The organism is Methyloligella halotolerans, assembly GCF_001708935.1.
GTDB lineage: Bacteria > Pseudomonadota > Alphaproteobacteria > Rhizobiales > Methyloligellaceae > Methyloligella > Methyloligella halotolerans.
In genome coordinates this window covers 57,672-168,795 of record NZ_MASI01000002.1, presented here as the reverse complement: position 1 = coordinate 168,795, position 111,124 = coordinate 57,672, and the positions used below count along the sequence as shown (strand labels likewise).

Annotated in this window: 109 protein-coding genes, 3 tRNA genes and 7 pseudogenes (1 of these 119 running past the window's edge); 52 read left to right on the top strand and 67 right to left on the bottom strand. The window is 63.9% G+C overall.

Annotated elements, in window-relative coordinates; genetic code table 11:
- Positions 1-42 precede the first annotated feature (42 nt).
- The 5 genes and pseudogenes from A7A08_RS05135 to A7A08_RS05115 form a co-directional block, all read right to left on the bottom strand.
- The gene (locus A7A08_RS05135) at positions 43-1,980 is read right to left on the bottom strand and encodes an ATP-binding protein (RefSeq protein ID WP_069094451.1); all 1,938 of its coding nucleotides are present in this window, start codon (positions 1,978-1,980) and stop codon (positions 43-45) included.
- On the bottom strand, positions 1,977-2,435 hold the full coding sequence (locus A7A08_RS16730) for a hypothetical protein (protein ID WP_245290819.1): 459 nt from the start codon (positions 2,433-2,435) through the stop codon (positions 1,977-1,979). Before A7A08_RS16730 ends, A7A08_RS05135 begins: the two co-directional genes overlap by 4 nt.
- A gap of 79 nt (positions 2,436-2,514) precedes the next feature.
- Complete coding sequence (locus tag A7A08_RS05125; protein ID WP_069094449.1) at positions 2,515-3,330, bottom strand: SGNH/GDSL hydrolase family protein; 816 nt, start codon at positions 3,328-3,330, stop codon at positions 2,515-2,517.
- The gene (locus A7A08_RS05120) at positions 3,276-4,382 is read right to left on the bottom strand and encodes an OpgC family protein (RefSeq protein WP_069094448.1); all 1,107 of its coding nucleotides are present in this window, start codon (positions 4,380-4,382) and stop codon (positions 3,276-3,278) included. The genes A7A08_RS05125 and A7A08_RS05120 overlap by 55 nt, the downstream gene beginning before the upstream one ends.
- Positions 4,383-4,540: 158 nt before the next feature.
- Positions 4,541-5,194, bottom strand: a pseudogene (locus A7A08_RS05115) (ATP-binding protein); the annotation flags it as partial.
- A 75-nt stretch (positions 5,195-5,269) separates the two neighbouring features.
- Between A7A08_RS05115 and A7A08_RS05110 the strand changes: the two are divergent.
- The gene (locus A7A08_RS05110; protein ID WP_069094446.1) at positions 5,270-6,088 is read left to right on the top strand and encodes a DUF3800 domain-containing protein; all 819 of its coding nucleotides are present in this window, start codon (positions 5,270-5,272) and stop codon (positions 6,086-6,088) included.
- Between the two features lie 169 nt (positions 6,089-6,257).
- Here A7A08_RS05110 and A7A08_RS05105 read toward each other — a convergent pair whose 3' ends face one another.
- Positions 6,258-6,551 (bottom strand): DUF6471 domain-containing protein, encoded by a 294-nt coding sequence (locus tag A7A08_RS05105; RefSeq protein WP_245290818.1) that lies wholly within the window; start codon positions 6,549-6,551, stop codon positions 6,258-6,260.
- Positions 6,552-6,598: 47 nt separating this feature from the next.
- On the opposite strand from A7A08_RS05105, the gene A7A08_RS05100 reads away from it, so the two are divergent.
- Entirely contained in the window at positions 6,599-7,561 is a 963-nt protein-coding gene (locus tag A7A08_RS05100) for an IS1595 family transposase (RefSeq protein ID WP_069094675.1), read from the top strand.
- 6 nt (positions 7,562-7,567) lie between these two features.
- Here the strand turns inward: A7A08_RS05100 and A7A08_RS05095 are convergent, their stop codons facing one another.
- The 6 genes and pseudogenes from A7A08_RS05095 to A7A08_RS05070 form a co-directional block, all read right to left on the bottom strand.
- On the bottom strand, positions 7,568-8,467 hold the full coding sequence (locus A7A08_RS05095) for a hypothetical protein (protein WP_069094445.1): 900 nt from the start codon (positions 8,465-8,467) through the stop codon (positions 7,568-7,570).
- Positions 8,468-9,071: 604 nt separating this feature from the next.
- A complete protein-coding gene (locus tag A7A08_RS05090) occupies positions 9,072-9,542 on the bottom strand; it encodes a hypothetical protein (RefSeq protein ID WP_069094444.1) in 471 nt (156 codons plus the stop codon).
- Between the two features lie 71 nt (positions 9,543-9,613).
- Positions 9,614-10,531, bottom strand: a pseudogene (locus A7A08_RS05085) (YifB family Mg chelatase-like AAA ATPase); the annotation flags it as partial.
- Between the two features lie 100 nt (positions 10,532-10,631).
- Positions 10,632-11,012 carry a hypothetical protein gene (locus A7A08_RS05080; RefSeq protein ID WP_069094443.1) on the bottom strand — a complete coding sequence of 127 codons (381 nt, stop codon included), beginning with the start codon at positions 11,010-11,012 and terminating at the stop codon, positions 10,632-10,634.
- A gap of 2 nt (positions 11,013-11,014) precedes the next feature.
- Positions 11,015-11,395, bottom strand: coding sequence for a hypothetical protein (locus tag A7A08_RS05075; protein ID WP_069094442.1), 381 nt, complete (start codon positions 11,393-11,395; stop codon positions 11,015-11,017).
- An 86-nt stretch (positions 11,396-11,481) separates the two neighbouring features.
- Positions 11,482-11,895 carry a hypothetical protein gene (locus A7A08_RS05070; protein WP_069094441.1) on the bottom strand — a complete coding sequence of 138 codons (414 nt, stop codon included), beginning with the start codon at positions 11,893-11,895 and terminating at the stop codon, positions 11,482-11,484.
- 56 nt (positions 11,896-11,951) lie between these two features.
- On the opposite strand from A7A08_RS05070, the gene A7A08_RS05065 reads away from it, so the two are divergent.
- Positions 11,952-12,188, top strand: a complete 237-nt coding sequence (locus tag A7A08_RS05065) for a 2TM domain-containing protein (RefSeq protein ID WP_069094440.1) — start codon at positions 11,952-11,954, stop codon at positions 12,186-12,188.
- Here A7A08_RS05065 and gshB read toward each other — a convergent pair.
- The 3 genes from gshB to rsmI all read right to left on the bottom strand — a co-directional run bounded on the left by gshB (position 12,185) and on the right by rsmI (position 14,509).
- Entirely contained in the window at positions 12,185-13,132 is a 948-nt protein-coding gene (gshB, locus tag A7A08_RS05060; RefSeq protein WP_069094439.1) for a glutathione synthase, read from the bottom strand. The two genes, A7A08_RS05065 and gshB, sit on opposite strands and share 4 nt — an antisense overlap.
- Before the next feature lie 82 nt (positions 13,133-13,214).
- Entirely contained in the window at positions 13,215-13,571 is a 357-nt protein-coding gene (locus tag A7A08_RS05055) for a YraN family protein (protein ID WP_069094438.1), read from the bottom strand.
- Positions 13,568-14,509 carry a 16S rRNA (cytidine(1402)-2'-O)-methyltransferase gene (rsmI, locus tag A7A08_RS05050; RefSeq protein WP_083226472.1) on the bottom strand — a complete coding sequence of 314 codons (942 nt, stop codon included), beginning with the start codon at positions 14,507-14,509 and terminating at the stop codon, positions 13,568-13,570. Before rsmI ends, A7A08_RS05055 begins: the two co-directional genes overlap by 4 nt.
- A gap of 189 nt (positions 14,510-14,698) precedes the next feature.
- Here rsmI and A7A08_RS05045 point away from each other — a divergent pair, with 189 nt between their 5' ends.
- Both A7A08_RS05045 and A7A08_RS15450 read left to right on the top strand, forming a co-directional pair.
- On the top strand, positions 14,699-15,661 hold the full coding sequence (locus A7A08_RS05045) for a penicillin-binding protein activator (RefSeq protein WP_169822926.1): 963 nt from the start codon (positions 14,699-14,701) through the stop codon (positions 15,659-15,661).
- Positions 15,658-15,900 (top strand): hypothetical protein, encoded by a 243-nt coding sequence (locus tag A7A08_RS15450; protein WP_083226470.1) that lies wholly within the window; start codon positions 15,658-15,660, stop codon positions 15,898-15,900. Before A7A08_RS05045 ends, A7A08_RS15450 begins: the two co-directional genes overlap by 4 nt.
- Positions 15,901-15,916: 16 nt before the next feature.
- Here A7A08_RS15450 and hemW read toward each other — a convergent pair whose 3' ends face one another.
- From hemW to rph, 3 genes are read right to left on the bottom strand one after another with little or no spacing between them, the layout of a single operon-like run.
- Positions 15,917-17,119 carry a radical SAM family heme chaperone HemW gene (hemW, locus tag A7A08_RS05040; RefSeq protein WP_083226469.1) on the bottom strand — a complete coding sequence of 401 codons (1,203 nt, stop codon included), beginning with the start codon at positions 17,117-17,119 and terminating at the stop codon, positions 15,917-15,919.
- Positions 17,094-17,729 (bottom strand): RdgB/HAM1 family non-canonical purine NTP pyrophosphatase, encoded by a 636-nt coding sequence (rdgB, locus tag A7A08_RS05035; RefSeq protein WP_069094673.1) that lies wholly within the window; start codon positions 17,727-17,729, stop codon positions 17,094-17,096. The genes hemW and rdgB overlap by 26 nt, the downstream gene beginning before the upstream one ends.
- Before the next feature lie 8 nt (positions 17,730-17,737).
- Entirely contained in the window at positions 17,738-18,451 is a 714-nt protein-coding gene (gene rph, locus A7A08_RS05030; protein ID WP_069094436.1) for a ribonuclease PH, read from the bottom strand.
- 182 nt (positions 18,452-18,633) lie between these two features.
- On the opposite strand from rph, the gene mutS reads away from it, so the two are divergent.
- From mutS to olsA, 11 genes and pseudogenes are all read left to right on the top strand, one after another.
- Positions 18,634-21,408 carry a DNA mismatch repair protein MutS gene (mutS, locus tag A7A08_RS05025; RefSeq protein ID WP_083226468.1) on the top strand — a complete coding sequence of 925 codons (2,775 nt, stop codon included), beginning with the start codon at positions 18,634-18,636 and terminating at the stop codon, positions 21,406-21,408.
- 70 nt (positions 21,409-21,478) lie between these two features.
- Entirely contained in the window at positions 21,479-24,253 is a 2,775-nt protein-coding gene (locus A7A08_RS05020) for a [protein-PII] uridylyltransferase (RefSeq protein ID WP_069094435.1), read from the top strand.
- Positions 24,254-24,321: 68 nt separating this feature from the next.
- Positions 24,322-25,884 (top strand): murein biosynthesis integral membrane protein MurJ, encoded by a 1,563-nt coding sequence (gene murJ / locus A7A08_RS05015; RefSeq protein WP_069094434.1) that lies wholly within the window; start codon positions 24,322-24,324, stop codon positions 25,882-25,884.
- Positions 25,885-26,013: 129 nt separating this feature from the next.
- Positions 26,014-27,050 (top strand): annotated as a pseudogene (gene trpS / locus A7A08_RS05010) (tryptophan--tRNA ligase).
- A gap of 50 nt (positions 27,051-27,100) precedes the next feature.
- Positions 27,101-27,811, top strand: a complete 711-nt coding sequence (locus A7A08_RS17290) for a universal stress protein (protein WP_342586624.1) — start codon at positions 27,101-27,103, stop codon at positions 27,809-27,811.
- Positions 27,812-28,032: 221 nt separating this feature from the next.
- Entirely contained in the window at positions 28,033-28,596 is a 564-nt protein-coding gene (locus A7A08_RS05000; RefSeq protein ID WP_069094433.1) for a NifU family protein, read from the top strand.
- Positions 28,589-29,203 (top strand): malonic semialdehyde reductase, encoded by a 615-nt coding sequence (locus tag A7A08_RS04995; protein ID WP_069094432.1) that lies wholly within the window; start codon positions 28,589-28,591, stop codon positions 29,201-29,203. Before A7A08_RS05000 ends, A7A08_RS04995 begins: the two co-directional genes overlap by 8 nt.
- A 15-nt stretch (positions 29,204-29,218) precedes the next feature.
- Positions 29,219-29,896, top strand: coding sequence for a tRNA (adenosine(37)-N6)-threonylcarbamoyltransferase complex dimerization subunit type 1 TsaB (gene tsaB / locus A7A08_RS04990; RefSeq protein ID WP_069094431.1), 678 nt, complete (start codon positions 29,219-29,221; stop codon positions 29,894-29,896).
- Complete coding sequence (gene rimI, locus A7A08_RS04985; protein ID WP_069094430.1) at positions 29,896-30,375, top strand: ribosomal protein S18-alanine N-acetyltransferase; 480 nt, start codon at positions 29,896-29,898, stop codon at positions 30,373-30,375. Before tsaB ends, rimI begins: the two co-directional genes overlap by 1 nt.
- 37 nt (positions 30,376-30,412) lie before the next feature.
- Positions 30,413-30,850, top strand: coding sequence for a Fur family transcriptional regulator (locus A7A08_RS04980; protein ID WP_069094429.1), 438 nt, complete (start codon positions 30,413-30,415; stop codon positions 30,848-30,850).
- 5 nt (positions 30,851-30,855) lie between these two features.
- A complete protein-coding gene (olsA, locus tag A7A08_RS04975) occupies positions 30,856-31,701 on the top strand; it encodes a lyso-ornithine lipid O-acyltransferase (RefSeq protein WP_083226467.1) in 846 nt (281 codons plus the stop codon).
- On the opposite strand, the gene A7A08_RS04970 is transcribed toward olsA, so the two are convergent.
- The 4 genes from A7A08_RS04970 to A7A08_RS04960 form a co-directional block, all read right to left on the bottom strand.
- Entirely contained in the window at positions 31,698-32,174 is a 477-nt protein-coding gene (locus tag A7A08_RS04970) for a hypothetical protein (RefSeq protein WP_141693848.1), read from the bottom strand. The genes olsA and A7A08_RS04970 overlap by 4 nt on opposite strands.
- Positions 32,175-32,350: 176 nt before the next feature.
- Positions 32,351-32,494 carry a hypothetical protein gene (locus A7A08_RS16150; RefSeq protein ID WP_169822925.1) on the bottom strand — a complete coding sequence of 48 codons (144 nt, stop codon included), beginning with the start codon at positions 32,492-32,494 and terminating at the stop codon, positions 32,351-32,353.
- Positions 32,495-32,598: 104 nt separating this feature from the next.
- The gene (locus A7A08_RS04965) at positions 32,599-33,888 is read right to left on the bottom strand and encodes a cytochrome P450 (protein WP_069094427.1); all 1,290 of its coding nucleotides are present in this window, start codon (positions 33,886-33,888) and stop codon (positions 32,599-32,601) included.
- Positions 33,848-34,507: an acyl-homoserine-lactone synthase gene (locus A7A08_RS04960; protein WP_083226466.1), complete on the bottom strand. Its 660-nt coding sequence runs from the start codon at positions 34,505-34,507 to the stop codon at positions 33,848-33,850. The genes A7A08_RS04965 and A7A08_RS04960 overlap by 41 nt, the downstream gene beginning before the upstream one ends.
- 91 nt (positions 34,508-34,598) lie before the next feature.
- Between A7A08_RS04960 and A7A08_RS04955 the strand changes: the two genes are divergently transcribed.
- Both A7A08_RS04955 and A7A08_RS04950 read left to right on the top strand, forming a co-directional pair.
- Positions 34,599-35,381 carry a LuxR family transcriptional regulator gene (locus A7A08_RS04955; protein ID WP_069094425.1) on the top strand — a complete coding sequence of 261 codons (783 nt, stop codon included), beginning with the start codon at positions 34,599-34,601 and terminating at the stop codon, positions 35,379-35,381.
- A 138-nt stretch (positions 35,382-35,519) separates the two neighbouring features.
- Entirely contained in the window at positions 35,520-36,011 is a 492-nt protein-coding gene (locus A7A08_RS04950; RefSeq protein ID WP_083226465.1) for a DUF3617 domain-containing protein, read from the top strand.
- Between the two features lie 15 nt (positions 36,012-36,026).
- On the opposite strand, the gene A7A08_RS04945 is transcribed toward A7A08_RS04950, so the two are convergent.
- From A7A08_RS04945 to A7A08_RS04885, 13 genes and pseudogenes are all read right to left on the bottom strand, one after another.
- Entirely contained in the window at positions 36,027-36,599 is a 573-nt protein-coding gene (locus tag A7A08_RS04945) for a CHAT domain-containing protein (RefSeq protein ID WP_069094424.1), read from the bottom strand.
- A 35-nt stretch (positions 36,600-36,634) separates the two neighbouring features.
- A pseudogene (locus tag A7A08_RS04940) lies at positions 36,635-37,419 on the bottom strand (sulfite exporter TauE/SafE family protein).
- Entirely contained in the window at positions 37,413-37,841 is a 429-nt protein-coding gene (locus A7A08_RS04935) for a YeeE/YedE family protein (RefSeq protein WP_069094423.1), read from the bottom strand. Before A7A08_RS04935 ends, A7A08_RS04940 begins: the two are co-directional and overlap by 7 nt.
- Positions 37,841-38,254, bottom strand: a complete 414-nt coding sequence (locus A7A08_RS04930) for a YeeE/YedE family protein (protein ID WP_069094422.1) — start codon at positions 38,252-38,254, stop codon at positions 37,841-37,843. Before A7A08_RS04930 ends, A7A08_RS04935 begins: the two co-directional genes overlap by 1 nt.
- Positions 38,251-38,586 (bottom strand): sulfite-sensing transcriptional repressor BigR, encoded by a 336-nt coding sequence (gene bigR, locus A7A08_RS04925; protein ID WP_069094421.1) that lies wholly within the window; start codon positions 38,584-38,586, stop codon positions 38,251-38,253. The genes A7A08_RS04930 and bigR overlap by 4 nt, the downstream gene beginning before the upstream one ends.
- Positions 38,587-38,609: 23 nt before the next feature.
- Complete coding sequence (gene blh / locus A7A08_RS04920) at positions 38,610-39,923, bottom strand: bifunctional sulfur transferase/dioxygenase Blh (RefSeq protein ID WP_069094420.1); 1,314 nt, start codon at positions 39,921-39,923, stop codon at positions 38,610-38,612.
- 144 nt (positions 39,924-40,067) lie between these two features.
- Complete coding sequence (locus A7A08_RS04915; RefSeq protein ID WP_069094419.1) at positions 40,068-41,330, bottom strand: ABC-type transport auxiliary lipoprotein family protein; 1,263 nt, start codon at positions 41,328-41,330, stop codon at positions 40,068-40,070.
- Positions 41,331-41,337: 7 nt separating this feature from the next.
- Positions 41,338-42,117 (bottom strand): ABC transporter ATP-binding protein, encoded by a 780-nt coding sequence (locus A7A08_RS04910; RefSeq protein WP_069094418.1) that lies wholly within the window; start codon positions 42,115-42,117, stop codon positions 41,338-41,340.
- 3 nt (positions 42,118-42,120) lie between these two features.
- Positions 42,121-43,257, bottom strand: coding sequence for an ABC transporter permease (locus A7A08_RS04905; RefSeq protein WP_069094417.1), 1,137 nt, complete (start codon positions 43,255-43,257; stop codon positions 42,121-42,123).
- A gap of 222 nt (positions 43,258-43,479) precedes the next feature.
- Positions 43,480-44,910 carry a hypothetical protein gene (locus tag A7A08_RS16145; RefSeq protein ID WP_208430573.1) on the bottom strand — a complete coding sequence of 477 codons (1,431 nt, stop codon included), beginning with the start codon at positions 44,908-44,910 and terminating at the stop codon, positions 43,480-43,482.
- A gap of 300 nt (positions 44,911-45,210) precedes the next feature.
- Positions 45,211-46,611, bottom strand: a complete 1,401-nt coding sequence (locus A7A08_RS04895; RefSeq protein WP_069094415.1) for a hypothetical protein — start codon at positions 46,609-46,611, stop codon at positions 45,211-45,213.
- Between the two features lie 163 nt (positions 46,612-46,774).
- Positions 46,775-47,284: a DUF421 domain-containing protein gene (locus A7A08_RS04890; RefSeq protein ID WP_208430572.1), complete on the bottom strand. Its 510-nt coding sequence runs from the start codon at positions 47,282-47,284 to the stop codon at positions 46,775-46,777.
- 51 nt (positions 47,285-47,335) lie between these two features.
- On the bottom strand, positions 47,336-48,214 hold the full coding sequence (locus tag A7A08_RS04885) for a transglutaminase-like domain-containing protein (RefSeq protein ID WP_069094414.1): 879 nt from the start codon (positions 48,212-48,214) through the stop codon (positions 47,336-47,338).
- Positions 48,215-48,367: 153 nt separating this feature from the next.
- On the opposite strand from A7A08_RS04885, the gene A7A08_RS04880 reads away from it, so the two are divergent.
- Positions 48,368-49,288 carry a transglutaminase family protein gene (locus tag A7A08_RS04880; protein ID WP_083226510.1) on the top strand — a complete coding sequence of 307 codons (921 nt, stop codon included), beginning with the start codon at positions 48,368-48,370 and terminating at the stop codon, positions 49,286-49,288.
- A gap of 21 nt (positions 49,289-49,309) precedes the next feature.
- Here A7A08_RS04880 and A7A08_RS04875 read toward each other — a convergent pair whose 3' ends face one another.
- Entirely contained in the window at positions 49,310-50,191 is an 882-nt protein-coding gene (locus A7A08_RS04875; protein WP_069094667.1) for a DUF72 domain-containing protein, read from the bottom strand.
- A 144-nt stretch (positions 50,192-50,335) separates the two neighbouring features.
- Between A7A08_RS04875 and A7A08_RS04870 the strand changes: the two genes are divergently transcribed.
- Entirely contained in the window at positions 50,336-51,427 is a 1,092-nt protein-coding gene (locus tag A7A08_RS04870; protein ID WP_069094412.1) for a linear amide C-N hydrolase, read from the top strand.
- 67 nt (positions 51,428-51,494) lie between these two features.
- On the opposite strand, the gene A7A08_RS04865 is transcribed toward A7A08_RS04870, so the two are convergent.
- The 3 genes from A7A08_RS04865 to A7A08_RS04855 form a co-directional block, all read right to left on the bottom strand.
- Complete coding sequence (locus tag A7A08_RS04865; protein ID WP_069094411.1) at positions 51,495-51,911, bottom strand: response regulator; 417 nt, start codon at positions 51,909-51,911, stop codon at positions 51,495-51,497.
- Positions 51,904-54,165, bottom strand: a complete 2,262-nt coding sequence (locus A7A08_RS04860) for a sensor histidine kinase (RefSeq protein ID WP_083226464.1) — start codon at positions 54,163-54,165, stop codon at positions 51,904-51,906. The genes A7A08_RS04865 and A7A08_RS04860 overlap by 8 nt, the downstream gene beginning before the upstream one ends.
- Positions 54,166-54,304: 139 nt before the next feature.
- On the bottom strand, positions 54,305-56,569 hold the full coding sequence (locus A7A08_RS04855) for a sensor histidine kinase (protein ID WP_169822922.1): 2,265 nt from the start codon (positions 56,567-56,569) through the stop codon (positions 54,305-54,307).
- A gap of 332 nt (positions 56,570-56,901) precedes the next feature.
- Between A7A08_RS04855 and A7A08_RS04850 the strand changes: the two genes are divergently transcribed.
- On the top strand, positions 56,902-57,972 hold the full coding sequence (locus A7A08_RS04850) for an NAD(P)H-dependent flavin oxidoreductase (RefSeq protein ID WP_069094666.1): 1,071 nt from the start codon (positions 56,902-56,904) through the stop codon (positions 57,970-57,972).
- Positions 57,973-57,994: 22 nt separating this feature from the next.
- A complete protein-coding gene (locus tag A7A08_RS04845) occupies positions 57,995-58,972 on the top strand; it encodes an alpha/beta fold hydrolase (protein WP_169822921.1) in 978 nt (325 codons plus the stop codon).
- A gap of 33 nt (positions 58,973-59,005) precedes the next feature.
- On the opposite strand, the gene A7A08_RS04840 is transcribed toward A7A08_RS04845, so the two are convergent.
- The gene (locus tag A7A08_RS04840) at positions 59,006-59,545 is read right to left on the bottom strand and encodes a hypothetical protein (protein WP_069094407.1); all 540 of its coding nucleotides are present in this window, start codon (positions 59,543-59,545) and stop codon (positions 59,006-59,008) included.
- Positions 59,546-59,560: 15 nt separating this feature from the next.
- Between A7A08_RS04840 and A7A08_RS17285 the strand changes: the two are divergent.
- Both A7A08_RS17285 and A7A08_RS16720 read left to right on the top strand, forming a co-directional pair.
- Positions 59,561-60,343: pseudogene (locus tag A7A08_RS17285) on the top strand (MBL fold metallo-hydrolase); the annotation flags it as partial.
- Positions 60,344-60,408: 65 nt separating this feature from the next.
- Complete coding sequence (locus A7A08_RS16720; RefSeq protein ID WP_342586631.1) at positions 60,409-60,693, top strand: MBL fold metallo-hydrolase; 285 nt, start codon at positions 60,409-60,411, stop codon at positions 60,691-60,693.
- 60 nt (positions 60,694-60,753) lie between these two features.
- Here the strand turns inward: A7A08_RS16720 and A7A08_RS04830 are convergent.
- Positions 60,754-60,843 (bottom strand) — tRNA-Ser (locus A7A08_RS04830).
- A gap of 360 nt (positions 60,844-61,203) precedes the next feature.
- Between A7A08_RS04830 and A7A08_RS04825 the strand changes: the two genes are divergently transcribed.
- Together A7A08_RS04825 and msrA (A7A08_RS04820) are read left to right on the top strand one after the other, a co-directional pair.
- Complete coding sequence (locus A7A08_RS04825; RefSeq protein ID WP_069094406.1) at positions 61,204-61,521, top strand: hypothetical protein; 318 nt, start codon at positions 61,204-61,206, stop codon at positions 61,519-61,521.
- 34 nt (positions 61,522-61,555) lie between these two features.
- Positions 61,556-62,209 (top strand): peptide-methionine (S)-S-oxide reductase MsrA, encoded by a 654-nt coding sequence (gene msrA, locus A7A08_RS04820; RefSeq protein WP_069094405.1) that lies wholly within the window; start codon positions 61,556-61,558, stop codon positions 62,207-62,209.
- 4 nt (positions 62,210-62,213) lie between these two features.
- On the opposite strand, the gene A7A08_RS04815 is transcribed toward msrA (A7A08_RS04820), so the two are convergent.
- Both A7A08_RS04815 and mepA read right to left on the bottom strand, forming a co-directional pair.
- The gene (locus A7A08_RS04815; RefSeq protein WP_069094404.1) at positions 62,214-62,585 is read right to left on the bottom strand and encodes a DUF2237 family protein; all 372 of its coding nucleotides are present in this window, start codon (positions 62,583-62,585) and stop codon (positions 62,214-62,216) included.
- Between the two features lie 39 nt (positions 62,586-62,624).
- Entirely contained in the window at positions 62,625-63,809 is a 1,185-nt protein-coding gene (mepA, locus tag A7A08_RS04810) for a penicillin-insensitive murein endopeptidase (RefSeq protein WP_342586622.1), read from the bottom strand.
- A gap of 155 nt (positions 63,810-63,964) precedes the next feature.
- Between mepA and A7A08_RS04805 the strand changes: the two genes are divergently transcribed.
- Both A7A08_RS04805 and A7A08_RS04800 read left to right on the top strand, forming a co-directional pair.
- Positions 63,965-64,414 carry a L,D-transpeptidase gene (locus tag A7A08_RS04805; RefSeq protein WP_069094402.1) on the top strand — a complete coding sequence of 150 codons (450 nt, stop codon included), beginning with the start codon at positions 63,965-63,967 and terminating at the stop codon, positions 64,412-64,414.
- 152 nt (positions 64,415-64,566) lie between these two features.
- Complete coding sequence (locus tag A7A08_RS04800; protein WP_069094665.1) at positions 64,567-64,734, top strand: DUF1328 domain-containing protein; 168 nt, start codon at positions 64,567-64,569, stop codon at positions 64,732-64,734.
- A 90-nt stretch (positions 64,735-64,824) separates the two neighbouring features.
- Here A7A08_RS04800 and A7A08_RS04795 read toward each other — a convergent pair whose 3' ends face one another.
- Entirely contained in the window at positions 64,825-65,970 is a 1,146-nt protein-coding gene (locus tag A7A08_RS04795) for an alpha/beta fold hydrolase (RefSeq protein WP_169822920.1), read from the bottom strand.
- A gap of 222 nt (positions 65,971-66,192) precedes the next feature.
- Between A7A08_RS04795 and A7A08_RS04790 the strand changes: the two genes are divergently transcribed.
- Positions 66,193-67,344 carry a cyclopropane-fatty-acyl-phospholipid synthase family protein gene (locus A7A08_RS04790; protein WP_069094400.1) on the top strand — a complete coding sequence of 384 codons (1,152 nt, stop codon included), beginning with the start codon at positions 66,193-66,195 and terminating at the stop codon, positions 67,342-67,344.
- A gap of 56 nt (positions 67,345-67,400) precedes the next feature.
- Here the strand turns inward: A7A08_RS04790 and A7A08_RS04785 are convergent, their stop codons facing one another.
- Positions 67,401-67,679: a hypothetical protein gene (locus tag A7A08_RS04785; protein WP_069094399.1), complete on the bottom strand. Its 279-nt coding sequence runs from the start codon at positions 67,677-67,679 to the stop codon at positions 67,401-67,403.
- Between the two features lie 378 nt (positions 67,680-68,057).
- Here A7A08_RS04785 and A7A08_RS04780 point away from each other — a divergent pair, with 378 nt between their 5' ends.
- Entirely contained in the window at positions 68,058-70,217 is a 2,160-nt protein-coding gene (locus A7A08_RS04780; RefSeq protein ID WP_069094398.1) for an AI-2E family transporter, read from the top strand.
- A gap of 59 nt (positions 70,218-70,276) precedes the next feature.
- Here A7A08_RS04780 and A7A08_RS04775 read toward each other — a convergent pair whose 3' ends face one another.
- Positions 70,277-71,377 (bottom strand): AI-2E family transporter, encoded by a 1,101-nt coding sequence (locus A7A08_RS04775; protein WP_069094397.1) that lies wholly within the window; start codon positions 71,375-71,377, stop codon positions 70,277-70,279.
- Positions 71,378-71,416: 39 nt separating this feature from the next.
- Positions 71,417-73,234: a translation elongation factor 4 gene (gene lepA, locus A7A08_RS04770; RefSeq protein ID WP_069094396.1), complete on the bottom strand. Its 1,818-nt coding sequence runs from the start codon at positions 73,232-73,234 to the stop codon at positions 71,417-71,419.
- Between the two features lie 210 nt (positions 73,235-73,444).
- Between lepA and A7A08_RS04765 the strand changes: the two genes are divergently transcribed.
- On the top strand, positions 73,445-73,657 hold the full coding sequence (locus A7A08_RS04765) for a hypothetical protein (protein ID WP_069094395.1): 213 nt from the start codon (positions 73,445-73,447) through the stop codon (positions 73,655-73,657).
- Positions 73,658-73,768: 111 nt separating this feature from the next.
- Positions 73,769-73,978, top strand: coding sequence for a hypothetical protein (locus tag A7A08_RS04760; protein WP_069094394.1), 210 nt, complete (start codon positions 73,769-73,771; stop codon positions 73,976-73,978).
- Positions 73,979-74,069: 91 nt separating this feature from the next.
- Here the strand turns inward: A7A08_RS04760 and A7A08_RS04755 are convergent, their stop codons facing one another.
- From A7A08_RS04755 to msrA (A7A08_RS04745), 3 genes are read right to left on the bottom strand one after another with little or no spacing between them, the layout of a single operon-like run.
- Positions 74,070-74,873: a molybdopterin-binding protein gene (locus tag A7A08_RS04755; RefSeq protein WP_083226461.1), complete on the bottom strand. Its 804-nt coding sequence runs from the start codon at positions 74,871-74,873 to the stop codon at positions 74,070-74,072.
- Positions 74,870-75,697 carry a cytochrome b/b6 domain-containing protein gene (locus A7A08_RS04750; protein WP_069094393.1) on the bottom strand — a complete coding sequence of 276 codons (828 nt, stop codon included), beginning with the start codon at positions 75,695-75,697 and terminating at the stop codon, positions 74,870-74,872. The genes A7A08_RS04755 and A7A08_RS04750 overlap by 4 nt, the downstream gene beginning before the upstream one ends.
- Positions 75,698-75,726: 29 nt before the next feature.
- Positions 75,727-76,344: a peptide-methionine (S)-S-oxide reductase MsrA gene (msrA, locus tag A7A08_RS04745; protein ID WP_245290817.1), complete on the bottom strand. Its 618-nt coding sequence runs from the start codon at positions 76,342-76,344 to the stop codon at positions 75,727-75,729.
- 162 nt (positions 76,345-76,506) lie between these two features.
- Between msrA (A7A08_RS04745) and A7A08_RS04740 the strand changes: the two genes are divergently transcribed.
- The 4 genes from A7A08_RS04740 to mbfA all read left to right on the top strand — a co-directional run bounded on the left by A7A08_RS04740 (position 76,507) and on the right by mbfA (position 82,224).
- Positions 76,507-78,159: a GMC family oxidoreductase N-terminal domain-containing protein gene (locus A7A08_RS04740; protein WP_069094392.1), complete on the top strand. Its 1,653-nt coding sequence runs from the start codon at positions 76,507-76,509 to the stop codon at positions 78,157-78,159.
- A gap of 10 nt (positions 78,160-78,169) precedes the next feature.
- On the top strand, positions 78,170-79,627 hold the full coding sequence (locus A7A08_RS04735; protein WP_069094391.1) for a CapA family protein: 1,458 nt from the start codon (positions 78,170-78,172) through the stop codon (positions 79,625-79,627).
- Positions 79,628-79,661: 34 nt separating this feature from the next.
- Positions 79,662-81,167, top strand: coding sequence for an amino acid permease (locus tag A7A08_RS04730; RefSeq protein WP_069094390.1), 1,506 nt, complete (start codon positions 79,662-79,664; stop codon positions 81,165-81,167).
- 103 nt (positions 81,168-81,270) lie between these two features.
- Complete coding sequence (gene mbfA / locus A7A08_RS04725) at positions 81,271-82,224, top strand: iron exporter MbfA (RefSeq protein ID WP_069094389.1); 954 nt, start codon at positions 81,271-81,273, stop codon at positions 82,222-82,224.
- On the opposite strand, the gene pheT is transcribed toward mbfA, so the two are convergent.
- From pheT to rpmI, 5 genes and pseudogenes are all read right to left on the bottom strand, one after another.
- Complete coding sequence (pheT, locus tag A7A08_RS04720) at positions 82,221-84,635, bottom strand: phenylalanine--tRNA ligase subunit beta (RefSeq protein WP_069094388.1); 2,415 nt, start codon at positions 84,633-84,635, stop codon at positions 82,221-82,223. The two genes, mbfA and pheT, sit on opposite strands and share 4 nt — an antisense overlap.
- Positions 84,632-85,078 (bottom strand): GNAT family N-acetyltransferase, encoded by a 447-nt coding sequence (locus tag A7A08_RS04715; RefSeq protein WP_069094387.1) that lies wholly within the window; start codon positions 85,076-85,078, stop codon positions 84,632-84,634. The genes pheT and A7A08_RS04715 overlap by 4 nt, the downstream gene beginning before the upstream one ends.
- Positions 85,078-86,165, bottom strand: a pseudogene (gene pheS, locus A7A08_RS04710) (phenylalanine--tRNA ligase subunit alpha). The gene A7A08_RS04715 and the pseudogene pheS overlap by 1 nt, the downstream one beginning before the upstream one ends.
- A 40-nt stretch (positions 86,166-86,205) precedes the next feature.
- On the bottom strand, positions 86,206-86,562 hold the full coding sequence (gene rplT / locus A7A08_RS04705; RefSeq protein WP_069094386.1) for a 50S ribosomal protein L20: 357 nt from the start codon (positions 86,560-86,562) through the stop codon (positions 86,206-86,208).
- A gap of 35 nt (positions 86,563-86,597) precedes the next feature.
- Entirely contained in the window at positions 86,598-86,801 is a 204-nt protein-coding gene (gene rpmI / locus A7A08_RS04700) for a 50S ribosomal protein L35 (RefSeq protein WP_069094385.1), read from the bottom strand.
- 306 nt (positions 86,802-87,107) lie between these two features.
- Here rpmI and A7A08_RS04695 point away from each other — a divergent pair, with 306 nt between their 5' ends.
- Positions 87,108-88,775 (top strand): putative bifunctional diguanylate cyclase/phosphodiesterase, encoded by a 1,668-nt coding sequence (locus A7A08_RS04695; protein ID WP_169822919.1) that lies wholly within the window; start codon positions 87,108-87,110, stop codon positions 88,773-88,775.
- A gap of 96 nt (positions 88,776-88,871) precedes the next feature.
- Here the strand turns inward: A7A08_RS04695 and infC are convergent, their stop codons facing one another.
- Positions 88,872-89,393: a translation initiation factor IF-3 gene (gene infC / locus A7A08_RS04690; protein WP_069094383.1), complete on the bottom strand. Its 522-nt coding sequence runs from the start codon at positions 89,391-89,393 to the stop codon at positions 88,872-88,874.
- A gap of 373 nt (positions 89,394-89,766) precedes the next feature.
- Here infC and A7A08_RS04685 point away from each other — a divergent pair, with 373 nt between their 5' ends.
- Positions 89,767-90,045 carry a hypothetical protein gene (locus A7A08_RS04685; protein ID WP_069094382.1) on the top strand — a complete coding sequence of 93 codons (279 nt, stop codon included), beginning with the start codon at positions 89,767-89,769 and terminating at the stop codon, positions 90,043-90,045.
- Between the two features lie 116 nt (positions 90,046-90,161).
- Here A7A08_RS04685 and A7A08_RS04680 read toward each other — a convergent pair whose 3' ends face one another.
- From A7A08_RS04680 to A7A08_RS04670, 3 genes are all read right to left on the bottom strand, one after another.
- Positions 90,162-91,376 (bottom strand): O-antigen ligase family protein, encoded by a 1,215-nt coding sequence (locus A7A08_RS04680; protein ID WP_069094381.1) that lies wholly within the window; start codon positions 91,374-91,376, stop codon positions 90,162-90,164.
- A 112-nt stretch (positions 91,377-91,488) separates the two neighbouring features.
- Positions 91,489-92,454, bottom strand: a complete 966-nt coding sequence (locus tag A7A08_RS04675; RefSeq protein WP_069094380.1) for a sulfotransferase family 2 domain-containing protein — start codon at positions 92,452-92,454, stop codon at positions 91,489-91,491.
- A 98-nt stretch (positions 92,455-92,552) separates the two neighbouring features.
- Entirely contained in the window at positions 92,553-93,740 is a 1,188-nt protein-coding gene (locus tag A7A08_RS04670; RefSeq protein ID WP_069094379.1) for a glycosyltransferase family 4 protein, read from the bottom strand.
- A 47-nt stretch (positions 93,741-93,787) separates the two neighbouring features.
- Between A7A08_RS04670 and A7A08_RS04665 the strand changes: the two genes are divergently transcribed.
- Positions 93,788-94,600 (top strand): alpha/beta hydrolase, encoded by an 813-nt coding sequence (locus A7A08_RS04665; protein WP_069094378.1) that lies wholly within the window; start codon positions 93,788-93,790, stop codon positions 94,598-94,600.
- Here A7A08_RS04665 and A7A08_RS04660 read toward each other — a convergent pair.
- Genes A7A08_RS04660 through A7A08_RS04650 form a run of 3 tightly spaced genes read right to left on the bottom strand, consistent with a single transcriptional unit; the run spans position 94,597 to position 97,304 of the window.
- Positions 94,597-95,463, bottom strand: coding sequence for an SDR family oxidoreductase (locus A7A08_RS04660; protein WP_069094377.1), 867 nt, complete (start codon positions 95,461-95,463; stop codon positions 94,597-94,599). The two genes, A7A08_RS04665 and A7A08_RS04660, sit on opposite strands and share 4 nt — an antisense overlap.
- Complete coding sequence (gene queG / locus A7A08_RS04655; RefSeq protein ID WP_069094376.1) at positions 95,460-96,578, bottom strand: tRNA epoxyqueuosine(34) reductase QueG; 1,119 nt, start codon at positions 96,576-96,578, stop codon at positions 95,460-95,462. The genes A7A08_RS04660 and queG overlap by 4 nt, the downstream gene beginning before the upstream one ends.
- A gap of 36 nt (positions 96,579-96,614) precedes the next feature.
- Positions 96,615-97,304, bottom strand: a complete 690-nt coding sequence (locus A7A08_RS04650; RefSeq protein ID WP_069094375.1) for a glutathione S-transferase family protein — start codon at positions 97,302-97,304, stop codon at positions 96,615-96,617.
- Positions 97,305-97,407: 103 nt separating this feature from the next.
- On the opposite strand from A7A08_RS04650, the gene A7A08_RS04645 reads away from it, so the two are divergent.
- Positions 97,408-98,205, top strand: a complete 798-nt coding sequence (locus A7A08_RS04645) for an undecaprenyl-diphosphate phosphatase (protein ID WP_069094374.1) — start codon at positions 97,408-97,410, stop codon at positions 98,203-98,205.
- Here the strand turns inward: A7A08_RS04645 and A7A08_RS04640 are convergent.
- Positions 98,196-99,179, bottom strand: coding sequence for a complex I NDUFA9 subunit family protein (locus A7A08_RS04640; RefSeq protein WP_069094373.1), 984 nt, complete (start codon positions 99,177-99,179; stop codon positions 98,196-98,198). The two genes, A7A08_RS04645 and A7A08_RS04640, sit on opposite strands and share 10 nt — an antisense overlap.
- Positions 99,180-99,300: 121 nt before the next feature.
- Between A7A08_RS04640 and A7A08_RS04635 the strand changes: the two genes are divergently transcribed.
- From A7A08_RS04635 to ptsN, 8 genes and pseudogenes are all read left to right on the top strand, one after another.
- Positions 99,301-99,387: transfer RNA gene (locus A7A08_RS04635), tRNA-Leu, on the top strand.
- Between the two features lie 83 nt (positions 99,388-99,470).
- Positions 99,471-100,082 (top strand): ribonuclease D, encoded by a 612-nt coding sequence (locus A7A08_RS04630; protein WP_069094372.1) that lies wholly within the window; start codon positions 99,471-99,473, stop codon positions 100,080-100,082.
- A gap of 181 nt (positions 100,083-100,263) precedes the next feature.
- Positions 100,264-100,998 carry an LPS export ABC transporter periplasmic protein LptC gene (gene lptC, locus A7A08_RS04625; RefSeq protein WP_069094371.1) on the top strand — a complete coding sequence of 245 codons (735 nt, stop codon included), beginning with the start codon at positions 100,264-100,266 and terminating at the stop codon, positions 100,996-100,998.
- Positions 100,995-101,960 carry an LptA/OstA family protein gene (locus A7A08_RS04620; RefSeq protein ID WP_069094370.1) on the top strand — a complete coding sequence of 322 codons (966 nt, stop codon included), beginning with the start codon at positions 100,995-100,997 and terminating at the stop codon, positions 101,958-101,960. The genes lptC and A7A08_RS04620 overlap by 4 nt, the downstream gene beginning before the upstream one ends.
- Positions 101,961-102,086: 126 nt before the next feature.
- Positions 102,087-102,986, top strand: coding sequence for an LPS export ABC transporter ATP-binding protein (gene lptB / locus A7A08_RS04615; protein WP_083226458.1), 900 nt, complete (start codon positions 102,087-102,089; stop codon positions 102,984-102,986).
- Between the two features lie 48 nt (positions 102,987-103,034).
- Positions 103,035-104,626: pseudogene (gene rpoN / locus A7A08_RS04610) on the top strand (RNA polymerase factor sigma-54).
- A gap of 231 nt (positions 104,627-104,857) precedes the next feature.
- The gene (hpf, locus tag A7A08_RS04605; RefSeq protein ID WP_069094369.1) at positions 104,858-105,442 is read left to right on the top strand and encodes a ribosome hibernation-promoting factor, HPF/YfiA family; all 585 of its coding nucleotides are present in this window, start codon (positions 104,858-104,860) and stop codon (positions 105,440-105,442) included.
- Positions 105,443-105,495: 53 nt separating this feature from the next.
- A complete protein-coding gene (gene ptsN, locus A7A08_RS04600; protein WP_069094368.1) occupies positions 105,496-105,960 on the top strand; it encodes a PTS IIA-like nitrogen regulatory protein PtsN in 465 nt (154 codons plus the stop codon).
- Between the two features lie 107 nt (positions 105,961-106,067).
- On the opposite strand, the gene A7A08_RS04595 is transcribed toward ptsN, so the two are convergent.
- Together A7A08_RS04595 and A7A08_RS17095 are read right to left on the bottom strand one after the other, a co-directional pair.
- Positions 106,068-106,340 carry a BQ00720 family protein gene (locus A7A08_RS04595; protein ID WP_069094367.1) on the bottom strand — a complete coding sequence of 91 codons (273 nt, stop codon included), beginning with the start codon at positions 106,338-106,340 and terminating at the stop codon, positions 106,068-106,070.
- Between the two features lie 74 nt (positions 106,341-106,414).
- On the bottom strand, positions 106,415-106,879 hold the full coding sequence (locus tag A7A08_RS17095) for an Hsp20 family protein (RefSeq protein WP_141693871.1): 465 nt from the start codon (positions 106,877-106,879) through the stop codon (positions 106,415-106,417).
- 233 nt (positions 106,880-107,112) lie between these two features.
- Between A7A08_RS17095 and A7A08_RS04585 the strand changes: the two genes are divergently transcribed.
- Both A7A08_RS04585 and A7A08_RS04580 read left to right on the top strand, forming a co-directional pair.
- Positions 107,113-107,859 (top strand): methyltransferase family protein, encoded by a 747-nt coding sequence (locus A7A08_RS04585; RefSeq protein ID WP_069094366.1) that lies wholly within the window; start codon positions 107,113-107,115, stop codon positions 107,857-107,859.
- 72 nt (positions 107,860-107,931) lie between these two features.
- Positions 107,932-108,183, top strand: coding sequence for a YdeI/OmpD-associated family protein (locus A7A08_RS04580; protein WP_069094661.1), 252 nt, complete (start codon positions 107,932-107,934; stop codon positions 108,181-108,183).
- Positions 108,184-108,392: 209 nt separating this feature from the next.
- Here the strand turns inward: A7A08_RS04580 and A7A08_RS04575 are convergent.
- Both A7A08_RS04575 and A7A08_RS04570 read right to left on the bottom strand, forming a co-directional pair.
- Positions 108,393-108,468: transfer RNA gene (locus A7A08_RS04575), tRNA-Ala, on the bottom strand.
- 140 nt (positions 108,469-108,608) lie between these two features.
- Positions 108,609-109,028 (bottom strand): TIGR02300 family protein, encoded by a 420-nt coding sequence (locus tag A7A08_RS04570; RefSeq protein ID WP_069094365.1) that lies wholly within the window; start codon positions 109,026-109,028, stop codon positions 108,609-108,611.
- Between the two features lie 104 nt (positions 109,029-109,132).
- Here A7A08_RS04570 and aroA point away from each other — a divergent pair, with 104 nt between their 5' ends.
- Complete coding sequence (gene aroA, locus A7A08_RS04565) at positions 109,133-110,449, top strand: 3-phosphoshikimate 1-carboxyvinyltransferase (protein WP_069094364.1); 1,317 nt, start codon at positions 109,133-109,135, stop codon at positions 110,447-110,449.
- A gap of 50 nt (positions 110,450-110,499) precedes the next feature.
- Positions 110,500-111,124, top strand: partial view of a (d)CMP kinase gene (cmk, locus tag A7A08_RS04560; RefSeq protein ID WP_069094660.1) — the 5' portion only. The gene runs 17 nt beyond the window's last position; 625 of the gene's 642 nt are visible here — the first part of the coding sequence; it begins with the start codon at positions 110,500-110,502; its stop codon lies beyond the right edge, outside the window.

Here is a 111,124-nt window from a genome sequence, read left to right as displayed (position 1 = left end):
ACGGCGTTGCTCCCGGGGCCAAGCCCTCGAGGAGGAGGAGCGCTAGACGGCGCTCGATCCGGAAGCGGCCTCGGCATCAGCGGCCCCGCTCGCGGCTCCGGCGATCTGCCAGCGGCCGATCAGGGTCAGCAGGTCGTTCTTCTCGAAGGGCTTCGCGAGGTAATCGTCGAGTCCCGCTTCCAGATAGGCGGCGCGGTCTTCGGCGAACGCATTGGCGGTCAGCGCCACGATGGGCGGCCGGCCGGCACCGGGCTTCGCGTCCTCGTCATAAAGCGCCCGCAAACGGCCCGCCGCCTCGATACCGTCCATCTCCGGCATGTGGATGTCCATCAGGACCATGTCGAACCCGGCTCCGCCGTCATCGAGCGCCTGGTGCGCCAGCTCGATCGCTTCGCGGCCGTTGGACGCCCGCCGAACCGAGGCTCCGGCTTTCTCCAGAACCGACTTGGCGAGCAGCGCATTGATTTCGTTGTCCTCCGCCAGCAGAACCGTGAGCGCCGCCCCTCCCGGCGAGGTGAAGCGCTCCGGCGCTTCGGCGTTGGCGAGCGCGGTGGCGGGTTCCGACGCCGGATCGCCGAACAGCTGGATCGCCATGGAACGAGGCCGGATCGGCCGCATCAGATAGCCGTCGAAGCCGCGGGATCTGAGGGCGTCGATTTCTGGTCGTTCGTTTGGATCGAGCACGACCACGGCCCGCTTACCGTCCGCCTCGCGTGTCCCGATCTTCTCGCCTTTGCCGAAGACCTCCAGCAGGTCGAAGGCGAGGCGGTTCAGGCTCGCCGTGTCCGTCAGCAGCACGTCGAAGCGGGCAAGTTCGCGCCGTCCGGCCGGTCCAAGCTGGGACAGGGCATCCACCGTAAGGCGCTCCGTCTGTGCTCCAAGAGCATCCAGAAGCTCAGCCGAAAGCGCCGCTTCCATTCCGCCCTCCAGGACGACAAGCACCGAGCGGCCTTCCGCATTCTGCCAATCGTCGGAGATGGCGCCGGCCTGGGCCGGAATATCGAGGGGCAGGTCGACGGTGAAGCGTGTGCCTTCGCCGCGCGCGCTGGTGACGGCGATCTCGCCGCCCATGGCATCGACCAGACGCTTTGAGATGGCGAGGCCGAGCCCTGTCCCTCCGTGCCGGCGGCTTGGCCCCGAGTCAGCCTGCTCGAACTCGAGGAAGATCTGGTCGAGCTTGTCCTTCGGAATGCCGGGGCCCGTGTCGCTCACCTCCAGGCGAAGCGGAACGCTCGAGGCCCCGGCGGCGCCGCTCCCTGCCAGAAGGCGCAAGCCGACCCCGCCATGTTCGGTGAACTTGATGGCATTGCCGATCAGGTTCATCAGGATCTGCCGGACGCGCATGGGATCGCCGATCGCCGTCCGGGGCAGGCGAGGGTCGGCAAACCAGCCGATCGTCAGCCCTTTCTCGCGGGCGCGCGGCGCCAGAAGCTCGATCACGCTTTGCAGGGTTTCGGCGATGTCGAACGGGACCGATTCCAGCTCCAGCCGGCCCGCCTCGATCTTGGAGAAATCAAGCACCTCGTCGATCAGGGTCAGCAAGGTCTTGGCCGAGCTCCCGATCGCGTTCGCGTAGGTCGTCTGCTCCGGCGAAAGCTGGGTGTCGAGCAGCAGCCCGGTCATGCCGAGAATGCCGTTCATCGGCGTTCGGATCTCGTGGCTCATGGACGCGAGAAAGCGGGACTTCGCGGTGCTCGCGCTTTCCGCCTCGTCGCGCGCCTGGGCCAGCGCCCGTTCCGCTTCGCGCTGTTCCGTCACGTCATGGCCGATGCTCTGCACCTCGGTGAGCGCGCCGCTCTGGTCGGTGATCGCGAAATCCTCCCAGATGAACCAGCGCAGCCCTTTGGCGGTTTTCAGCTGCATGACCTTGCTGCGTCGCCGCGGCATCGGACCCGGCAGCGAAGATGCCCCGGCATCCGCGTCCTGCTCCTCAGCGAGCGTCAGCCGGAAGGGCTGGCCCAGCGCCTCCTGCCGCGTCACGCCGAAGACCCGACAATAGGAATCGTTGACGAAGGTGAGCCTGCGTCGGAATCCCGGCGCAGGATCACGTCGTCCTGATGGTCCAGCAGATCGCGATAGCGGGCCTCGCGCTCCTGCACTTCCCATTTGAGATCCTCCAGGGCTTCCGGGCTGGAACCCTCGCCTTGCCCGTACCGGCCGAGGCGCTGCACGGAGGCGAGTTCCCGGGTCTGCAGAGAAATGAGGAACGCGGCGCCAAGCGCCATCCCGGTCATCATGGCGAAGAACAGGAGAACACCGATGGTGCCCGCGGCGATGGCGGCGATGCTCAGGGTCCCGAAAAGCAGAGCGGCAACGATGGAAACGATCGGCGCGTCGTTGGTCACCATGCGGAATGCCCGGCCCAGCCGCGCCATCGGGCGCGCCCGATCCGTCACGTGACCCGCGATCTCCGGGCTGTGGTCCTGATACGCCAAACTCGATCACCGCCGAATAAACGAGCGTCAAGCAACGCCCAAAGCGAAAACAACAAACAGAAAAGACTTGAGAAAGACTTTAGCGCCGCTGCTTGTCGGACATGTCGGCGTTGCTGCTCACGACGATCACCTCCGCCACCTTTTGGGCCATGCAACGGTGATCGAAGGCGGTAAGCCGGTACTCGGGCGGCTCGGCGTTGCTGTCGTCCGGCAGGGTCAGGCTGCGCATCATGTCATAGCGCCGAACGAGAGGGATATCCCGCGTCGCGGCGTAATACCAGATGGCGCCCACGATCCGGCGGTAGGCGGGGTCGTCGGCGAGCTCCGGCACGTAGCGGGGATCGACCAGCACCACATCGATGTCGTTCTGCTTGAGCCAGTCGAGGGTCTCGGTGAAGGCGCTCTCGAACTCGGCCAAATCGACCCGGGCCAGGGCATCGGCGGATCCGGCTTGCCATACCACAAGATCGGGATGGGTGTCGGTGACCTCGGCGCGCATGCGGTCCGCCGCGTCGAAGGCAACCTCGCCCGAGATGTTGCGCGAGATGATCTCGATCTTCTGATCCTTGAAGATCGACTTCAGATAGCGCGCTAGCCGGTTGGGGTAGCTCTCCTCCGACGCGAATGGCCCATCGTCATAGGCTGCCGGGCCGACCACCAGCACGGTCAGCGGATTGTCGGATTGGAGCGCCTTGGGAAAGGTCTTCAGGGAGGCCGGCTGTGGCCGCGGCCCGTCGTCCCCCACGCAATTCGGCGCGGCTGTATATTTCGGCTTGGGCAACTCGGTGCGAGGCGGCTCCGTCTGCAGGGGATCGGCGGGCGCAAGTAGCAGGAACGCGCTCACGCCGGCGAGGCAGAGGATTGCGAGGGTGGCCGTTTTGATCTTGTCCGCCATTCCACGAACCACGCTGTAAATATCATCAGCCCGATTCCGAGAGCGGAATAGGCCAGGTCAACGATAAGCAGCCCACCGGACTCGAACCGCACGATTTGCCCGATCAGGCTTAACAAAGAGCCAATCGAAAACACCGCCAGCGAGTTTCGCCCCAGCTCCGAGAACACCGTCACGAGACGCTCGCTGAACGCTGCGATCCGGCTATAGGCGCCGGCGAAACAAATTACCAAAGCCAGCAGGCTGATCAGCCTTGCAGGAGAGAGATAGGTCTTGTCGAACGAAAAAAACAGACGCGGCGAAGGCAGCTGCATTGGATCGGGAGAATATCCCGTGATGCGGACCAGGACGCCCAGCCCGAGAATGCCCACCGCCGGCCAGAAAAGCCATTTCATAAGGGGCTCGATGCGATCCTGCGCCGAGAGTTCGGCCCCGATGAAGCCGAGCGTGAAGAGGAATTGCCAGGCAAACGGATCGAGGAACCACTCTCCGGCATAGGGCCAGGAGGGAAGGTTGATCCGGAAGGTCAGCGTCACCGCATAGACCGCGAACGAGACGAGGGCGCAGAGCGTCAGCGAATATCGCCCGATAATCACGATCAGAGGCGCCATGGCGAGCAGCACCACGTACAGCGGCAGGATGTTGAAGAAGCCAAGCTGGTGGGTCATCAGCGCGAGCGCCGGCGTGGTCCAGACCGGCGCGGTAAACACCGGTTCGGCGTTGTGCCATTCCAGGTAGAGATTGTTCTCCAGCCAGAGCGCGGCTCCGGCGAGGATCGCCAGCGCGATCGCCGTGATGGTGATCTGCGCCCTGTAGACCTCCACCATCCGCGACATGAAACGGATGGTAATCCGTCCCGGTGTATGGGACCGCGTCGGACCGCCAGTCGCAAGCGAAACCGACCAGCCTGCCAGGAAGACGAAAAGCTCCGCCGCATCGCAAATCGTGAAGTTGCGCATGGTGATCCGCTCGAGCGGATTGCCGGGGATGTGATCGATGAAGATGCAGATAAGGGCGTATCCACGCCAAAAATCGATAGCGTTTGGCCCGCGCATCCGCCCCCTTCACCTTCGACTTTACTGTGGGGCGAGCCCGGATCGGGCACCGCAGCCGCACAAACTTCCCCTCGGCAGGGCCGAAGTGTAACGGCTCTGCGTGGCGATGCCAGTGCGACAATGGCGTTTTTCTATGGCGACGAGAGGGTAAATCCGGGTCAGGCGCAGGCGAGACGGTTGAGCGCCGGTCCGCCGGCACGCTGTCCGCGCAGCGTCTCGCCGCGATAGCTGAGCGCCTCGGCGATATGCAGCCGGGTCACCTTCGTCTCGCCGTCGAGGTCGGCAAGGGTGCGCGCGACCCGCAGCGAGCGATGATAGCCCCGCGCGCTCAACCCGAGGGTCTCCGCCGCTTCCCGCAAAAGAGCGAGACCGGCGCCGTCGGGTTCGGCGATCTCCTCCAGCAGAGTTCCGTCGCAATCGGCATTGGTCCGGGCCCGCTTCTGCCCGAGCTCCTTGAGCCGCGCCGCCTGGATCTGCCGGGCGGCCACCACCCGGCGGCGCACCTCCGCGCTTCCTTCAGATGCTGCGGGCAGGGCGAGATCGGCTGCGCTCACAGCCGGCACCTCGATCTGAATGTCGATCCTGTCGAGGAGGGGGCCGGAGATGCGCGCCTGATAGCGCTCGGCGCAGGAATTTCCCTGACGGCAAGAATAGCCGGGCTCGCCGGCACGCCCGCAACGGCACGGATTCATCGCCGCCACAAGCTGAATGCGCGAAGGATACGATACCCGATGATTGGCCCGAACGATCACCGATTCCCCGCTTTCCAGCGGTTGGCGTAGCGCGTCCAGCACCTGGGGATGGAACTCCGGCGTTATGGAGCAAACTCACCAGTCGGTGAGCAACTTCGGCTAGCTTATTATAACTAGTAATTGCTATGAGCAGGCATGCCAAAGGTTGCATGCCTCTATATCGATGATTCGGGCACTAGAAACCCGAACCATAATCCATCCGAGGGACAGTACCGTGATTGGTTTGCTCTTGGTGGCGTCCTAATTGATGAAGAGCGCGAGGACGAGGTAAGGAACGCCCACGCCAAGTTTTGCCGCGCGTGGGGGATTACCTATCCTCTTCATTCGGTTGATATTCGCTGTCAAACCAGCGGTTTCGCTTGGCTCGGAACGCTTCCGTCCAACGAGTATCAGCGCTTTATGGAAGAGCTGAGTGAGCTTGTACTTAGCGTTCCGGTGATCGGGCACGCCTGCGTGATTGACCGTCCCGGATACGACGGAAGGTACCGGGAGAAGTACGGCAGACAGCAGTGGATGCTCTGCAAAACGGCATTCTCAGTGCTTTGCGAGCGCGCCGCCAAGTTCGCGCGAGACGAAGGGAGAAAGTTGCGGGTCTATCCTGAAGCTGGAGATCAGACTGCGGATAGGGCTTTGCGTAGCTATTACGCAGAATTACGCGCCCATGGAATGCCATTTGGAGGGCCTGACGCCTCCAAATATACAGCTCTTACAGCCGACGAACTCCGAGAAACGCTCTACGACTTAAAGTTCAAAAACAAATCGTCAGCGATGGCACAACTTGCGGATCTGTACCTGTATCCTATGGCCCGTGGGGGCTATGAGCCGGATTACCGCCCGTATGAAATGCTCGTAGCCAGAAAGAAGATTATAGACGCCCTGATCTCGGACGAGGAGCGACCTCACCTCGGCATAAAATACAGTTGCTTTGAGAATATTGCGCAGCCTTCCGGATAGCAAAAAAGCCGGAGTCTCCTCCGGCTTTAAGCAGCCCTCATAACGAGGACCTCACAGGCTAGGCCTATACGCAATATAGGCGTCCTTTGAAATATGTCAAGAGTCTCAGCGGGTTAGCGCTCAAGCTGTTAACCTCTTGTTTACAAATCAAAAATGAATCTCAGAGCAGCTACGCCTTGAGAGTTAGGCTGTTCGCCCCAATCACGTCCATACACATCATGAAGAACGCGGCGGTGAAGCTACCCCGGCTTATCTTGTTCGCTATGTTGCGCTCGCTCTCTTTTGCGCCCACCGCCCCAAGCCGCTCGGCTAGCTGGGCATAGGTTATCCCCCGCCTCTTCAGCTCGGCCTTCAGGATTTGCTTCGCCTGCTCCTCATAAGGAGCCGTTGGCGATTGCTTATCGACTGACATCATCGAATCTCCAGAAAAAATCTCACATTCGATGATATATACCTTGCGCATGGGGTATCAACGTCCTATATCTGATGAAACACATCATCGGATATGACATGTCTCAGCACTTTCTCCTCTCCCCCGCCGCGAAAACCCTTTCCTTGGTGAAGGTCATGCGCATGTCCGACGCGCAGGCTCGCGAGGCTTTCCGCAAGATCCGTTGGGCCGAAACCGATGGTAGCCCGGTTTGCCCGCAGTGCGGCGGCCGCGAGCCCTACGATCTCAAGACTCGTCAGGTCTACAAGTGCCGGGCTTGCAGCAAGCAATTCAGCATTACCTCGGGCACGATCTTCGCCAGCCGTAAGCTGGCCGTTCGGGACATCCTCGCTGCCATCGCCGTTTTCATAAACGGTGCTAAGGGCTACAGCGCTCTCCAGCTCTCCCGCGACCTCTCTGTCGATTACAAGACGGCCTTCGTCCTGCTGCATAAGGTCCGTGAGGCCATAGAGATTGCTCGCGAAAGCGGTGCGCTCTCAGGTGATGTTGAGGTCGATGGCGCTTACTTCGGCGGGTACGTGAAGCCTGCTAACGAGCGCAAGGACCGCAAGGACCGTCGCAAGAGCATCAATCAGACCGGCAAGCGCCAATCGGTTGTTGCCATGCGTGAACGCAATGGCCGTACCGTTACCCACGTCACCCGCAGTGAAGCCGAAGGCGTCGCTCTGGTTAAAGCGCACGTAGCGCACGGCTCGACCGTCCACGCTGACGAGGCCTCCCATTGGGACAAGCTGGCCGCTTACTTCCCGATAAAGAGGATCAATCACCAACTGGCGTATTCCATGGACGGAGCCTGCACCAATCAGGCAGAGAGCTTCTTTAGCCGTCTCCGCCGCGCTGAGATTGGAACGCATCACCGAATCGCCGGTAGATACTTGCACGCTTACGCCGCAGAGATGGCATGGCGCGAAGACTTCCGCCGTGTGGACAATGGCACGCAATATACCATGGTCGTTGCCGCTGCCGCCGTTGCTCCGCAGTCGCGGCAGTGGAAGGGGTATTGGCAGCGCAAGGCTGCCTAACCCTGACTACTCCTCTAGAGCCGCCTTCTGGGCCTCCAAGATCGCAATCATCTTTTCGATCTCGCGGGGACCAATGTCGTCCTTGCCCTTGTAGTTGATGGTGATCAGCTTATCTGCCCCCACCTTGGCGCGGAACCATTCGGTGAAACCGACTTGCTGAACGTCCTCGACTGCCGGCGGGGTTGGCGGGCGAGCATCATGCGGGGGCTTCTCGATTGAAATTTCGCTCATAGGGATACCAGTGTTGCTTCCATCGACTGCAACCCAATCGCCATCATCAGAGACCCATCTGACGCGCTTGGGCTGCCTGAATTGCAGCACACCCTGACTTTCCCATTGAACGTAGTCGCCAACGGATGCGCTGACCCCCAACGGGACATCGTCCTCATCAGGTGGCAGTGACGATTCTTCACTCTCAGCGTCATCAACGCCACCACTTTCCGTTGCACTTTGTTGCTTCAACATTGCGATTGTCGGCTCGAAAGAACGCATCACCGGATCAATTGCTCTGCTATTGAAGTCGCGCCGAAGCAAATAGGCCCTTAACGCCTCCGGGGATGGAACGCGCTTGTCAAAATGATTCCAAATATCGGTGAACAGGGTCGGGTTGAGAGCCGCGCGATTGATGGCATTCTGCCGCTGGTTCTCGTTTTCCGGCACAAGGATATCCATCGCCAATTGGGACAACCGCATTTCCGCCTTACCAGTTCGCTCAAGCAGGCCAAATTGAACGATTGTGGCAATCGTCGCGTCCGAGGCGCCACTTAGGCCGCTATAGCCCAAATGCTTAGCGATAACCTCGCGTGGCAATGGAACCGTCCCATCCGCGTCGAGAATTTTCTGCACGTGGCTGATGGCCTTCGCGAGCGGGAAGTTTGGGTATTTCGGGCTTTTCATCCGAGCCATTGCATTCTCCTTCCATGCGGGAGAACAAATGACTAACACAGGGATAGGTCACCAAGCAATAAGCAATAAGCGGTCAGATAGGGGTTGACGAGTGGTGGAGACGATTCCATGATCTTCATCTTGGCGGGATTCGCCGCCGTAGAGAGGGAGCCGACGATGCTGATAGAACTAGCTGGGTGGCGTCACGAGCGCCGCGCCATCTGGCGATAACGCAAAGGGCCGCAAAACAGAATCGGTTGGCCCCGACCTGTAATGCGACCCGTGGTGTCAGCGGATAAACCCAACCCGCTGGGCGGGAGTGCTGGGAATGTCGCTCTAACAGCCAACTAGACCGTTAGATTCGCATTTCCCGGCCCCCGCTTCAAGGGCTATCCGTATGATCGGACGGGAAATATGCACGATCAGCCACTAACACCGGAGATGGTTCCGGTGATCAAATTGGCCCGCAGTCTGAAATACAACTATGCGCGAATCGCGTCGTATTTTCAGATCAATCAGGGCCGTATCGCGGATGTGATGAAGGGCCGTAGGTTCCCACACATCCCGGCGGCTTCACAGCTTCCTCCGGACTTCCCGGCGGCATAGCGAGACGAAAGGGGCGGCTTCATCGGTCGCCCCTTTTCAGTCTCCAGAGCTTATAGGGTCCGTTGGCGTCGTGGTCTTCGGTCCAGCCGCATTCCTCGATCAGACCTTGGTTCACGCACGTCTTTATGCAAGCGCCGATGCGCTTCCTTATCGTGGTGAGCGTCGCCTCATCAGCCACCAAGCCGCGGTCAGCCGTCCACATCTCAGTGATCTGGCGGGACGTGAGGGGATCTGAGGCCTCTCTGAACGTGTTCAGCACGAAGCGCTTCACCGAACCCTTCTCCGCCCGATACTTCGTCACGTACTCCCTTATGGCGTAGGTGTCGGCGTTCGGATCGAATAGCCGGATAGCCGCGTCCAAGTGGTCTATGTCCACCGTGAGCTTTTTGATCTCGGCTTTGTACTTCTCCCGCAGGGCTACCAGCTCGGCGTGTTTGGAGACGAGGCCAGCAACGGTGTTCGGGCGGTCATATTCGGCAATGTCCTTCATGCCGAATGCATAACATCATCTATATCGGGATGTACATATCAGATTTGGTGAGTTTGCTCCATAATGCCGTGGAACTCCGGAAGCTCGTCGAGGAAGAGCACGCCGAGATGGGCCAGTGCCGCTTCGCCGGGTCGTGCCCGTGTCCCGCCACCGACCAGCGCCGCCATGCTCGCCGAATGATGCGGGCTCCGGAACGGCCGTGCCCGCCCGATGGCGCCGCCACTCAGATCGCCGGCCAGGCTGCGGATCATGCTGACCTCCAGCATCTCCGTGGGCTCCAGCGCCGGCAGAATCGAGGGTAGCCGCCGCGCCAGCATGGATTTGCCGGACCCCGGCGGTCCGATCATCAGGAGGTTATGGCCGCCCGCAGCCGCCACCTCGAGGGCACGCTTGGCGCTCTCCTGGCCCTTGATGTCCTTCAGGTCCGGCATGACCTCCTCCTCCGCTTCCGCGGCGGGCTCCGGCCGGCCTAAGGATTGCAGACCCTTGAAGTGGTTGATCAAGGCCAGGAGGTTGCCGGGAGCAAGAATCGCCATGTCATCCGCCGCCCAGGCGGCCTCGGCCCCACAGGCACGCGGACAGATCAGGCCCTTGTCGAGGGCATTCGCCCCGATCGCTGCGGGCAATGTGCCGGCCACCGCCGCCACGGACCCGTCCAGCGCCAGCTCACCCAGCACCACGAAGCCTTCGATCGCATCCGGCGCCACCGCGCCTGCGGCCGCCATCAGCCCCAGCGCAATGGGAAGGTCGTAATGGCTGCCTTCCTTGGGAAGATCGGCAGGCGCGAGGTTGACCGTGATCCGTTTCGGCGGCAGGGCCAGCCCGATGGCGTTCAGCGCCCCGCGCACCCGCTCCCGGCTCTCGGCAACCGCCTTATCGGGCAGGCCGACGATGGTGAAGGCGGGAAGACCCGAGCCGATCTGGACCTGGACATCGACGGCGCGCGCCTCGATCCCCTCGAATGCAACCGTTGTGACCCGTGCAAACATCGGCACCCCCAACCCGGAACGTGCCGAAAACTTTACTACAACCTATTGCCGAAGCAAGAACAAAAAGAGAACTTAAGCTAACCCCCTGATAAGGCGCCAGCTATTGGCCCGGGGTCCACCCATAGCCGACGATGCATCCGAAGATCGTGGCCAGCAGAGCGACATCCAGTGCGCCGGGCTTCATGAGAAATTGCGGCGGTTCCCGATACCGCGGCACGTATCGGAGCAGCTGCAGGCCGCCATAGGCGATCCAGGCAAGCGAGAACCCGACGGCGAGGTAGACCCTCGTCCTGGCGCTGCCCGCGGGGCCGAGCACCTCAAGGAACAGCCAGATGCCGACCCCCACATAGGCGATGTAGAGCACCAGCATCCAGGCCGTCTTGATGAAGCCCGGCCGGTCCTCCCGCCATTGCTTGAGGACCGCCGGGATATTGATGATCAGAACGGCGAGGACCGCGATCAGGATACCAAGCTCGGACATGGCTACACCGGCGGCACGAGCGGATACGCGAGGAGGCATCCGAGCATGAGAGCGATCAGGAGGATGTCGGCGATACTGAATCGCGCGACCCAGCCCGGGATCTCCCGATAGCGGGGTACATGGCGGGTGAGGATCAGGATGCCGTAGAAGATCCACGCCAGCATAACCCCCAAGGCGAGGTACACTCGCGGGCCCTTGGTCCCTTCAGAGGCGAAAAATCCGACGAACATCCCGACGCCGATGGCCATGTAGAGAAGATAGAGGCCAATCAGCTTGTAGGTCTTGATGGCGCCTTCGCGGTCGTTGCGGAATTGCTGTATCGCGGCCGGAATATTGGCCAGCAGCACGCCGACGACGCACGCCGCCACAAGCCATTCGAACATCCCGACGCCCCCAAACAGCAAGGTCCCGCGAAGCATTCTTGCGCGCAAGCCGTGATGCGCGCAACCGGTCCGTGTCTCGTTTGCCTCTAGAACCCGTGAAGCGCGAACAGACCGGCTCCCAGCAGGATCAGCGCGCCAAGATCCGTCCAGCCGAATTGCGTGATCCAGCGCGGCAGCCCGGCGTCGTTCTCGATCTGCTCGAGCACCATCAGCGCGCCATAGACGATCCAGCCGATGGCGGTGCCGGCAAAGCCCAAGAGCTTGATCGGCCTGGCGGAGAAACCGGGAAACGAGGTGATCAGCAGATAGCCGCCGAGCCCCATATAGCCGACGAAAAGGAGGAGGATGGCCGCCGTGCGGTAAGCCGCCGGTCGGTCGGTACGCCATTGCGTGAAGAGCCGGGGCAGGCTTGCGATGACCACGCCGATCGCCGCAATCAGAAGGCCGGAGGCCTCGTAGACCTTGATCTCTTCTATGAACGTCGATCCCTGAAGGCGCACACGATTTACTGCTACTGTCCGGGGCGCCATAGCCGGACCCTCGAAGGAGACTCTATATGCCGGAAAATCCCCGCCTGCGCGGTTTTTTCATCCACCTCGGCGTTTTCCTGGTGGTGGTCACGGGCTTGGCCGTTCTGAACCTCGTCCGCAATCCGGACCACCTGTGGTTTCCCTGGGTAATCGCCGGATGGGGCGTCGGCGTGATCGCCCACGGCATCGTCGCCTACCGGCGCGCCAGAGAGGACGAGTCGGCCGGGAAGAAGACAGCGAAGAAGCCGGCAAGGAAGAGCTAGCGCTCCGCCACCTTCCGCGCGATGGCGTCCCAGATCATCACCGCGATATCGCCGCCGCCGAAGCGCTTGATCTCCCGGATGCCGGTGGGGGAGGTGACGTTGATCTCGGTAATGTAGTCGCCGATCACGTCGATCCCGACGAAGATCAGGCCACGGCGCTTCAGCTCCGGCCCGAGGCGCTCACAGATTTCCTTCTCCCGCTCCGTCAGCTCCGACAGATGGGGTGTACCGCCCACATGCATGTTGGAGCGGGTCTCGTCTTCGGCGGGAACGCGGTTCAGGGCGCCGGCGAACTCGCCATCCACCAGGATGATGCGCTTGTCGCCCTTGCGCACGGCAGGCTCGTAGCGCTGCACCATCATCGGCTCCTTGAACACGATGCCGAACAGCTCCACCAGCGCATTCAGGTTCGTGTCGCCGGGCGAGATGCGGAACACCGCCGCTCCGCCATTGCCGAACAGCGGCTTGATGATGATGTCCTTATGCTCTTCCCGGAACGCCTTCACGTCGTCGATCGACCGGGTGATCAGCGTCGGCGGCATCAGGTCGAGATAGTCGAGGACGAAGATCTTCTCCGGCGAGTTCCGGATCCACGCCGGATCGTTCACCACCAGGGTCTTGCCCTGGATGCGCTCCAAGAGGTGCGTCGTCGTCAGATACGCCATGTCGAAGGGTGGATCCTGGCGCAGCAGCACGACATCCAGATCGCCGAGGTCTTCGACGCGCGGATCCGACAGGTGGAAGTGGGCGCCCGGCGTGTCGTCGACCTTCAGGGTCTCGCCCCTGGCGACGATCCGCCCGTCCTTCAGGGCAAGATTGCCCGGGGTGTAGTAGAAGATCTCGTGGCCGCGCTCTTGCGCCTCCAGCAGCAGGGCGAAGCTGGAATCGCCCTTGATGTCGATCCCCTGAATAGGGTCCATCTGGAATGCAACTTTGAGCGCCATGAGAAGTCCTTGGGAAGCGTGCAGGAATGCGTCCGCCCCATATAATCGCTTCGTGGCTGCCTCCAAAGGCCCAATCCGCCACTCAGGAAAACGCGTTCTCGATCAGGGTCGGGAAGCTGAGGGGCGCGGTCAGCACGACGTCGAAGCGGATGTCGTGGCCGGCGAAGCGGGGATTGCCGGCAAGCCAGTACTGCGCCGCGCGGATGATCCGCCGCCGTTGCCGGGTCGGCACGGTCCAGGCGGCAGCTTCCATGGAGCTTCGGCGCTTCACCTCGATGAAGCTGAGACGATTGCCCTTCAGGGCTACGAGGTCGATCTCCCCGACAGGGGTCTTGTAGCGCCGGGCGACAATGCGGTTGCCCTTCAGCCGAAGCCACAGCGCGACGAGGGTCTCGGCGAAGACGCCCCGGCGATAGGCCTTGACCCGGGCCTCGCTCAACGCCCGCCGTCCTTCTCCTGCTGGAGCGCCAGGCCGAGCCGGTAGACCCGCTTCCGCTTGACGCCGAATGCGTCGGTCACCGCCTGCACTGCGTCGCGAAGGCTCTCTGTCGCAAGCGCGTCCTCCAGTGCGGCGGCGATCTCATCGTCGCTGGCTTCCGTCTGATCCGGGCTCGGCGGAGCCACCATGACCACGAACTCGCCCTTTGGCGGTTCGTCCCCGGCGAACTCTCCGGCCAACTCGGAAAGCGTGCCGCGGGCCACCTGCTCGTGCAGCTTCGTCAGCTCCTTGGCGACCGCCGCATCGCGACCGCCCAGAACCTCGGCCATGTCGGGCAGGGCGGCGGCCAGCCGGGCCCCGGTCTCGTAGAAGATCAGCGTGGCCGGAACCCCGGCGACCTCTTTCAGCCGTGTCTTCCGCGCCGCCGATTTCGGCGGCAGGAAGCCTGCGAAGAAGAAGCTGTCCGACGGCAGACCGGAGACGCTGAGACCTGCCAGGCTCGCCGAGGCGCCGGGAATGGCGGTGACGGCGATGCCTTCGGCCAAAGCCTCCCGCACCAGCTTGTAGCCGGGATCGGAGATCAGCGGCGTGCCCGCATCGGAAATCAACGCAACGACGGCACCCTCCCGCAAGGCTGCAAGGATCTTCGGCCGGGCGTTCGCCGCGTTGTGCTCGTGGTAGGGCAGGAGCCGCGCCTTCAGCCCGTAATGGGCCAGCAGGCGTCCGCTATGGCGCGTGTCCTCGCACGCCACCACATCGGCCCGCGCAAGGCAGTCCAGCGCCCGTAATGAGATGTCGCCGAGATTGCCGATCGGCGTGGCCACCAGGCTTAGACCGGGTTCAAGAGGTTTCGCCGCCAGATCGTCCAGCATGCGCGCGACGCTGCCGCGCAGCGCCGTTGCGTTGCCGTCTTCCGGCGTTTCGCTTTGGGTGCTCATAGCCAGACCTTACAGCGAAAACCCTGCGGCGTGCGCGCAGTGGGCGAAAATGGCCGTTCCCTGGCCGTGGGCCCGGCCCATGCTATAATTGCCGCAAATCGGCCAAACCAATCCTCAAAGAAACCTGGCCGAACGCAGGGAAAGCGAGTTCTGAGGCCGATGCGGTCAGTCGAAAAACTGTGCGCGCTTATGAGCGCGGCGCGGGCCCTCCTGGGTGCGATCTTCGTCGCGCTCCTCGTTGCCGCCTGCACCGGTGGCCCCGGCGGAGGGGGCGGGGGATACTCCGAAGGCGATGGCGGCCTCGCGCCCACCGGCTCCGGCGGTGTGAAGGTTGCGCTGCTCCTGCCGCTGTCCGGCTCCGGCGATGCGCCCCAGATCGCTCAGGCCCTGAGGCAGGCGGGCGAACTCGCCCTGTTCGAATTCAACAATCCCAACGTCACCCTCGTCCCCAAGGACACCAAGGGCACGCCGCAAGGAGCGGCCGAAGCGGCCGAGAGCGCCGTCTCCGAGAAGGCCGAGCTGATCATCGGTCCGCTCTTCGCCGACGAGGTCCGCGCCGTGGCGCCCGTCGCCGGACGGTCGGGCATTCCGGTCATCGCCTTCTCCAGCGACCGCAACGTCGCCGGCAACAACGTCTATCTCATGAGCTTCCTGGCCGGGGCCGATGTCGGCCGCATCGCGTCCTATGCCTTAAGCCGGGGCAAGAAGAACTTTGCCGTACTGATCCCGGAGAGCGCCTACGGCACCATCGCCGAACGCGAATTCGCCAAGGCGGTCGCGTCCGCCGGGGGGAGGACGGTGGTCCGCGCCACCTATCCGACAGGCGGCGGCGCGAATTTGAGCGGGCCCGTCGGCCGGGTCGCCGGTGCTGTGAAGTCCGGTCAGCAGGTCGACGCGCTCTTCCTGCCCGCCGGTCCCGACGAGCTACGCGCCATCGGCCCGCTTCTCGCCTCCAACGGCATTGCCGGCGGCAAGACCCAGCTTCTCGGCACAGGCCTGTGGAACGCTCCCGGTATCGGCAGCAATAGCGCGCTCGTTGGCGGCTGGTATCCGCGCCCGATCCCAGCGGCTGGAACCGTTTTGCCCAACGCTACAAATCCACCTATGGCAGTGAGCCGCCGCGGCTGGCGAGCCTGTCCTACGATGCGGTGAGTCTTGCCGTCTCGCTCTCGAACAATCCGCCGGGCGATCGCTACACGCCGAACCAGCTTACTCGGTCCACGGGCTTCGCCGGGGTGGACGGGCTGTTCCGCCTTCTGCCCGACGGCACGGCAGAACGCGGCCTCGCGATTCTGGAGGTCCAGCCCTCGGGTCCGCGTGTCATCGATCAGGCGCCGCGCAGTTTCTCGTCCCGCGCCGGGTCATACGGCCGGTCCTACGCCGAGCACTAGGCGGCGCTCGGCTCTTTCAGAGGCGCGCGTCGGCGATCTCGAAGATCAGCCGGTCCAGAAGCATCCGGCCTTTGGATGTCGCTGTGAGGCGGGTGTCATCCAGCGCAAGGAGCCCCTCGGCGATCAGCGGCGCGAGACGTGTGCGGTCGAGCTGGCGTCCATCCAGTCCCGAGAGCCGGTCGAGATCGATCCCTTCCGACAGCCGTAAGCCCATGAGTAGATATTCCTCGGCCCGCTCTTCGTCGCTCAGAAGCTCGGCCGCCTCCAGCCCATTGCCTTTCGTATCCACCGCGTCCCGCCAGCCCTCCGGCAGCTTCAGGGCCGAGAGCGCCTGGCGGGTGCCGTCGATGGCCAGCCGGCTATGGGCGCCGGGGCCGATGCCCGCATAGTCGTGAGCACGCCAGTAGACGAGATTGTGCTGGGACTCGTAGCCGGGCTTCGCGTGGTTGGAGACCTCGTAGGCCGGAAGCCCTGCCTCTTCGCAAAGCTCCTGGGTCACGCGATAAAGTTCCTCCGCCTCCTCGCCCGGTGGCAGCTTGAGCTTACCCGCCGCATAGCGCGCAGCGAACGGCGTGTCCGGCTCGATTGTGAGCTGGTAGAGCGAAAGGTGATCGGCGGCGTAGGTCAGGGCCTCTGAAAGCTCCGCCTCCCAGGCAGCGATGGACTGGCCCTCGCGCCCGTAGATCAGGTCGAAGCTGATGCGCGGGAAATGGGCTCTTGCGACATCCAGAGCCGCCAGCGCTTCCTTCGCCGTGTGCTGCCTGCCGAGACGGCGGAGATCATCGTCGTTCAGCGCCTGAATGCCGATGGAGAGCCGGTTCACTCCCGCCGTAGCATAGCCGGCGAACCGTTCCGCTTCGACCGAGGTCGGGTTCGCCTCCAGGGTGATCTCCACATCATCCCCATAGCCCCAGAGCCGTCCGGCTTCTGCAAGGATCGCTTCGACCGTAGACGGCTCCATGAGGGAGGGGGTGCCGCCCCCGAAGAACACACTTGAGATGGGGCGCCTGGCGGAATGTTCGGCGAACCAGTGCATCTCCTTCAAATACGCGTCGAGAAAGCGCGCCTGATCGACGCCGCCATGGCGGACGTGGGAGTTGAAATCGCAATAGGGGCACTTGGCGAGGCAGAACGGCCAATGGACGTAGAGCCCGAACGGCTCGTCCGCGGCGCCCGTGCCGGGCGTCGCCGCCTCACGCATCGCTGTTATAGAGCGCATCCATCATCTGCTTGAACGCCGCCGCCCGGTGGGACATGGCGTGCTTTTCGTCCTGGTCGATTTCGCCGAAGGTCTGCTCCATGCCGTCGGCGACGAAGATGGGATCGTAGCCGAAGCCCTGGTCGCCCCGCGGCGGCCAGACGATCTTTCCAAACACCTTGCCCTCGAAGCTGCGCACCGTTCCGTCGGGCCAGGCGAGAGTCAGCGCGCAGGTGAAATTGGCCGTGCGGTCGTCCGACCCGACCTCCTCAAGCGCGGCATGCACCTTTTCCATTGCGAGATTGAAATCCCGCTTCTCCCCGCCCCAGCGCGCCGAGAATAGTCCCGGCGCGCCGTCCAAGGCCGCTACCTCGAGCCCGGAATCGTCGGCGAGCGCAGGCAGGCCTGCGCCTGCGGCAGCAGAGCGCGCCTTCAGCTCCGCGTTCTCGATGAAGGTCTGTCCGGTCTCTTCCGGCTCCGGAAGGTTCAGCTCGGCGGCTGCGAGCGTCTCGATACCGTAGGGCGCGAGCAGCTCCGCCATCTCCCAGACCTTGCCGATATTGTGGCTGGCCACCACCAGCCGGTCGCCCGCATGGAGCGCCTTAGGGCGGGATGTATCTTTCGCCGTCATCGTCGCGTTCAAGCCACCGTCATCTTCTGCAGGGAGATCAACTCGTCGATGCCTTTTCGCGCCATGCCCATGAGCGTGTCGAACTGCTCCTGCGAGAAGGGGTCTGCCTCCGCCGTCGCCTGGACTTCGACCACGCCGCCGCGCCCGGTCATCACGAAGTTCGCATCGGCCTCGGCTTCCGAATCCTCTGCGTAGTCGAGGTCGAGCACGGCATTCTCCCGGTATAGCCCGCACGAGACCGCGGCCACCTGATCCTTCAGCACATTCTCCCGCACCATGCTGCGCGCCGCCATCCAGGCCAGCGCATCGTGAAGCGCAACCCAGGCGCCGGTGATCGCCGCCGTGCGGGTGCCGCCATCGGCCTGGATCACGTCGCAATCGACCGTGATCTGCTTCTCGCCCAGGGCCTGAAGGTCCGTTACCGCCCGCAGTGAACGGCCAATCAGCCGCTGGATTTCCTGGGTCCGCCCGCCCTGCTTGCCGACCGCCGCCTCGCGCCGCATGCGCTCCGAGGTCGAGCGCGGCAGCATGCCATACTCCGCCGTGACCCAGCCGCGCCCCGAACCCTTCAGCCATGGCGGAACGCCCTCGCCGACGCTCGCCAGACACAGCACATGGGTCTCGCCGAACTTCACCAGGCAGGACCCTTCCGCATGGCGCGACACCGCCCGCTCAAGGCTTACGGGGCGCAGGTCTTCGGCGGCGCGTTTCGATGGGCGCATGAGTGGCATCTCCGAATTATCCTAAAGGACGCGCACCCTAGAGGAGCCCCATGACGGGGGAAAGGCCCAATCGCGGCAGGGAGCGTCTGTAAGCCGCCGGGGCTGGATAAGCCTGCGCGCCGCCTTGCCGGATGGCAGCGCAAGGGATACCACCGCAGTTTCGCGATACGTAGACGGGTCTCATGGCGGAAACCGCGAAGACGGAAGATAAGGATCAGGCGCCGCAGCGAGCGGTGGGCACGGAGTCGTCCGCGCCGACGTCGCCCAGCCCGGCATCCGCGGCTCCGGCCGGCGCCACGCCCATGATGGCTCAGTATCTGGAGCTGAAGGCGGCCAATGCCGACTGCCTGCTCTTCTACCGAATGGGCGATTTCTACGAGCTGTTCTTCGAAGACGCCGTCATCGCCTCGCGCTGCCTGGGAATTGCGCTCACCAAGCGCGGCAAGCACCTGGGCGAAGACATCCCCATGTGCGGGGTGCCGATCCACGCCGCCGACGACTATCTCCAGCGCCTGATCCGCGCGGGCCACCGGGTCGCGGTTTGCGAGCAGCTCGAAGATCCGGCCGAAGCCAGGAAGCGTGGCGCCAAAGCGGTGGTGAAGCGCGACGTGGTTCGCCTCGTCACCCCGGGCACTCTCACCGAGGACACGCTCCTCGATGCCCGCAGCAACAATTTCCTTGCTTCCATCTTCCGGGGACCGAGCGCCGAGACGGGCGAGTTCGCCATCGCCGCCCTCGATATCTCCACCGGCGAGCTCCTGACGACGCTGGTCCGGGAGAGCGATCTCATCGGCGAGCTGATGCGCCTCGCGCCCCGGGAGGTCTTGATCGGCGACGACCTCGACGACGACGCCAGGCTCCGCCGCCAGATCGAGGAGCTGGGCACGGCGCTGACCCCCGCGCCCAAAGCCCATTTCGACTCCCGGCGCGGCGAGACCCTTCTGAAGGATGCCCTCCAGGTCGCGACCCTCGACAGCTTCGGCGAGTTCGCCAAGCCGGAACTCGCCGCCCTCTCCGGCCTTCTGACCTATGTCCACATCACCCAGATCGGCAAGGCGCCGCTTCTGCGTCCGCCGAAACGCCACATCACTGGCGACCTTCTCACCATCGACGCTTCCACCCGCGCCAATCTGGAGCTGACCAAGTCGACGCAAGGCGACCGGGGCGGCAGTCTTCTCGCCGCCATCGACCGCACCGTGACGAGCGCCGGCGCCCGCGAACTGGCCCATCGCCTGGTGAGTCCGCTCACCGATCCGAAAGCCATCAACCAGCGGCTCGAGGCCGTGGCCCATCTTGCCGACCGGCCGCTGCTCCGCCAGCGCCTCCGCGAGACCGTGCGGGAGGCGCCCGATCTCGCCCGTTCCCTGGCCCGCCTGTCACTCGGTCGCGCCAGTCCGCGCGATCTCGGTGCGGTTCGCGACTCCATCGCCACGGCGAAGGGGCTCGCCGGAGAGCTCGCCACCCAGGGCGACGGGCTGGGACTGCCGGATGAACTGCACGCCATCGCCCAGCGGCTGAAGGCGCTCCCCCAGGATTTGGAGCGCGCACTCACGGAAGCCCTCGGGGCAGACCTGCCTCTCAACAAGCGCGACGGCGGCTTTATCGCCGCGGGTTACGATGCCGATCTCGACGAGAACCGCTCCCTGCGCGACGGCAGCCGCAAGGTCATTGCCGGCCTCCAGGCGACCTATGCGAGCGAGACCGGCATCAAGACCCTGAAGGTTCGCCACAACAATGTGTTGGGCTATTTCGTCGAGGTGACCGCCGCCCAGGCGGGCGCGCTTACTGAGCAGCCCCACACGGAGAAGTTCATCCACCGCCAGACCATGGCCAATGCCATGCGCTTCACGACGACGGAGCTGTCCGAGCTGGAAGCGCGCATCACCATGGCGGCGGACCGGGCGCTGGCCTGCGAGCTTGCCATCTTCAACGATCTGTCAGAGCGCATCCTCGCCGGCCGCGACCCCCTTTCCGAGGCTGGTGCGGCCCTGGCCGAGCTCGATTGCTATGCCAGCCTCGCCGAGCTTGCGATCGATCAGGATTACGCGCGGCCCAAGGTCGACAAGAGCTTCGTCTTCGACGTGTCTGGCGCCCGCCACCCCATGGTGGAGCGGAGCCTGGCGAAATCCGGCGGCGGCACCTTCATCGGCAACGATTGCCGCCTGGTCGCCAACGGAAAGGAGGACGAGGCCAGCATCCTGGTGGTCACCGGCCCCAATATGGCGGGCAAGTCGACCTTCCTCCGCCAGAACGCGCTTGTCGTGATCCTGGCCCAGATGGGTGGGTTCGTGCCGGCATCCTCCGCCCATATCGGCGTCGTCGACCGCCTGTTCAGCCGGGTCGGCGCGGCGGACGATCTGGCCCGTGGCCGGTCCACCTTCATGGTCGAGATGGTCGAGACCGCATCGATCCTCAATCAGGCGACGGACCGCTCCTTCGTCGTGCTGGACGAGATCGGCCGCGGCACGGCCACTTTCGACGGGCTGTCGCTCGCCTGGGCGGCTCTGGAATATCTTCATGAGGTGAACGGCTCCCGCACCCTCTTCGCGACCCACTATCACGAGCTCACCGCGCTCGCCGACAAGCTGGAGCGCGCCGCCAACGCGACCGTCGAGGTGAAGGAGTGGAAGGATTCCATCGTCTTCCTCTATAGGGTCGTCTCAGGCGCCGCCGACCGCTCCTACGGACTTCACGTGGCGAAGCTCGCCGGGCTGCCGAAGCCGGTGCTCGCCCGGGCGGCGGAAGTCCTGGAACAGCTGGAGCGGGCCGATGGGCGGCCCAAGCCGTCCGATCTCGCCGACGACCTGCCGCTCTTCAGCGCAGCCGCCGCGCAAGCCGAAGAAACCGGCGCTTCGCCGCTGGAAGAGGCCGTGGACCAATTGCATCCCGACGGCATGACGCCTAGAGAAGCGCTCGAAGCGCTCTACAAGCTCAAGGACCTGCTGAAGGGCGCGTAATCGGGGCCCGCGCGGCCTATGTTAAGCTTCTCGTTCTAGAGTTTTGGCCCGTTCAATCCGGGAACCGTTTATGGACCAGAAAGCGATCGTTCAGGCGCCGTATTTCGACTTCGCGGCGCTTTCCGATGAGATGGCGGTTCTTGCCGAGGAGCATGCCGGCAAGGAAACGGCGCTGCGTGCGGCCCTGGTCGACCGTTTCAAGGCGCTGATGCAGGAGGCGCACGTCCACGCGGAACGTCAGCTCCAGGCCGACGGCGACGGCGTGAAATGCGCCGAGAACCTGTCCGACTTCCAGGATGCCCTGATCCGCCTGAGCTACGAGGTGGCGACCCGCTACGTCTATCGCGTCGACAACCCCTCTTCGTCGGAGCGCATGGCCATCGTCGCCACCGGCGGCTATGGCCGCGGCCGCCTCGCTCCCGGCTCCGATATCGACATCATGTTCCTGCTGCCCCACAAGCAGACCGCCTGGGGCGAGAGCGTGGCGGAGTTCATGCTCTATTTGCTGTGGGATCTCGGTCTCAAGGTCGGCCACGCCACCCGCAGCATCGACCATTGCGTGCGTCTGGCCCATTCCGACATGACGATCCGCACCGCGCTGCTCGATGCGCGTCTGATCTTGGGCGACCAGGACCTGTTCGCCGACTTCAAGCGCCGCTTCCTGCACGAGGTGTTGGAGACCAACCCGATTCCCTTCGTCGATGCCAAGCTGGAAGAGCGCAACGAACGTCACGCCCGCTCCGGCGCCTCACGCTATCGCGTCGAACCGAATATCAAGGAAGGCAAGGGCGGCCTGCGCGATCTCCATACGCTGCACTGGCTCGCCAAGCATCTCCATCCCGACAAGGGTGAGGAGGAGTTCGTGTCGGCCGGGGTGTTCTCCAGAGGCGAGTACCGCAGCTTCGTGCGCTGCGAGCACTTTCTCTGGACCGTGCGCTGCCATCTGCACTTCCTCACCGGCCGCGCCGAGGAGCGTCTCACCTTCGATCTCCAGCAGCGCATGGCCGAGCGGCTCCACTATCACTCCCGCGGCGGTCTTCAGGCCGTGGAACGCTTCATGAAGCATTACTTCCTGGTGGCCAAGGAGGTCGGCGATCTCACTGGCATCGTCTGCACGGCGCTGGAGATGAAGCAGCTGAAATCCTCGCCGGCCCTGAATGCGCTGCTGGCGCCGTTCGGCTGGCGTCAGCGTCTCAAGGTTCGCTACACCTCCGATTTCCGCATCGAGAACGGCCGCATCTTCGCCGACAAGGATGTGTTCGAGCTCGACCAGCTGAACCTCTTGCGCCTGTTCATCGTGGCCGACCGTCACCAGGTCTCGTTCTCGCCGAGTGTCCTGCGCTCCATACGATCCAACTTCCGTCTGATCGACGACGACCTCCGGGAGAACCCTGCCGCCAACAAGCTGTTCATGCAGCTCCTGACCGAGTCCCGCAATGTCGAGGACGCCCTGCGCAAGATGAACGAGGCAGGCGTGCTGGGCCGCTTCATCCCGGATTTCGGCCGCGTTGTCTCCATGATGCAGTTCAACATGTATCATCACTTCACCGTGGACGAGCATTTGATCCGCACCGTCGGCTACCTGTCGCGTATCGAGAACGGCGACTACGAGCGCGAGCATCCCCTGGCCAGCGAGATCATCAACACCATCGACAATCGCCGCGTGCTCTACGTCACCTGCCTGCTCCACGACATCGCCAAGGGCAGGGACGAAGACCATTCCATCGCCGGTGCCCAGGTGGCCCGCGACCTCTGTCCTCGCCTCGGCCTGACGGCCGCGGAGACCGAAACCGTGGCCTGGCTTATCGAGCATCATCTCGAGATGAGCCAATACGCCCAGAGCCGCGACCTGAACGACCCGAAGACCATTCGTGCGTTTGCCGATCTCGTGCAGAGCCGCGAGCGGCTGAAGCTGCTCCTCATTCTTACGGTCTGCGATATCTGCGCGGTCGGGCCCGGCGTCTGGACCGGCTGGAAAGGCCAGCTCCTGCGCACGCTCTATTTCGAAACCGAGCCCCTCTTGGGCGGCGGCACCGCCCTCAGCCGCGAGCAGCGCATCAATCAGACCCGCGCCGTGCTTCGGGAGCGTCTCGACGATTGGCCGAAGGAGATCGTCGAACGCTTCATCGACCGGCAAAGCCCGGACTATTGGCTCCGGACCGACCTGGATCTCATGGTGGAGCACGCGAAGCTGGTTCGCGAGGCGGAGGAGAAGGGCAAGCTTCTCGCCACCCATATCTCGACGGATGCGTTCCGGGCCGTCACCCAGATCAGTATCCTGGCTCCTAACCACCCGCGCCTGCTTTCCATGATCGCCGGCGCTTGCCATCGTGCCGGCGCCGATATCGCCGATGCGCAGATCTCCACGACCCTCGACGACATGGCGCTCGACACCATCCATCTGGAGCGGGAGTTCGATCTCGCCGACGACGAGGAACGCCGTGCCGGGCGCATCGCAAATACCATCGAGAAGCTGCTGAGCGGCGAGCTCTATTTCTCCGATATCATCGCCGAGGATCGGAAGCCGCGCTCCAAGGTGGCGGCCTTCACCGTCGAACCCCAGGTGATCATCGACAACACCTTGTCCGACGATCACACCGTGATCGAGGTCAACGGTCTCGACAGGCCCGGCCTCCTCTACGAGATCACCCGGGCGTTCACCGATCTAAAGCTCGATATCGCGACGGCGCATATCGCGACCTTCGGCGAGAAGGCGGTGGACGTGTTCTACGTGACCGATCTCCAGGGCAACAAGATCGCCAGCCGCCGCCATGAAGCCGCCATCCGCGACGAACTGAAACGGGTGCTCGCCGGCGAGACGGCTCAAGAGCCCGTGGCCGGATGAACGAGGCCGGCCACTCCATGATCCTGCCGCCGGACACACGTCTCATCCGCCTTTAGGCTCCCGCACCCATGGCCCTGTATCGCGCCTTCGCCACTGTCGGCGGCATGACCGTCCTGAGCCGCGTTCTCGGCTTTGCGCGGGATATGCTGCTTGCGGCGCTGCTTGGCGCGAGCGCGACCGCCGACGCCTTCTTCGTCGCCTTCCGCATCCCGAACCTGTTCCGCCGCCTGTTCGCCGAAGGCGCCTTCGATTCCGCCTTCGTGCCGCTCTTCACCAAGCGCTATCACGGGGAAGGCGAAGCGGACGCACGCGCCTTCGCCGAGCGCGCCATGGCGGGGCTGGCCGTCGTCCTCATCGTCTTCACGCTGCTGGGCGAGATCGCCATGCCCTGGTTGATGCTGCTCCTGGCTCCGGGCTTCTCCGCCGATCCCGACAAGTTCGCCCTCGCCGTCAGCCTCGGACGCATCGCACTGCCCTATCTGCTCTGCATGTCCCTGGTGGCCCTCTATAGCGGCATGCTGAATGCCCTCGGCCGTTTCGCCGTCGCGGCGTTCGTGCCCACGCTTCTCAATGTCGTGCTGATCCTGGCGCTACTGGGCTGCGTCGCTTTCGGCATCAGCGAGAACCAGCCTCTGGTGGGCCATGTGCTCGCCTGGGCCATCACCGTCTCCGGCGCGGTTCAGGTTGCGGCGATGATCTTCGCGGCCGCCAAATACGGTCTCACTCTGAAGCTCCGCGCGCCCGTCTGGAACGACGACATGCGCCGCCTGGTTCGTCTGGCCACGCCGGGCCTGCTCGCCGGCGGCATCGCCCAGCTCTCCATCATGCTGGGAACGATCATCGCCTCGTTCGAAGATCGCGTGGTCTCCTGGCTCTATTACGCAGACCGCATCTTCCAGCTTCCTCTGGGCGTCATCGGCGTCGCCATCGGCGTGGTGCTCCTTCCCGAGCTCAGCCAGCGCCTGCGCCATGGCGATCATGCAGCGGTCGTCGATGCGGAGAACCGCTCCATCGAATTCGCGCTGTTCCTGACGATCCCCGCAGCGGTCGCGCTCATTCTTATTGCCGAGCCGATCATCCGGGTCCTGTTCGAGCGCGGCGCGTTCACGGCCATCGACACGAGGGCCTCGGCGGACATGCTCGTCGCCTTCGCCCTGGGCCTTCCGGCCTATGTCCTGGTGAAGATCTTCAATCCGCTCTTCTTCGCCCGCGAAGACACCAAGACTCCCATGATCTGCGCCGGCCACGCCCTGGCCGCCAATGCCGTGCTCAGCCTCGGGCTGTTCTATATCCTCGGCGCCATCGGCATCGCCATTGCGACGGCCATGGCGGGCTGGGTCAATCTCGGCCTCCTGGTCTACGAGCTGAAACGCCGGGAAGGCCTCGCCTTCGACGACACCTTCAAGAAGCGTTTCCGCGGCACGCTCCTCGCGAGCCTCGTCATGGGCATCGCCGTCTATCTCCTGGAAGGTTGGTTCGATCGCTGGTTCATGCCGGGCCAAGGTCTCCTGATCCAGGGCCTGGCGCTGCTGGTGGTGATCGGTGGAGGCCTCGCCGTCTATTTCGGCGCGACCGAGCTTCTGGGCGTCATGAGCCTGCGCAGGCTCCGCAAGAATTTGAACGCTGCCTAGCGTCGTCGTTGCGGGTCTCCGAAAGTCCGGCATTCGGCGGGCGCGGCTCGCCTCTCGCGCAGCAAGTCTTGCCTCCCGCCGCCCCCTTCGCCATAACGCCACAGGTTCGAAGAAGGAGATCGAGGAAGCATGCCCGCTTCACATACCCGCGTCCTGTCCGGCGTCCAGCCACCGGCAATCTGCATCTCGGCAACTATCTCGGCGCGATCAAGAAGTTCGTCGCCCTGCAGGAGGAGCACGAGTGCCTCTACTGCGTGGTCGATCTCCACGCCATCACCATGTGGCAGGAGCCCGCCGAGCTGACCCACAATATCCGCGAGGTCACGGCCGCCTTCATCGCCGCAGGCATCGATCCCAAGCGGCACATCGTCTTCAACCAGAGCCAGGTCGGGGCCCATGCCGAGCTCACATGGCTGCTCAACTGCGTGGCCCGCATCGGCTGGCTGAATCGCATGACCCAGTTCAAGGAGAAGGCGGGCAAGGATCGGGAGAATGCCTCGGTCGGTCTGTACGACTATCCGGTGCTGATGGCGGCGGACATCCTGATCTATCACGCGACCCACGTGCCGGTCGGCGAGGACCAGAAGCAGCATCTGGAGCTCGCCCGCGATATCGCTCAGAAGTTCAATAACGACTACGCCGAATCCATCGCCAAGCTGGGGGCTCCGGAGGAATTCTTCCCGCTGCCCGATCCGCTGATTTCCGGCCCGGCCACGCGTGTGATGTCGTTCCGCGACGGCTCGAAGAAGATGTCGAAATCCGAAGTCTCCGACATGTCCCGCATCAACATGACCGACGACGCGGACACCATCGCCAAGAAGATCAAGAAGGCGAAGACGGACCCCGAACCCTTGCCGTCCGAGGTCGATGGGCTGAAGGAGCGACCCGAGGCCCGCAACCTGGTCGGCATCTACGCGGCCCTCGCCGATACGGACGTGCCGTCCGTGCTTGCCGAATATGGCGGGGCGACCTTTTCCACCTTCAAGCCGGCCCTGGCGGAGCTCGCCACCGAGAAGCTCACCCCGATCGGCGATGAGATGCGTCGTCTGCTGAACGACCCGGCGGAAATCGACAAGATTCTTGGGGATGGCGCCGCCCGCGCCCGCAAGATCGCCGATCCGATTCTGGCGAAAACCAAGGAAATCGTCGGCCTGATCGGCAGCTGAAGGCGAAAAAGCCGGCACTTTCGCCTATCGTCAGGCGTCGGAATTTCTTGTTGGGCGATTGGCTTAATGGCAGCATGCGCGCCATGGCCGAGACCACTCAGAAAACGAAGCCCGCAGCGAGGCGTCAGACCAAGCCGCGGACCGCGAAAGCCGGGCAGAGCGCGAAAGCCGCGACGGCGAAGAAGCCGGCGACCAAGAAGGCTGCAGCGAAAAAGCCGGCTGCTGCCAAATCCGCGTCAGGCGGCACGTCCACGCCTCGTCCGCGCAAGAAGCGTGAGGTCTTCCACGAAGGCCATAAGCGCAAATTGCTGGTGGTTGTCGACGAGACCCCGGAATGCGAAAGCGCGCTCGCCTATGCCGCGAGCCGGGCCCAGCGCACCGACGGCAAGCTCGCCTTGGTCTACGTCATCGAGCCCGGCGATTTTCAACACTGGCTCGGGGTCGAGGAAATCGCCCGTGAAGAGGGGCATAACAAGGCCCGGGCGGTGTTTCGGCTGTTCGGGCGGAAGCTCAAGACCATGGGGTTCGAGGAGATCGTCCCCGAGGAGATCATCCGGGAAGGCCACAAGGCCGAGGAGATCACCCAGCTCATCGAGGAAGATCACGATATCGGGGTTCTGGTGCTCGGCGCCTCCCGCGATCCCTCCGGCCCCGGCCCGCTGGTCACGTCGCTTGCGGGGGGGCGCTCAGGCACCTTCCAGATCCCCATCACCGTTGTACCCGGCTGCTTGGCGACCGAAGAAATCCTCGCCATGGCGTGAGGCGGCGGCCATCGGCGCCGGTGGGCAGAGAGCGCCTATGACGCGGGGAGAGCCTATGACGCGGGGAGAAATGGGCGAATCGGGCTCCCAAATCTTCCTAGTAGGGAACCGCCGGGCTATGTTTCACTTTAAACTTCAGCGCCGCGTTCTTAGATATGGAATTATTCTAAAATAGCAGTGCCTTACGAGGCGCCGAACCCATAAGGCGATCGAGACAAGCGATGTTCATTCAGACCGAAGCGACCCCAAATCCCGCAACGCTCAAGTTCCTGCCGGGCCAGCCGGTGCTGGGCGAGGGGACCATGGAGTTTCTGAAGCCCGAAGAGACGTCTGCCTCGCCCCTGGCGGCGCGCCTGTTCACCATTCAGGGCGTCTCGGGTGTCTTCTTCGGCCCCGACTTCATCAGCGTCACCAAGAAGGACGCCGAGTGGCAGCATCTGAAACCGGCCATCCTCGGCGCCATCATGGAGCATTACATCTCCGGCGCGGAAGTGGCCGCCCAGCAGCAGCCGGATCTGGTGGCGGACGAAGAGTTCTACGAGCCTGAAGACGAGGAAATCGTCGCCACCATCAAGGAGCTGCTGGAGACCCGTGTGCGTCCGGCGGTGGCCCAGGATGGCGGGGACATCACCTTTCAGGGCTTCCGCGACGGCATCGTCTATCTGCATATGCGCGGCGCATGCTCCGGCTGCCCGTCCTCCACGGCGACCTTGCGCCACGGCATCGAGAACCTGCTGCGTCACTTCATTCCCGAGGTCGAGGAAGTCCGCCCCCTGAATGTCTGATTCCGAAACTCCGCTTCCGAAGCTCGCTCTCGACGAGGCGGCGCTAGATCAGCTGTTCCACACGGCCCGCACCCATAATGCTTGGCTCGATAAGGAAGTGCCGGACGCGCTCCTCCGCGAGCTGGTCGGGATATTGAAAATGGGCCCCACCAGCGCCAATACCCTTCCCGCACGCTTTGTGTTCGTGAAGTCGAAGGAGGCGAAGGAGAAGCTCAAGCCGCATCTTTCGAAGGGCAATCAGGAGAAGACGATGCAGGCGCCGGTCTGCGCCATCATCGCCCACGACCTGGAGTTCTACGAGCGGCTCCCCGAGCAATTTCCCCACACCGATGCCAAGAGCTGGTTCGAGGGGAAGCCGGAGAAGATCAAAGAGACGGCCTTTCGCAACGGCACGCTCCAGGGCGCCTATCTGATCATCGGAGCCCGGGCGCTGGGACTGGATTGCGGGCCGATGTCGGGCTTCGATGCCGACGGCGTCGATGAGGCCTTCTTTGCCGGAACGCCCTATAAGGCGAACTTCCTCTGCAATATCGGCTACGGCGACGACAGCGAGCTGATGCCGCGCAGTCCCCGTCCCGATTTCGACGACATCGCCAAAATCGTCTAGACGCGGGAGGCTTTCATGAAGCTTCTGGCGCTCGAGACCAGCATGGGCAAATGCTCCGTTGCGGTGGCGTCCACCGATCGCGGCGTCACTATCCGTCGCGAAGCGGAGATGGCGCGGGGCCACGCCGAGGCCCTCATGCCCATGGTCGAGGCCGCCATGGCGGAGTCCGCGATCGCCTATTCCGATCTCGACCGCATCGCAGCCACAACCGGCCCGGGCAGCTTCACCGGGGTGCGCATCGCCATCGCCGCGGCCCGGGGCCTTGCGCTTGCCACGGGTGCCGAGCTTTGGGGCACGGATTCTCTGAGCGTCATGGCCCGCCGCGCTGTGCAGGATGGCTTGAACGGAGGCGTAGCCTTCGCCGTGGCGGTCGATGCGCGCCGCGATTCGCTCTATTTCGGGGGGTTCGACGCCGATGGCACCCCGCGTGGCGCCCCCGCCCTCCTGCATGTCGACGAAGCTGTCGCATCTCTCACGACCGATATCTCTATCGTTCTCGGCAGCGGGGGCGAAGCATTGGCAGCGGCGTCCGGTAGGGATCTCGCCGTCGCGGCACCCGATCTGCAACCGGACGCCTCCGCCCTGGCCGAGTTGGCTCTGGGGGCGATGAATCCTACTCCTGGTCTGAGACCCCTCTATCTGCGTCCCCCCGACGCAAAGCCCCAATCAGGCAAAGCCGTGGAGCGGCTCTGATGGAGGGCCCCCGCATCGCGGCCCGTCAGGCCGCGGTGAAGGATGCCGAAGCCCTGGCGGCCGTCCATGCCGCGTGCTTCTCGGCGCCTTGGGATGCGGAGCTCCTGAAGATCTTCCTCGAAGCCCGGGACTCTCTCTGCGTTCTGAGCACCGAGGGCGAAACCGTGACCGGCTTTCTACTGACCCGCATAGCGGCCGACGAGGCGGAGATTCTCACCCTCGCCGTCGCACCCGAGACAAGGCGTCAGGGCATCGCCAGGACCCTGCTCGAAGCCGCGGTCGATGGCCTCAAGCAGCGCGGGGCCAAGCATCTCTTCCTTGAAGTGGACGAAAAGAACGTTGCGGCCCTTGGCCTCTATCGCGGCCTCGGGGCGAAGCCCGTGGGGCGTCGCCCCGCCTACTATGCCGATGGCGGCGACGCAGCTATTCTGAGACTGACCCTCGACGAGCGCCTTGCCGAAGACGGGCCGACTCGATAGCAAACGAAGCGCGCGACTCTTTGCCTAAAGAGGAACGATGAACAAGCCTGCAGCCCTCGAAACCCGGATCGAGCGCCTATGCGCCGAGCACGGCATGCGCATGACCGGCCAGCGCCGGGTCATCGCACGGGTGCTCTCCCAGGCCGACGATCATCCCGATGTCGAGGAGGTCCATCGCAGGGCTCACGCGCAAGATGCCCGCATCTCCCTCTCCACCGTCTACCGCACGGTTCGCCGTTTGGAGGAGGCCGGCATCCTGGAACGCCACGATTTCGGCGACGGCCGGGCCCGCTACGAGCCGGCCCATCACGCCCACCACGATCACCTGATCGATGTGAATACGGGTCAGGTGATCGAATTCCGCAACGAGCAGATCGAACGTCTTCAGGAACGCGTCGCCGAGGAGCTGGGCTACCGGCTCACCGGCCATCGTCTGGAGCTGTTCGGCATGCCCCTTAAGAAAAGCAAAGGCTGAGCGAGATGATGCGGCATGTCCGGGCCTTCGTCGTGCTTTCGGTGTTCTTCCTGTTCACCGTGCCGCTGATGCCATTCCAGCTCCTCTTCGTCCGGAGCAGATCGGCCTACGCCCGCAGCTTCCCGCACTGGTATCATCGCTGGGTCTGCAAGATCCTGGGCATCCGGGTCGCGGTGGAAGGGAGCGTCGAATCGAACCGGGGCGTGCTGCTCGTCTCCAACCACGTCTCGTGGCTCGACATTCCGGTCATCTCCTCCGTCGCGCCCGTCTCCTTCATCGCCAAGCGCGAGATCTCGACCTGGCCTTTCGTCAGCTGGCTCGCCAAGCTTCAACGTACCGTCTTTGTGAATCGCGAGAGGAAGACCGAGGTCACCGAGAAGACGAGCGAGATCCTGCGCCGCCTGGAGGCGGGCGATATGGTGGTTCTCTTCGCAGAGGGCACGAGCAGCGACGGCAATACCGTGCTGCCGTTCAAGACGTCACTGTTCGCCGCGGTGAAGTCGTCCAAGGCCGAGCCCGTGCATCACGACATCTCGGTCCAGACCCTGGCGATCACCTACCGCAAGATCTACGGCCTGCCCGTCGGCAGCCGGCGGCGGCACCTGATCGGCTGGTATGGCGATATGGATATGGGAAGTCACGGTTGGCGGCTTCTGGGCCTCGGACCGCTGGACGTCTCGATCCGCCTTGGCCCGCCCGTGCCGCTGGACGATTTCGCGGACCGGAAAGCCTTGGCCCGCTACACGGAAGAAAGAGTACGGCGGGACGTGATCGAGCTGGCTCGTGGAAAGCCGCTGAAGCCGCAAAGTCCCGCCGCACCTGTCGATGGCGAAATCGCCGAACCTGCTTAGACGGCCTGGCGCTGACGCAGGGTGTCCATGAGCAGGGCCGGGGCGAAAGTGCCGTTCGGCAGCTGCCGGATGCGCCCGCCGCGGGCCACAGCCATCAGGATCGTCTGCATGCCGCGTCCCGCCGCATCGGGATCGGAGAAGAAGCCTTCCTGGATCGAAAGGTTGCGCAGCTGGTCCAGGGTCATCGGACCGTTCTCGCCGAGCTTACGCAGCACGAAATCGATCAGCGCCTGCTGATTCGGCGGCAGCGTGGCGACCTCGGCGGTGTGCTGAACGCTGCCGCCTTCCATGCGCCGCTTCTCGGCATCGATCAGACGGCCGAGCGCACTGAGCTCGTCCTTGATCTCATGGATCCTGGCATCGCGCTCGGTCTTCAGCTGCTCCACCTTCTGCTCGAACTGAGTCTGCGCAGCGGTGATCTCCTCCTCGAGGAGCTGAGCCCGATCCTGCAAATCTCTACGAATGTCACGCATGTACCCCCGCCTCCTTACTATTGAGCGGCCTCGAAACGCGCCTGAAAGACTCGCGGGCCGCTTGGGCCTCTAGTTCCGCATGTCTCTCAGGCAGGAAAATGGCAAGATGACAGAAGAGCTTAGGCCCGAGTGGCTTTTTCCGACTCCGCCCAAGATTTCCACAGGATGCTGTCGCGTCAGAGTGCCGGCTTCCGGTTCTTGCACGCCTTGCGGGCAAAGTGTTCGTCGAGAAGATTCTGCCGCGCCATGCGCATGAAGTGAGCGCTCATCGGGCTGAGCCCGCGCATCTCGACGAGCATGTAATCCAGCGCCGCGATCATCGGCCAGATGGAGCTGCCGCCCCCAGCCGTTCCCGTCTCAGTTATCGGGCCGGAAGCAGGTTCCGGCCCGAATTCGTCATGACTGCGATTGGAGCTCAAGGCTGCTACGCCGCCGCCTCGTCGAACGCGATGTTCTCGCGGATGGTGAGGCTCAGCTCGATCGGCGGCGGGATCAGCGTCAGGGAAGCCCGGGGCTCCGGCGCAGGTGTCTCGCTCACCGCAGAGAGGTGATAGGCCGAGGCGAACTCGAGCGCCAGAAGCTGAAGCTCGAGCAGCGCCACCCCCATGCCCACGCAGGTACGCGGTCCGACGCCGAAGGGGATGTAGGCCTTGTTGTTGAACTGCCGGTCCATGCGGAAGGAGTCCGGATCGTCCCAATAGGCCGGGTGCCGCTGCATCTGCCAGGGGCAGATGATGAGGGCGCTGCCCTTCTTGAGGGTGTGGCCGGCGATCTCGACGGTTTTCTTGGTTTCCCGCGAGAACCACCAAGCCGAGGGATAGAGCCGGAGCACTTCCCGGGCCAGCGCCATGCTCACCGGCGCGTTCTTCAGGTCCGCCGCAACGATATCGCCTGAGTCGTCGGTAACGACCGCGCACTCCCGCGCAATCCGGTCCGCCAGGCCCGCCTGGGTGGTCAAGTAGTAGAGAACCCAGACCGCGGCCGAAGCCGTGGTGTGATGGCCCGCCAGCAACATGGTGAGGATCTCATCCCGGATGTCGTTATCCGAAAGACCCATCTCCTCCAGGGAGGTCAGCACGCTGGAGCTGCCGGCATTCTCGCGAACCCGCTTCACCACCAGACCCATGATCCGGTGCGCCTCGGCATATTTCCGTCGGCGGCGCAGCCAGGATTTCGGCCCGCGCGGCCAGATCCGGAACATGTCCTCCTCGAGTTCGTGCTCGATCAGATGCACGGCGCGCAGCAGCGCCAGCTCGTCGGCCGGCGAGAGCACCTGATGGCCGAACAGGGCCACCGAGATGAGCCGCAAGGTCAGGGGACCCGTCACCTTATGGACGTTGAACTGCTCCTCCAGGGCGAGCGCACCGGCCAGCTGCCGGATGGTCGCCGCCATGGCCGGGACCTGCTCCAGCACCGTGGATCGGCCGAGCGTGGCATGCACCACCTCGCGGCGGCGCTTGGATTCCTTGCCGCTCATCAAGAGGAAGCTGTTGCCGAAGGCGGGCTTCAGCTTCTTGATGTATTTGCCCTTGTCGATTGCGTCCTCGGTGTGGTTGAGGACGGGCTTCACCAGCTCCGGCGAGTTCACCAGATAGACTGGCTGTGGCCCCAGGGCGAGCTTGACTAGAGGCTCGTCCGTACCGTTGCCCTTCTCCCGCATGAAGCCGAGAGGGTCACGCCGAAATGCGCTCAGATCCGCGAACAAGTGTCTCATCGTGAACGTCCAGTTTGTTGGCTAGTGAAAGAAGCGTTTGGAATTTCTCGCCGGCCTGATCTTGCAGCGGGATCTCGCCGGCGACGGCCCGAAGCCGCCGCCCGGAGCGGTCGGTCCCGATGATCTGCGGGGGTCCGTAGCGCCGGGTGCGAATGCCGAGCCGGGTGAGGAAGCGCTCGTAGGTGAGATCGGCCAGCGCAACGAGAGCCGAGGCCCGGCGCGAGTAGCCGAAGCGGAACATCAAGGAGTAGAGAGTCCGCGCGAGATGAAGTCGCTCGGTGCAGGGAGCCACACCGAAGCGACTTATCTCCCACACATCTGCGCGCGAGGGATAGGCACGCAATGTTGCGAGCTGCGGAAACACGTCCTTGACGAGGTAACTTTGGTTGGTGGGGATGGCGCGAAAGCCGCCGATGATCTCGTCGCCCTGCAACAGGGCACAGTGAATGGCGACATCCGTATCGAACTGATCGGACTCACGATCGCCGAAAGTCGTCAGGTCCCAGCCGAGCTCGTCGACAAAGAGTGCCTTGCGAAACCGCTGCAACCCATAGACAGTGTGCGGATCGTCTTTTGCTCGGCAGAATACTGCGCGGTAAGATTGCGAAACGTTATCCATGACATGGACCGCCGTCTTAATGTGAAACTCGCCTCCAATGTCATGCCCATGGCCAAGGAGCACCAGTCCCGAAAAATCGGGAGTTTAAGTAATGGTTAAATTGGAAGAGGCGATTGGGTCGATAGAGACGTGTAGTTCTACCGACGAGCTCAAGCATGCGTTGCAAGATATTATCGAGGACTTCGGCTTTTCCTCGTTCAACATGCTTGACGCCGGTAATCCTCATGTCGATGTGCCCTACTATATTGGCACGACCCCGGAAAACTGGGTTCAAACCTACATTTCAAATGGGTTTGTGCATGTAGATCCGTGCGTCACCCGTGTGAGGCGAAGCAACGCGCCCTTCTCCTGGGACGAGGTTGAGGTCCCCCGCTACGACGGATCGGGCCGGAAATCCGGTGCCTGCAAGGTAATGGAGGCGGCCCACGACCACGGATTTACCGAAGGATTCGTGGTTCCCTTCCACTATACCGACCCTCTGGGACGCGTTTTTTCGTCTTCTTCGGCGTTCTACTGGACCGATCCGGTGAAAAAATATCGCTTCCTTCTGTCCAGGAAGCGCTATGACCTCCACCTGATCATGATCTATTGGGCGCAGCGGGCGATCGACATCATCGCCGAGCAGCACCGCAATCGTCAGGGGCTGCTGGAGACCCAGGCCGATCCGCGCACCGCCGTGGCCCTGACCGACCGCGAGCGCGATGCTCTCTCCTGGGCCGCACGCGGCAAGACAGTCGCCGACACCGCCGATATCCTGTTCATCTCACAGGCGACCGTGGAGACCCACCTCCGCCATGCCATCGCCAAGCTCAACGCCAGCAACAAGACCCATGCCGTGGTGAAGGCGATCTATCTCGGCCTCATCGACGTCTGAGCAGCACCCGCGCCGGTGACACGCGGGAACTCTGCGCAAGGAGAATGGGCACTTTTCTCATGGCCGTCTGCGCTATGGTCCGCGCCGATCGGGAAACGCCCGAACTGCAGACAAAAGCCATGGAGGAAGCGCCGTTCTATGTTCCGCTTTCAAGCACTCCGCAATCCGACGCTCCGCTTTGCCGCCGTCTCCGCTGCCGGTGTCGTGCTGGCCGCCGCCCTGTCTTTCCAGGCTTCCGTCGCGCAAGCCGCGGAGATCCCCAAGCGCAAGCCTGGCCATTGGCAGCTCACCACGGTGACCCCCGGCGTCGGAAAGCGCGTCTTCGATGTCTGTGTGGCTGAGGACGACAATATCGCCGTGCCGAAGAACGCCGGCAAATGCGGCGAGCCGGAGGTTCTCGAGGCCGGCTCCGAGACCATCGTCAACGTCACCTGCACGGTGAAGGACGCCAAGCAGACCATCAGCACGGCGCTGAACGGAAATTTCGACGAGCGCTACCACGCGGTCGTGAAGATGAGCTTCGATCCGCCCATGGGCGGGCAGGACCGGTTCGGCGTGACCATCGACGGAAAGTATATCGGTCCCGACTGCACCGAGGGCGATGCCGCCAAGGAGCAGAGCAAGCAGTAGGGAACGGAGGATCCGCTAGCCGCGGGGCTCCGCGCCGTACAGCGTGAAGCGCTCGTAGAGTTCTGTCGTGACCTGGGCGCGCCGGAATGCCTCGCGCAGCGGCATTCCATGGCGCAGCATCCCGTGCATCAGCAGGTGAACGAACAGAGGGATGTCGGCGCCGACCGGGAAACCTTCGGGCGCCATATAGGCCGAGGCGCCGCCGCGAAGAAAGGCGGCCGCGAAGTCCTTGCCGCCCGTCGCGCATGCCGTGCTGATAACGGCGGTGCCGGGCAGGTCGACCTCCTCCGCCAGACCTCGGGCGTTGAGGCTGCCGTCGCTCAGCATTGAAACGTCGATCCGCGAGCTGTACTCGCCGAAGATGAAGCCGGTCTCGTCCCCATGACCCGAGATGATCAGCACCGGCGGCGCGGTTGGCCCTTGGCCGACGACCTTCAGGAAATCTCCCGGCGTGCCGGCAAGATGAAGGCTCACGGCAGCACCGAGATTCTCCAGGATCGCACGTAGCACCAGAGCCTCGCCCTGATCGCCCACGGCGACGATTCCGATCGGTCTCCTGGGGATGAAGAAGCTTTCGTCGACGGCCATGAGGCGAATCCGGGAAGCGTGTCGAGGAGGCGGCCCTAGCTGAGAAAGGCGCTGCGGCTCCGGTAGAGGATATAGCCGGCGACGATGAAAATCAGCACGGCGAATACCTGGGAGAGCAGGTCCTTCGAACCGGACAGCCGTTTCGCTGCCGCGGTCCCCGCCAGGCCGCCGGCCAGGCGCCTGCGACGAATAGGGCGGTGACCGGCCAGTCGATCAGGCCGGACCGCGCATAGTTCAGCGCCGTGGCGAGACCGAAGGTTCCGACGGCGAAGAGGGACGATCCCACCGCATTGATGGTGGGCATGCCCGTGGCGAGGATCAGGCCCGGCACGATGAGGAATCCGCCGCCGATGCCGAAGAAACCCGAGACGCCGCCGGCCACCAGCGCGACCGCGCCGGTGATCAGGCAGGTTTTGAGATCGGTCTTCTTGAGCTCCTGAGGCCCCGCGCCGCTGGGCTTGCGCGGCTTCAGCATGAAGGCGCCGACCACGATCATAACGATCCCAAAGAGGAAGAGCAGCCGCTCCCCATCCATGGCCTTCCCGAAGGTCGAGCCCAGGAGCGCACCGAGCGTACCGATCGCGGCGAAGACGAGAGCGCAGCGCCACCAGACATGACCCGCCCGTGCATGGGCTGCAAAATTGCCGAAGGCATTGACCGACACGGCCAACGCGCTGGTGCCGATGGCGATATGAGTCTGTTCGATCCCGACAACATAGAGGAGCAGCGGCGTGGCCAGGATCGATCCGCCGCCGCCGATCAGCCCGAGGGCGAAGCCGACCAGCGCGCCGCAGCCGACAGCCAGGGCGATGCTCAGCATGTTCCGTCCGCCGCGAGCCGGTCGTGCAGCAGCATGCCAACGATCATGGCCGGCACGAAGACGAGAACCGCCGGCGCACCGAGCATGAGATCGGCGACCGCCGGACCCGGGCAAAGCCCCGCCATGCCCCAGCCGATGCCGAAGATGGCGGCGCCCGTGATCAGCCGAGCATCGATCTGCGTTTTCTCGGGAAGGTGAAACCGGTCGGACAGAAGGGGGTGGGAAAGGCGCGTCTGCACCAGACGGCCGAGACCGGCCACCAGCACCGCGCCGGCCAGCACGAAGCCGAGGCTTGGATCCCAGTTGCCCGCGATATCCAGGAAGCCGCGCACCCGTGCCGGGTCGAGCATGCCCGAGATTGCCAGCCCGAACCCGAACACGGCGCCGAGAATGAGAGCGGACAGCAGCCGAAGACCCGCCATCACGACGCGAGCCCCATCACGAACACGGTAACGATAGCCGTGGCGAGAAAGGTCGCGACCGCCGCGATGGACCGCGGAGAGAGCCTGGCGAGGCCGGCCACCCCGTGGCCGCTCGTGCAGCCCGAGCCGAGCCGGCTGCCGAAGCCGACCAGAAGTCCGGCGGCCCCGAACAGGAACAGCCCGCCTTCGGGTCGGAAGATCGGCCAGTCACCCCACATAGCGTGGTAGAGCACCGGTCCGGCCAGCAGCCCCGCCACGAATAGGAGATTTGCGGCGAGCCGCTCGTCCGGTTTGCGGAACAGTCCTGCGACGATGCCGCTGATCCCGGCAACCCGGCCGTTCAGAACCATGAAGAGCGCCACGGAAAGCCCGATCAGCATGCCCCCGACGAGGGACGGCAGGTAGGCGCTCATGGCGCGCGCTCCTCGCAGAAGATGTGATACAGCGCCTCGATCAGCTGGGCCGCTTTCTGCTCGGTCAGCCGATAGAAGATCTGCCGCGATTCCCGGCGCGTCTCCACGATGCCCGCATCGCGCAGCACAGTGAGATGCTGGGAGAGGTTCGGCTGGTGAAGATCCAGCTTCTCCTCCAGCGCGCCGACGGAGAACTCGCCCTCCACCAGGGTGCAGACGAGCATCAGCCGCGACGGATGGGCGAGGGTCTTCAGAAGCTTCGCCACCTCTCCCGCCCGGCCCTCCATCTCATCGAGCGGTATGTCTTTCGCTAGGACTTTCGCCTGAGCCATCTCTGTCACTCCCGCGCCGCTGCTTATTCCCACGCCGCGCCGGTCAGCAGATCCAGCGGATACTTGAAATAGCGCCGGCCGTTGGCTTCCGGCTCGGGCAGCCGCCCGCCGTTCATGTTCACCTGCAGGGCGTGCAAGATCTGCTCGGGCATCGGCAGGGTCGCATCGCGCCCCTCGCGGATCTCGATATAGTCCGCCTCGTCCACGCCATTGAGGTGGGAATTGGTGCGCTTCTGCTCGCCGACGGTGCTTTCCCACAGAGGCGGCCGTCCGCCATGCCGGTAGTCGTGACCGGTGAAAAGCCGCGTCTCGTCCGGCAGTGTCAGGATGGCCTGGATCGACTCCCACAGCGTCTTGGCGCTGCCGCCGGGAAAGTCCGCGCGGGCCGTGCCGGTATCGGGCATGAAGATCGTGTCGTGCACGAAAGCGGCATCCCCGATCACATAAGTCACCGAGGCCAGCGTATGGCCCGGCGAGAACATCACCTTGCCGGCGAGATCGCCGACCTTGAACGTCTCGCCATCCTTAAACAGGTGATCCCACTGAGAACCGTCGTCGGAGAACTCCGGCCAGTTGTAGTAATCCTTCCAGAGGCCTTGCACGTCCACCACGTGCTCGCCGATCCCCGTCGGCGCGCCGGTCTTCTCCTTCAGATACCGGGCGGCGGACAGATGGTCGGCGTGGGGATGGGTATCCAGGATCCAGGCGACCGTCAGCCCCTCCCGCTCGATATAGCCGAGGATGTTGTCGGCCTGCTCCGTGGAGAGCTGGCCCGATTTGGGATCGAAATCCAAGACCGGGTCGATGATCGCGCATTGCTTCGTCGCCGGGTCCGACACCACGTATTGCGCGCTGCCCGTCCGGTGCTCATAGAAGCCCCGCACAGTGGGCGGACCCTCGCTGACGGGCTTGGTGCCGTTGGTGTTCAGCCACGTCTCCAACAGGGAGAGATCGAAGCCCAGCCGCTTACCGAACGCGGCCACCTCGTCGGCGCCCATGCGTCCGTCGACCACCTCGCCGATCGTATAAAGCGCAAGCGCCCGCAGGCCGCTCTTGCAATGGCCGATGACGGGGCCGTCCGATTCCTGCATCGCTTTCTGAAAGTCCCGCACGTCCTCGTAGGTGATTGACTTCACGCCGACCGGAACATGCGCGTATGCCATGCCCGCCTTTCGCGCTGCCTCGCCTTCCGCGGGCGAGCTGGGCTGACCCGGCTCCTCGCCTTCCGGGCGGGCGTTCACCAGCGTCTGGAAACCCTCCTTCGCCAGAGTTTCGATATCCTCCAGCCTCGGCTGCTTTGCGACCGCAAACCGATCCGTGACGCGAACGTAATCCATGACCTTTTCACTCCTGGCCTTCTCAGGCTTCGTCTCACAACCGCATAATTATACAGTTGCATATAATATATAATAATGAGACGTCAAGCGCTGCACGGCCGCAGGGGATCGGGTCGCGGTTGGGATTTGAGGGGTAAGCCGCTCCTAGGGAGCGGGTGGCGCGACGTCCTTAGGCGGTTCCACGTCCTGGGGCGGCGCCAAATCCTCGGACCCGCCATTCATATCGGACCCGTCACCTCCATCCACGGTGGCCCCCGCGTCGGGCTTCGGCGCCTCGGAGATCACTTGGATGGTCCAGGGCACCAGCTCCTTCTGGATCTCGGTGAACTCCTTGTTGAGAGCGGGCGCGGCCAGTTTCGCTTCCGCGGCCGAGATCGGCGTCGAACGCTTGAACTCCTTGGCGCCGACGATCTTGCCGTCCCGGTCCACGACCTTGGCGACGAAATCGATGGTCGCCATGGGCTTGTCGCCGTCGTTCACCACGTCGAAGCGATGGAGATCCGTTTCGAGCCGGTAATCGGCATCGAACATATCCGTCGATCGGCTCACCGACCCCAGATAGCCGGCATTCTCGAAGCTCTTGATGACGGCCTCGTTGATCAGGCTCGGCACGGAATCCGTCCACTGGGCGTCGCTGAGGGTCGTCGTCTCTCCGTCGCCGGAAACCTCGCTGATGTTTTCCGACGTCATGGAGAGTTGAGCCATCGGATCGGCCACGAGAAGCTGCCAATCGGGCTTCTCGGGCTTGCCGTCGAAGCCGCTCGCCGAGGCGAGCTCGAAGACCTTCACCTTCGGCGCGTTCTCGTCGCCGGTCCCGACGAAATCCGAGATGCCTTTGATCATGTCCTCAAGACCGCTCGAATTGTCCGACAGGGTCTGTGAGAAGTTTTCGAAATTGCCGAGCAGCGTGTGCAGGCTCTTCCGGTTCTCGTCGAGGATCGCGTCCGTCTTGCTCAGCACGCCTTGCGCCGCCTGCACGAGGTCGTAGCTCGCATCGGGCGGCGCGATCAGCGTCGGCGGCTTGCCGTTCTTGGCTTCGAGCTTTGGGGCATCCTCCGAACCGCCGATAAGCGTCACCGCGCTCGATCCCGTCAGGCCCTGCGCCGCCACGCCGATCTTCGTATCCTTCCGGATGGGCACGTCGCTATCCACCGCGACCGACACGATGACGCGCTCCGGCCGCTTCGGATCGAGGGACAGCTTGGTGACCTCGCCGGCCCGGATCCCGTTGAACAGCACAGGCGAACCCGCATAAAGGCCCGAAACCGGGCTGGAGAAGCGGATGTCGTATCTGCTCTTCTCGGAGAAGCCGCCCGCATTTTCCAGCCAGAAGATGAAGGCGAAGACCGCCACGATGGCGGCCAGCATGAAGGCTCCGATGAGGATATAGCGTGCGCGGGTTTCCATTATTGCCTCACAGTGCAGGCTGTTCGCGTTGGGCGGCGAGAAGATTGCCGCGCTGGCCTCGGAAATAAGCTTTCACCCAGGGATGCTTTGCTTTGAGCATGGTGGAAATCGGCCCGTCCGCAACGATCTTGCCGTCGGCGATCGCCGCCACCCGGTCGCAGATCGCATAGAGGCTTTCCAGGTCGTGGGTCACCATGAAGACCGTGAGCCCCAGGGTTTTTTGCAGGGTCTTGATGAGCTCGTCGAGCTCGCCGGCGGAGATCGGGTCGAGCCCCGAGGTGGGTTCGTCGAGGAAGACGATTTCCGGATCGATGGAGAGCGCGCGGGCGAGCGCTGCGCGTTTGGTCATCCCGCCCGAAAGCTCGGACGGGAACTTGGTCGCATCCGCCGGCGTCAGGCCCACCATCTCCAGCTTGGCCATGGCGACCTCGTCCATCAGCTCCTGGGAGATGTCGAGCGTCTCGCGCATCAGGAACTGGATGTTCTGCAGCACGGTCAGCGAAGAGAACAGCGCGCCGCGCTGGAATAGCACGCCCCAGCGCCGCTCCACCGCCTGCCATTCCTCCTCCGAGGCGCTGTCCTGATCGACGCCGAGCACGCTGACGCTGCCGCGGGTCTTCGCCACGAGTCCGATCAGCGTGCGGAGCAGCACCGACTTGCCGCTGCCCGAAGCGCCGACCACGCCGAGGATCTCGCCGCGCGGGACAGAAAGGGACAGCCCGTCGAGAACCGTATTGTTCCCGAAGCTGACCTCCAGATCCTTCGCGATGATGATGGGTTCGGCCATGGATCAGATGCCTATGGATGCGAAGAAGATGGCGAAGAAGCCGTCCAGGACGATCACCAGGAAGATCGACTTCACGACCGAGATCGTGGTCTGCAGGCCGAGAGACTCCGCCGAGCCTTTGACCTTCATGGCCTGGGCGCAGGCGACGATGCCGATGGCCAGCCCCATGAACGGCGCCTTGATCATGCCGACCTTGAAATGGTCGACCGTCAGGATGTCGCTGAGCCGGGCGATGTAGATGTCCGGGCTCATGCCGCCATAGACCCAAGCCACGATCCCGCCGCCGAGCAGGGCCGCCATGGAGCCGATGAAGGTGAGCACGGGCAAGGCGAGGGTGAGCGCCAGCACGCGCGGCAGCATCAGAACCTCGACCGGGTTGAAACCCATGGTGCGCAGGGCGTCGATCTCCTCGCGCATCATCATGGAGCCGAGTTCGGCCGTATAGGAGCTGCCCGATCGGCCGGCCACCATGATGGCAACGATCAGCACGCCGACCTCCCGGATCACCAGAACGCCGACCAGATCGATGGCGTAGTCCTCCGCCCCGAAGCGGCGGAAATGGAAGATGCCCTGCTGGGCGATGATGCCGCCGATCAGCAGCGTGATGAGAACGATGATGGGGATGGCATGCCAGGCGACCCGGTCGAGCTGGTTCACCAGCGACGTGAGCCGGAAGTTGCGAATACGCCCGAGGACCCGGAAGCCCGCGACGCTGATCGCGCCGAGCATGTTGGCGAATTCGGCAGTGTCGTCGAGAACCGAGGCGCCGCCGCGCCCGAACCGGGCCAGGCCGTCCAGCAGAGGCGTGCTGCGCCGTGGCTGCTCCCGCGGCGTCTGGTTGACCTGGCGTATTTCCGCAAGCAGGCCGTGATCCTGCTCCGGGAGCCGCTCGACGGTGAGCTTTCCGCCCTCCGCCTGCCACTCCCGTGTCAGCCGCTCGAGCAGCCAGGCGCCGAAGCTGTCGAACTCCCGCACGCCGCTCATATCGATGGAGATGGATTTGGCAGCGCCCGCATCTTCGCGCTGCGCTTCCAGAAGACGTTCGAGTTCGCCGGCATTGCGCGCCGTCCACGCCCCGCCGGCGGTCAGCGCCAGCACGCCCTCGTCGAACCGACTTGTCAGTAGAGCTTCGCCGCTCACCCATGCCTCCCGGAAGCTCGTCCCTCAGCAATCGCAAAGTGGGAGCAAGCCCAGCTGCCTACAAGGCCGTGGTTGTCGCACACCTGATGCGGCAAAGCGAATGCGCACGGAGATGGATGGCTAACAAAGAGTGGGGAGCCCGCCCTCGCGGCCCTTCGCGGAAGCGCGAAGACGGGGGTCCGTTAGCGGCCGTCTCATCGGCATGATCCGAAGGCCGGCCTGCTAGTCGTCCTCGTGGCACCCTTCTTGAGCGCTCCAGACCAGGCCGTTCGGGCAGCGCGGCGCCTGAGGCTGGGACCGCAGCACGCAGCGCCCACCCCTCGGCGTATAGCCCGGTCCGCAATAACCGATCGCGTTGGACCGAGACATGCATTTGCCGTCGACCTTGATCTGACCTGCGCGACATCCGCCGCGCGGTTTGTCCTTGGGCCGCAGGGCCGGCTTGGGTTGCGCGCAAACCGGCGCCGCGGCGCCGCACCGGTTGAGGACCGCGCAGATCGCATTCTTGCTGCCCTTCAACTGGAAGGTCGCCTGGAAGGGGGGTGCGCTGAACGACGCCGTGGATTCCTTGATCAGATTGAACACTTCCGCGCCGGCCGGGAGGAAGCCGCCCTGAGCATTGGGGTCCGTCACGCGAACGCTGCCGTCGAGCTCTTGGAAATAGGCCGTGCCGGCGACGCTGGCGCCGTTGGAGTAGTTGATCAGCATCTTGCCCGCCGAGGGATCGAATCCGACGCCGATCGGGTTGGAAAGTCCTTGCAGCACCCGCTCCTGGAATTGCGGATAGGCGCCGTGGGGAGATTCTTCCAATAGGAGGATCAGCCGCTTGCCCGGCGCACAATATGTGATGAGCTTCACGCCATTCGCCTGAACGCCGGCGGCGTAGGCCGATGCGTTCCCTTCATCCAGCTCATAGTTGAAGTTCGTCCATGAGGCTGAGCCAGGCCCGAGATCGACTGTGCCCAAGGCGGGAGCAGGGGCGGGGGCAGAGGCGGCTGGGGGCGGCGGGGCCGCAGGAGGCGCGGCAGGCTGTTCCGGCGCCGGCGCTGGCGCCTCGGCCCGATCGCTGAGACGGCTGATGCGCGCCCGGGCGAGATCGGCCCGGAAGCCCGACGGGAAATTCTTCACGAACGCTTCCCAGGCCTCGACCGTGCCGACATCCTTGGCCTCTTCGTAGGCTTCCTTCTCGCTGATACCCGGCCCGGAATCCTCGTCCGCCGCCGCTTGCTCGGAAGCGGCGTTCTCCGCGTAGGCCTTGCAGGCTTCGAGGAAGTCTTGAATCTTCGGGCCCGCCCCATTCAGGATCAGGGTCTCGGCCGGTTTGCCCTTCACCCCATACCCGATCTCGTCCAGCTCGCTCATGGCGCCCCAGATCGGGTCGTCGGGTTTGGTTTTGATCGTCACGCCGGTGATGCCGATCTCGGCCTGAAGACCGGAAACGCGGGCCTCGACGGTCTGGTCGTAAGCGTCGCCCGTGAAGAGAACGTCTACAGTCTCGCCCTCGCGCAGACCGGAGACATCCGCGCCGATCTCGATAAGGATCGGTTCCGCTGCCTCGCAGCTTGCCTGAAATTGCAGATGGTCCGTTTCGGGCACGCCGAAGTTCAGAGTGGCCAAGCCGTCGTCTTCGTTCGAGTAGACGCTCCACTCCATCTCTTGCTCTTGGGCCATGGCGGCCGAAGCAGAAAAAACGATGGCAAGAGAGAGGATAACCGCCGCGCGCACAGCACGGCTAAAGAATGCGGCACGTCCGAAGAATAGAGAAAACACGGCCAACCCCCAAAAACACGCAATGCCCGTTCGAATATTCCACGAGCATACAGTTTTTACGGGACGAAGACAGCGCAACCGCACCACGTCTGGCAGTCGCAAAAAGCAAAGGGCCGCCCGATAACTCGGACGGCCCTGCGCCAATACGTGTGGCCTCTCGGCCTTGATGGATCCGCGAGCGCCTTAGCGCGGCTCGCAGGTTCCCTCGCTGGGCTTGTAGCCCGGGCCGCAATAGGTGCGTGCCTCTTCGCGGGACATGCACTGATTGTCGATCCGGATCTCGCCCAGCCCGCAGCCCGGGGCCTTCTCGATCAGCACGCCTTCAGCGCCGCAGGCCGGCACCACCGCCTCGCAACGATTGACCACGTCGCAGAGTGCCTTGGAGCTGCCCTTCAGCTGGAACGTCGCCTTGAAGGGCGGCGCGGTGAAGGAGACCGTGGACTGGGTCAGAAGGTTCTGAACCTCCTCGCCATTCGGCAGGAAGCCGCTCGGATCCGTCGTCGACGACACGGAGATCGACCCGCTCTCGGGCTGGTAATGGGCAGCGCCCGGAACTTCGGCGCCGTTCGGGAAGCTGACGATCATCTTGCCGGCGGACGGGTCGTAGCCCGCACCCACCGGATCGGAGAGACCTTCCGCCACCCGCGCATCGTATTGCGGATAGGAGCCGGCCTTGGTCTGCTCCAGGATCATCAGGATCCGCTTGGCCGGCGTGCAATAGGTCGTGAGCTTCATGCCCTTGGCGTCGACACCGGCCGCGTAGACCGAAGCGGCACCATCTTCGAGGGCCAGATTATAGTTGGTCCAGGCTGCGCTGCCTGGGCCCAGATCGACCGTCTTCATGGTCGGCGCAGGCCCCGAAGGCATCACGTCGACCTCGCCCTTGCGGCTGAGACGATTGATGCGGTTGCGGGCCATATCGGCACGCAGACCGTTCGGGAAGTTCTTCAGGAAGGCCTCGTAGGCATCGATCGTGTCGACTTCCTTGGCCTCTTTGAAGGCCTGCTTCTCGGTGATACCGGCTTTGCCTTCGATGCCCTGGATCGGGTCTTCGGCCACTTCCTGCATCGCGTACTTGTCGCACGTGTCCAGGAAGTCTTTGACCTGGGCGTTCGAGCCGTCGAGAGCCAGCGGCACCGGCGGCTTTCCGCCCGCCGAATAGCTGATCTGCTCCAGCTCGGCCATGGCGACCCAAAGCGGATCGTCGGGACGCGTATCGAACACGAAACCGGTGATCTCGCCGCCGCCCTGCACGCCGGACGCCCGCGCTTTCACGGTTTCGGTGTAGGCATCGCCGGTGAACACCACATTCAGCGGGGCGCCTTCCGGCAATCCGGCCACATCCGCGGCGAAGGCCGTAATGATCGGATCGGAGCCTTCACAGCTTGCACGGAACTGCTGATTGTCCGACTTCGGCACGCCGAAGGTCAGCACAGCCGCCGGCGGTGTCAGGTCGGACCTCTTGTAGAAGTCCCATTTCATCTCCTGCGCATGGGCAGGCGCGCCCGCCAGTATCGCGGCGAGCGGCAACATCAAGGGCCAGCCTTTGGCCAGCCGCTTCAGCAAAAGGGAAAAAGTCTCCACGCCCCACACTCCCTAGTCTTGCCCGGTCTGCGGCCGGGACTTGAGCTCGAAAAGCGTAGCTATAGCAACATCGGCCAGGCTCGGCGAAGTTTCTCTATGCTTAGCCTTTACGAGCCCGCCGGAACGCTTATCCGAGCATGGCAAAGGATGGATGACAGGGAGCTTAGGGACCGGCGGATTTGGAATCGCCGGAACCGTCGAGGGAGACGCTCAGCGAGCCGTCGCTTTCGAGCACCACGGTCTGCGCATCCGTGACGTCATGGCCGCCGGAGGATCGTATCGCGCTCAACACCTCATCGCGGGTGATCCGTTCCTGCTTCATGGTGCCCATGGAGTATTTCCCCTGATGGACCAGAAGGCTCGGCTCCGAGCGCACGAGATCGGCGAACCCGGCAGATCTCACCGAAACGAACGTCACCAGCGCCTGCAGGCCTATCAGCACGGCAAGCGCCGTCGCCCCTTCCGAAAGCGATACGGCTTCGGTGAGCAGGATTGAGGCGAGGATAGAGCCGAGCGCCACGGTGACGACCAGATCGAAGGCGTTCAGCTTGGCGAGCGTGCGCTTGCCGGAGATACGGAGGAACACAACGAGGGTGACATAGGCGAGCACGCCCACCACGAGCGTCCGCCCGATATCCGCCCAGCCTTGGAAGAAGATCGCAGACCAATCCATGGTTGACTAGCGCGGCAGGCGAAGGATTGGTTCCACGCAACCCCCGGGCGGCTAGACCGCCTCCATGATCGAAGGCGCGTCGGGCAGCTCCGCCAGGAGCTTTTCGAGTCCGGTCTCCGCGTGGCGCTCCGGAACCTCGTCGCACCACACCCGGAAGCCCTTCAGCTCATAATCGCCGAACGAGGTGATCATCGCCACGTCGGCGGCATCGCGGCCCCGGACCATCAGCACCCGCCCGATCCGCGGCGTGTTGTAGCGCGCATCGAACGTGTACCAGCCATCCTCCAGATAGACCTCGAACCAGGCGCAGAAATCGCCGGGTCCCGCCGGCGGCACGCCGATATCGCCGAGATAACCAGAGGCGTAGCGCGCCGGGATATTCATGGCCCGGCAAAGCCCGATCGCCAACTGGGCGAAATCCCGGCAGACCCCGGTCCGCTCCAGGAGCGCGTGATTGGCCGTCTTCGTCGGACGGCCGAACTGGTAGCCGAAGGTCAGGTGGTTATGCACCCAGTCGCAGATCGCCTGCACCCGCGGCCAGCCCGGCGGCGTCTCTCCGAACAGCTTCCATGCCCGGTCGACGAGCTCGTCGACCTCGCAATATCGGCTCGCTGTAAGGTAGGCCAGGGTCTCCGGTGGCAGCTCGGCGATCTCGAGCTGCCGCTTCTCGGGAGCGACTACGTCCTTTTCACCGCTATCTTCCACGATGCAATCCGCCGACAAGGTCAGAAGACCGCCCGGCGCAACGAGCCTGCTGCGGCGATTGCCGAACTCGTCGAGATAGTCCTCCAGCGGAACCGGCGGGTCTGCCCGGAGTTGATCGGAGCCAATGATCCGATTGCCGTAGCTCGAGTGCGGGCTAAGCGCGAGCAGCAGCGGCGTGTTCGGTGGACTGTCGATGACGATCTCAAATCCGATGCGGATAAACATGGGCTGGCGTGCGCCTTTTCATATTGTTGGCGGCCGCTGGATTGGCCGCGGGAGCCCCGGTTGCGGGGGTGAACTTCATACAGCCAAAACTAAAGTCTCCAGACGCCTCTTTGTTTCAGGCCGCATATGCCGGCCTCCGAGAAGACGGATTCCATGGCCACCCTTCGCATAGTCCATCGCACCCGCTACCGGTACGCGGCGCCCGTCGCCTTCGGTCCTCACCGGCTTCTCATTCGGCCCCGCGATGCCCACGACATGCGCATTCTGGACTCGAAAATCGGCATCTCGCCCCACGCCGATGTGAGCTGGCATTTCGATACGTTCGGGAATTCCGTGGCGCTCCTGACCTTCCGTGACCGAGCATCCGAGCTTTTCATCGGGAGCGAGCTGGTATTGCGCCGCTACGTCTTCGCCGAGCCCGAGCTCCAACTCGACCAGCAAGCGGCGGCCTATCCCTTCCGCTACGGACCCGATGAGAACATCGACCTGTCGCCCTTCCTGTTCGTCCAGGTGCGTCAGGACAGGCCCGCCGTGGAGCATTGGATTCAACACATCCTGCCCCGGATGCCCGACCGCAGCATGCAGGTCCTGAACGCGCTCAGCAGCGCCATCCACGATGGTCTCGATTATATCCGCCGCGAGGAGCAGGGCGTTCAGTCCCCCGCGGAAACCCTGACGAACGAGAGTGGCACCTGCCGGGACTACGCCTTCCTGTTCATGGAAGCCGTGCGCACCCTTGGTTTCGCGGCGCGCTTCGTTACGGGCTATCTCTATGATGCTTCGGCGGATACCGGAGAGAGCGGTCTCGTGGGCGGTGGCGCCACCCATGCCTGGGCAGAGGTTTTCCTGCCGGGCGCCGGTTGGGTCGAGTTCGATCCCACCAACGAGATCGTCGCCGGCCGCGATCTCGTCCGAGTCGCCACCACCCGTACACCCGAACAGGCGCTCCCCGTTCGCGGCTCCTTCATCGGGTCAGCCGACGCCTATCTCGGCATGGATGTCGAGGTCGAGGTCAGAAAGGTGGATTTCGACCGGGACGGAGAGCGCACGGCCACACAGGTCGATCTCGGCTGACCGCATCCAACGCCACTCAACCTAGAGGCCGAGCCGCTTGGCGAGGGCGGCCGCATCACGCGGCGCCTTCACCTTCATGTCGTTGTCGAAATACACATACACGTCCCGGCCGGCTTCACGCACCGCCGACCGGCCGCCGACGCGCTCCGCATCCTGGGGTTCGCCGCCCTTCGCCCAGCGATCGATCCGCCGCGCCCAGTCGTCCAGGGCGCCGTCGTCGTAGCCGGAGGCGTAGAGCTCTTCCGATCCGTGCAGGCGGCAATAGACGAAGTCGGACGTCAGATCCATCAGACGCGGCCAATCCACCGTGTCGGCGCAGACCAGAGCGATATCGTATTTCCGCAGGAGGTCGATGAAGGCTTCGTCCCGGAAACTGTCATGGCGGATCTCGACCGCATGGCGCATCTCTCGCTTCGCGTCCGTCTGAAGCCAAACCTGCGCGCGGCCCTTGATCTTGTCGTCGTGCCGCTCGGCGAGAGCGGCCGCCGCCTCCGTGTCATGGGGCAGCATGGCGAAGAACGCCTCGAATTTCTCGGGGGCAAATTTCATGCGCGGCGGAAACTGCCAGAGGATCGGCCCGAGCTTCTCCTCCAACCGCAGCACGCCCGACGCCAGAAAATTCGCCAGCGGCGCTTTCACGTCGTTCAGCTGCTTCATATGGGTGATGTAGCGCGGCCCCTTCAGGGAGAAGACGAAATCCTTCGGGGTGCGTTCCCGCCAGCTGGCGAAGCTGGATGGCCGCTGCATGGAGTAGAAGGTGCCGTTGATCTCGATCGTCCGGAACTGCTCCGACGCGTATTCCAACTCGCGCTTTTGCGGCAGGCCGTCGGGATAGAAGACCCCGCGCCAGGGCTTGTAGTTCCAGCCGGAGATGCCGATGCGGATGGTCCCTTTCCGGCTCACGGGTGCCCCCTTTCGCCCCGGCGCGAAACCGCGGCCATCGCCCGATAGCTCCATTTGGAATTATTCTGTTCGCTGCGATCTAACGGAGACTTGTTAGGACTAGAGCACATGTTCATCGCGCCGCGCTTTGGAGGAGTGTCATCCATGTCGCCGAAGAGAATATTCGCAACGTATCTGGCAGCCGGATTGTTCGCCGCCGCGACCATCGTCCCGCCGGCCGCCGCCTGCACCCGCGCCGTGTATATCGGCGAGGACGGGACCGTCATCACGGGCCGCAGCATGGACTGGAAAGAGGACATGCAGACCGACCTGTGGATCTTCCCCAGGGGCGTCGAGCGCAACGGCGGCGCCGGTCCGGATTCCCCCACCTGGACGTCGAAATACGGCAGCGTCATCGCCTCGGCCTACAACATCGCCAGTGCCGACGGCATGAACGAGAAGGGTCTCGTCGCCAATCTGCTCTATCTCGCCGAGTCCCAGTACGGTGACGATACCCAGGATCCGCCCATGGCCATCAGCTTCTGGGCCCAGTACGTGCTGGACAATTTCGCGACCGTGAGCGAGGCCGTGACGCAGCTGGAGGAGCATCCCTTGCGGATCGTGACGGCGGATCTTCCCAACGGCTCGCCGGCGACGCTGCACCTCTCGATCTCCGATCCCAGCGGAGATTCGGCTATCTTCGAGTATGTTGATGGCAAGCTCGTCGTCCATCACGGCAAGCAATACACGGTGATGACCAATTCGCCGGTCTACAGCCAGCAGATCGCCCTCAACGATTATTGGGAGACTGTCGGTGGCATGGCGTTCCTGCCCGGCACCAACCGCGCCGCGGACCGCTATGTGCGGGCGTCGTTCCTGATGAATGCGGTCACCAAGAAGCTCGCCAAGAACTACATCGCGGACGTTCCGAACCAGACCTATGCCAACCAGGCGGTGGCACAGACCCTCTCGGTGATCCGCGGCGTCAGCGTGCCCCTCGGCATCACCACGCCGGATCAGCCGAACATCGCTTCCACCATCTGGCGCACGGCATCGGACCAGAAGGATCTCGTCTACTTCTTCGATTCCGCGACGACGCCGAACACGTTCTGGGTGCGCCTCTCCGAGATCGACTTCTCCAACGAGGCGGGTTTCAGGAAGCTGCCCGTCGCAGGCGGACACTACTACGCCGGCGACGCCACGAACGACTTCGAGAAAGCGGAGCCCTTCAAGTTCATGACGGTTCCGGGAAGCTGATCCAGGCGTCGCCAGTATCGGCCTCGGAGCGACCGGGTGTGGACCGCGCTTCGAGGCCGTTAGCGACCTAGGCGCTGAGCGCCGTCGGGTTCTGGCTTTCGTTGTGCTGGGCCCAGAGAGCCTTCACCTCGTCGCTGAGTCTCAGCGGATTGAAGGGCTTCACGATCACATCGATCGCGCCGCATTCGCGGTAGAGCTCCTGCTCATGGGATTGCGCCTTCGCGGTCATGAAGACCACCGGCACGTTCCTGCCTTCCGGCATCGCGCGGATGGCCTTCAGCACGTCCAGCCCGCTGATATCCGGCAGCATCACATCGAACAGGCAGAGCTGCGGCTTGAACGTGGTGAAGGCATCGATCGCCTCCTGTCCCGTCGCGCAATGTTTGACGAGGAAGGCGCCCATGTCCTCGAGAGCCATCAAGCCGATCTCTGCGATCTCCTCGACGTCCTCGAGATAGAGGATGCGTTTCAGGTCCTCATGCAATTTTCCGTTCCTCCAATGCTAGGGGCTCGATGAGAGGAAGGTGGACATAGAACGTCGTCCCCTTGCCCTCTTCTGTGGTGAAGCGAATGGTCCCGCCGAAGGCATCGACGAGGGTTTTGGTGATGTAGAGGCCCAGCCCGCTGCTGCCCTTGTTCTGGGCACCGGACGCGTCGGCCTGGGTAAACCGCTCGAACACGTCCTTCTCGAACTCCTTCGGGATGCCCGGACCGTGGTCGGTGACCGAGACGCAGACTTGCTCGTCCCGGCCGCAGGAGCTGATGCGCACATCCACCACGTCGCCCGCGGGCGTGTACTTCGCGCCGTTGGAAAGGAGGTTCACCAGCGCTTGTTCGAACCTGTCCGGATCGACCTCGACCGTGGCGCTGGCGAGCGAGCTGTCGAAGGTGAAGTCGATCGCGTAGCGGTCCGCCAGCGGCTCGGCGCGGGCGATCACCTCCGGCACCAGCGTCACCAGGTCGATCTCCTCGACGCGGTAGTCGATCTTGCCCGCCTGGATCTTCTCGACATCGAGGATATCGTTGACGAGACGGCTCAATCGCTCCGCTCCCGTCTGGGCCAGCTCGATGAGCCGCGCGCTCTTCGCATCGAGCTTGCCGGCCGCCTTCGCCTGCAGGAGGCTCAACGACCCGGCGATGGAAGTCAGCGGGGTCCGCAGCTCGTGGTTCACCGTGGAGACGAACTCGTTCTTCATCCGCTCCACCTTCTTCCGCTCGCTCACGTCCCGCACGATGCCGCAATAGAGCTCGCGTCCGTTGACGCGGAGCTTGCTTACCGAGAGCTCTGCCTCGAAGGTCGTTCCGTCGGCACGCCTGGCTTCGATCTCGACCGCCATCCGACCGTGGCGGGTCTGCAGGCCGCCCGGTAGGAGATCGGCCACATCGCGACCCGTCATGCGCCGCCCCGAATAACCGAAGAGCGCCCGGAAGGCCGGGTTCGACATTTCGATCTTGCCAGCGGAATCCGTGACGATCAGACCGTCCGCGACGTTGTCGATGATCGCGCGGATCTTCGCCTCGCTCTCGAGCAGGTCTCCGGTGACGTCCTGGAAAGCGCGCGCCAGCGCCCCAATCTCGTCCGGCTGGCCCACGGGCAGGTGCAGCTGCGTGTTGCCTTGGCCGAACCGCTCGACTTCCTTCGTCATATCCTGAAGGGGCCGGGTCAGCAGCCGTGCAAGCCAGAAGGCGACCGTGCAGGTGATCACCAGAAGCACGATACCCAGCAGGAGGCTATCGAGATTGGCCTCATCCGCAGGCGCCAGCAGCGCCGCCTTCGAGATCCGCGTGAAAACGTCGAGCACGAGGTTCTTACGGGCGAGGTCGATGACGGTTTGCGACTCGTAGAACACGTGATTTCCATCACGGATCAGGCCGCGGTCGTCGGCGCTTGCGCCCGAACTCAGAGGCGCCGGCGCCATGTAATTCTCATCGAAGTGGAAGCGGAGATTGCTGGGCCCCCGCACCGGATCGTAGACAATGTAATCGCCCGCGGAGTTCGCCACGATGGTGTAGCTCGTCGGCTGCGCTGCGGCGATCGCCTCCTGCATCAGGATCTCGTAATCGGCATTGATCACGATCACGCCGAACCGCTTCCCCTGGGCATCGAAGATCGGGTAGAGGCCGCGGATATTGGGCCTGCCGTCTTCTTCCTCCCGCCCGAAATCCCAGCGGATCGAGACATCCGAGAAGCTCCACTCGCCTGGCGAAAGGGTCAGTCCAAGCTTCACGAAAGGCCTGTGGCCTTTGGTCTGCAGCTTCGATTCCTCCACCACCTCGAAGCCGTCCGGCCGCCTGTTGACGCGCACGATCTCCCGTCCGCCATCGGCCGTTCCGATGAAGCGGATCTGCGAATAGGCGGGGCGCACCCGGAGCATCGACGAGAAGATGGTGGCAAGACGTGACTTCCAGGTCGCGAGGCTTGAGCCGTCGAGCGGATCGGTTCCTCCGGACCGGCCGGCACGAATGATGCCTTCGATAGGCGGCGTCAGGGAAAGGATCGAGGTATCCGACTGTATGTTCCGAAGCGATTCCGAAAGCTTTTCCGCGACCAGCTTGGTTTCGCCTGCGAGCTTCGCCGTGCCGAGGTCCTCCGCCAAGCTGGCGGAACGGCGATAGGTGGCCACGCCCATGGTCACCGAGGCGAGCATCGCGATGCCCAGCGCCATCAGCACGATCTTGTTGCGAAGGCTCGTTTTGAGAACCCTGGACTGAGGCTGCACCCGAGCGGCCCTTTTCATTGAGTCGATTCCTGGAAGTCGCTTCCCCTAGGGGAACGCCAATTAACCAAAAGGTTGTAGGGGCGGAGTCTCTATTCCTGGTAAACCGGCGTCGATCAATTGTCCTGTCTTCCCGGCCCGCAACCTATGGTCCGTCGGACTAAGAGGCCATCTTCCGCTCTTCCGTGCGGGTTCCTTCAGCCACGGGAAGCTCGATATCGAAGCTCGTTCCCACCCCTTCCGTCGTCCGGAACGAGATCGTCCCGCCGAACGTCTCGACGAGTGTCTTGGTGATGTAGAGCCCGAGCCCGCTGCTGCCCTTCTTCTGCGACCCGCTCAAATCGGCCTGAGTGAAACGTTCGAACACGTGCTGCTCGAACGCCTTCGGGATGCCTGGGCCGTGGTCCGTTACGGTCACGCCGACCCGGTCAGAGTCGTGGGAGGTCCGGATCTTCACCTCCACGATGCTGCCGGTTTCCGAATATTTCGCGGCATTGGAGAGCAGATTGACCAGGGCCTGCTCGAACCGGTCCGGATCGAGCTTGACGAACGCGGTCTGGGGCTCGGCATGGAAGTGGAAGGTGATGCCGTGGCGGAGCGCCAGGGGCTCCTCCCGCGCAATCACCTCTGGCACCAGCGCGACCAGATCGGTCACCGCCATGCGGCAATCGAGCTTGCCGGCCTCGATCTTCTCCACGTCGAGAATATCGTTCACCAGACGGCCGAGGCGCGCTGCGCCTGTTTCGGCCAGCTCGATCAGACGCCTGCACTTCGGATCCAGCATGCCGTCGGCTTTCACCCGGAGCAGGCTGAGCGATCCTGCGATCGAAGTGAGCGGAGTCCGAAGCTCGTGGTTCACCGTGGAAACGAACTCGTTCTTCATCCGCTCCACCTTCTTGCGCTCGCTGATATCGCGGACGATGCCGCAATAGAGCGTGCGATCCTTCATCTGGACCGTGCTCACCGAAAGCTCGGCATCGAAGGCCGTACCGTCGCGGCGCTTGGCCGTGACCTCGTCGCGGGCGCGGGCCACCCGGTCGCTCAACCCGTCCGGAACGATGGCCGTGACGTCCATCCCAGTCATGCTTTCGGATGAATAGTTGAACAGTGCTGCGCAGGCCGGGTTGACCAACTCGATGCGCCCCGCCTCGTCGGTGACGATCAGCCCGTCGGCCACGTTGTCGATGATGGCGCGGATCTTCGTCTCGCTCTCGAGGAGGTCGCCCGTCACGCCCTGGAAGGCGCGCGCCAATGCGCCGATTTCATCGGGCTGCCCGGTCGGAAGGTGAAGTTCGGATTGACCGTCCGCGAGCTTCCCCACCTCATCGGTCATGTCTTGCAGCGGTTTCGTGAGCTTGCGTGCCAAGGCGAAGGCGGCCGTGCTGGTGAACACGAGCAGCGCCAAACCGAGGAGGAGGCTGTCGAGATTTGCACGCCGCGCCGGCGCCAGCAGGCTCGTTTTCGATTCCCGCGTCAGAACGTTCAGTACGAGGTTTTCTTGCGATAGATCGATAATGCTCCGCTGGGCATAGAAGAAGTCGTCGCCCACCGCGATCAGGCCGTACTTGTCGGCCTCGGGCACCCTCTGAAGCGGCTCCGGCAGCGCATAGCCTTCGTTGTCGTGAAAATACAGCTCGCTGAACTTTTTCTCCGCATCGTGGATCAGGTAGTCGCCCGCCTCATTGGCGGCGATCGTGTAGGTCTCCGGCGCTGCGTTATCGATCGCATTGGCGAGCAGGGCCTCGTAATCGGCATTGATGATGATCATGCCGAACCGCTTCCCGTCCCTGTCGAAGACGGGATAGATCGCCCGCAATGTCGGCGTCCGGGACGTGTCGACCTGGCCGTTCTCGCGGTTTAGCGAAACCTCCGAATAGGTCCACTCGCCCGGCTCCAGGCTGACGCCCGTCTCGAAATAGGGTTCCCCTTCAAGGAACTGGAGATCCTCTTCGGAGGCTCGCACGAGGCCTTCCGCCATCCTGTCGACCCGGACGAGCACGTGGCCCCGATCCGCCAGCCCGACATAGCGGATCTTCATGTAGAAAGGCCGCGCCTCGAGCATGGATTCGAAGATCCGCGCCAGGCGGGACTTCCACAGGCTGAGGGACGAGCCGTCGGCCATATTCACATCGCCCGTCTGCACGCTCCGGATGATGCCGTTGATCGGCGACGTGCTGGCGAGGATCGACACATCGGCGCTCATATCGCGGAGCGCTTCGGTGATTTCCGCAGCCACGAGCTGCGTCTCGCCACGAAGCTTCGCCGCGCCGAGTTCGCGAGCGAGCTCGACCGATCGCCGATACGTCGCCACGCCCATGACAATGGAGGCGAGGAACGCGATGGCGAGGGCCATGAGGACGATCTTGTTGCGCAAGCTCGTCTTGAACACGCTGATTTGGGATTGCACCCAGCTAGCCTTTCTCATCGAGACGATCCCTGAAGAAAGTTCGCGCCTGAAAGCTCCAAGAGGCATGTACCGCTCAAGCGGTCCGCCCGATTAAACACGCGGAGGTTGTTGCTCAACTGCCCTGTCACAGAGGTAAACGCGATGAAGAAAATTGTGCTGAATCAGGCACTAAACTGATCGCAGTCGATCAAACGTCCGTGAGCATATGTGCTTGAAACTTCCCGCATGGGGCGTATCCGCGGCGTTTCCGGCGACCCGATCCGGTGCCGTGGACGGAAATTCCGCCCCGCCGATCAATTGCGCAAAGCCATTCCTGTCTCGGAAGCCTGCCCCGGCGTATGATCCGCCCCATGCACGAACTCCTTAATCGGCTCGGCCTGAGCCTACCGATCTTCCAGGCGCCCATGGCTGGAACGGCCACCCCGGAAATGGCGGCCGCCGTGTCGGAATCCGGAGGCCTCGGATCGGTCGGCTTGGCCAGCGCGGGTCCGGATGGCGCGAAGACGATGATCGAAGCCATCCGCTCCGCATCCAATCGGCCGTTCAACGTCAATCTGTTCTGCCACCGGCCGGCCCAGGCCGATCCCGAGCGGGAATCCGCCTGGATCGGGCGCATGCGGCCGGTCTTCGAAGGCTTCGGCGCCGAGCCGCCCGAAACGCTCCGGGAGATCAACACCAGCTTTCTGGTCGACGAGGCGATGCTCGACGTGCTTCTGGAGCAGCGCCCGCCCGTGATCAGCTTTCATCTGGGGCTGCCGCGGCCGGAGCAGGTGCAAGCCCTCAAAAAGACGGGCGCTATCCTGATTGCGAGCGCGACCAGCCTGGCGGAAGGTGAGGCGGCCGTTGCCTCCGGCATGGATGCTGTGGTGGCGCAAGGCTACGAGGCGGGCGGCCACCGCGGCATCTTCGAGCCCGACGGCGAGGACACCCGCCTCGGCACGTTCGCCCTGACGCGGCTCCTGGTGGCGAAGCTGCCCGTGCCCGTCATCGCCGCTGGCGGCATCATGGACGGGGCGGGCATATCCGCCGCGCTCCAGCTCGGCGCCATTGCCGCGCAGCTCGGAACGGCGTTCATCGGCTGCCCCGAATCCGCTGCCGACGAGGGCTACCGCAAGGCGCTCCAGAGCGATGCTGCCTACCACACCGAGATGATCGCCTCGATTTCCGGCCGTCCCGCCCGCTGCCTTGCCAACCGGTTCACGGTCTTCGCGGCGGAGCTCGGCGAGGCGATTCCCGACTATCCCATCGCCTACGATGCGGCGAAGGCCCTCAACGCTGCGGCCAAGGCCGCGGGCGAGACCGGCTTCGGCCCGCAATGGGCCGGTCAGGGCGCTCCGCTCGCCCGTCCCATGCCCGCCGCGGAGCTTGTCGCCCGCCTTGGCGAAGAATTCCGTGTGGCCGATGCCACATCCCGACCATGATCTTTTCGTGTTACCGGGGGCCATGGATGGAATCGAAGGACGAATCGCCTGGAAAGCGGACGGCGAGCCGCTTGAGCTAGGCCTTACCCGCTTCGGCCAGGGCCCGACCCTTCTCATGCTCCCGGCCCTGAGCTCGATCTCGACCCGGCGCGAGCTGTGGGGATTGCAGCAGCACCTGGGCGGCGCGTTTTCGACCATCGCGGTGGATTGGCCGGGTTTCGGCGATCTGCCGCGGCCCAAACTCGATTGGCGGCCGGAGCACTATCGGAAATTTTTGCGCTTCCTGGCGGAGGAGTATCAGCCGGCCGCGACCATCGCCGCCGGTCATGGCGCGGGCTATTGCCTCGGTCAGGCGGGTGAGGCGCCGGGCAGCCTCGGCCGGATCGTGCTCCTGTCGCCCACCTGGCGCGGACCGCTGCCGACCATGGCCGGCAAGCGCATGGGCCTCTTTCGCGGGCTCGCACGCTCCGTCGACATGCCGGGTCTCGGCGCCGGGGTCTATCGCATGAACGTCAACCGGCCGGTGATCCGCATGATGGCGCGCGGCCACGTCTATGACGATCCGGACTGGCTGAACGAGGAGCGCATGTGGGAGAAGCGCCGAGTCACCGAAGCGCCGGGCGCGCGCTATTGCTCCGTCCGGTTCGTCGCCGGTGAGCTCGATCCCTTTCTGGGCGAGCTCGACTTTCTGAAGGCTGGCCAGAAGGCGCAGGAAGCCATGCTGCTTCTTTACGCCAAGGACGCGCCGCCGAAATCGAAAGCCGAGATGCAGCTTCTCGCCTCTCTTGAGAATATTCAGGGCCTGGAGCTCTCCAGCGGCAAGCTGTCCTTCTACGAAGAATTCCCGGATGTCACCGCCCAGGCCATCATGAGCTGGCTGAGCGAAGAGAGCGCGCCTGCCGATGAAGAAGGCGAGAGCCCGGACGGTGACGCGGATAAGAGCGAGGCGTCCACGGCCGAGACCCCGGCGCAGAGCCCATCGCCGGCCGAGGGCCCTTAAGCGCCTCTCAGGCTGCGGGCGGGAGCCTCCGGACTACTCCGCCGGTGGGCCGTCCCCGATGGACTGGCGGCATTGCCCGGGCAGGTTCTGGAAATGGACGCTCTTCAGGCTCGCCTCCATCCATCCCGGACCGGTCGACGCCGGGTCATACTGGTAAAGCTGGATGGCCACGGGCTCGCTGTGCTTGCCCTGGAGCGAATGGTCCGGGACGTCGATCTCCGTGTAGATCCGCTTCGGCTCGGTCTCGGCATCGAACTTCCACACCGGATAGGGCGGCTCCTTCACATCCACCGTCCGCTCCGTACCGTTGAACAGCGACGTATAGAGCTGCTCGAAGCGCGGCGCGGCTGCGTCGCCTTCGACGTTGAACACGAACTCCAGATGGGGCCGCGACGCCACAAACTTGTAGAAGACGCAGTTGAGCTGGGGCGGTCCGGCCGCCACCTTGCCGCCTCCATCGGGCAGGGCGGACGACAGGGATTCACCACCGTCCGACCACCACCAGGCGAACAGGAGGGCTGCCACGCCTAGGATCGCGATGCCCGCAACGATACCGCCCCTGAGATTTGCCATCTTGTCTCCGACCTAATGCCGACCGCGCACGGTCCGAGCCGTCATGGTAGCAAGGCGGCCCGCGCTTTTCCGATGGGGTCTCTGCCCGGATTTCTATGGCAGTTGTTCCGGGCGAGGCTACTGGGCCGCGACAGAGACACTGCACCCTTGGAGACGTCTTCCTCATCCATGGCGAAAAATCCCTACTACGCAGGCCCCGTGCGAGGGCATTTCGACGGCCTGCGCTTCCACAACACCGCGCCGCGGACGAGAGACCGCACCTTGGGGGATGTGCTGCGCTGGCAGCTCGCCTCCGACAGCGTGCCATGGCCCGCCGAGATTCCCATCCGCAAGACGATCCCCGATCCGCTTGTGTCGCGCCTGCGGGCCACGGTCGTCGGCCACGCCACGGTCCTGATCCAGATGGACGGGGCGAACATTCTCACCGATCCGGTCTGGTCCGACCGGTGCAGCCCCGTGACCTTTGCCGGTCCGAAGCGGGTTTGCGCGCCGGGCGTGGCCTTCGACGATCTGCCGCCGATCCATGGCGTCCTCCTGAGCCATAACCACTACGACCATCTCGACACCGCCACCCTGAAACGCCTGGTGGAGCGGGACGACCCGCAGATCGTGGCGCCCCTGGGCAACGATGCGATCGTGCGCCGCGCGGTCCCGAAGGCGCGCATCTGGACGGGTGATTGGTGGACGAAACATCAGCTTAGCGATCAGATCGAGATCACGATCCTGCCGGCCCAGCATTGGTCGCGCCGCGGCATCGGCGACATCCGCATGGCCCTATGGGGCGGTCACGCCATCAGCGGCCCCAGCGGAACGGTCTATTTCGCCGGTGATACGCCTACGGCGACGGCAGCGTCTTCAAGGAGATCCGCCGCCGTATCGGCCGGCCCGATCTCGCGCTGCTGCCCATCGGCGCCTACGAGCCGCGCTGGTTCATGGAGCCCCAGCACGCGAACCCGGCAGAAGCCGTCCGGATCATGCAGCACCTCGAAGCCACTCACGCCCTCGGCATCCACTGGGGCGTCTTCAAGCTGACCGACGAAGGCCGCAACGCCCCCGCCGAAGCCCTCAGCCGAGCCCTGGCCGAAAGCCGAATCCCAACCGAAACCTTCCCTGCCGCCGAATCGGGACATGTGTGGGAAGGGGCGTAAAGGGAGAATCGAGCGCTCAACGTGTGAGGCCCGCTCTGGAGTTTTCGCATTTTCGGAAGATGGCGGAGAGGGAGGGATTCGAACCCTCGAGACGGTTGCCCGCCTACACGCGTTCCAGGCGTGCGCCTTCGACCACTCGGCCACCTCTCCTAACTCTGTCCGGAGCAATGCCCCGAGTTGTCGAAAAAAAGCGCACGCTCTTCTTATAAGGACGCATATGGCTTTGCCATATGCTGTGCGCCTTCGACCACTCGGCCACCTCTCCAAACATGCGGAAGCGAAGCCCCGCAATCATCGAAGCTGATCGCGCCGCTTGAACAAGGCAGCGCAGCAAACCCTCAGGCCGCTCCGGATGAAGCCGCGCACTATAGCGAAGCGCCTCCCCGGTTCAAGCGGCGTGACGCGTCTTTCTCTGCATTCGATTGAGGATAGTTGCGCCCTTCGAAATTGAACCAAGCGGGGCCCCGCCGTATTTATGTGACGGGGCCAACAACCGAAGTCATTTCCACAATGCACCGTCTGTCGCGCGCGCTCGGCGTTATATTGCTGCTTTTCGCCATGGTCGCGCTCGTCGTCGACGGGACGAAGAGCCTTGGCGCGGGCGGCGATATCGTGATCACCCCGCTGGCCCAGCAATGGCAGGACCTCGCGCCGGAAAGCTATGCCGGGTCGCAAAGCTGGGTCAACGAGACGGCCGGGCCGGGCTTTTGGGAGCTCGCCGCACTCCCCATATTAGGTCTACCCGCCTGGGCCATCTTCGGCGTGCTCGGCATTTTTCTCTATTGGCTGGGCCAGAAGCGCGAGAAGACCGAGGTCTTCATCAACTAGACCAAACCTATCCGGGGCGGGAAAAGGAGTAGCCATGTTCGGTTTGAAATCCCTGACGGTCCCGTCGCCTGAAGAAGCCCTGCCGGGCCGCACCGCCGCGATTCCCACGGCTGCCAATCACTTCGTCCTGGGCACGCCCTTGAAGGGGCCATATCCGGAGCATCTCGAGCAGGCGGTCTTCGCGCTCGGCTGCTTCTGGGGCGCGGAACGCGTCTTCTGGCAGCTCCCCGGCGTCTACGTGACGGCGGTCGGCTATATCGCCGGATCGACTCCGAACCCGACCTACGAGGAAGTCTGCACCGGGCGCACCGGCCATACCGAAGCGGTGCTCGTCGTCTACGATCCGAGCGAGATCTCCTTCGAGGCTTTGCTGAAGGTTTTCTTCGAATCCCACGATCCGACGCAAGGCATGCGCCAGGGCAACGATATCGGCACCCAGTACCGGTCCGGTGTCTATGTCGTCTCGGACGATCAGCGCAAGGCCGCGGAGGCCGCGAAGCAGGCCTATGGCAAGGCGCTGAGCGCCAAGGGCCTGGGTGCGATCACGACGGAGATCGAGGATGCGCCGGAGTTTTTCTTCGCCGAGGACTACCACCAGCAATATCTGGCGAAGAACCCGAACGGCTATTGCGGCCTCGGCGGCACCGGCGTCGCTTGTCCCATCGGCACGGGTGTAGCGGCAGAGTAGTGCTCTAAGACAGATCCAGCGCGTGGCGCTTGAGGTCCTCCAGATCGATGACCTCGAGCGTCGCGGCGTTGGTGGCCGTCAGGCAGACCCGGGGAGCTTTCCCGGCCTCCATCGCCTCCAGCCAGCGGCTGGCGCAAAGGCACCACCGGTCGCCCGGCTCCAGACCCGGAAAGCCGAAATCCGGTATCGGCGTGGAAAGATCGTTGCCCCGCGACTTGGAGAACGCCAGGAACTCCTCCGTCACCTCCACGCACACCGTATGCAGCCCCATATCGTCGGCGCCCGTATGGCAGCAGCCGGTGCGGTAAAATCCGGTGAGCGGCCGGTCCGAACACGTGGCGATCGGCTCGCCGAAAACATTCTTCTGCTCTTCCACCCTGGCTCCTTCCTTCCGCCTCTGCGCCCGCGGTTGCCTCTATTGCGGCTTCCGGTCCGGCAGGGGTACCGGATCTTTGGTCGGGTCGCCGCCATTGCGCAAGATATTCAGCATGTCCGCGTCCGGCGTCGGCAGGGGCGGTCCGGCCTCCTTGCTTGCGATCGCCCGCAGCATGGGCGAAGGCTCGCCCGGCTCGGGCAATAGCTCGGCCCGCCCCGCCTTTAGCACCTCTTCGCATTGGCTGGGGAGATCGGCCATCTTGAGGGGCGGCTTTTCGGGGGGCGCCTTGCCCGGTTTCGCCTGTTCCTGCGCTTTCCAGATTTCAGACTGGCGGAGCTTCACCATCCAGTTCGTGATCTCCGCGCCGCAGCCATCGCCACCGCCGGCCGGCGCCTGGTTGCGGCAGCCCGAAAGACCTGGCGGGCAATTGAGCCGCACATGGAAGTGGTAATAATGGTTCCACCACGGGCGCACCTTGGTAAGCCAGCCGCGGTCCGACCCTGCATCTTCGCAGAGCCGCTTCTTGATCGCGGGATGGACGAAGATCCTGGCCACCTGCGGGTCTTCCGATGCGCGCTTGATCAGCTTCACATGAGCCGGCGTCCATACGTCCGGATCGACCGTGAACGGGTCCTTCAGCATGGACACCGCGCTGATATCCTCCCGCTCCTTCTCGGTCAGCACCCGGTCGGGCATCGGCGTCAGCCAGATATCCGCATCGAGCCCCACCTGATGGCTGGTATGGCCGGTGACCATCGGTCCGCCGCGCGGCTGGGAGATATCGCCGACCAGCAGTCCCGACCAGCCGTCATTCGCCTTGGCCTCCTTCCCCAGCTCCTCGAGGAAGTCGATCAGCATCGGATGGCCCCAGTTGCGGTTGCGCGAAAGCCGCATCGCCTGCCAGGCAGGCCCGGTGATAGGCAAGGCTTTTCCGCCGGCCAGGCAGCCCGCCGTATAGAAGCCGATCGGCTTCGGGGCCATGGGTGCCCCAGTGGTCACCGATGAAAACAGCTCCTTGGCAGGAATGTCCGAGAGGGACGGAGCCTGAGGGGTCTCCCCCTCCGGCTTCGGTGGCTTGCGATCGGGCAGGGGCGCGGCGGCGACAGCCTGTTGGGCGCGAGCTGGTGAGACCGGCAGGGATCCGGCGGTAAGCACGCTTGCCGCAATGACGAAGACGCAGGCCGGCACCGGCCGTGACGCGATTTGGGACAGCAGCTTAGGCACGGTTCACCGTCTTGCACCATTTTCCCGAACAACCGCGGGATGCTGCGCCGAATTCACCGGATATTCAACGCAGACGGGTAGTCTCGCCAGCGTTTGGGGGGCCAATGCGGAAAACTGCATGGCCGAATACGGTTGTCGGTAGGGGAGTAACCGTAATGTTTCTGAAGCGTCTATTGCAGGCTGCCGCAATCCTATTGCTGACGGTCGTGGTGGCGGTGGCCCTGTTCACCACCATCGCCCATGCCGCTCAGGTCGTGGCGCAGATCAGCCTTTCCACCCAGCGTATGCAGGTCTTTGTCGATGGTCGGCCGGCCTATGCCTGGAAGGTCTCGACCGCGCGCCCGGGATACCGCACGCCAACCGGCACCTATAAGCCGTACATGCTGTCGCCCAATCACCGCTCCAGCCGCTATGGCGGCGCGCCCATGCCGTATTCGATCTTCTTTTCCGGCAACTACGCGATCCATGGCTCCACCGAAGTGCAGCATCTCGGCTATCCCGCATCCCATGGATGCGTGCGCCTGGATCCGCGGAATGCCGCGAAGCTCTACTCCCTGGTGCAGCAGAACGGCCGCAGCAACACCACCATCATGATCGGCAAATAGCTCCGCCGTTACCGCGCCCCGGCGGCCTTCTGGCAACGGCGTGGAACCGTATCGCGATTTCTCGCTTTCTGATCTAGTGGCTGTTGAGCCATTGGGGCGAGGGCAGGTCGCCGAAGACTTTCAAGGCGGTCCTGCTTTTATTGGAGGGTGACATGAGCTTATTGAAATGGGCGCTGATCTTTTTCGTGATTTCGCTGATCGCGGGCTTCTTCGGCTTTAGCGGCGTGTCCGCGGCGACCGCCGGCATCGCGAAAATCCTGTTCTACATCTTCCTGGTGATCTTCCTGATCATCCTGGTCTTGGCTTTGGTCGCCGTGTAGCCCGGCGAACCCTGCAAGGGCGAACGGGCGCCGGAGTTTCGATTCCGGCGTCCGCGCCCGAGCCGGACATCCAAGCCCAAACCCTTTTCTCTACCCGCCGCAGCTCGTCGGCGCCGGCGCACCGCGGAAGCGCTCTTCCATCCATTGCAACGCGGCGGAGACGCTTTCTTTCGCCGCGAATGTGTGGGTGACGCCCGGCATCTCCACGAAATGGACCCGCGTGCCCTGCTTGCAGAGCTCGGCGCCATATTGCCTCGTCACCGACGGCTCCACCGTGGTGTCCGCCGTGCCCTGCGCCAGGAAGACCGGAACGGAGATACGCTGCCGGCCCGGCGTGTTGTCGAGCATGATCGACCGCCACGGCTCCGCTACGGTCGGGTCCACCTTCAGGAACTTGCCGGCTTCGAGCGGCTGGGCATCCTTGTTGAGAGTGATGATCTGCTCGGGCGATTCCAGGCACTGCTCTGCAGTCTCGATGAACGGCTCCATCACATTCGGCTCGACCACGTTCTTCAGAGGCACGTCCTTGATGCGGGCCCAGGACAGCAACGCCATGGCGGTGAGGATCTTGCCGCCCTCGTCGTGGTAATCGTTCTTGAACAGCTCAAGCAGATAGGTCGCCGGTGCCGCCGCGGCGACGCCCATCAGCTTGAGTTCGGGCGCGTAGGAGCCTGCGATCTGCCCCGTGAACAGAGCGGCCTGGCCGCCCTGGCTGTGACCCCAGACAACGAAGCGGTCGCTGGCGCCTGCCCGCTCCAGGGACCGGGCGGCCCGGACCGAATCCAGCACGGAACGCGCCTCGCTCACCCCGTAGAGATACGGGTGCATGGTGTCGGTGCCCAAGCCGGGATAGTCGGTCGCCGCGACCACATAGCCGGCCTGCAACATCTCCCCCAGGCCCCAGATCAGCCCCGCCGTGTCGGGCCGCAACGAGGGTGCGCAAGGGGGCATGACCCCGCTGGTGGGATGGGCGTAGGCGATCGTCTCGCGGCCGCCGGCCGGCACGGGGCCGTTTGGCAGGAAGACGGCGCCCGACACGGCGATCGGCTCGCCGCGCAGCCCCGTCGACCGATACAGGATGCGGAAGGCCTCGCCGCCGCCGGGTCCGCCGCCTTCCAGCGGCCACACCCGGATCACCGTCCCGGGCTTGCCGGGGATCTCCTCCGGCTTCACGTCGTAGAGCGCGGCCGCAGGTTTGGCGGTGAGGGTTGCAAGCAGGGCCAGGAGCCCTGTCACGTAAATTACATGGCGAAACGGAAAAGATCTTGGTGAGAAATACATCGATCGATCCTCCGGAAAATCTGGCGCGGCGAAGTCTGCCACCTTGAATGTGGAATAATCAAAGTCCGGCTTTATGAATTTATGCGGACAACCTTGCCATTCGCCGCGACATTCGAAAACAATGCTCTTCTAAGCCGCCCGAGAAGGGGCGCGGTCAGCCGGAATGGGGGAATAGCCATGTCAGCCGGAGCCGCCGTGATCGATGCGCTTGTGAAGCGGGTGGGCGAGGTTTCGACCCCCTTCGGGATCACCTTGCCCGATGGCGAAAAGCGGATCGTCGGCAGCGGCGCGCCGGAATTCTTCGTCACCCTCAAGAACGACAAGGCCCTACGCGCCGTCCGCAGCCTCGACGAGGGCAATATCGCCGAGGCCTATATTCACGGTGACATCGATCTGGAGGGCGACATGCTGAAGCCCTTCTCGCTCCGCCACGATCTGGACGACCAGCATCCCGTCGTCGCTGCCTGGCGTTTCGTCGAGCCAATGATCTTCGGGCAGGTCTACACTAACAAGCAGGCCATCTCGTCCCACTACAATGCCGATCCGAAGCTGTTCCTCAGCTTCCTCGATCCGGCCTTTCCCGCCTACAGCCAGGGGATCTACGAATCCGACGACGAGCCACTGTCGAAGGCGCTGGAGCGCAAATTCGACTGGGCCATCGAGAAATGTGGCTTGGGCGAGGGGACACGGGTGTTGGAGATCGGACCCGGTTGGGGCGCCTTCGCCGGCCACGCGCTCCAGGCCGGCGCCCACTTCACCGGCATCACCAATTCCGAGGTTTCCCAGAAATTCCTGAGAGGGAAGCTCGCCAATTTCGGCGAAAACTTCGATATTCGGCTGGTCGACTTCCTGGAGTTCGAGCCGGAGGAGAAGTTCGATGCCATCGTCATCATGGGGGTCATCGAGCACCTGCCCGACTACGAGCGCGTGCTTCGCAAATTCGCCGATCTCCTGAAGCCCGGCGGTCGCGTGTTCCTCGACGGCTCGGCCGCCTGGAAGAAGTTCGAGCTCTCCACCTTCATGGTTCGCCACATCTATCCCGGCAACCACTCGTTCCTCGTCCTGGACGACTTCCTGAACAAGCTCGCCAAGACGCCCCTGCTCCTCGACGAATGCCATTCCGACCGCTGGAGCTACTTCCTGACCTTTCAGCAATGGGCCCGGAATCTCGACGCTCACAAGGAGTACATCCAGGAGAGCTTCGGCGATTTCGAGTTCCGCAAGTTCCGTCTCTATCTTTGGGGCGCGGCCAACGAGTTCTTCACCCGCAACCTCGATTGCTTCCGGCTGATCCTGCACAAGCCGGAGCACGCGACCTGGGGCCCATAAAAAACCGGCGCCCGAAGGGACGCCGGTCGAGTATCTCGGAACTCAAGAGGGACGCGTTAGCACTTCAGCTTCCACTTGTTCTTGCGGTCCTTGTACTTCCAGTAGCAGCCCGGCTTCGTGGGCGGTCCCCAATAGCGGGCGTGAGGCGGAACGTAACCGGTATAACCCGGCACCCAGTAGCAGGCGTACGGCCCGCATTGCCATGCGGCTTCGGTTACGGGGCTCGTGTAGTCGGCGCCCAGCTCCGTGAGCGGCATGGCGGCCGAGGCCGGCTGAATGGCGCCGGCTACGAACAGGCCGCCGGCAAGCGCGAAAATGGCAAAGAATGTCTTCATCGTACTGAGGTCCTCCTTGCAAATGGGTCGGACGGAAACCAGTCGAGACGCCTCACATTCGAGCCGCGAGCTTCCTGCTGAAAGTTCTCCTCGAACCGGGCGGCCTCGCTTGGCCTAACGCCGAAAGCGCTGTTTCGGACGCACTGCGCGCGAAAAAACTGGCATGAGCGCCGCCGCCTGGGCATCGGCATCGCGATTCCTGGTTTCCAGGCCTCTAACATTCGTCCCGCCCGGCGCGCGCTCCATACAGGTTTGGCCCACAGGATTCGGAACTCCCGTGACATCTCTCTGTTATTGTTCCGGTGGTTGAGATTTCCGGCATTTCCCGGAGCGGTCGCGCCTCCTTCACAGGCGCAGCACGAGAGGCAGTAACAGCGGATGCCGCCCGGCTCCTTTTCCTCGCTATTTTCCGGCAGCACCGACGCACGGTCGGCGACGCTTCAGAACCTTCTGATCGCGGCCCTCGTCATTGGTGGGCTCTATATCGGTCGCGAAGTGCTGCTGCCCCTGGCGCTGGCAATCCTGCTCGCCTTCGTGCTCACGCCGCCTCTGGTCTTCCTCCGCCGCCTGAAGGTTCCCCGGGTCATCGGCGTCACGCTCCTCGTCGGCGCATCCTTCGCGGTCATCATCGGGCTTGGCTGGTTCATGTCCCAACAGGTCACGGAGCTGGCCGGCAATCTGCCGCGCTATCAATACACCCTGTCGAAGAAGATCGACGCCTTCCGCAAGACGACGGCCCAGTCACCCGCTTTGGAGAAGGCGACCGAGACGTTGCGCCGCCTGCAGGAACAGCTCGAGGCGGATCGCGAGGATGCCGATCAGCAGGACACCCAGGCAAAGCGCGACGCGGACGCCAGGCCGAAGCCCATCCCCGTCCAGGTGATCGGCGACGACGACGGTATCCTTCCCGTCTACCAGAACGTCATCGGCACGTTGCTGCCGCCCCTCGCCACCATCGGTATCGTGTTCCTGTTCTGCGTCTTCATTCTCATGCAGCGCGAGGATCTCCGCGATCGAGGCATCCGTCTCGTTGGCTCCTCCGATCTCCAGCGCACCACCAGCGCCATGAACGACGCCGCCCGGCGGCTGAGTCAGTATTTCCTGCGACAGCTCCTTATCAATTCGCTCTATGGCGTCTTCATCGGCTTCGGTCTGTGGCTCATCGGCGTGCCGTCGCCGGCGGTCTGGGGCCTGCTCGCCGCGCTCATGCGCTTCGTGCCCTATATCGGCTCCTACATCGCCGCCGCCTTCCCCCTTCTCCTCGCCGCCGCCGTCGATCCGGGCTGGAACACGTTCCTCATGACGGGCGGTCTCTACCTCGTCTCAGAGCCGATCATGGGGCAGGTGGTCGAGCCTCTCGTGTACGGACACGGCACCGGCCTCTCGCCCATCGCCGTCGTCGGCTCCACGATCTTCTGGACCTGGCTGTGGGGGCCTCTCGGCCTGCTTCTCGCCATGCCGATCACCGTTTGCCTCATGGTGCTCGGCCGCCATGTCGAGGGGCTGCAGTTCCTGGAGGTGTTGCTGGGCGACAGACCCGCACTCAGTCCGCAGCAATCCTTCTATCAGCGCGCCCTCACCGGAGACGCTGCCGAGGCGACCTATCAGGCCGAGCTCTGCCTGAAGGATCAGAGCCTGCAGAGCTATCTCGATCACGTCGCCGTGGGCGGTCTTCAGCTCGCCCAAGCCGACTACCAGCGCGGGGCCCTGGGGAAGGATCAGATGGTCCGCATTTCCGACACGGTCGAGGAGGTCGTGGCCAATCTCGGTCACCTGGCGCCCAAACGGTGGTTCAGCGCCCTTCGCGGCGAGGATCCCGACGAGCGCGAAGTCGAGCGCGAGGCTGCCGAACATCTCGACGCTCAGGAGGATGAGGAGGGGCTGGCCCATCTGCTCGCCCTGGAAGAGAACCGCGGCCTCGAAGACGCCCACGACCTTCTCACCGTCGCCAAGGACAAGCTGCCGGAAGACTGGCAGGTCGAGACGCCGGCCCTATGTATCGGCGGTCAGACCCGTCTCGACGAAGCCGCAGCGGCCATGCTCGCCGAGCTCCTCCGCAAGCGCGGTCTCGGCGCCGAGGCTCTCGGGCCGGAAGCCATCTCCGCCGGCAATATCACCAGCCTTCAGCAGACCAAGGCCAAGCTCATCTGCCTGTCCTACCTGGGCATGGAGCAGAGCCCCGCCCATCTGCGCTATCTCATCATGCGCCTGCGCCGCATCCTGCCGACCGAATGCACCATCCTGGTCGGCTACTGGACCGAGGAGACGGACGATTCCGCCCTCGCGGAGATGAAGCTGGCCGCCAATGCCGACGCATACGTGACCACCTTGCGCGATGCGGTCGATTACTGCGTCGACAGAGCCAACGAAGCCGCCGGTCTAGAGCCCGGCGCCAAGGCGGTCTCCAACAGCAAGGCCGTGAAGCCTGGCTCGGACGCTGACAAAGCGGGAGAAAAGGCGACCGGCAAGAAGAGCGGCAGCAAGACGAGCCCCGGCAAGACAAGCCCCGGCAAGACGAGTGCCGACAAGGTCGCGTAGCCGCCCCCATCGCCGCCGTTATTGCCCCGACTTGATCGCGCCCGAGAGTGCCGAAGCTCCTAGGGTTCTTCCCGGTCGGTTGGTCCCGCGCCCCGCTGCTCGACATGCCAGATCTCGAACAGGAAGATGGTGACGGCCACGACCATGGGGCCGAGCAGCAGGCCTGATGCGCCGAAGAAGAACAGACCGCCAAGAATGGCGATGAAGGCCGGCACCGTATGAAGCTGCAGGCGCCGGCCCACCAGCATGGGATAGAGAAGATTGTCGATCCCGCCGACGACGATCGAGCCCCAGACGATCAGGACAAGCGCCTTCTCCCAGCTCCCCTCAAGCGCCAGGAAGGCCGCCGCGGGGATCCACACCACGAAGGCGCCGAGCACGGGCACCAGGGCGAAAAGCCCCATCACCGTGCCCCATAGCAGAGGCGCCGGGAGCCCCAGCCACCAGAAGGCGAGACCGCCCAGCGCGCCTTGCACGATCGCCACGGTCAGCGTGCCGTAAAGCGTCGCGAAGATGATGTCCTTGATGCGCCGGAACAGCGCTTCGGTTTGCGGGGGTGTGAGGGGCGAGATGCCCCGCAGATAGTCGAGCGCTACCGCCCGATCCCGCAGGAAGTAGAACAAGAGATAGAAGGTCAGCACCAGGGAGATCGCGCCCATGACCGAGCCGGTCACGAAAGAGGCGCTGGCATCGGTCATCCACGACGCGAAGGCATCGAAGGCCGCGCTGAAGTTGATTTGCTCCACCCAATCGAGGATCGGCGCGAAGTAATCGCTCTTCTCCAGGCTGGTCCGCCAAGCGCCGGTCGAGACCGTCTCGCTCAGCATCTTCGCACCGCTCGCCGCCTGGGAGGTGACACGTCCGAAGATATAGGTCGCCGGCGCCACCACGATCGCGCCGATGAGGGCGACGGAGACGCCCGCCGCCACGTCCCGGCTGCGAACCTTGCTTTCGAGCCAGCGATTGGCGGGGGCGAACAGGACGGCCAGGGCCAGAGCCCAGGTCAGCGCCGGCAGGAACGGCAGGGCGAGCAGGGCGCACAGCACCACCGCCCCCACCGTCAACGCCAGCAGGATATAGGCTCGTATCCGATCCCGCCCGCCGAGGGACTCTTCGGGCGGGTCTGGTCTTTCGGTGCGATCGCGACGCTCGCCTGCCATCGGTCTTTTCCGAACCCTGCGAGCCGGAGCCCGCAAGCCCTAATCCGCGTCCATCTTAAGGGCGGCGATGAAGGCTTCCTGGGGAATGTCGACGCGCCCGAAGGTGCGCATCTTCTTCTTGCCCGCCTTCTGCTTCTCCAGAAGCTTGCGCTTCCGGGTGATGTCGCCGCCATAGCATTTGGCGGTCACGTCCTTCCGCATGGCGCTGATGGTCTCGCGCGCGATGACCTTCCCGCCGATCGCCGCCTGAACCGGGATCTTGAAGAGATGCTTGGGGATCAGATCCTTCAGCTTCTCCACCATGGCGCGCCCGCGGGACTCCGCCCGGCCGCGCGAAACGATAACCGAAAGCGCGTCCACAGGCTCGTCGTTCACCAGGATCGACATCTTCACCAGATCGCCCGCCTCGTAGCCGGTGATGTGATAGTCGAAGCTCGCATAGCCGCGGGAGACGGACTTCAGCCGGTCGTAGAAATCGAAAACCACCTCGTTCAGCGGCAATTCGTAGACCAGCATGGCCCGGGGACCCGCGTAGGTCAGCGTTTTCTGCCTTCCGCGCCGGTCCTCGCAAAGCTTCAGCACGGCGCCGAGATGCTCGTCGGGCAGCAGGATGGTTGCCTCGATCCACGGCTCCTCGATCCGGTCGATCTTCTGGGTCTCGGGCATGTCCGCCGGATTGTGCAGCTCCTCCATGGAACCGTCGGTCTTGTAGACGTTGTAGATGACCGAGGGCGCCGTCGCGATCAGCTCGATATCGAACTCCCGCTCCAGCCGCTCGCGGATGATCTCCAGGTGAAGCAACCCGAGGAAGCCGCAGCGGAAGCCGAAGCCCAGCGCCGCCGACGTCTCCATCTCGTAGGAGAAGCTCGCGTCGTTTAGGCGCAGCTTGGCGACGGCCTCGCGCAGATCTTCGAAGTCAGAGGCGTCGAGCGGAAAGAGGCCGCAGAACACCACCGCCTGCGCCGGGTGGAAGCCCGGCAGCGCTTTCGCCGTCGGCCGCTTCTCTTCCGTCACCGTGTCGCCGACCTGGGTGTCGGCCACCTGCTTGATGGAGGCCGTGAAGAAGCCGATTTCGCCCGGTCCGAGCGCGTCGCGCACCTCCTGCTTGGGGCGGAAGATGCCGACCCGGTCGACCTGGTAGGAGGCGTCGGACTGCATCAGCTTGATGCGCATGCCTTTGCGCAAGGACCCGTCGATGATGCGCACCAGCACCACGACGCCGAGATAGGCGTCGTACCAGCTATCCACCAGCAGCGCCTTCAAGGGGGCATTGATCTCGCCCTCGGGCGCCGGCAGACGGTGCACGATCGCTTCCAACACGTCTTCCACGCCCACGCCCGTCTTGGCGGAAATCTCCAGCGCGTCGGAGGCGTCCAGCCCGATCACGTCCTCGATCTGCGCGCGGACCCGCTCCGGCTCCGAGGCCGGCAGATCGGTCTTGTTCAAGACCGGGATGATCTCGTGGTTCACCTCGATCGCCTGATAGACATTGGCCAGGGTCTGGGCCTCGACGCCCTGGGTCGCATCGACCACCAGAAGCGAACCCTCGCAGGCCGCGAGGCTCCGGTTCACCTCGTAGGCGAAGTCCACATGGCCCGGCGTGTCGATGAGGTTGAGCTCGTACATCTCACCGTTCTTCGCCTTGTATTCGAGGCGCACGGTCTGGGCCTTGATGGTGATGCCGCGCTCGCGCTCGATATCCATGGAATCGAGCACCTGCTCCTTCATCTCACGGACCGTCAGCCCGCCGCAAAGCTGGATCAGCCGGTCGGCCAGGGTCGATTTACCGTGGTCGATATGGGCGACGATGGAGAAATTGCGGATATGGGATTGCGGAGTAAAAGGCGTTTCGCTCATGGCCTCGGCTTGTAGCAGGGGCGCAACTGCGGTCAAGCGGAGTTATCAACTCGCCGGGCTTGCGAAATAAAGGCGAAACCATGTTCTTCAGGTCCCGATAAAATCACAATTTTTTTCTGGTCAAATAGCCGAACTCAAATATTGATCGCTGCGTTGGGGAGTCAGGCGGAGCTAGCCTATTTCCCACTGACCAAAAATGGAGCTACCCGAATGTTTAAGACTTTTCTCTTCGCCGCCGCCACGCTCGCCTTCGTTGGCGCCGCTTCTCTGACGGCCCCGGTTCATGCGAGCCCGATGGACGGCATGAAGAAGGGCATGGATTGCCGCAAGATGGCGAAGATGCACTACCCGGAAGACCGCGCCATGCGCAAGGAGTTCCGGAAGAGCTGCAAGCAGGCTGTCGAGTCCAACGGTAATATGTAAGGAGCTCCATTCGAGCTCCCATTTTTTTGTCCGCGCTCGTGTGCCGAATGATCGGCTGCGGCGCTTCCGGGAGAGGCTCAGCGCCGACCCCCTTTCACCAGGAGTAGTTACATGAAGAAGATCATTCTCGCCGGTGCGGCGGTTGCTTTCGCTGCTTCCACTTTCGCCACCGTGATCCCGGCTCAGGCTGGCATGATGGACATGATGACCGGCCCGATGAAGTGCCGCAAAGAGGCCAAGGCAATGTATCCGGACGACAAGGATATGCGCAAAGCCGCCAAAGAGCAGTGCAAGGCCGCAGCCAAGGCCAACAAGATGTAAGATCGCTCTTCGAGCAATCTTATCGAAAAGGCCCGCCGGTTCGCCGGCGGGCCTTTTTTATGTCTCGGTCAATCCGTGTCTCTGCGTCGGATCAGATCCCCGCGTACCAGGCGTAGCCCCGGTCCTCCCAGAATCCGCCGCCACCGCCCCGGATATCGTCGTAGCTTTCGACCGCCTCGATGGAGCGGATATACTTCGCCATCTTGTAGCCGAGCTGCCGCTCCACGCGGACCCGCAGCGGCGCGCCATGGGGGATGGGCAGCGTCTCGTCGTTCATATCGTAGGCGAGGATCGTCTGGGGGTGGTAGGCGTCGGGTAGAGCGATGGATTCGTAGTACCGGCTCGCCTCCGTGTCTCCCCGCCCCAGATCGTCGTAGCAGTAGAAGACGATATACTTGGCGTTCTCCTTGAGCTTCGCCTGATCGAGCACCCGGGAGAGCTGCACGCCCGTCCATTTCCCGATCGAACTCCAACCCTCCACGCAGTCATGCCGCGTGATCTGGCTGCGCGCCGGCATGCCCCGCAGATCCTCAAGCGAAAGCGTGAGTGGCGTCTCGACCAGCCCGCCGACCGTCAGCCGCCAATCCTTGAAGTCGTTCTCGGCAAGCTTGCGATAGTCCGGCGTGTCCGGATTGATCGAGCCGTTTGCTTTGAAATCCGCGGAGATATCCTCCGGAGCATATTCCCGCGCGAGGGACTCCGGCGTCAGCAGCGCCCGCTGCACCGCTTCGGTTAGGCTGTCCGCGCTCGCCAGGATGCGCTGCACGAGGTCGTTGCGAAAGAGCCCGTCGCATCCGCCGAGCAGCAATGTGCCGCTCAAAGCGCCGCCGCGGGCCAGAAAGCCGCGCCGGTTCATACCTGAATTCGCTGCTCCATTGCTTTCCCGCTTGGTCATTCCGCGGCCTCCTCAGCCGGTGCCGGCGCTTTGGTATCGACCGCATAGCGTCCGGTCACCATGGAACGGAGGTTGTTCCAGACCCCCGACACCAGGACCATGAAGACGTGCACGACGACGAATAGCACGATGAGGCTGGCGGAGATGAAATGGATGGTCCGCGCCGATTGCCGGCCGCCGAAGATGTCGAGCAGCCACGGGAACGCCGCATCCATCCCGGGCGACATGGTAAGCCCGGTGCCTAGCATCAGCGGCAGTAGCAGAAGGATCACGATCAGATAGGAGAGCTTCTGCAGCACGTTGTAGCCCCGCTCCTCGTGATCGAAGCGGAACTTCGCGTGCTCCACGATGCTGTGGCCGATGCCGCGCATCTCCTTGCCGTCCGGCGTGAGATCGCGCTTCAGATGGCCGCTTGTGATGGCATAGATCAGATAGATCAGCCCGTTGATCACGAAGACCCAGGCGAAGAAGAAGTGCCAGTGGCGGCCGAGCGCCAGAGACCGGAAGTCGGGGAGGGTGATCGACCAGGGAAAGCCGTAACGGGTGAACTCACCGTCTTCGTCAACACCCCCGCCGAGCCAGCCCGTCGTGTCGTAGCTCTCTCCGAAGATCTTGGTGACGCCGCGATACCCATCATCGGTCTGCTCGTAGGTCATCGCGACCGCGGGGTCGTCGAATGTGGAGGCCGAACCGAAATAGAGCGCCGGGTGGGCGTTGAAGATCTGCATGCCGCTCATCAGAAGGACGAGCAGGGCCAGAACGTTGATCCAGTGGGTGGAACGGACCCATCCCGAATGACGATAGATGAATTCTTTCCCCGCCATTGCTCGCCCCTATCACCGTAGCCGTGAGATCATGAATGGGCCGGGCCCCAGATCTGCTCCAGCCGCTGAGCGCGGCCGCAATTCCACTTGTAGAATTTATAGCTGACCGGATTCACCGAGTGATAATTCTGGTGATAGTCCTCCGCCGCCGTGAAGGTCGTCTCCGGCACGATCTCCGTGGCGACCTTCTGGTCGAACCGGTCCGCGATCTCTTTCTTGGTCTTTTCGGCGAGAGCCTTCTCGTCCGCGTTCGCCGTGAAGATCACCGACTGATAGGCCGGTCCCTTGTCGCAGAACTGACCGCGCGGATCGAACGGGTCGACATTGTGCCAAAAGGTGTCGAGGAGCTCGGCGTAGGAGACCTTGCTCGGGTCGTAGGTGACCTTAACGGCCTCCTTGTAGCCTTCGTGGCTGCCATAGGTTGGGTCGGGCTTCGTGCCGCCCGCATAGCCGGAGATAGTCTCCGTCACGCCCTTCACATGGTCGAACGCATCTTCCACACACCAGAAGCAGCCGCCCGCGAAGATCGCGGTCTCGCTCTCCGCGGCGCGGCTTCCGCTCCCTGATCCGCTCAAGATGAGCGTTGCCGTCACGCACACGGCGGCCAGAAATGTCGCACCTCTCAGTCCGATCCCCATCCGTGTCATGAAAAGCTCCATTTGTTGGTCTTAAGCGTGAAGATACGGAGCACACGCGCCGGCGGAAATAGCCAATCGCAAAGCCGTGATGTGAAGTGACCCGCTGTGGGCAATCTCCATCGTTCGCGTCGCACCCTTTAGATCAGCCCTCGATTTCGCTAAGGATGAGACATGCCGAACCGCCTGTCCTCGATCCCCGAACATATGAAGCCGGCCTATGAAGTCGTCGTCATCGGCTCCGGCTATGGCGGCGGGGTCGCCGCCTCGCGGCTTGCCCGGTTGGGCAAACGCGTCTGCGTGATCGAGCGCGGCCGCGAATATGCCAATGGGGAGTTTCCTTCCCGCCTGCCCGAGCTGCGCCGGGAGCTGCAGATCAGCGGCGGCAAGCTGCGTTCCGGCTCCGCCACCGGCCTCTACGATTTCCGCATGGGCGAGGACATGCACGTCCTCGTCGGCTGCGGTTTGGGTGGCGGTTCCCTGATCAACGCAGCCGTAGCGCTCCAGCCCGATGCCCGCGTCTTTGCCGACGAAGCCTGGCCAGACGCGATCCGCGACGACGGCCTCCTCGCGCGAGGCTACGATGCCGCGCGCGCTTCGCTCCGCCCCAGCCGCTACATGCGGGCAGACGAGATCACCAAGTTCAAGGCCCTCGACAAGATCGGCGAGCGCCTCGGCAAACGGCCCGTCGCGGCGCCCGTGGTGGTGAACTTCGAAGACAGCGTGAACGCCTTCGGTGTCGAGCAGCCGGCCTGCGAGCTCTGCGGCGATTGCTGCTCCGGCTGCAATATCGGCGCGAAGAACACTGTCGCCATGACCTATCTGCCAGACGCTCACGCCCATGGCGCGGAGATCTTCACCGAGCTCAGCGTCGATCATGTCGCGCGCGATGGCGCGGGCTGGCGCGTCCACTTCCGTCCCACGGGAAGCGGAGAGGTTCCTCTTGCCTCCGTCGCCGCCGAGACCATCGTCCTTTCGGCCGGCACACTGGGCTCGACCGAGATCCTGCTGCGCTCCCGCGAGAAGGGACTCCCTGTTTCCGACCGCCTCGGCGAGCACTTCTCGGCCAATGGCGACATCGTCGCCTTCGCGCTCGGCAAGGAGACCCGCGTCAATGCGATCGGCGTCGGCATCCCCCCGAAATTCGAGGGCGACACGGTTGGCGCCTGCGTCACAGGCCAGATCGAGCTGCCCGACGAGACCGAGCTCGCCCGCAGCATGACCATCCAGGAAGGCGTGCTTCCCTCCGCCCTCGCGCCGCTGCTGCCGGTCTTCTTCCTGTCAGGCGGCCGCATCCTGGGGGCCGCCCAGAGCCTGGTGAAGGGCGTCTATCAGGGGCCGCTCTCTCATTTGCACACCTTCTTCGTGGTCTCCCACGACAGCGCCTCCGGCAAGCTCGTGCTGGAAAAGGGCAAGGCGAGGCTCCGCTGGCCGGGCGTGGAAAAGGAAGCGGTCTTCTCCCGCGTCGACGACGCCCTGGCCAAGGCGGCCGGAACCGTCGGCGCCCGCTATATCAAGCATCCGCTCTCTGCGACTGGCGCCAAGCCCGCCACGGCGCACCCGCTCGGTGGCTGCGGCATGGGCTGCGACGCCGGTCTCGGCGTGGTCAATCACAAGGGACAGGTCTTCGCCGGTACCACCGGCGAGGATGTCCATTCCGGGCTCTATGTCTGCGACGGAGCCATCATCCCACGCTCCATCGGCTGCAACCCGCTGCTCACCATCACCGCGCTCGCCGAGCGCGCCATGATGCTCTACGCGCGGGACCATCAGCTCCTCCCTCGCGAACCGTCGGAAGGCGGCTACGCCGAGGCGCGAAGCGCGTAAGGGGGCGGTGATGGGGCTGGGGATTTCGAAAGCGCTCCTCCTGCCCCTTGCTCTTCTCGCTGTCGCCCCGACGGCCCAGGCGAAGATCGTCGCGCGCTGCACCGAAAACGTCGTCGCGGCGAAACCCGTCGCCGCGCGCGATACGGGCGAGCCGGAAACCCTGACGATCGTGTTGGCCGGCGACACTGGCTTCAATCGCTCCGGCCAGATCGTCGAGGAGGAAGGCTTCCGCAAAGGTCAGCTCTGGAGCTTCGAGGAATCCTCCGAAGACATCGCCGCGGAGATCGACGGCGATCTCGCCTTTGCCAATATCGAGACCGTGATCACGGACCGGAACGACATCCCGCCCGACGACAAGGAGCAGGGGACGTCGTTCAACTTCCGCAGCCACCCGAACGGCCTCGACAGTCTCATCGGCCGAGGCTTCAACCTTTTCTCGCTGGCCAACAACCATTCAATGGATTTCGGCGCGGCGGGCGCCGAGGAGACGTTGTTTCACTTCGCCGTCGCCCACCACGAACAGCCCATCGCCTTTGCCGGCATCGGCGCGGATTTCGAGGAGGCGACACGGCCTGCCTGTCTCGAGGTGGACGGCACGCGTGTCGGCTTTGCGGCGGCGGGCATCATCACAGGCGCGAGGCCACAGCACAGGGCGGGCGAAGACAAGCCAGGCCAAGCCTCCTACCGTCACAAGGAAGACTTTCGTGTCATCGTCGACCGCTTGGCCGCGATGGAAGCCGACTACCGTATCCTTTCGGTCCATTACGGCAAGGAAGGCCGCGTCTTCGCCGACGGCCGCCAGATCCAGGATTTCCGGAACGAGGCGGCACTGGAGGAGGGGATCGATCTGATCGTCGGCCATCATCCTCACGTGGTCCAGGGCGTGGAGCTGGCCGGCGGTTCCGTGATCTTTTACGGCCTCGGCAATTTCCTCCACCCCGGCACGGCCAACATGGCGCGCTTGGGCGTCTGCCGGGATTACGGCCTCTTGGCCAAGGTTCATCTGGTGCGTGGACCGTCCGGCCGTTTCGAGGTCATGGCCATCGAGGCGATCCCTATTCGAGATACCCACCTGAAGCCGAAGCCCTTCGAACCTGTGTCGGCCGCCCATAGCCGGATCGCCGTGCTGAATTATCTCGGCGCGCGCTTGGCAACAGCGAGGAGGCACGTGGCGTCCAGTTCACACCGCAGCCCGACGGTTCGGGCCTCTACTGCGCGCCCGAGGCGGATGCGATCGGCGGCAAGATCGGCCGGCTTTGCGAAACCTGGCAGCCCGCCAGCCGTCCCGCGGACGGTCTGCTCCACCAGATCGCGGAAGCCTGCAAGGAGAAGCCGAAGGAGCCGCCCAAGCCGAAGCGCCAGCCCTTCAACCCTTTCAGCTGGTTCTGAGATGGGAGGTCTGCCTGCTGCAGGCTCCCCCTCGGTCAGCTCTCGGCATTTACCGGAAATCCACGCGTCCCGGCTATAGGCGTCGCGGGATAGAGGCCGGATTCGAGGGCAGCGTGATCACTCTCTTCGACAAGAAATCCATCGCTCTGCTGCAGCGCCAGGCGCAGGAGACGGAAGTTCAGGCGCTCACCACCCATGACGGTGTGCCCCTGAAACGCACCCTCTCGGCGGTCAGCCTCGTCTCCCTCGGCATCGGCTGCGTGATCGGCGCCGGCATCTTCGTCCTCACAGGCCACGCCGCCGCCGCCAATGCCGGCCCCGCCGTCGCCCTGTGCTTCATCCTCGGCGGCATCGCCTGCGCCTTCGCCGGCCTCTGCTATGCGGAGATGGCGTCCACCGTGCCCATCTCCGGCAGCGCCTACACTTACGCCTACGCCACCATGGGCGAGCTCATCGCCTGGATCATCGGCTGGGACCTGATCCTGGAATATGCCCTCGGCGGCACTGCCGTCGCCATCGGCTGGTCGGGCTATGTGGTGAGCTTCCTCGACGGGATGGGCATCCATCTCGGACCTGCCTTCACCTCATCCCCATTTGCCTTCGACGAGGCGACCGGCGAATGGAGCCGTACCGGCGCAATCCTCAACATGCCGGCCATGATCATCGTTGCGGCCATGGCGGCGCTGCTGATCGTCGGCATCCGCGAATCGGCGCGCATGAACAATCTGATCGTCATCTTGAAGGTGAGCATCATCATCGCCTTCATCCTCGCCGGCATCTGGTATTTCGACCCCGGGAACTGGGTGACCGCGGCGAACCCGCAAGGACACTTCATCCCGCCCAACCAGGGGCCGGGGGAGTTTGGCTGGAGCGGCATCCTGCGCGGCGCGGCCGTCGTATTCTTCGCCTATATCGGCTTCGATGCGGTCTCGACCGCGGCCCAGGAAGCCATCAACCCCCAGCGCGACATGCCCATCGGCATTCTCGGCTCCCTGGTGATCTGTACGCTTCTCTACGTCGCCGTCAGCATGGTGCTGACCGGCATCGTGCCCTACGACAAGCTCAACGTGGCGGACCCCATCGCCGTGGGCGTGGATGCGATCGGCATCCACTGGCTCGACCCGATCGTGAAGCTCGGCGCGATCCTCGGCCTTACCTCTGTCGTCCTGGTGTTGCTGATGGCTCAGACGCGGATCTTCTACACCATGTCCCGCGACGGCCTGCTGCCGCCCTTCGGCGCCCGGATCCACCCGCGTTTTCGCACCCCCTACCTCTCCACCATCTTGTTCGGGACGGCAGTCGCCCTCTGCGCCGGTCTTCTGCCTATCGGTCTCGTCGGCGAGCTCGTCTCCATCGGGACCCTCTTCGCCTTCGCCCTCGTCTCGATCGGCGTGCTGGTCCTCCGGTTCACCCACCCGGAGATCGAACGGCCGTTCAGGGCGCCTGCCATCTGGTTCGTGGCGCCTGCCGGCGCGCTCTCGGCCTTCGCTCTGATGTTGGGCCTCCCCGGCGCTACCTGGACCCGCCTCGTCATCTGGCTGGTGATTGGGCTTGCGATCTACTTCCTCTACGGCATCCGTCACAGCCGCGTGCGCCTGGCGGAGAGAGAAGCGGCCTAACTGGTGCGGCGAATCGGGCGCCACCCTTGCTACCGGCCTTTCCACGCGTTAATTTAGAACAATTCTAAATTACGAATGCGAAAGTCATAAAGCAGGCCGGTCCATGCGGTTTTCAGAGCTGAACGATGAGCAGATCGTCGCCCTGGCGATCTCCCTTGAGGAAGAGGACGCGCGGATCTATCGCGATTATGCCCGCGCGCTTGAAGAGCATTACCCGGCCTCAGCGAAGGTGCTGAACGAGATGGCGAAGGAGGAGGACAGCCACCGCCAATGGCTGATCGACCTCCACCGCGAGAAGTTCGGCGATCACATTCCGCTTATCCGCAGACAGGACATCAACGGTTTCGTCGCCCATAAGCCCCTCTGGATGGTGCAGTCCTTGGGGCCGGAGCGCGTGCGGAAGCAAGTCGAGGAGATGGAATTCGAGACCCGCCGCTTCTACGAGCGGGCCATGGTCAAGACCACCGACGCGGCGACCCGCAAGCTGCTGGGCGATCTTGCCCAGGCTGAGCAGACCCACGAAGCTCTTGCCGACAAGCTCGGCGAGAAGATCATCTCCACCTCCGTGGAGAAGGCGGAGGCCGAGACCCGCCGCCGTCTCTTCGTGCTTCAGGTGGTGCAGCCGGGTCTTGCCGGGCTCATGGATGGGTCCGTCTCGACCCTGGCGCCGATCTTCGCCGCGGCCTTCGCCACCGGCGACACCTGGGCGACGTTCCTCGTCGGTCTCGCGGCCTCCCTCGGCGCCGGTATTTCCATGGGATTCGCCGAAGCGCTGTCCGACGACGGCTCCCTGACCGGCCGCGGCCATCCCTGGATGCGCGGGCTGATCACAGGCCTCATGACGGCGCTGGGCGGTCTCGGCCACACTCTGCCGTTCCTGATCCCACATTTTTGGACGGCCTTCGCAGTGGCCTGCCTGGTCGTGGTGGTCGAGCTCTGGGCGATCGCCTGGGTCCGCGCCCGCTACATGGACACGCGCTTCCTTCAGGCTGTGTTCGAGGTGGTCATCGGCGGCACGATCGTCTTCGCCGTGGGCATCCTGATCGGGAGTGCCTAGCCCCGCAGCTCGCCGCCGGTGGCCTTCACGACAGAAGCGACGATCTTCTCCGCCACCGCGTCGATCTCCTTGTCCGTCAGCGTCTTCTCCATCGGCTGGAGCGTCACCTCGATGGCGAGGGACTTCTTGCCCTCCGGCACGCCCTTGCCCGTGAAGACGTCGAACAGGCCGACTTGCGCGATCAACGCCTTGTCGGCCGAGCGAGCGGCCTTGATGAGATCGCCGGCCGGAACGGATATATCCACCAGGAAGGCGAAGTCGCGGCGTACAGCCTGCAGGTCGGATGCGCCCAGCGCCGAGCGGCCCGAGCCCTTCTTCTTCTGCTTGGGCAGGGCGTCGAGATAGAGCTCGAACCCGGCCATGGGGCCCTCGGCGCCCAGCGCTCGCAAGGTCTCCGGGTGCAGCGCCCCGAATACGCCGAGCGTCACTTTCGGCCCAAGCTTGAACGAGCCGGAGCGGCCGGGGTGGAACCAGTCGGGGGCTTCCGCCACCACCATCATGCTGGACGGGTCGAGACCAAAGCTCTGCAGCATCGCGGCGAGATCGGCCTTCGCGGCGAACACGTCGGCCTTGGGCGCATTGCCCTGCCAGTCGCGCCCCAAGCCCTCCAGGGATACATTTCCGAAGCGCACGCCGCTCGCGGCAAGATACTGGTCTTCCGGCTTGGCGCCCGAATAGGCTTGGCCCAGCTCGAACAGCCCGCCATCGGAGAAGCCGCGATCCTTGTTCCGCTGCGCCGCGGTCACGAGGCCCGGCAGCAGGCTCGGCCGCATGTCGCTCATCTCGGTGGAGATGGGATTGTCGAGCTTCAACGCCGGTGCGCCGCCGCCGAACAGCCTGGCATGGGCTTCCGGTATGAACGACCACGTCACGGCCTCGACCAGCCCGCGCGAGGCGAGCACCCGGCGCGCCAGGCGCTGGCGGATCTGCTTATCGGTCAGCACCGGCTTGGCGACGCCAGACGCGCGCGGCATGGGCGTCGGGGCGACCTTGTCCACACCGACCAGCCGGACGATTTCTTCCACCAGATCGGCGGGGCCATGGATATCCGGTCGCCAGCTCGGCGGAGTGACCTGGAGATCAGGCGCGCTGCCCGCAAGCTCGAAGCCGAGCTTCTCGAGCGTCACCTCGATCTCCTTGTTGGAAATGTCGAGCCCGGAAAGTCGCTTCACCCGCGCCGGATCGAAACCGAATGCAGGCCGGCCCTCGGGCGCCTCGCCGGCAACCTCGATCTCGCTCGCCTCGCCCCCGCAGAGGTCCAGGATCATCTGGGTCGCGAGCTCCAGCCCAGGGACAACGAATTGCGGATCGACGCCGCGCTCGAACCGGTAGCGCGCGTCCGACACGATATTGAAGCGACGGCCCGTCTTGGCCGTGCGGATCGGATCGAAATAGGCACTCTCGATGAAGACGTTTGTCGTCTCATCCGTGCAGCCGGTCTCCTCGCCGCCCATGATGCCGCCAAAGCCGAGCACCTTTTCATCGTCGGCGATCACGGTCGCTTCCGGATCGACCTCGTAGGTCTTGCCGTCCAGCGCCTCGAACTTTTCGCTCACCTTGCCGAGCCGCGCGGAGATCGTGCCCGTAAGCTTGTCGGCGTCGTAGACATGGAGCGGCCGTGCCCGGTCGAAAGAGATGTAGTTGGTGATATCGACCAGCGCGTTGATCGGGCGAAGGCCGATCGCCTTCAGGCGAGCCTGGAGCCAGTCCGGGCTCGGCCCGTTCTTGACGCCCTTCACGACGCGCCCGGCGAAGACGGGGCAGGCGTCCGCAGAATCAGCGTCGAATTTCAGCGCGATGGGCTGCGGATTCTTGAAGTCGCCCTTCACCGGTTCGACCGGCTTGTCCTTGAAGGTGCCAAGTCCCGCCGCGGCCAGATCCCGCGCGATGCCGGAAACCGCCAGGCAGTCCGGCCGGTTCGGCGTGATGGCGATGTCGATCATCGCATCCGTGAGCCCGAGCGCATCGGCGGCCGGACTTCCGACCTCCGCATCCTCGGGCAGCTCGATGATGCCGTGATGCTCGTCGGAGAGCTCCAGCTCTCGCTCGGAACAGAGCATGCCGAAGGATTCCACGCCGCGGATCTTCGCTTTCGTCAGGGTCACATCGATGCCCGGCACATAGGTGCCGACGGGCGCGAACACACCCTTCATGCCGGCCCGCGCATTCGGCGCGCCGCAGACAACCTGCAGTGTCTCGGTCCCCGTATTGACCGTGCAGACCTGCAGCTTGTCGGCGTCAGGATGCTTCTCCGCCGCGACCACCTCGGCGACCGTGTAAGCCTTGAACGCTTCCGCCGGATCGACGATCTCCTCGACCTCGAGCCCGATGACCGTCAGGGTTTCCGCGATCTCCTCGAGGCTCGCATCCGTGTCGAGATGCTCTTTCAGCCAGGCGATGGTGAACTTCATGCGCTTGCCTTATGTCCGATCGGCGCATCGCCGCGGCGGATGCGCAACGGGCGGGTCCCGGAGTTGTTCGGAGCGAAGCCCCACTTGCCGTAGAAGGCCTCCATCTCCGGCAGACAATGCAGCTCGACGCTCGCGATGCTGGCCAGCACGTTGTCGGACATCATGGCGTCCATCAGCCGTTTACCGAGGTTCTGCCCTCGCAGCTCTTCATCCACGATCACGTCGTAGATGATGGCGCGGTAGACCATATCGGTGATCACCCGCGCGAAGCCGAGAAGCCTGCCCGTTTCGTCGTCCGCCAGACCGAAGATGAGATCGGAATTCTCAAGCATGGTCCGCACGTCGGTCAGGGTACGGCCTTTGGACCACCACTCCTTTTGGTAGAGCGCCAGCAGGTCGTCGACCTGGGAGTCGCTCAGGAGATGGATGACGGAGACGTTCATCAGCTGGAAAGCCCGCCGGCCAGGGTGGGGACGTTGAGCGCGCTGAACCCGTAGTGCTTCAGCCAGCGCAGGTCTGCGGAGAAGAAAGCGCGCAGGTCCGGCATGCCGTATTTCAGCATGGCCAAACGGTCTATGCCGACGCCGAACGCGAAGCCCTGATAGCGCTCAGGATCGATGTTCACGTTCCGCAGCACGTTCGGGTGCACCATACCGCAGCCGAGGATCTCCAGCCATTGATCGCCCTCGCCGATGCGGATCTCGTCGCCCACCTTGGCGTAGCCGATATCGACCTCCATGGAGGGCTCGGTGAAGGGGAAGTGGCTGGCGCGGAAGCGCATCTTCACGCTGTCGACCTCGAAGAACGCCTTGCAGAACTCTTCGAGCACCCATTTCAGATGGCCGAGATGGGTCTCCTCGTCGATGACCAGCCCCTCGACCTGATGGAACATGGGCGTGTGGGTCTGGTCGGAGTCCGAGCGGTAGACGCGGCCCGGCGCGATAATGCGCAAGGGTGGCTCTTCCGCGAGCATGGTGCGGATCTGGACCGGGCTCGTATGGGTGCGAAGCACCGCCCGCTCGCCGTTCTCATCCGGCGAGAAATAGAACGTGTCGTGATCCTGCCGCGCGGGATGCTCCGGCGGGATGTTGAGCGCGGTGAAGTTGTTGAAGTCCGTCTCGATATCCGGCCCTTCGGCGATGGCGAAGCCCATGTCGCCGAAGATCTCGGTGATCTCGTCGATCACCTGGCTCACCGGATGGATACGCCCCTGCGCCAGCGGGCCGAGCCGCACGGGCAGGGTGACGTCTTCCCGCTCCGCCGCCAGCTTCTCCGACAGGGCGGCGCGGGAGAGCGCCTCGTGCTTTTCCTGGAGAGCCGCGCCGATTTCGTCCTTAAGCGCGTTGACCGCCTGCCCGAAGCTCTTGCGCTCCTCCGGCGGCATCTCGCCGAGCGACTTCATCAGACCGGAGACCCGGCCCTTCTTGCCGAGCGCGGAGACGCGCACGGCATCGAGCTTGCGAGATCGTCCGCATCGCCAATGGCCGCCAGAAGCTCGGCCTTGAGGGTGTCGAGCTCGGGCGCAGCCATCGCTTCACGGTCCTTGGGTTTGAACGTCCTTACGCGATGCCTAGCTGCGCGCCGAGGCGGCGGTCTCTGCCAGGCTCTTGAAGGCTTCCGGCTCGCGCACGGCGATATCGGCCAGAACCTTGCGGTCGAGCTCGATGCCGGACTTCTTCAGCCCTTCGATGAACCGGGCATAGGTGAGGCCATGCAGACGCGCAGCAGCGTTGATGCGCTGGATCCAAAGCGAGCGGAACGTCCGCTTCTTCACCTTGCGGTCGCGATAGGCGTACTGGCCGGCCTTGTCCACGGCCTGCTTGGCAACGCGGATGGTGTTCTTCCGGCGGCCGTAATAGCCCTTCGCCTGGGTCAGAACCTTGCGGTGGCGGGCATGGCTGGTGACGCCGCGTTTCACACGGGACATATCGGTGCTCCTTTAAGAGGTCTCAGCCTTCGGCTCTATCGGCCGTAGGGGAGGAAATGCTTCTTCACGACCTTGGCGTCCTCATCGGAGAGGACGAAGGTGCCGCGGGCATCCCGGATGAACTTGTTGGTACGCTTGATCATCCCGTGACGCTTGCCGGCGGCCTGACACTTGACCCGGCCATTGGCCGTGATCTTGAAGCGTTTCTTGGCACCGCTCTTGGTCTTCATCTTGGGCATTTTGCTTCCTTAATTCTTGATAGGGACCGGGGCGCGGGCCACCGGTCCGACGTTTGAAAACATCCCTCTTTGGATGGATGAAGCATTGCGAGCCGCCATGGCATGCCCCGCCAGGCCGCTCCTGCATTGGTTCAAGCGCGCCTTATAAGGCCAATTGCCCGTCCCAGGCAAGCCCGGAGCAGGCCCAGAGCCCGGCGGCGCAAGGATTATCTGGTTGCAATTGCGAAAAATTGCAACGACGCGCTTACCAAATCCAAACCGAAATGCATTTCCATGCCCGAAACGTCCGGTAGAGGAATGCTATCGTTGGTTGAAAGACTGAGAAGGTGGACGAATTTCGCCTTGCTCGAACGGCTCGGGGGCGCAATTCGCCGTGCCTGGCACCGGCTGCGCGATCGAAACCCGGCCGGCAGCGATGCGCTCGCATTCGCGATCCTGACGGTCGTCGTCTACATCGCCCTCTATACCGTCGATTTCCATGACACGATGGAGCGCTGGTTCGAAGCCAACGAGTTCTACGAGCTAGACGAACTGCTCCATGCTCTGACCCTCTGCGGCATCGCCGGTTTCATCTGGGCGGCCCGCCGTATGCATCAGCTTCGCCAGGAAGTGGCACAGCGCAAAGAGGCCGAGCGCCATGCCCATCGCCTCGCGCGCCACGACACGCTGACGGGGCTACCCAATCGCCGTCATTTTCTGGAAGCCTTCCCGCGCTGGGTCGCCAATCTCCCGGAGGATGGCGCCTGTGCCGTCTTCCTGGTCGATCTGGATCGCTTCAAGCCGATCAATGACCTTTACGGCCACGGCTTGGGAGACAAGGTGCTCAAGGCCGTCGCCGCACGGCTTCGCCGCATCGTGGGCAGCAAGGGACTCGTCGCCAGGCTCGGCGGAGACGAGTTCGGCGTGCTGTACCGTTATCAGGGGGACGGAGGCGTCGCCCTGGACATGGCGCGCCGTATCGTCGAGGAGGTCCCGCAGCCGATGCACATCGCCGCGCTGGAGATGCGAATCGGAGTCAGTCTCGGCACCGCAATCTACCGAAGAGACACCCTGCGCGACGATCTGAAGATCCCCGATGACACCAGCATCGATCTTCTGCTGCATCGGGCCGACATGGCCATGTACCGCGCCAAGAGTGAGCAGCGGGGCGCTTATCGTTGCTTTGACGACGACATGGACAAGCGCCTGCAGCAGCGCTTCGCTCTGGAAGCCGACATTCGGGGCGCAATCAACAGCGGGCAGATCGTTCCGTACTATCAGCCCCTGGTTCATCTGCGCACGAGACGGATCGTCGGTTATGAGATCCTCGCCCGATGGCAGCATCCCGAGCGCGGCGTTCTGACCGCCGACAACTTCATCCCCATCGCCGAACGGACCGGACTGATCGGCGGCCTGACCTATGCCCTGCTGCGAAAGGCGATTGCCGACATCGAGGCCGTGCCCGGTGCACCCTTCCTCTCGGTCAACCTATCGCCGCACCAGTTCGCCGACGGCCTCCTCGCGCCAACCCTGCGGGACATTCTCACCGGAGCGGGATTTCCGCCCGCGCGGCTCCAGGTCGAGATCACCGAGACCGCCATGGTCACCCGGATCGACGAGGCGAGGGCAACTCTCGCTGAGCTGCACGCCCTCGGCATATCCGTTGCGCTGGACGACTTCGGAACCGGCTATTCCGGGCTGTCTCATCTTCGGGAGCTGCGCCTGGACGCCCTAAAGATCGATCGCAGCTACATCGCCAGGATTCTCGAAAACCCCGAAGAGTTGCGGCTCGTCGAGGCCATGATCCGCCTCGGCCGCGCCCTCGACCTGAAGACCACCGCGGAGGGCATCGAGAGCGAAGCCCTCGCCGATACCCTCGCCGCGCTTGGCTGCGATCTCGGGCAGGGTTTCCTCTTCGGACCTGCGAGCCCGCATCTGCCTGCCCTTACGGGCGGACTTGAGGTTATGGAGGAAAAAGCGCGCCACATCGCTTGAGGCGGTCGGCGCGCCTTGGGGCGAGGCAAATCCCGGCCTTCGCCGAAGACCCTGAGTCCTCGGCGAGGCGCGCGTATCGGAATGCGAGATTGTCGCCTAGCGCGGTGCGAGAACCATGATCATCTGGCGGCCTTCGAGCTTCGGTTCCAGCTCGACCTTCGCCAGCTCTACGGTGTCCTCGCGAACCCGCTTCAAAAGATCCATGCCGAGATCCTGATGCGCCATCTCGCGGCCGCGGAAACGCAAGGTCACCTTCACCTTGTCGCCTTCCTCGAAGAACCGGACCATCGAGCGCATCTTCACGTCGTAATCGTGCACATCGATGTTCGGCCGCATCTTGATTTCCTTGACCTCGACAGTGCGCTGCTTCTTGCGCGCTTCGGCGGCTTTCTTCTGAGCCTGATATTTGTATTTGCCGTAATCGAGGATCTTGCAGACCGGCGGATCGGCGTTCGGCGAGATCTCTACGAGATCGAGCCCAGCCTCCACGGCTTGCGCGATACCCTCTTCCAGGGCGACCACGCCGATATTGTCGCCTTCCGCGTTGATCAGCTGAATCTTCTCTGAATCAATGGCCTCGTTGGTGCGGGGCCCCTCCCGGGTGGGAGCTTTTTTCATAGGCCGTCTTGCGATGTGTCGAACTCCTCTATTGCGCAAATGGCCGCGCGCTGCCGATAAAGAGTAGCTAGAAGCGCGCTGGCATAATCCGATGCAAGCGATTTTCTATAGGATGGGAAACCTGGCTGACAAGTCAATCGGCAGGGCCCCTCCGCCAGGGAAACGCTCGCCCCGTCGTGATCGCGTCAGCATAACCGCGATAACTTCCCAGAGTTTCATCGCGACGGTCGGGACATTAACACGGGGATGGCATGGAAGACCTAAATTTCGAATCGATTTTCAACGGCGTGGTTCTTGCGACTGCGCTCCTTGTGTCCTTGGCGGTGCTCCTCGCCGCGGCGCCGGGTCATGCCCAGCCTATCGGGCCTGTGTCATGGTCACCGGAACCGACGACGGAGTCGTCCAGGATGCGGCAGTCGAAGGGGCCCGCGAAGCGCTGGAAGATGCCATCGTGGATTGGCGCCGCCAGCATCCGGGTGTTCACCCCAGCCGCACCGCCAAGCGCCCCGGGCCGAACCCCTATTGGCGGGACACCGTCACGCCCGACCTCTACTTCAAGCCCGATGTCGTCGATTCCCAGACCTACACGGTCTGCTGGCGGGGTGTGGTGTCGCCGGTCGTCTGCACCGCCGGGGCCAGGCTCTGCTATTGACGCTTAAAGGATGAATGCGGACCGGCGGAAACACCGTTCCGAATTTCAGTGAGCCGGCTTCCGGTTCGCGCAAACGGCGATGGCGCCATAGATTGCCGCAAGACCCGGTAGCGCCATCAGCCATGTCTGCCACATGCCCCACGCAGACGCCGACAGGGCGGCGAAGGCGGCGAAATGCGCCACCATGTAGGGCAGGAGATCATCCGGCAGCCGGCCGATGATCCAGAGCACCCAGCGCCGCAGGCCATGGCCAGCACGACGCCGACAAGTCCGAGCTCATACCAGGTCTGCAGATACTGGTTATGGGCGTGGGGACCGGCCTGCCACGCATAGGGCTTGCCTTCGGCCGTGGCTTCCTTGGCTTTGGCGATGGCCGCCGGCTCGGCCGCCTGGGCCCGGGTTGAGCTCCCGCCGATTCCGAGTATCGGCGCCTCGTGCAGGGCATGGGCGGTATACGACCACAACACGACCCGCGCCTGGGCTGAGTTCGGCAGCCATTTCGCGTGATGCAGATCCGCGTTGTAGGCCGCGATTACGAGCGGAACGACGATCACGAAGCTCAGGCACCAGGCCGCCGTCACCGCGATCCAGCCCGGCCGGGGCAGGACGAGTGTCGCCAGGAACACCGCCAGCGACACGAAGATCGCCATCTGAGATGTGTTGTGCCTGGAAATCATGATGAGGAAGGTTGCGATCACGAAGGCCGCGCCCCCGATCAGCCAGCGCTGCGTGAGGCTCCGCCGGCCGACGATGCACAGCAGGAACGGCCAGAAGGTCATCAGGACGATTGCCACGCCCCGATTGAGCTCCGAGGCGCGGATCGAGACGATCTTGCCGCCCTCCACCACCATGCCCTTGAAGTTGCTGGGCTCCACGAACGGCATCAGGTTGAAGAACCCGCGGGCCAGGGCTTGGCCGCTCAAAAGCTCTATGAGGAGATAGGCCGCCCCGAGCATTACCCCGATAACAAAGCCCTTTGCGCAGCGTCTCGCCCGTTCCACGGGCCAGGCAAGCACCGCCCGCACCGTGCCGATGCTCAAGGCCGCGAAAAGCACCACCAGGACCGCCTTGTTCAGGGCCCGGCTCGTATCGTCGGACCAGGTGGCGTTGATCAGCAGGTAAATGCTCAGCACGACGAAAAGCCAGAGACCGATATCCGGCTTGATCAGGTTGCGGAGCCGCTCTCCTTCGAGCAATGCGAGGGAGAGGATGACCAGGGCGAAGATGGCAAGTGTCGCGACGGTGATACGCGGGGTGACGAAGCACAAAAAGGTCGCGACAGCGATCAGCGGCGGCAGCGCGGCAGCCAGCCAGGCGCCGAATGACCTCATGCTCTCCATCCCCCAAAGCAACCGTGTCGTGCTGGCTCAACGCCATACCGCAATCGGTGCGCGAAGCCCATGGGGTAACAGAAAAATAGCGCTTCTGTGGCCGCGTAGCCGCTCAGCCAGCCTGGATGGCGCCGGGCGTGGCCTCGGCCGGACCGGTGTCCAGGCCCGAGGTGGGAGCCGAGTCGTCGCCCACGCTGCGGCGCCGGGCAAACCGCCGGCGCACCTGGTGGACCAGCCGGGTCGCCTCATGCAGGGAGAACTGCAGCTTGGCCGGCGACATCAGCGCCATCTCGTTGACGTTCTGAACGTCCAGCCCCGCTCCGCGCCAAGTCTGCCAGAGCCGTTGGTCGAGGCTGTTCTCCTCGCGGATCTGCCGGATCATCTCCGGAGACAGGTCGCTCACGCTGAGCGGCCGCCAGGACGGATGGCTCGAATGGGTGGAGCACGTGTTTTGCGGCACGGCGCGCGACGGCACGCCGAGATCCGATGCCATCGCTTCGACCAGCTCTGAGCATTTCCGGTAATCGCCGACGAACCAGAAGCGTGACAGGAAGCCGTTCACCAGCGCCCACTTCTCCGGCCGGGTCATCAGCCAGAGCCGGGGCAGCGGGATCTCGAGGAAGTTGCGCAGGATGTAATGGGTGATGAAGTCCCGCTGGGTCGCCCGGTAGGCGAGCTCGAAACTGTAGGGCTGCATACCCTGCGCGATATACCGCTGCATGCGGTAATTGTAATAGGAGACCATGTGGCTGACGGGATCGCGCAGCAGCATCGCACGGCGGATCTCCCGCCCCTCGCAAAGCGCCTCCACCGACGCGCCGAGATAATGGCTGCTGATCGCATTCAGCTGCCGCGGGTCGGGCATGCCGGCAAGGGTGTGGCGCGGCGAGAAGAGACGGCTCACTCCCTTGCGCTTCTTAGCCCTGAAATACCGGCCTTCCTGAGCGTAGAGCGACAGGTGACGATCGATCGTCCGGCCTGCGCATTTCGGCACATGGAAGAGGTAGTAGACGGGCGCGTCCTCACCTCCAGCGAGAAGGGGGGCGCCCTGAAACTTATCGGGATTTTCAACCAACATGATGCGGTACAGAAGCTAGATACGGGAGCCTAAAGATCGCCTCAATATGCTTAATGCATCGTTACGAAGAGACGGCAGAATGTAGGCGGGAATGCGGCTCAGCGGTCGAAGCTTTCGACAAGCCTTGTGCCCAGGAGCTTGTCGTACACCGCCAGCGTCCGGCGCTGCATCGAGGAGAGCGAAAAATTGCGCGCCACATGGTCGCGGGCACGCGCCCCAATCTCGTCTCGCTCGATTTTCCCAAGCACAAGAGTCTCGGCGAGCTTCTCGGCGAGAGCGGCTCCATCGCCCGCCGGAACGAGCCAGCCTGTGAAGTTTGCGGCATCCAGATGGGCCGGCACCAGGGTCTCCGGCGTGGCGCCGATGGCGGTCACGATCACCGGAGAGCCCATCGCCTGGGCCTCGATGCTCGCCCGGCCGAAGGTCTCCGCCTGAACCGAAGCGATGATCGTCACATGCGCCAGCGCGTGGGCGGCGGCCATGTCGTCGCAATGGCCCACGATGCGTACCCGGTCCTCAAGACCCGCTTCTGAGATCATGCTTCGAAGCTCGTCCTCGTATTTCTGCCGGCCCTGGGCCGATCCCGCCAGGATGAACACGGCGTGCCCCAGCTGGCCTTGCGCCTTTAGCCTAGCGGCCGCATCGATCACCGTCCGCTGACCTTTCCACCCGGTCAGCCTGGCGGCCTGCAACAACACGATATCGTCGGGCCCGAGCCCCCAGGCTCGCCGCAGCCTGTCCTTGCGGTCCTCGCTGACCCGCACCGGATCGAATTCGCTCGCATCCAGCCCACGCGGGATCACGGGCATCTTTTCGTAAGGCGTGCCGTGGCGTTCGTGGACCATGTCGGCGGTCCATTGGGAATTTGCGATCACCAGATCGCCCCGCGCCATCACACTATTGTAGCTGGTCTTGAACGGCGCCGGGCTCGCATAGGAACCGTGATAGGTCGTCACGAAGGGTCGCTTCATAGAGCGGGCGGCGTAAAGCGCGCTCCAGGCCGGCGCCCGGCTCCGCGCATGCACGAGATCGACGAACTCGGTCTCCATCATCCGGGCGAGCTTCCCGGCGTTGCGGACCATGGTGATGGGATTCTTGCTCGCCGCGGGCAGGATGACGTTCTTGCCGCCGTCGGCTTCGATCTTGTCCGCCAGCCTTCCGCCCTGCGAAACGACGACCGACGTCGCGCCGGCCTTCACCAGCGCGGCGTTGATCTCCAGGGCCGATTGCTCGCTCCCCCCGGTTTCGACCCGGGGAACGATCTGCATTATGGTCGGGCCGGCCATGGGCGGAAGCTCATCCTGAAATTAGCGATCGGAAGTGGTGTGATACGGTGAGCGAAGACGAACCGCAATTCCTGGAACTCGGCCCCCCGCGGAGCGCGCCGGACGCATCCGCGCGGCGCATCGCTTATCGCATGGATGGCGCTGCCGGAGCCACGGCTGAAAGCGAAGCCCCCGGATTGCTTTGGCTTTCCGGCTTTCTTTCCGACATGGCGGGCACCAAGGTGGCGGCCTTGGCGGACTGGACCGCGAGCAGAGGCCTGCCTTTCGCGCGCTTCGACTTTTCCGCTCATGGCCTCTCCAGCGGCGATGTGGCGCAAGGCTCCATCGGCGATTGGCTGGAGGAGGCCATCGCCATCCTGGAGCGCATGGACTGTCGACGGGTCATCGTCATCGGCTCCTCCATGGGCGGCTGGATCGCGCTGCTCCTCGCCCGGCATCTTGTGGGGGAGGGTAAAGGCGATCTCCTCGCCGGCCTCGTGCTGATCGCCCCCGCCCACGACATGACGGAAACGCTGATGTGGGAGAAGCTCTCGCCGCCTTCGCGCCAGAAGCTTCTCGACGAAGGCGTCTATTACGCGCCCTCCGACTATGACGCGCCCTATCCCATCAGCCGCTTTCTCATCGAGGAGGGGCGCAATCATCTCTTGGGTGGCGGCAAGCTCGATCCAGGCTGCCCGGTGCGCATCCTCCAGGGCATGGAAGATCCGGACGTGCCATGGCGCCACGCCTTTGCCCTGATGGGGCTCCTCGCAAATGACGACGTTGAGATCGATCTCATCAAGGATGGCGACCACCGCTTGTCGCGGCCCAAGGATCTCCGGCGGCTGGAACGGACCCTCCAGGGTCTCGTCGAGTCCTAGCCCTTCGGCGGCACCAGGGACCGCAGGCCTGCCCGGTAGTTCGGGTAGGCAAGCGCCACCTTCAGCTCCGATTTGATGAGGTCGTTCATGATCCGCCGCCGCTCGCTGTAGAAGCTCCGCGCCATGGGGGACATGTCCGCCTCCTCGAAAGGCACCTCCGGCGGCGGCGTCACGTCCAAAAGCTCGGCCGCGTAGGCGATGACGTCCTGGGGCGGCGCCGGCTCGTCATCGGCGACGTTGTAGATCGCCCCCTGGCGCGGCCGGGCGATGGAGGCCTCCACCACCGTTGCGATATCCTCGACATGGATGCGGCTGAAAACCTGCCCCGGCTTCACGATCCGCTTCGCGGTTCCGTCCTTGATTTTCTCGACGGCGCTCCGCCCGGGTCCGTAAATGCCGGCGAGACGGAAAACCTGGGTCGGCACGTCGATCTCCTCGCCCAGCGCCAGCCAGGCCGCCTCCGCCTCAACCCGCGCGATGCTGCGCTCCTTCTCTGGCTTCGGCGGTGTCGACTCGTCGACGGACGCGCCTTCGTGATCGCCGTAGACGCCGACCGTGGAGAGATAGCCGATCCATTCGAGGCTTTGCAGCCCGGCGAGCTCGCTGCGGAAAAGCTCCAGCGCCGGATCGCCATCGCGCGGCGGAATGGACAGCAGCAGATGGGTCGCGCCCTGCAGCGGCTCCAGCACCGCCGCTTTGTCGGCGGGGCCGTCAAACTGGACGACATTGTAGCCCAGCGCGCGTAGCCGGTCGGCCTTCTCTTCGCTGCGGACGGTCCCCGCGATCTCCCAGCCCGCGCGCTTCAACCGCGCCGAAAGGGCTTCGGCGGAAAATCCGAGCCCGAAACAGAATAGCTTGCTCATGCTGCGACCTTTGCCTCGCCCCATTCGGACGCGGCGTCCCTGTCGGTTTCGCGGGGCAGATGGGTGCCCTTGAGTTCGTCGGCCCGTCCGGGCGCCAATTCTTTCAGCGCCCACACGGCCATGGCACGGACCAGGGGCGACTCATCCGAGAGAAGCCGCTCCACGCGCGGCAGCAAAGTCGTGTCGCCGGAATTGCCTGCAGCGATCAGTACGTTGCGCAGGAACCGGTCCCGCCCCGTCCGCTTGATCGGCGTGCCGCGGAAGCGCTCGCGAAACGCCGCGTCGTCCAAATCCAGCAACTCCGCCAAAGGCGGATTATCCGCCTCCTCGCGCACCGCAAGCTTGGCCTCCTTTGCAGCGCCAGCGAACTTGTTCCAGGGGCAGACCGCCAGGCAGTCCTCGCAGCCGAAGATCCGGTTGCCGATGGGTCTGCGGAACTCCGCCGGGATATGGCCCTTGTGCTCGATAGTGAGATAGGCGATGCAGCGCCGCGCATCGAGCTTGTAGGGCCCGGCGAAGGCGTCGGTCGGGCAGATATCGAGGCATCGGGTGCAGCCGCCGCAATGGTCGGCCTCCGGCGCATCCGGATCGATATCCGCCGTTGTGAAGATCGCGCCCAGAAACAGCCAGGAGCCGAACTGGCGGCTCACCAGCATAGTGTTCTTGCCCTGCCAGCCGAGCCCGGCCTTGGCGGCCAGCGGCTTCTCCATCACAGGTGCTGTGTCGACAAAGACCTTCACATCGGCGCCGGACTCGGCCTGAACGAACCGCGCGAGCTGCTTCAGCTTCTTCTTGATGACGTCGTGATAATCGCGCCGCTTGGCGTATGTCGCGATGGTCCCGATCTCCCGACGCTGGAGCGCAGCCATGGGATCGGCCTCGGGCCCGTAATTGACGCCCAGCAGGACGATGCTCCGGGCTTCAGGCCAGAGCGTCTTCGGATCCTTCCGGCGGTCCGCATTGTCCGCCATCCAGCCCATATCGCCCTGCCGGCCATGGGCCAGGAACTCGTCCAGACCCGGCCCGGCGCTGCCTGGCGCGTCGGCGCTCGTGAACGCCACAGCGTCGAACCCGAGCGCTTCAGCCTCGCTTGCGATGTCGGTCTTCAGGGTCAAAGCACATCGCCCCTCGTCTGGGGCTCATCTGGGGTTTCAGAAGTCCAGATCGGCGTAGCTGTCCGGCGGCGTGAAGCCCGGCACCCGATCGCCGAGGAGCGGCCGGAAGGACGGGCGCGACTTCAGCAGCGCGTACCAATTCTTTGCCTGCTCGAACTCTTCCCACGGCACCTCGCCAAGATAATCCAGGGAGGAAAGATGGGCGGCCGCCGCGAGATCGGCGAAGCTCAGCGCCTCCCCGGCAAGCCAGCTTCTCGATTCCACGAGATGGCCGATATAGGCGAGATGGTAGCGCAAATTCTCCCGGCCCGCCCGCATCGCCTCCATGTCCGGCGAGGAGCTACGCGGCCCGAAGCTGCGGAACACCTTCTCGTCGAGGATGTAGGTGGTGACCTCGCCGTTGAACTTGCCGTGGAACCAGTCGATCAGCCGGCGCACCTCGGCCCGCTCGTCCGCGTCGCCCGGAAACAGCTGGAAGCTGTGGGGTTCACCCTCGGCGAGCTCGGTCTCCTGAAAATATTCGGAGATCGCATAGGCGCCGCAGATCGGAAAATCGTTCTCTGTGACAAAAACCGGTACTGACCCGGCCGGGTTCAGTCGGATAAAGTCCGGCCGCCATTCCCAAGGACGCTCTTCCTTCAGCTCGAAGGCGACGCCGCACTCCGCCAGCGCAAGGCGGATAGAGCGGGAAAACGGACAGAGGGGATAGTGTAGGAGTTTGGACATCGACCTATTCGGCGCCGTGGGGCCGCAAAAAGCATCGCGCGAGTCGGTCGCTCCGTATAGAACCTGCAGCCGGCCGTAACAAGGCGGCTAGAAGAGGGGGCTCATGTCGATCGAGCAGATCATCGTCCTTGCCGTCGTGCAGGGCATCACCGAATTCCTGCCGATTTCGTCCTCCGGCCATCTGGTCCTCATTCCATATCTCACGGGCTGGCCCGACCAGGGACAGTTCACCGATGTGATGGTCCATCTGGGCACGCTGCTCGCCATCCTGATCTATTTCTGGCGCGACGTCATGCGCCTGATTGGCGGCGCTTTCGAGCTTCTCAAGGGGAAGGTCACCGAGGAGGGCAAGCTGGCCGTCTTCATCGTCATTGCCACGATTCCCGCCGTGATCTTCGGCCTCTTTCTGAAGAAGTTCGGCTTCGCCGATCTCGACCGCAGCGTCGGCGTGGTGGCCTTTAACACGTTCTTCTACGGCATCGTCATGCTGGTTGCGGACATGGTCGGGAAGCAGGTGAAGACCATGCAGAGCATGACTTTGTTCCAAGCGGTGTTCATCGGCGTGGCCCAGGCGCTGGCCCTCATCCCGGGCACCAGCCGCTCCGGCGTCACCATGTCGGCGGCGCGGTTCTTAGGCTTCACCCGCACCGAATCGGCGAGATTCTCGTTCCTGCTGGGCATCCCGGCCATGCTCGGGGCCGGCGCGCTCACCCTGGGCGATGCGCTGGCCGCCGGCGACACGATCTCCGCCGACAGCTTCATCTGCGCGGGCCTCACCTTCTTTGCGGGCCTCGCCGCCATCGCCTTCCTGATGGCGCTGGTGAAGCGAGTCAGCTTCCTGCCCTTCGTGATCTACCGGATGGTGCTCTCGGGCTTCCTGGTGGTGCTGCTCTACACGTGAGCCGGGGGCCGCGGCGAAAACTCGCCCCGCGGCCGGAAGCGCTCCAGGTAATCAGGCACCACGGCCTGGATCGGCACCTCGGTGATACCAAGCCCTTCCAGGGTCCGGCCGGCCTCTTCCGCAGCCTCGCTGACGACGTTGTCGTCCCGCAGCATCCGGACCTGATCCGGCGTAAGCGGCGGGTTCGGCAGGAACTGAAGAACCTGGGCCTTCAGATTGGCGAGCCAGAAGGGCAGATTGACCAGCATCCGGTTCCGATCCGTATAGGCCAGCACCCGGCGCATGACGTCCTCCATGGTGAGGATCTCGGGCCCGCCGAGCTCGTAGATATGTCCGCCCCGCGCCCGGCCCTCGAGACCGGCGACCACCGCCTTCGCGACGTCGCCGACGAACACCGGCTGCAGCCGCGTCTTGCCACCGCCGATCAGCGGAAGGACCGGCGAAATCCGCGCCATGGCGGCGAAGCGGTTGAAGAAATCGTCTTCCGGTCCGAACACGATGGACGGGCGAAGGATCACAGCCTTCGGGAAATGCTTGAGGATCGCTGCTTCGCCGGCGGCCTTTGTGCGGCCATAGGCGGCTGGCGACTCCGGATCGGCGCCGATCGCCGAGATGTGCACCAATGTGGAGACACCGGCCTCGACCGCGGCCTTGGCAGCGTTCTCCGCCCCTTCGGCGTGGATGGCCTCGAAGGTCTGATTGCCGCTCGGCGCCAGGATCCCCGTCAGATTGACCACCGCGTCCGAGCCGGCGGCGGCGCGAACGAGCGTCTCGGGATAGCGCACATTGGCCTGGACGAAATTGATCTGGCCCACCCCGCCAAGCGGCTGGAGGTAGTTGGCCAGATGAGGCCGGCGCACCGCGACGAGCATCCGCGCGCCCGTCTTGGCGATGGCGCGCACGATATGGCGCCCGAGGAAGCCGGATCCGCCGAAAATCGTGACCCGGCTGTTTACGTTCAGATCGACCGCCATATTCGCCTCTCGACTCGCACGCTATTCACTCCCATCTAGCCAATTATATCAGGCAAGCTCCGGCCTCAAGCGCTCGATCCGATTGACAAGCGCGTGCGCCGATAATAGGCAGAGCCCCTTGGCCCAGGTGGCGGAATTGGTAGACGCGCTAGCTTCAGGTGCTAGTGCCCGAAAGGGCGTGGAAGTTCGAGTCTTCTCCTGGGCACCATTCTTCGGATTTTCGCCGGCAAATCGGCGTTCTGGCCGATCCGGACAAACCGGCAATCCAATACGAAGAGGGGATGATCGCCGATGACAGTGAAGCTGTATAAGGGCGATCTGCCGCCGGGTCTGTTCGATGGCGTGCCTCAAGTGGCCATCGACACCGAGACCCTCGGCCTCAACCCCATGCGCGACCGGCTCTGCCTGGTCCAGCTGTCATCCGGCGACGGCAATGCGCATTTGGTTCAGCTCAACGGCCAATACGACGCGCCGGAGCTGCGCCGCCTTCTCACCGATCAATCGGTTCTGAAGCTTTTCCATTTCGCCCGTTTCGATATGGCGGTCATGCAGCAATATCTGGGCGTCATGGCAGGCCCGGTCTACTGCACCAAGATCGCCTCCAAGCTGGCCCGCACCTACACCGACCGGCACGGCCTCAAGGATCTCTGCCGCGAGCTGCTGGGGGTCGAGATCTCCAAACAGCAGCAATCCTCCGATTGGGGCGCTGAGCAACTGACCCAGGAGCAGGTGCAATACGCTGCGGCGGATGTCCTCTACCTGCACGAGATCAAGCGGCGCCTCGACGCCATGCTGGCCCGCGAAGGGCGCACCGCCCTTGCCCAGGGTTGCTTTGCATTCCTGCCGATCCGCACGGCCTTGGACCTGTCGGGCTGGTACGATATGGACCCGTTCGCCCACTAGCGCAGGCCGAGATCGGCGACAAACCGCGTAGGACAAGCTGAGCGAAAGACGCTAAGCTGAAGTATAGGCACCGGAAGTTGCGGCCCTGCGCGAGCCTCGCGTCGCATTATCATCAAAATCGTCACGCTAGGTCGCCGCGAGCGGGTCATCCGACAGCGCTCAAGGAGCAAGCCCGCACTACATGACGACGGAGACTCTCAGAGGCCAGCGTGGCGATACGTTCCAGCTGCGCACCGAGGCGGAGCGGACGCGGGCCTTCGTCAAGGCGGAGCGCCATAGCCGGCTCGTGCGCATTCTGCGGATCGTGCTTCCCGTCGTGGCGATAGGGCTTCTCGCCAGCTATTTCATCTCCTCCAGTCTGAGCGTCACCGTCGGTGACGTCGAAGCCAGCATCAGCGGCATCGAGGTAACCGACGGCGCCTTGCGCATGACCAATCCTACCCTCAAGGGCGTCGACAAGGAGAACGGCGACTACGTCATCAGTGCAGCCTATGCGGACCAGAAGGTCGAGAATCCGAACCTGGTCGACCTCCACGAGATCAAGGCCGAGGTGAACAGCGGCAAGAACGGCTGGTCCCGCATGACCGCCCTGCGCGGCACCTTCGACAGCGAGAAGGAGCGCTTGGTGATGGAGGAGAAGATTCGTGTCCAGACCAGCTCCGGTATCACCGGCCAGCTTTCCCTGGCCGAGATCGACATGGCCAAGCAGGTGCTGCACTCCTCCAGGCCCGTGGTTTTCCAGATGGACAACAGGAGCACCATCCGCTCGAAGCGGCTGACCTTTCGCTCCGCCGATAAGGAGTTGGAATTCGCCGGCAATGTAAGGGTTCATCTCGTGCCGAAACCCCAAACGCCCGCCGGCGGAACTTCGGGCGCATCGCCGCCGGAATCGGGCGCCGGAGGCCCCGGCCAATGACGGCAAAGCGCTCCCTCAATGCGGCTCCGCCCTTGCGGCGCGCCATCGCCGTGGTGGGTGCACTGGCGGCCTTCATGACCATCTTCACGGCCGCGAGCGCCTTTCCCGCTTTCGCCCAGACCATCAAGGGCGGCGCGGTCGGCGCGAAACCCGGGGCTTTCAAGGGCCTTTCCAAGAATTCCAACGAGCCCATCGACATCACGTCGGAGCGGCTGACGGTCTACGATGCCAAGAAGGTCGCCGTGTTCACCGGAAAGGTGCGCGCGGTCCAGGGCGATACCACCCTCAGGACGACCGAGCTTCACGTGTTCTACAAGGGGTCGGCAAATCCCTTAGGCACCGCGCCCGATGCGGACCGCGTGGCCGATGCCGAAGGGCAGACGGCGCCGAGCCCGGAGGGTGGAGAGGGCGGCGGGGACGCGGCGCAGAACCCGGCCAGCCAGCTCACCAAGATCGAGGCGAAGGGCAACGTCGTCATCGTCAACGGGGAGAACCAGAGCAGCCGGGGCGACCATCTCCTCTACGACGTCGAGACCCAGCTGGTGACGATGACCGGAAACGTGCTCATCACGAGCGACAAGGACCAGACGACGAAGGGCGATACGGCCGTCTACGACATGACCAAGGAGACGGTCACGGTGCGCGGCGATGTGCTCCTGTCCAAGGGGAAGGAGCAATCGGCGCACAGCGACTGGGCCATCTACGACGTGCCCGGCGAGCTGGTAACCGTGGGTGGCAATGTGGTGTTAACCCAAGGCCAGAATGTGCTAAAGGGGAATAAGCTTGTCGTCGACCTCGCATCGGGCCAAAGCAGGTTTGAGAATACGGGCGATGCGTCCGCCAACAACCGCATTCGCGCCCTTTTCATGCCCAATGAAGGCGGCAAGGGAAAATCCTCGAAGGGCGATTCCGGGGAAGATGAAGACGGCGGGCCGATGCAGCTGATCCCGCGGAGCAATTGACGCACCTCCGCTATAGCCCATGCTAGATTGATAGGCTCACGCCAAGCGTCGTGTAAGATCTTGTCGTGTAAAAGTTCTGGCGCGGAAGACCCTGTCGCGGACAAGCATCACGAAACGGAAAGGTTAGTGGGCAAGTTGCTGTCGTTCCCAGACCAACGGCCGCTCTCTGACGAGGGCCCGAGCCCGAACCAGCCGCAGCAGGCTCGCCCGCAGCCGGGCCAGGCGCATGCCGGCCAGCCCCAAGCCGGCCATCCCCATGCCGGTCAGCCGCAGCCCCAACGGCCCCAGCCGCGTCAGGCGCCGGCTGGCAGTCTCTCCATCCGCGAAGTCACCAAGGCCTTCAAGAAGCGCCGCGTCGTGCGGGGCGTCAGCCTCGACATTCGCCGCGGCGAGGCCGTTGGCCTCCTAGGCCCCAACGGCGCGGGTAAGACCACCGTGTTCTACATGATCACGGGTTTGATCCCCGCCGATACCGGCACCATCACCATTGACGGCCGGGACGTCACGAAGCTGCCCATGTACCGCCGGGCCCGCCTGGGCATCGGCTATTTGCCGCAGGAGGCCTCGATTTTCCGTGGGCTGAATGTGGAAGAGAATATCCTGGCGGTTCTGGAAATGGTGGAACCGAATAAACGTGCGCGCCAGGAGCAGCTCGATGGTTTGCTGGAAGAGTTCCGCATCACCCATCTGCGCAAATCCGCCGCCCTCAGCCTCTCGGGCGGCGAGCGGCGCCGGGTCGAAATCGCGAGGGCCCTCGCGACCCGCCCCTCCTTCATGCTTCTCGACGAGCCCTTCGCGGGTATCGATCCGATCGCGGTTAACGATATCCGCGCACTTGTGCGGCATCTTACCCGGCGCGGCATCGGCGTTCTCATCACGGACCACAACGTCCGCGAGACGCTCGAGCTCATCGACCGCGCCTACATCATTTACGATGGCTCCGTTCTCACCCAAGGAACGGCCCACGAGGTCATCAACAATGAGGATGTCAGGCGCGTCTATCTGGGCGACCAGTTTAAGATCTGATCGGGCGATCCAGGGTGTATAGTATCGCTGATCGTGGAGTAGCTGTAAGTGTCGATCACCGCAAAGCTCGAACTTCGTCAGGCGCAGACCCTCGTCATGACGCCGCAGCTGCAGCAGGCCATCAAGCTGCTGCAACTGTCCAATCTCGAGCTGACCGAATTCGTCGACGGTGAGCTGGAGCGCAATCCCCTGCTGGAGCGCTCTCAGGAGGACGATACGAGCCCGGCCCAAGACAGCCAGGCCGAACGCGGTAGCACCGGCGATGCCTACGACGCCGACGGGTACGACGGTCATGACGGCCGCAAGGCCTCGGCCGAAGGCGATGCCGAAAGCGACGGCGAATGGCTCGACCTTCAGGCCAAGGACAGCACCGCCTCAAACGACAGCCTCGACGCCGATCCCGGCGACATTTTTCCCGACAATGAGGCGGCGGCACCCCTCGCTCAAAGCGATCCCGCCTGGAACGGTGCCGGTCTCGACATGGTGCGTGGACAGGGCCATGCGGAAGGCGACGCCCCCAATCTGGAGGCCTATGTCGCTCAGTCCGAAACCCTGCGCGAGCACCTCTCCGAACAGCTGAATCTCACGGTGACCGACCCGGTGCAGCGGGTGATCGGCCATCACCTCATCGATAGCGTGGACGAGACCGGCTATCTGCGGGCCGATCTGGAGGCGAGCGCCGAGCAGCTCGATGCGCCTCTCGAACTCATCGAAGAGACCCTTGAAGTGCTGCAGACTTTCGAGCCGTGCGGCGTGTTCGCCCGGGATCTGGGCGAATGCCTGGCTCTGCAGCTGAAGGAGCGCAACCGCTTCGATCCGGCCATGGCGGCCCTATTGGAGAATCTGGATCGGCTGGCGGCACACGATCTTCCGGCACTGCGCCGCCTCTGCAGCGTCTCCGACGAAGATCTCTGCGACATGATTCAGGAGGTGCGCCGCCTCGACCCCAAGCCGGGCCTCAGCTTCGGCTCGAGTCCAGCCCAGCCCATCGTCCCCGACGTCATGGTGCACCAGCTCCCCGACGGCAGCTGGCATGTCGAGCTGAATACCGAGACTTTGCCAAAGGTCCTCGTCAACCAGAGCTATTACGCGACGGTTTCGAAGGCCACGAAGCGGAAGCAGGACAAATCCTACCTGACCGAGTGCTTCCACACGGCCAATTGGCTGGTCAAAAGCCTGGACCAGCGGGCCCGCACAATTTTGAAAGTCGCCCAGGAGATTGTCCGCCAGCAGGACGGCTTCTTCACCTACGGCGTGCGCCATCTGCGGCCCTTGAACCTCAAGCAGGTGGCCGACGCCATCTCCATGCACGAATCGACCGTGAGCCGGGTGACCGCCAACAAGTACATGGCGACGAACCGCGGCCTCTTCGAGCTGAAATACTTCTTCACCTCTTCGGTGCCGGCCACGGCCAACGGCGACGCCCACTCGTCGGAATCGGTCCGTCACCGCATTAAGGAGATGATCGAGCTGGAACAGCCCCAAGATGTCCTTTCCGATGACAAGATCGTGGAGAAACTAAAGGACGACGCATCGATATCGCACGCCGGACGGTTGCCAAATACCGCGAATCCTTGCGGATACCGTCCTCCGTGCAGCGCCGCCGATTGAAGCGGATCGCGCTCAGCGCCACCGCTTGATGTTGGGCCCGGCTGCCTCGAAAGGAGCGGATACCGAGAGTTGCAGGCGGCCTTTTTATGCGTTTGACACTATAAGGAGGGGAGGCTAGCTTCCGCGCGCGATTGGGTTGGCTTGACCAGGGACACGCCCGGCGATGGTCCGGCGAAGAGAGCCCTCCGCTTAAATGCGGCATCCGCGGCGCATCTCATCATGATGCGATAGTCGGGTCCGGGCAGCCTCGCAAAAAGAAGATGACATTACAGATTACTGGCAAGAACCTCGATGTCGGGGATGCGATGCGGACCTATGTCCAGGACCGGATCGCGCAAATATTCGATAAGTATCTGGGCCGCGAGCCTTCCGGCCACGTCCGTATCGAGAAGGAGCACGGTCAGTTTCGTACGGCTTGCTCCGTCCATTTGTGGCAGGGCACGACCCTGGAAGCCCACGGCGATGCGGCCGATGCCCACCAGAGCGCAGACCTTGCCTGTGAACGGTTGGACAAGCGCCTAAGGCGCTATAAGCGGCGCCTGAAGGCCCATGGCGGCATGGACACGCTCCGCAATCCATGGCCTGCGGCGTCCTACGTTATCCAGTCGCCTCCGCAAGAGGATGATCTGGAAAACGAGGATGGCGATCCGGTTATCATTGCCGAATCGGAGACCGTCGTGCACGAAATGAGTGTGAGCGACGCTGTCATGCAAATGGACCTGTCCGATTACCCGGTGGTGGTATTTCGGAATGCTGGCAATAACGCCATAAACTTGGTCTATCGCCGTGCCGACGGAAATATCGGCTGGCTCGATCTCAAGGGCCTCGCCGGCGAAGACGCGTAGGAAACCGCCAAGGCGGCGGCATCGAGCGATTCTGATTTGGGTGGGTTTTCACCATGGAACTAGGCGACCTGATCGGCCCCGATGCTGTGGTGCCGGCGCTGAAGGTTAACGGCAAGAAGCAGCTCATCCAGGAGCTGGCGGCCCGCGGGGCCAAGCTGACGGGCCTGGAGGAGCGCGACATATTCGACGTGCTGCTTCAGCGCGAGCGGTTGGGCTCCACTGGCCTCGGCCAGGGGATCGCCATCCCCCATGGCAAGATCGCCGGCCTGAACCACATCGTGGGGCTGTTCGCACGCCTGGCCACGCCGCTGGACTTCGATGCGGCCGACGGCGAGCCCGTGGACCTCGTGTTCCTGCTGCTCGCGCCGGAAGGGGCGGGTGCCGATCACCTTAAGGCGCTGGCGAGGGTGTCGCGGGTTCTGCGCGACAACCACTCCCGCGAGAAGCTGCGCGGCGCCAAGGATCAATCGGCCCTTTACGCCATCCTGACGGAAGAGGCCGCCTCCAACGCAGCCTGACACCCGTTTGCGGACAAGACATACGAAAAGGCCCGATACGCATCGCGTACCGGGCCTTTTTTTGATTCTCGTGCCGGATCGCTCCGGCGATGTCGCGCGGTGTCGTTCTAGTGCAGGCTCACCGCGACGAGATCGTTTTCCATGACATTCGCAACGGCGGCATTCCAGCTATCGGTCAGCGCAAGCGGCGTTCCGTCCGCACCGAGCACGGCGTAGAGATCGATCCCCTCCGGCGCCTCGCGCAGCGCAGGGAAGAGCTTCTGGGCAATACCGGCGTCGAGCTGCTTGATGTAAGCCACCTCGCCGTCGCCCAGCATGGCCAACTCGCCCTCGCTGATGGGCAGAAACTGTTCGCGGTCTTCTTTTTCGTGCTCGTTCATTGCTCATCTCCTCGTGCAGAGGCTCTGCAGCGGGACTGTTTTGGAGAAGGATCGGCCACGGGTCAAATCGACGACTAATCCTGTCCGCCGGAAACGATTCCCACTTTCCTGACCGGTTCCGCTTTTCGCGGGCGGCGGAGCTCGACGGTTAAGAGACCGTTGTGTAGCTCAGCCTCGCAGACTTCGACGCCATGCGCCAGCCCGAAGCTCCGCTTGAATTGCCGGGCTGCGATTCCTCTGTGGAGATACTCCCGGGGAACGCTGTCCTCAGCTTCGCTCTGGCGCCCTTCGACCACCAGCTCTCCGCCCCCGGCGGTCACCTGGAGTTCCTCCCGCGAAAAGCCCGCGACAGCGAGCGTGATGCGCAAGGCTTCAGGACGGTCCGCCGTTTCCGGCACGAGCTCGATGTTAAAGGGAGGGTACCCGTCTGGTCGGGGATTGCCCCGGGGCGAAGATCTGCCTTGCGGGGAGGATTTGCCCTGGTCAGGCCGTCCGTCCCGGCTGGAGCCGAACCAGACTGCGCCTTGGAGATGCGTCATCCGCGACATCGACAAAAGCCCTTACCTCTAAGCGGCTTCAGACATCCCGGCTCGTTTTCGAAGCCCAACCGGCACCTCGAAAAGCGTCGCCCGGCCCTACCTATAGGCACCGGGCTTTACCGATGAGCGATATATGGGGAGCCTGCCAGCCCATTCAAGGCGGTAGCGGCGCCCCCGTGAGGCCGCAATTTCCGACCAGATTGCGCCCCATTGCACGACCCGGGGGATTTCAGATGTTACGTGACGAGATGGCCAAGCACGGCGCGATGCTTTTTCGCTACCGCTCCTTCCTGCCGTTCCTGCTGCTGCCGCTGGCCGCCTATTATTTCTATCAGTTCGTAGCCCGCGATCCCGGCGAGCTTACCGAATGGATCGTCCAGCATCTGGCCTTGGTCGTCAGCCTCTCCGGCCTTCTCCTGCGCGCCCTGACGGTAGGCTATACGCCCCCCAACACCTCGGGCCGGAACACCACCGAGCAGAAGGCCGACCGGCTGAACACCAAGGGCCCCTATGCCATTGTTCGCCACCCCCTCTACACCGCGAATTACCTGATCTTCCTCGGCTTCCTGATCGTTTTTCAGAGCCTGAGCTTCTTCCTCATCGGCACCCTGGCCTTCTTCCTCTACTACGAGCGCATCGCCGCAGCGGAAGAGACGTTCCTGGAAGGCAAGTTCGGCAAGCGGTACCGGCGGTGGGCCGCGCGCGTGCCGGCCTTCTTCCCCAACCCGTTCCTCTGGCGAACGCCGAGCCGGAGCTTCTCCTGGCGCAAGGTGTTTCGCCGCGAGACGCCGGGCTGGCTGCTCGTCGCGCTCTTCTTCAACTTCTTCGAGATCTTCGACGACGTCTTCATCGAGCGGGAGAGCCTCATGGGCTGGCTCCAGCGCGAGCCCGGCTGGCCGGCGCTTCTCGCCCTGGCGATCGGCCTCTATGTCGTCTCGAAGGTGCTGCGCAAGCGGACCAGCCTGCTGAATTCGATCTAACCGCCGCACCCTGGCGCTGGGAGAGTGCCAGGCGTCTGGAGTTTGGGCGTTGCGGCCGAGGACGGTGCAGAGATGGATCAGATTACGCTATCGGGCGGCACGGTTCATGGGCTGCCGGCCGATTTCGAGGACGCCCTGCGATCGAACGAAAGCGCGTTGGCGACGTGGGAGGACATCACGCCTCTCGCCCGCAACGAATGGATCTGCTGGATCGAGTCCGCGAAGAAGCAGGTGACGCGGCAAAAACGCATCGCCTGGGGGTGTGAGAACCTGCAGGACGGTAAGCGCCGTCCATGCTGCTGGCCCGGCTGCCCCCACCGCTGATCATTCCCACAGCATGTACTGGAAAATCGAGAGCTCTGGCTCTCGCAAGGGCGACTGCCCGCCGGCCGGCCAGGCCGCCCATCGGAGCGCGCGCGTAGCGCGCTAACGTGAGGTCGTGAAAACGGACGCAAAGCGTCCGCAAGCCCGACCGGGCGTCGCGCGGTTCGCGCGCCCTCGCGGAGCGGATCAGCGTGAGCGATAAAGAGAGATGGTGGAGCCAGGCGGGATCGAACCGCCGACCTCGTGAATGCCATTCACGCGCTCTCCCAACTGAGCTATGGCCCCATCTTGGCGTGAGACTCGCCGTTTCCGAGCGTCCGCGAGACCGCAGGCTTGAGGCGAGACCGATCAAGTAAATGAGCGGGCCGACAAACGCAAGCCCATGCATCGCTCGATCGCTTTCGAATCAAATTTTTTAGTGAACGTCAGGTGTCGTCGTCGTCGTCCTTCGAGCCGCCGATGAAGCTGCTCACACCTTCTTCGTCGTCTTCGTCGTCTTCGAGGAAAGCATCCTCGTCGTCGCTGTCGTCGGGGATATCCGTATCGTCGTCTCCGAGATCGATATTCTCGTCATCGTCGGAATCGTCGTTATCGTTTTCCCGCGCATCCTCGAGGCTGATGACGTCGGCGTCTTCCTCGACGACTTCGACATCTTCCTCTTCGGGCTTGGCTTTCGCCTTGGGTTTTGGCGCTTCGGCCGCGGGGGCCGCTTTGCTACGGCGCCCGGAAGGTGCTTGATAGGCAGCCTGGCAAACGGGGCAGGTGATTGGCGACTTATTCAGGTCGTAAAATTTTGCCCCGCAGCTGGGGCAAACACGCTTGGTTCCCCGGGCGGATGTGGACATTTGGACCCCTCGTGTTCCATCAACCCAATTTTTCACCCCATTGCCACGGCTTTTGAGTGCTGTCAAAAGCTAATGGTCGAGTCGCAACATCATCGAATTTGCCAATGTCACAACCTCTGACCGCACGCCGTTCCGAGGGCCTCACTGGTCGTCTCAAAGTTCCCGGCGATAAGTCGATTTCCCACCGTGCCCTCATCCTCGGCGCGCTTGCCACGGGGCGTACCCAGATTACCGGTCTGCTGGAGGCCGAGGATATTCTGGCGACCGCGAGAGCCGTCGCGGCGCTCGGCGCCGACGTCATGAAGGACGGCGACCGCTACACGGTCATCGGCCGTGGTGTCGGCGGGCTGAAGCAGCCCGATGGACCTCTCGATTTCGGCAATTCCGGCACCGGCGCGCGCCTCATGATGGGCGTCGTCGCGGGCCATGCCATGACCGTGGAGTTCACCGGTGACGAGTCCCTGTGCCGCAGGCCCATGGCCCGCGTGCTCACCCCGCTTCAGGAAATGGGGCTGGAGGTCGAGGGCGAGGGCACGACCCTGCCGCTCACCTTGCGCGGCACCCAGGATCTTATCCCGTTGCGCTACGAGCTTCCTGTGGCCTCCGCCCAGGTGAAGTCGGCCATCCTGCTGGCAGGGCTTCATGCTCCGGGCCGGACCAGCGTCATCGAGGCCATGCCGACGCGCGACCATACCGAGCGCATGCTGCGCTATTTCGGCGCCGAGATTTCCGTCGAGGATCGCGAGGGCGGCGGCAATATCGTCACCGTTTGCGGTGATGCGGAGCTGACCGGGGCGAGCGTCTACGTCCCGTCGGATCCGAGCTCGGCCGCTTTCCTGCTCGCCGCAGCCCTCATCGCCCCCAATTCCGAGGTGACCGTGGAAGGGGTTCTCATGAGCCCCACCCGTACCGGCTTCCTGGAGACCGCCCGGGAGATGGGCGCGGATATCGAGATCCTCGATCAGCACGAGGCGAGCGGCGAGACCATCGCCAATGTGAGGGCGCGCACCAGCAACCTGAAGGGCGTCACCGTTCCCGCCGCCCGCGCGCCCAGCATGATCGACGAATATCCCGTGCTTGCCATGCTGGCGGCCTTCGCCGAGGGCGAGACGCGTATGCAGGGTTTGGCGGAGCTGAAGTTGAAGGAGAGCGATCGGCTGGCCGCTACAGCCGCCGGCTTGAGCGCCTGCGGTGTCGAGGCCGAGGTCGATGGCGACGATCTGATCGTTCGCGGCAATGGGGGCGCCGTCGAGGGCGGCGCCATGATCACGACCCACATGGATCACCGCATAGCCATGTCGTTCCTGGTCCTGGGGCTGGCGGCGGCGGAACCGGTAACCGTCGACGACGGCAGCATGATTGCCACCAGCTTTCCGGGCTTCGTGGAGCTGCTTTCGGGTATGGGCGCCGAGATCGGTTAGGGTTGGGCGTTGCGGCGCGACTGTCGCTTGGAACGAAGAGAACCGTCATGATGATCATCGCCGTCGACGGGCCGGCCGCGAGCGGCAAGGGGACCTTGAGCAAGCGCGTCGCGCACCATTACGCCCTGGCCTATCTCGACACCGGATCCTTGTACCGCGCCGTGGCCCGCGACACCGTCATCGCCGGCGGCGATCCCCGCGATGAAGCTGCCGCGGTGGCCGCCGCGGAGAAGCTCGATCCCAAGACGTTTGAGGATCCCGGCCTGCGTGCGCGAGGCGTGGGGGAGGCGGCGTCGATCGTTGCGGCCCACGCACAAGTCCGGGCCGCCTTGCTGGCCTACCAGCGGGCCTTCGCGGCCCAGCCCTCCGGAGCCGTCATCGACGGCCGCGATATCGGCACGGTCATCTGCCCCAACGCCACCGTGAAGCTCTTCGTCACAGCGACGCCGGAAGAGCGTGCCCGCCGCCGCTATCTGCAGCTTGCCGAGGGCAGCATCCCTGTCACCGAGGACGAGGTCCTGGCCGATATCCGCAAGCGGGACGAGAGGGACAAGGGAAGAGAGGCCGCGCCGCTCGTCAAAGCTGAAGACGCGCACTTGCTCGACACCACGAATTTGAGTATAGACGCGGCGTTCAAGGCTGCCATCGATCTAATCGATGCCGCTCTGGGCCGCA

Coding starts and splice junctions, on each gene's coding strand:
- A7A08_RS04715 (WP_069094387.1), bottom strand. CDS start 85,078: ATGAACGTCTCCGTCATCCATCTCCTGAGCGACTCCCAGGTCGACGAC.
- A7A08_RS04945 (WP_069094424.1), bottom strand. CDS start 36,599: ATGGCCGTCGACGAAAGCTTCTTCATCCCCAGGAGACCGATCGGAATC.
- A7A08_RS04850 (WP_069094666.1), top strand. CDS start 56,902: ATGCACGAACTCCTTAATCGGCTCGGCCTGAGCCTACCGATCTTCCAG.
- A7A08_RS04825 (WP_069094406.1), top strand. CDS start 61,204: ATGCACCGTCTGTCGCGCGCGCTCGGCGTTATATTGCTGCTTTTCGCC.
- A7A08_RS04670 (WP_069094379.1), bottom strand. CDS start 93,740: ATGGCCGGCCCGACCATAATGCAGATCGTTCCCCGGGTCGAAACCGGG.
- rpmI (WP_069094385.1), bottom strand. CDS start 86,801: ATGCCCAAGATGAAGACCAAGAGCGGTGCCAAGAAACGCTTCAAGATC.
- A7A08_RS04680 (WP_069094381.1), bottom strand. CDS start 91,376: ATGAGGTCATTCGGCGCCTGGCTGGCTGCCGCGCTGCCGCCGCTGATC.
- A7A08_RS04910 (WP_069094418.1), bottom strand. CDS start 42,117: ATGGCCGAACCCATCATCATCGCGAAGGATCTGGAGGTCAGCTTCGGG.
- bigR (WP_069094421.1), bottom strand. CDS start 38,586: ATGGCTCAGGCGAAAGTCCTAGCGAAAGACATACCGCTCGATGAGATG.
- olsA (WP_083226467.1), top strand. CDS start 30,856: ATGATGCGGCATGTCCGGGCCTTCGTCGTGCTTTCGGTGTTCTTCCTG.
- rsmI (WP_083226472.1), bottom strand. CDS start 14,509: ATGAGCACCCAAAGCGAAACGCCGGAAGACGGCAACGCAACGGCGCTG.
- infC (WP_069094383.1), bottom strand. CDS start 89,393: ATGAAAAAAGCTCCCACCCGGGAGGGGCCCCGCACCAACGAGGCCATT.
- A7A08_RS04885 (WP_069094414.1), bottom strand. CDS start 48,214: ATGTTTATCCGCATCGGATTTGAGATCGTCATCGACAGTCCACCGAAC.
- A7A08_RS04890 (WP_208430572.1), bottom strand. CDS start 47,284: ATGGATTGGTCTGCGATCTTCTTCCAAGGCTGGGCGGATATCGGGCGG.
- A7A08_RS05000 (WP_069094433.1), top strand. CDS start 28,033: ATGTTCATTCAGACCGAAGCGACCCCAAATCCCGCAACGCTCAAGTTC.
- A7A08_RS05045 (WP_169822926.1), top strand. CDS start 14,699: ATGAGCGCGGCGCGGGCCCTCCTGGGTGCGATCTTCGTCGCGCTCCTC.
- A7A08_RS04650 (WP_069094375.1), bottom strand. CDS start 97,304: ATGTCCAAACTCCTACACTATCCCCTCTGTCCGTTTTCCCGCTCTATC.
- A7A08_RS05105 (WP_245290818.1), bottom strand. CDS start 6,551: ATGCGCAAGGTATATATCATCGAATGTGAGATTTTTTCTGGAGATTCG.
- A7A08_RS04930 (WP_069094422.1), bottom strand. CDS start 38,254: ATGAGCGCCTACCTGCCGTCCCTCGTCGGGGGCATGCTGATCGGGCTT.
- A7A08_RS04570 (WP_069094365.1), bottom strand. CDS start 109,028: ATGTCCACATCCGCCCGGGGAACCAAGCGTGTTTGCCCCAGCTGCGGG.
- msrA (WP_069094405.1), top strand. CDS start 61,556: ATGTTCGGTTTGAAATCCCTGACGGTCCCGTCGCCTGAAGAAGCCCTG.
- A7A08_RS04805 (WP_069094402.1), top strand. CDS start 63,965: ATGTTTCTGAAGCGTCTATTGCAGGCTGCCGCAATCCTATTGCTGACG.
- A7A08_RS04965 (WP_069094427.1), bottom strand. CDS start 33,888: ATGAGACACTTGTTCGCGGATCTGAGCGCATTTCGGCGTGACCCTCTC.
- mbfA (WP_069094389.1), top strand. CDS start 81,271: ATGCGGTTTTCAGAGCTGAACGATGAGCAGATCGTCGCCCTGGCGATC.
- A7A08_RS04740 (WP_069094392.1), top strand. CDS start 76,507: ATGCCGAACCGCCTGTCCTCGATCCCCGAACATATGAAGCCGGCCTAT.
- A7A08_RS04950 (WP_083226465.1), top strand. CDS start 35,520: ATGTTCCGCTTTCAAGCACTCCGCAATCCGACGCTCCGCTTTGCCGCC.
- A7A08_RS05110 (WP_069094446.1), top strand. CDS start 5,270: ATGCCAAAGGTTGCATGCCTCTATATCGATGATTCGGGCACTAGAAAC.
- A7A08_RS05065 (WP_069094440.1), top strand. CDS start 11,952: ATGCCGGAAAATCCCCGCCTGCGCGGTTTTTTCATCCACCTCGGCGTT.
- A7A08_RS04870 (WP_069094412.1), top strand. CDS start 50,336: ATGTCGCCGAAGAGAATATTCGCAACGTATCTGGCAGCCGGATTGTTC.
- A7A08_RS04790 (WP_069094400.1), top strand. CDS start 66,193: ATGTCAGCCGGAGCCGCCGTGATCGATGCGCTTGTGAAGCGGGTGGGC.
- blh (WP_069094420.1), bottom strand. CDS start 39,923: ATGGATTACGTTCGCGTCACGGATCGGTTTGCGGTCGCAAAGCAGCCG.
- mutS (WP_083226468.1), top strand. CDS start 18,634: ATGGCGGAAACCGCGAAGACGGAAGATAAGGATCAGGCGCCGCAGCGA.
- A7A08_RS05020 (WP_069094435.1), top strand. CDS start 21,479: ATGGACCAGAAAGCGATCGTTCAGGCGCCGTATTTCGACTTCGCGGCG.
- A7A08_RS04855 (WP_169822922.1), bottom strand. CDS start 56,569: ATGAGAAAGGCTAGCTGGGTGCAATCCCAAATCAGCGTGTTCAAGACG.
- murJ (WP_069094434.1), top strand. CDS start 24,322: ATGGCCCTGTATCGCGCCTTCGCCACTGTCGGCGGCATGACCGTCCTG.
- pheT (WP_069094388.1), bottom strand. CDS start 84,635: ATGAAGTTCACCATCGCCTGGCTGAAAGAGCATCTCGACACGGATGCG.
- A7A08_RS04980 (WP_069094429.1), top strand. CDS start 30,413: ATGAACAAGCCTGCAGCCCTCGAAACCCGGATCGAGCGCCTATGCGCC.
- A7A08_RS04755 (WP_083226461.1), bottom strand. CDS start 74,873: ATGACCAAGCGGGAAAGCAATGGAGCAGCGAATTCAGGTATGAACCGG.
- tsaB (WP_069094431.1), top strand. CDS start 29,219: ATGAAGCTTCTGGCGCTCGAGACCAGCATGGGCAAATGCTCCGTTGCG.
- rimI (WP_069094430.1), top strand. CDS start 29,896: ATGGAGGGCCCCCGCATCGCGGCCCGTCAGGCCGCGGTGAAGGATGCC.
- A7A08_RS16150 (WP_169822925.1), bottom strand. CDS start 32,494: ATGATCGCGGCGCTGGATTACATGCTCGTCGAGATGCGCGGGCTCAGC.
- A7A08_RS04640 (WP_069094373.1), bottom strand. CDS start 99,179: ATGGCGGTCGATCTGAACGTAAACAGCCGGGTCACGATTTTCGGCGGA.
- A7A08_RS04970 (WP_141693848.1), bottom strand. CDS start 32,174: ATGCGTGACATTCGTAGAGATTTGCAGGATCGGGCTCAGCTCCTCGAG.
- A7A08_RS04580 (WP_069094661.1), top strand. CDS start 107,932: ATGGATCAGATTACGCTATCGGGCGGCACGGTTCATGGGCTGCCGGCC.
- aroA (WP_069094364.1), top strand. CDS start 109,133: ATGTCACAACCTCTGACCGCACGCCGTTCCGAGGGCCTCACTGGTCGT.
- A7A08_RS04645 (WP_069094374.1), top strand. CDS start 97,408: ATGTCGATCGAGCAGATCATCGTCCTTGCCGTCGTGCAGGGCATCACC.
- A7A08_RS04750 (WP_069094393.1), bottom strand. CDS start 75,697: ATGGCGGGGAAAGAATTCATCTATCGTCATTCGGGATGGGTCCGTTCC.
- A7A08_RS04995 (WP_069094432.1), top strand. CDS start 28,589: ATGTCTGATTCCGAAACTCCGCTTCCGAAGCTCGCTCTCGACGAGGCG.
- A7A08_RS04935 (WP_069094423.1), bottom strand. CDS start 37,841: ATGGCGGGTCTTCGGCTGCTGTCCGCTCTCATTCTCGGCGCCGTGTTC.
- A7A08_RS05095 (WP_069094445.1), bottom strand. CDS start 8,467: ATGGCTCGGATGAAAAGCCCGAAATACCCAAACTTCCCGCTCGCGAAG.
- A7A08_RS04685 (WP_069094382.1), top strand. CDS start 89,767: ATGGTCACCGGAACCGACGACGGAGTCGTCCAGGATGCGGCAGTCGAA.
- A7A08_RS04765 (WP_069094395.1), top strand. CDS start 73,445: ATGTTTAAGACTTTTCTCTTCGCCGCCGCCACGCTCGCCTTCGTTGGC.
- A7A08_RS17095 (WP_141693871.1), bottom strand. CDS start 106,879: ATGACGCATCTCCAAGGCGCAGTCTGGTTCGGCTCCAGCCGGGACGGA.
- rph (WP_069094436.1), bottom strand. CDS start 18,451: ATGCGCCCATCGAAACGCGCCGCCGAAGACCTGCGCCCCGTAAGCCTT.
- A7A08_RS04785 (WP_069094399.1), bottom strand. CDS start 67,679: ATGAAGACATTCTTTGCCATTTTCGCGCTTGCCGGCGGCCTGTTCGTA.
- A7A08_RS04675 (WP_069094380.1), bottom strand. CDS start 92,454: ATGTTGGTTGAAAATCCCGATAAGTTTCAGGGCGCCCCCCTTCTCGCT.
- A7A08_RS04915 (WP_069094419.1), bottom strand. CDS start 41,330: ATGGAAACCCGCGCACGCTATATCCTCATCGGAGCCTTCATGCTGGCC.
- A7A08_RS05125 (WP_069094449.1), bottom strand. CDS start 3,330: ATGGCGGACAAGATCAAAACGGCCACCCTCGCAATCCTCTGCCTCGCC.
- A7A08_RS04860 (WP_083226464.1), bottom strand. CDS start 54,165: ATGAAAAGGGCCGCTCGGGTGCAGCCTCAGTCCAGGGTTCTCAAAACG.
- A7A08_RS04585 (WP_069094366.1), top strand. CDS start 107,113: ATGTTACGTGACGAGATGGCCAAGCACGGCGCGATGCTTTTTCGCTAC.
- A7A08_RS16145 (WP_208430573.1), bottom strand. CDS start 44,910: ATGGAGTGGAGCGTCTACTCGAACGAAGACGACGGCTTGGCCACTCTG.
- A7A08_RS05120 (WP_069094448.1), bottom strand. CDS start 4,382: ATGCGCGGGCCAAACGCTATCGATTTTTGGCGTGGATACGCCCTTATC.
- hpf (WP_069094369.1), top strand. CDS start 104,858: ATGACATTACAGATTACTGGCAAGAACCTCGATGTCGGGGATGCGATG.
- A7A08_RS04880 (WP_083226510.1), top strand. CDS start 48,368: ATGGCCACCCTTCGCATAGTCCATCGCACCCGCTACCGGTACGCGGCG.
- ptsN (WP_069094368.1), top strand. CDS start 105,496: ATGGAACTAGGCGACCTGATCGGCCCCGATGCTGTGGTGCCGGCGCTG.
- A7A08_RS04660 (WP_069094377.1), bottom strand. CDS start 95,463: ATGAGCAAGCTATTCTGTTTCGGGCTCGGATTTTCCGCCGAAGCCCTT.
- A7A08_RS04780 (WP_069094398.1), top strand. CDS start 68,058: ATGCCGCCCGGCTCCTTTTCCTCGCTATTTTCCGGCAGCACCGACGCA.
- A7A08_RS05080 (WP_069094443.1), bottom strand. CDS start 11,012: ATGTCCGAGCTTGGTATCCTGATCGCGGTCCTCGCCGTTCTGATCATC.
- A7A08_RS04840 (WP_069094407.1), bottom strand. CDS start 59,545: ATGGCAAATCTCAGGGGCGGTATCGTTGCGGGCATCGCGATCCTAGGC.
- A7A08_RS04760 (WP_069094394.1), top strand. CDS start 73,769: ATGAAGAAGATCATTCTCGCCGGTGCGGCGGTTGCTTTCGCTGCTTCC.
- A7A08_RS04845 (WP_169822921.1), top strand. CDS start 57,995: ATGGATGGAATCGAAGGACGAATCGCCTGGAAAGCGGACGGCGAGCCG.
- A7A08_RS04735 (WP_069094391.1), top strand. CDS start 78,170: ATGGGGCTGGGGATTTCGAAAGCGCTCCTCCTGCCCCTTGCTCTTCTC.
- A7A08_RS05075 (WP_069094442.1), bottom strand. CDS start 11,395: ATGTTCGAATGGCTTGTGGCGGCGTGCGTCGTCGGCGTGCTGCTGGCC.
- A7A08_RS04620 (WP_069094370.1), top strand. CDS start 100,995: ATGACGGCAAAGCGCTCCCTCAATGCGGCTCCGCCCTTGCGGCGCGCC.
- A7A08_RS05090 (WP_069094444.1), bottom strand. CDS start 9,542: ATGAAGGACATTGCCGAATATGACCGCCCGAACACCGTTGCTGGCCTC.
- A7A08_RS04595 (WP_069094367.1), bottom strand. CDS start 106,340: ATGAACGAGCACGAAAAAGAAGACCGCGAACAGTTTCTGCCCATCAGC.
- A7A08_RS04955 (WP_069094425.1), top strand. CDS start 34,599: ATGGTTAAATTGGAAGAGGCGATTGGGTCGATAGAGACGTGTAGTTCT.
- A7A08_RS04775 (WP_069094397.1), bottom strand. CDS start 71,377: ATGGCAGGCGAGCGTCGCGATCGCACCGAAAGACCAGACCCGCCCGAA.
- lptC (WP_069094371.1), top strand. CDS start 100,264: ATGACGACGGAGACTCTCAGAGGCCAGCGTGGCGATACGTTCCAGCTG.
- gshB (WP_069094439.1), bottom strand. CDS start 13,132: ATGGCGCTCAAAGTTGCATTCCAGATGGACCCTATTCAGGGGATCGAC.
- rdgB (WP_069094673.1), bottom strand. CDS start 17,729: ATGACGGCGAAAGATACATCCCGCCCTAAGGCGCTCCATGCGGGCGAC.
- A7A08_RS04960 (WP_083226466.1), bottom strand. CDS start 34,507: ATGGATAACGTTTCGCAATCTTACCGCGCAGTATTCTGCCGAGCAAAA.
- A7A08_RS05100 (WP_069094675.1), top strand. CDS start 6,599: ATGTCTCAGCACTTTCTCCTCTCCCCCGCCGCGAAAACCCTTTCCTTG.
- A7A08_RS04800 (WP_069094665.1), top strand. CDS start 64,567: ATGAGCTTATTGAAATGGGCGCTGATCTTTTTCGTGATTTCGCTGATC.
- hemW (WP_083226469.1), bottom strand. CDS start 17,119: ATGCGCTCTATAACAGCGATGCGTGAGGCGGCGACGCCCGGCACGGGC.
- lepA (WP_069094396.1), bottom strand. CDS start 73,234: ATGAGCGAAACGCCTTTTACTCCGCAATCCCATATCCGCAATTTCTCC.
- A7A08_RS04630 (WP_069094372.1), top strand. CDS start 99,471: ATGACAGTGAAGCTGTATAAGGGCGATCTGCCGCCGGGTCTGTTCGAT.
- rplT (WP_069094386.1), bottom strand. CDS start 86,562: ATGTCCCGTGTGAAACGCGGCGTCACCAGCCATGCCCGCCACCGCAAG.
- msrA (WP_245290817.1), bottom strand. CDS start 76,344: ATGACACGGATGGGGATCGGACTGAGAGGTGCGACATTTCTGGCCGCC.